General features: G+C 65.3%; 105 protein-coding genes, 1 tRNA gene and 1 pseudogene (1 of these 107 cut by a window edge). 57 read left to right on the top strand and 50 right to left on the bottom strand.

Features of this window, described 5'->3' with window-relative positions:
• The 3 genes and pseudogenes from G584_RS11830 to G584_RS0101745 all read right to left on the bottom strand — a co-directional run.
• Positions 1–259, bottom strand: a 259-nt coding sequence (locus G584_RS11830) for a helix-turn-helix domain-containing protein (protein WP_038050643.1), incomplete at its 3' end; no start/stop codon positions are given.
• Positions 260–335: 76 nt separating this feature from the next.
• A pseudogene (locus tag G584_RS11835) lies at positions 336–545 on the bottom strand (YqhA family protein); the annotation flags it as partial.
• Between the two features lie 48 nt (positions 546–593).
• Positions 594–1,628: a substrate-binding domain-containing protein gene (locus G584_RS0101745; RefSeq protein ID WP_028493060.1), complete on the bottom strand. Its 1,035-nt coding sequence runs from the start codon at positions 1,626–1,628 to the stop codon at positions 594–596.
• A 90-nt stretch (positions 1,629–1,718) separates the two neighbouring features.
• Here G584_RS0101745 and G584_RS0101750 point away from each other — a divergent pair, with 90 nt between their 5' ends.
• The 5 genes from G584_RS0101750 to purD are packed head-to-tail and all read left to right on the top strand — an operon-like array spanning position 1,719 to position 6,085.
• Positions 1,719–2,252, top strand: a complete 534-nt coding sequence (locus G584_RS0101750; protein WP_028493061.1) for a glycerol-3-phosphate acyltransferase — start codon at positions 1,719–1,721, stop codon at positions 2,250–2,252.
• Between the two features lie 9 nt (positions 2,253–2,261).
• Complete coding sequence (locus tag G584_RS0101755; protein WP_028493062.1) at positions 2,262–3,056, top strand: fumarylacetoacetate hydrolase family protein; 795 nt, start codon at positions 2,262–2,264, stop codon at positions 3,054–3,056.
• Positions 3,050–3,946: an MBL fold metallo-hydrolase gene (locus tag G584_RS0101760; RefSeq protein WP_028493063.1), complete on the top strand. Its 897-nt coding sequence runs from the start codon at positions 3,050–3,052 to the stop codon at positions 3,944–3,946. Before G584_RS0101755 ends, G584_RS0101760 begins: the two co-directional genes overlap by 7 nt.
• A gap of 4 nt (positions 3,947–3,950) precedes the next feature.
• On the top strand, positions 3,951–4,841 hold the full coding sequence (gene purN / locus G584_RS0101765; protein ID WP_211218392.1) for a phosphoribosylglycinamide formyltransferase: 891 nt from the start codon (positions 3,951–3,953) through the stop codon (positions 4,839–4,841).
• Positions 4,838–6,085: a phosphoribosylamine--glycine ligase gene (gene purD, locus G584_RS0101770; RefSeq protein ID WP_028493065.1), complete on the top strand. Its 1,248-nt coding sequence runs from the start codon at positions 4,838–4,840 to the stop codon at positions 6,083–6,085. The genes purN and purD overlap by 4 nt, the downstream gene beginning before the upstream one ends.
• Before the next feature lie 11 nt (positions 6,086–6,096).
• On the opposite strand, the gene G584_RS0101775 is transcribed toward purD, so the two are convergent.
• The 10 genes from G584_RS0101775 to G584_RS0101825 all read right to left on the bottom strand — a co-directional run bounded on the left by G584_RS0101775 (position 6,097) and on the right by G584_RS0101825 (position 19,733).
• Complete coding sequence (locus tag G584_RS0101775; RefSeq protein WP_028493066.1) at positions 6,097–8,010, bottom strand: 3'-5' exonuclease; 1,914 nt, start codon at positions 8,008–8,010, stop codon at positions 6,097–6,099.
• Positions 8,007–8,327 carry a response regulator transcription factor gene (locus G584_RS0101780; protein WP_245563292.1) on the bottom strand — a complete coding sequence of 107 codons (321 nt, stop codon included), beginning with the start codon at positions 8,325–8,327 and terminating at the stop codon, positions 8,007–8,009. Before G584_RS0101780 ends, G584_RS0101775 begins: the two co-directional genes overlap by 4 nt.
• Positions 8,230–10,902: an ATP-binding protein gene (locus G584_RS11840; RefSeq protein ID WP_245563283.1), complete on the bottom strand. Its 2,673-nt coding sequence runs from the start codon at positions 10,900–10,902 to the stop codon at positions 8,230–8,232. The genes G584_RS0101780 and G584_RS11840 overlap by 98 nt, the downstream gene beginning before the upstream one ends.
• Positions 10,899–11,075 (bottom strand): hypothetical protein, encoded by a 177-nt coding sequence (locus tag G584_RS12775; RefSeq protein ID WP_169378066.1) that lies wholly within the window; start codon positions 11,073–11,075, stop codon positions 10,899–10,901. The genes G584_RS11840 and G584_RS12775 overlap by 4 nt, the downstream gene beginning before the upstream one ends.
• On the bottom strand, positions 11,072–12,820 hold the full coding sequence (locus G584_RS0101795) for a DUF294 nucleotidyltransferase-like domain-containing protein (protein WP_028493068.1): 1,749 nt from the start codon (positions 12,818–12,820) through the stop codon (positions 11,072–11,074). The genes G584_RS12775 and G584_RS0101795 overlap by 4 nt, the downstream gene beginning before the upstream one ends.
• Complete coding sequence (locus G584_RS0101800) at positions 12,774–13,145, bottom strand: hypothetical protein (RefSeq protein WP_028493069.1); 372 nt, start codon at positions 13,143–13,145, stop codon at positions 12,774–12,776. The genes G584_RS0101795 and G584_RS0101800 overlap by 47 nt, the downstream gene beginning before the upstream one ends.
• A gap of 47 nt (positions 13,146–13,192) precedes the next feature.
• Complete coding sequence (locus G584_RS0101805) at positions 13,193–14,863, bottom strand: sodium:solute symporter family protein (protein ID WP_028493070.1); 1,671 nt, start codon at positions 14,861–14,863, stop codon at positions 13,193–13,195.
• Between the two features lie 11 nt (positions 14,864–14,874).
• Positions 14,875–15,126, bottom strand: a complete 252-nt coding sequence (locus G584_RS0101810; RefSeq protein WP_018111266.1) for a DUF4212 domain-containing protein — start codon at positions 15,124–15,126, stop codon at positions 14,875–14,877.
• Between the two features lie 214 nt (positions 15,127–15,340).
• Positions 15,341–17,224: an acetate--CoA ligase gene (locus G584_RS0101820; RefSeq protein ID WP_028493071.1), complete on the bottom strand. Its 1,884-nt coding sequence runs from the start codon at positions 17,222–17,224 to the stop codon at positions 15,341–15,343.
• Positions 17,202–19,733, bottom strand: coding sequence for an AMP-binding protein (locus G584_RS0101825; protein ID WP_028493072.1), 2,532 nt, complete (start codon positions 19,731–19,733; stop codon positions 17,202–17,204). The genes G584_RS0101820 and G584_RS0101825 overlap by 23 nt, the downstream gene beginning before the upstream one ends.
• Before the next feature lie 128 nt (positions 19,734–19,861).
• Between G584_RS0101825 and acs the strand changes: the two genes are divergently transcribed.
• Complete coding sequence (acs, locus tag G584_RS0101830; protein WP_028493073.1) at positions 19,862–21,808, top strand: acetate--CoA ligase; 1,947 nt, start codon at positions 19,862–19,864, stop codon at positions 21,806–21,808.
• A gap of 161 nt (positions 21,809–21,969) precedes the next feature.
• Here the strand turns inward: acs and G584_RS0101835 are convergent, their stop codons facing one another.
• The 3 genes from G584_RS0101835 to G584_RS12780 are packed head-to-tail and all read right to left on the bottom strand — an operon-like array spanning position 21,970 to position 24,051.
• A complete protein-coding gene (locus G584_RS0101835) occupies positions 21,970–22,356 on the bottom strand; it encodes a nuclear transport factor 2 family protein (protein ID WP_028493074.1) in 387 nt (128 codons plus the stop codon).
• 3 nt (positions 22,357–22,359) lie between these two features.
• Positions 22,360–23,904: an acyl-CoA mutase large subunit family protein gene (locus tag G584_RS0101840; RefSeq protein WP_028493075.1), complete on the bottom strand. Its 1,545-nt coding sequence runs from the start codon at positions 23,902–23,904 to the stop codon at positions 22,360–22,362.
• A 9-nt stretch (positions 23,905–23,913) separates the two neighbouring features.
• On the bottom strand, positions 23,914–24,051 hold the full coding sequence (locus G584_RS12780) for a hypothetical protein (RefSeq protein WP_169378067.1): 138 nt from the start codon (positions 24,049–24,051) through the stop codon (positions 23,914–23,916).
• A gap of 103 nt (positions 24,052–24,154) precedes the next feature.
• Here G584_RS12780 and G584_RS0101850 point away from each other — a divergent pair, with 103 nt between their 5' ends.
• From G584_RS0101850 to G584_RS0101890, 9 genes are read left to right on the top strand one after another with little or no spacing between them, the layout of a single operon-like run.
• On the top strand, positions 24,155–24,463 hold the full coding sequence (locus G584_RS0101850) for a winged helix-turn-helix transcriptional regulator (protein ID WP_028493076.1): 309 nt from the start codon (positions 24,155–24,157) through the stop codon (positions 24,461–24,463).
• Complete coding sequence (gene minD, locus G584_RS0101855) at positions 24,460–25,263, top strand: septum site-determining protein MinD (protein WP_028493077.1); 804 nt, start codon at positions 24,460–24,462, stop codon at positions 25,261–25,263. Before G584_RS0101850 ends, minD begins: the two co-directional genes overlap by 4 nt.
• Complete coding sequence (minE, locus tag G584_RS0101860; RefSeq protein ID WP_028493078.1) at positions 25,263–25,484, top strand: cell division topological specificity factor MinE; 222 nt, start codon at positions 25,263–25,265, stop codon at positions 25,482–25,484. Before minD ends, minE begins: the two co-directional genes overlap by 1 nt.
• A gap of 7 nt (positions 25,485–25,491) precedes the next feature.
• Positions 25,492–26,571, top strand: a complete 1,080-nt coding sequence (rodA, locus tag G584_RS0101865; RefSeq protein ID WP_028493079.1) for a rod shape-determining protein RodA — start codon at positions 25,492–25,494, stop codon at positions 26,569–26,571.
• A 40-nt stretch (positions 26,572–26,611) separates the two neighbouring features.
• Positions 26,612–27,682, top strand: a complete 1,071-nt coding sequence (locus G584_RS0101870; RefSeq protein ID WP_028493080.1) for an ABC transporter ATP-binding protein — start codon at positions 26,612–26,614, stop codon at positions 27,680–27,682.
• On the top strand, positions 27,675–28,559 hold the full coding sequence (locus G584_RS11845; RefSeq protein ID WP_051209127.1) for an ABC transporter permease: 885 nt from the start codon (positions 27,675–27,677) through the stop codon (positions 28,557–28,559). Before G584_RS0101870 ends, G584_RS11845 begins: the two co-directional genes overlap by 8 nt.
• Entirely contained in the window at positions 28,556–29,335 is a 780-nt protein-coding gene (locus G584_RS0101880) for an ABC transporter permease (RefSeq protein ID WP_028493081.1), read from the top strand. The genes G584_RS11845 and G584_RS0101880 overlap by 4 nt, the downstream gene beginning before the upstream one ends.
• Positions 29,332–30,390 carry a polyamine ABC transporter substrate-binding protein gene (locus G584_RS0101885; protein WP_028493082.1) on the top strand — a complete coding sequence of 353 codons (1,059 nt, stop codon included), beginning with the start codon at positions 29,332–29,334 and terminating at the stop codon, positions 30,388–30,390. The genes G584_RS0101880 and G584_RS0101885 overlap by 4 nt, the downstream gene beginning before the upstream one ends.
• Positions 30,391–30,425: 35 nt before the next feature.
• The gene (locus G584_RS0101890; protein ID WP_028493083.1) at positions 30,426–30,818 is read left to right on the top strand and encodes a c-type cytochrome; all 393 of its coding nucleotides are present in this window, start codon (positions 30,426–30,428) and stop codon (positions 30,816–30,818) included.
• Here the strand turns inward: G584_RS0101890 and ilvD are convergent.
• From ilvD to leuC, 7 genes are read right to left on the bottom strand one after another with little or no spacing between them, the layout of a single operon-like run.
• Positions 30,815–32,485 carry a dihydroxy-acid dehydratase gene (gene ilvD, locus G584_RS0101895; RefSeq protein WP_028493084.1) on the bottom strand — a complete coding sequence of 557 codons (1,671 nt, stop codon included), beginning with the start codon at positions 32,483–32,485 and terminating at the stop codon, positions 30,815–30,817. The two genes, G584_RS0101890 and ilvD, sit on opposite strands and share 4 nt — an antisense overlap.
• The gene (locus G584_RS0101900) at positions 32,482–33,216 is read right to left on the bottom strand and encodes an SDR family NAD(P)-dependent oxidoreductase (protein ID WP_028493085.1); all 735 of its coding nucleotides are present in this window, start codon (positions 33,214–33,216) and stop codon (positions 32,482–32,484) included. The genes ilvD and G584_RS0101900 overlap by 4 nt, the downstream gene beginning before the upstream one ends.
• Positions 33,213–33,746, bottom strand: coding sequence for a Uma2 family endonuclease (locus tag G584_RS0101905; protein ID WP_028493086.1), 534 nt, complete (start codon positions 33,744–33,746; stop codon positions 33,213–33,215). Before G584_RS0101905 ends, G584_RS0101900 begins: the two co-directional genes overlap by 4 nt.
• A complete protein-coding gene (locus G584_RS0101910) occupies positions 33,743–34,282 on the bottom strand; it encodes a Uma2 family endonuclease (RefSeq protein ID WP_028493087.1) in 540 nt (179 codons plus the stop codon). The genes G584_RS0101905 and G584_RS0101910 overlap by 4 nt, the downstream gene beginning before the upstream one ends.
• Positions 34,283–34,287: 5 nt before the next feature.
• The gene (gene leuB, locus G584_RS0101915) at positions 34,288–35,325 is read right to left on the bottom strand and encodes a 3-isopropylmalate dehydrogenase (RefSeq protein ID WP_028493088.1); all 1,038 of its coding nucleotides are present in this window, start codon (positions 35,323–35,325) and stop codon (positions 34,288–34,290) included.
• The gene (leuD, locus tag G584_RS0101920) at positions 35,322–35,927 is read right to left on the bottom strand and encodes a 3-isopropylmalate dehydratase small subunit (RefSeq protein WP_028493089.1); all 606 of its coding nucleotides are present in this window, start codon (positions 35,925–35,927) and stop codon (positions 35,322–35,324) included. Before leuD ends, leuB begins: the two co-directional genes overlap by 4 nt.
• Positions 35,928–35,930: 3 nt before the next feature.
• On the bottom strand, positions 35,931–37,343 hold the full coding sequence (gene leuC / locus G584_RS0101925) for a 3-isopropylmalate dehydratase large subunit (protein ID WP_028493090.1): 1,413 nt from the start codon (positions 37,341–37,343) through the stop codon (positions 35,931–35,933).
• A 169-nt stretch (positions 37,344–37,512) separates the two neighbouring features.
• Between leuC and G584_RS0101935 the strand changes: the two genes are divergently transcribed.
• The 4 genes from G584_RS0101935 to G584_RS11850 all read left to right on the top strand — a co-directional run bounded on the left by G584_RS0101935 (position 37,513) and on the right by G584_RS11850 (position 40,099).
• Positions 37,513–38,181, top strand: coding sequence for a hypothetical protein (locus G584_RS0101935; protein ID WP_028493091.1), 669 nt, complete (start codon positions 37,513–37,515; stop codon positions 38,179–38,181).
• Between the two features lie 45 nt (positions 38,182–38,226).
• Positions 38,227–38,313: transfer RNA gene (locus G584_RS0101940), tRNA-Leu, on the top strand.
• Between the two features lie 44 nt (positions 38,314–38,357).
• On the top strand, positions 38,358–39,371 hold the full coding sequence (trpS, locus tag G584_RS0101945) for a tryptophan--tRNA ligase (RefSeq protein WP_028493092.1): 1,014 nt from the start codon (positions 38,358–38,360) through the stop codon (positions 39,369–39,371).
• Positions 39,368–40,099: a chromosome segregation protein ScpA gene (locus G584_RS11850; RefSeq protein ID WP_083964854.1), complete on the top strand. Its 732-nt coding sequence runs from the start codon at positions 39,368–39,370 to the stop codon at positions 40,097–40,099. Before trpS ends, G584_RS11850 begins: the two co-directional genes overlap by 4 nt.
• Before the next feature lie 26 nt (positions 40,100–40,125).
• On the opposite strand, the gene G584_RS0101955 is transcribed toward G584_RS11850, so the two are convergent.
• On the bottom strand, positions 40,126–40,326 hold the full coding sequence (locus G584_RS0101955) for a DUF2281 domain-containing protein (protein ID WP_028493093.1): 201 nt from the start codon (positions 40,324–40,326) through the stop codon (positions 40,126–40,128).
• A 43-nt stretch (positions 40,327–40,369) separates the two neighbouring features.
• Here G584_RS0101955 and G584_RS0101960 point away from each other — a divergent pair, with 43 nt between their 5' ends.
• On the top strand, positions 40,370–40,948 hold the full coding sequence (locus G584_RS0101960; RefSeq protein ID WP_028493094.1) for a Uma2 family endonuclease: 579 nt from the start codon (positions 40,370–40,372) through the stop codon (positions 40,946–40,948).
• 205 nt (positions 40,949–41,153) lie between these two features.
• Here G584_RS0101960 and G584_RS11855 read toward each other — a convergent pair whose 3' ends face one another.
• From G584_RS11855 to G584_RS0101990, 6 genes are all read right to left on the bottom strand, one after another.
• Positions 41,154–41,519, bottom strand: coding sequence for a prepilin-type N-terminal cleavage/methylation domain-containing protein (locus G584_RS11855; RefSeq protein WP_038050644.1), 366 nt, complete (start codon positions 41,517–41,519; stop codon positions 41,154–41,156).
• A gap of 236 nt (positions 41,520–41,755) precedes the next feature.
• Positions 41,756–43,243: a pilus assembly PilX family protein gene (locus G584_RS0101970; RefSeq protein ID WP_028493095.1), complete on the bottom strand. Its 1,488-nt coding sequence runs from the start codon at positions 43,241–43,243 to the stop codon at positions 41,756–41,758.
• An 11-nt stretch (positions 43,244–43,254) separates the two neighbouring features.
• The gene (locus tag G584_RS0101975; RefSeq protein WP_028493096.1) at positions 43,255–43,968 is read right to left on the bottom strand and encodes a prepilin-type N-terminal cleavage/methylation domain-containing protein; all 714 of its coding nucleotides are present in this window, start codon (positions 43,966–43,968) and stop codon (positions 43,255–43,257) included.
• Positions 43,965–44,345, bottom strand: a complete 381-nt coding sequence (locus tag G584_RS0101980) for a type IV pilus modification PilV family protein (protein ID WP_028493097.1) — start codon at positions 44,343–44,345, stop codon at positions 43,965–43,967. The genes G584_RS0101975 and G584_RS0101980 overlap by 4 nt, the downstream gene beginning before the upstream one ends.
• A gap of 8 nt (positions 44,346–44,353) precedes the next feature.
• Positions 44,354–44,755 carry a GspH/FimT family pseudopilin gene (locus tag G584_RS12340; RefSeq protein ID WP_028493098.1) on the bottom strand — a complete coding sequence of 134 codons (402 nt, stop codon included), beginning with the start codon at positions 44,753–44,755 and terminating at the stop codon, positions 44,354–44,356.
• 52 nt (positions 44,756–44,807) lie between these two features.
• Entirely contained in the window at positions 44,808–45,269 is a 462-nt protein-coding gene (locus G584_RS0101990) for a GspH/FimT family protein (protein ID WP_051209131.1), read from the bottom strand.
• Between the two features lie 60 nt (positions 45,270–45,329).
• On the opposite strand from G584_RS0101990, the gene G584_RS0101995 reads away from it, so the two are divergent.
• Positions 45,330–46,520, top strand: a complete 1,191-nt coding sequence (locus G584_RS0101995; RefSeq protein ID WP_028493100.1) for a thiolase family protein — start codon at positions 45,330–45,332, stop codon at positions 46,518–46,520.
• Between the two features lie 101 nt (positions 46,521–46,621).
• On the opposite strand, the gene G584_RS0102000 is transcribed toward G584_RS0101995, so the two are convergent.
• Genes G584_RS0102000 through G584_RS0102015 form a run of 4 tightly spaced genes read right to left on the bottom strand, consistent with a single transcriptional unit; the run spans position 46,622 to position 50,107 of the window.
• On the bottom strand, positions 46,622–46,930 hold the full coding sequence (locus G584_RS0102000; protein ID WP_019551627.1) for a DUF503 domain-containing protein: 309 nt from the start codon (positions 46,928–46,930) through the stop codon (positions 46,622–46,624).
• 56 nt (positions 46,931–46,986) lie between these two features.
• Entirely contained in the window at positions 46,987–47,346 is a 360-nt protein-coding gene (locus tag G584_RS0102005; protein ID WP_028493101.1) for a HepT-like ribonuclease domain-containing protein, read from the bottom strand.
• Positions 47,324–47,635 (bottom strand): nucleotidyltransferase family protein, encoded by a 312-nt coding sequence (locus G584_RS0102010; protein ID WP_028493102.1) that lies wholly within the window; start codon positions 47,633–47,635, stop codon positions 47,324–47,326. The genes G584_RS0102005 and G584_RS0102010 overlap by 23 nt, the downstream gene beginning before the upstream one ends.
• 9 nt (positions 47,636–47,644) lie before the next feature.
• The gene (locus tag G584_RS0102015; protein ID WP_028493103.1) at positions 47,645–50,107 is read right to left on the bottom strand and encodes a BamA/OMP85 family outer membrane protein; all 2,463 of its coding nucleotides are present in this window, start codon (positions 50,105–50,107) and stop codon (positions 47,645–47,647) included.
• Between the two features lie 45 nt (positions 50,108–50,152).
• Here G584_RS0102015 and G584_RS0102020 point away from each other — a divergent pair, with 45 nt between their 5' ends.
• The 3 genes from G584_RS0102020 to G584_RS0102030 are packed head-to-tail and all read left to right on the top strand — an operon-like array spanning position 50,153 to position 52,079.
• Positions 50,153–50,980: a purine-nucleoside phosphorylase gene (locus tag G584_RS0102020; protein ID WP_028493104.1), complete on the top strand. Its 828-nt coding sequence runs from the start codon at positions 50,153–50,155 to the stop codon at positions 50,978–50,980.
• Positions 50,981–50,983: 3 nt separating this feature from the next.
• On the top strand, positions 50,984–51,619 hold the full coding sequence (locus G584_RS0102025) for a YggS family pyridoxal phosphate-dependent enzyme (RefSeq protein ID WP_028493105.1): 636 nt from the start codon (positions 50,984–50,986) through the stop codon (positions 51,617–51,619).
• Positions 51,620–51,626: 7 nt separating this feature from the next.
• Entirely contained in the window at positions 51,627–52,079 is a 453-nt protein-coding gene (locus tag G584_RS0102030; protein ID WP_028493106.1) for a DivIVA domain-containing protein, read from the top strand.
• Here the strand turns inward: G584_RS0102030 and G584_RS0102035 are convergent.
• On the bottom strand, positions 52,021–52,557 hold the full coding sequence (locus tag G584_RS0102035) for a YdcF family protein (protein WP_051209146.1): 537 nt from the start codon (positions 52,555–52,557) through the stop codon (positions 52,021–52,023). The two genes, G584_RS0102030 and G584_RS0102035, sit on opposite strands and share 59 nt — an antisense overlap.
• Positions 52,558–52,644: 87 nt before the next feature.
• Here G584_RS0102035 and hflX point away from each other — a divergent pair, with 87 nt between their 5' ends.
• Positions 52,645–54,303 (top strand): GTPase HflX, encoded by a 1,659-nt coding sequence (gene hflX, locus G584_RS0102040; protein WP_028493108.1) that lies wholly within the window; start codon positions 52,645–52,647, stop codon positions 54,301–54,303.
• On the opposite strand, the gene G584_RS0102045 is transcribed toward hflX, so the two are convergent.
• Positions 54,291–54,557, bottom strand: coding sequence for an acylphosphatase (locus G584_RS0102045; protein ID WP_028493109.1), 267 nt, complete (start codon positions 54,555–54,557; stop codon positions 54,291–54,293). The genes hflX and G584_RS0102045 overlap by 13 nt on opposite strands.
• Positions 54,558–54,616: 59 nt before the next feature.
• Between G584_RS0102045 and G584_RS0102050 the strand changes: the two genes are divergently transcribed.
• The 6 genes from G584_RS0102050 (at position 54,617) to G584_RS0102075 (ending at position 66,941) form a co-directional block, all read left to right on the top strand.
• Positions 54,617–62,701: a translocation/assembly module TamB domain-containing protein gene (locus G584_RS0102050; protein ID WP_028493110.1), complete on the top strand. Its 8,085-nt coding sequence runs from the start codon at positions 54,617–54,619 to the stop codon at positions 62,699–62,701.
• A 12-nt stretch (positions 62,702–62,713) separates the two neighbouring features.
• Positions 62,714–63,745, top strand: a complete 1,032-nt coding sequence (gene tdh, locus G584_RS0102055; protein WP_028493111.1) for an L-threonine 3-dehydrogenase — start codon at positions 62,714–62,716, stop codon at positions 63,743–63,745.
• 81 nt (positions 63,746–63,826) lie between these two features.
• Positions 63,827–64,888, top strand: coding sequence for a PQQ-dependent sugar dehydrogenase (locus tag G584_RS0102060; protein WP_028493112.1), 1,062 nt, complete (start codon positions 63,827–63,829; stop codon positions 64,886–64,888).
• Between the two features lie 9 nt (positions 64,889–64,897).
• On the top strand, positions 64,898–65,890 hold the full coding sequence (gene mtnA / locus G584_RS0102065) for an S-methyl-5-thioribose-1-phosphate isomerase (protein ID WP_028493113.1): 993 nt from the start codon (positions 64,898–64,900) through the stop codon (positions 65,888–65,890).
• Positions 65,871–66,485, top strand: a complete 615-nt coding sequence (locus G584_RS0102070) for a ComF family protein (protein ID WP_028493114.1) — start codon at positions 65,871–65,873, stop codon at positions 66,483–66,485. Before mtnA ends, G584_RS0102070 begins: the two co-directional genes overlap by 20 nt.
• 57 nt (positions 66,486–66,542) lie before the next feature.
• Positions 66,543–66,941 carry a DUF4258 domain-containing protein gene (locus tag G584_RS0102075; RefSeq protein ID WP_028493115.1) on the top strand — a complete coding sequence of 133 codons (399 nt, stop codon included), beginning with the start codon at positions 66,543–66,545 and terminating at the stop codon, positions 66,939–66,941.
• Here the strand turns inward: G584_RS0102075 and G584_RS0102080 are convergent.
• Positions 66,938–67,306, bottom strand: coding sequence for a zinc uptake transcriptional regulator (locus tag G584_RS0102080; RefSeq protein WP_028493116.1), 369 nt, complete (start codon positions 67,304–67,306; stop codon positions 66,938–66,940). The two genes, G584_RS0102075 and G584_RS0102080, sit on opposite strands and share 4 nt — an antisense overlap.
• 57 nt (positions 67,307–67,363) lie before the next feature.
• Here G584_RS0102080 and G584_RS0102085 point away from each other — a divergent pair, with 57 nt between their 5' ends.
• The 4 genes from G584_RS0102085 (at position 67,364) to G584_RS0102100 (ending at position 73,546) form a co-directional block, all read left to right on the top strand.
• A complete protein-coding gene (locus G584_RS0102085; protein WP_028493117.1) occupies positions 67,364–68,380 on the top strand; it encodes a YibE/F family protein in 1,017 nt (338 codons plus the stop codon).
• Between the two features lie 33 nt (positions 68,381–68,413).
• Entirely contained in the window at positions 68,414–69,538 is a 1,125-nt protein-coding gene (locus G584_RS0102090) for a metallophosphoesterase family protein (RefSeq protein ID WP_028493118.1), read from the top strand.
• On the top strand, positions 69,513–72,446 hold the full coding sequence (locus G584_RS0102095) for an AAA family ATPase (RefSeq protein ID WP_028493119.1): 2,934 nt from the start codon (positions 69,513–69,515) through the stop codon (positions 72,444–72,446). Before G584_RS0102090 ends, G584_RS0102095 begins: the two co-directional genes overlap by 26 nt.
• Positions 72,447–72,556: 110 nt before the next feature.
• Positions 72,557–73,546 (top strand): pectin acetylesterase-family hydrolase, encoded by a 990-nt coding sequence (locus G584_RS0102100; protein ID WP_028493120.1) that lies wholly within the window; start codon positions 72,557–72,559, stop codon positions 73,544–73,546.
• Here G584_RS0102100 and G584_RS0102105 read toward each other — a convergent pair.
• Both G584_RS0102105 and recG read right to left on the bottom strand, forming a co-directional pair.
• Positions 73,530–74,276 (bottom strand): hypothetical protein, encoded by a 747-nt coding sequence (locus G584_RS0102105; RefSeq protein ID WP_028493121.1) that lies wholly within the window; start codon positions 74,274–74,276, stop codon positions 73,530–73,532. The two genes, G584_RS0102100 and G584_RS0102105, sit on opposite strands and share 17 nt — an antisense overlap.
• A 63-nt stretch (positions 74,277–74,339) precedes the next feature.
• Entirely contained in the window at positions 74,340–76,667 is a 2,328-nt protein-coding gene (gene recG / locus G584_RS0102110) for an ATP-dependent DNA helicase RecG (RefSeq protein ID WP_028493122.1), read from the bottom strand.
• Positions 76,668–76,682: 15 nt separating this feature from the next.
• On the opposite strand from recG, the gene G584_RS0102115 reads away from it, so the two are divergent.
• The 5 genes from G584_RS0102115 (at position 76,683) to malQ (ending at position 82,440) form a co-directional block, all read left to right on the top strand.
• Positions 76,683–77,897, top strand: coding sequence for a M16 family metallopeptidase (locus G584_RS0102115; protein ID WP_028493123.1), 1,215 nt, complete (start codon positions 76,683–76,685; stop codon positions 77,895–77,897).
• On the top strand, positions 77,887–79,107 hold the full coding sequence (locus G584_RS0102120) for a M16 family metallopeptidase (protein WP_028493124.1): 1,221 nt from the start codon (positions 77,887–77,889) through the stop codon (positions 79,105–79,107). Before G584_RS0102115 ends, G584_RS0102120 begins: the two co-directional genes overlap by 11 nt.
• Positions 79,097–79,957, top strand: a complete 861-nt coding sequence (locus G584_RS0102125; protein ID WP_028493125.1) for a DMT family transporter — start codon at positions 79,097–79,099, stop codon at positions 79,955–79,957. Before G584_RS0102120 ends, G584_RS0102125 begins: the two co-directional genes overlap by 11 nt.
• A 16-nt stretch (positions 79,958–79,973) precedes the next feature.
• On the top strand, positions 79,974–80,846 hold the full coding sequence (locus G584_RS0102130; protein ID WP_028493126.1) for a 3-hydroxybutyryl-CoA dehydrogenase: 873 nt from the start codon (positions 79,974–79,976) through the stop codon (positions 80,844–80,846).
• Between the two features lie 91 nt (positions 80,847–80,937).
• The gene (gene malQ / locus G584_RS0102135) at positions 80,938–82,440 is read left to right on the top strand and encodes a 4-alpha-glucanotransferase (protein WP_028493127.1); all 1,503 of its coding nucleotides are present in this window, start codon (positions 80,938–80,940) and stop codon (positions 82,438–82,440) included.
• 49 nt (positions 82,441–82,489) lie between these two features.
• Here malQ and sucD read toward each other — a convergent pair whose 3' ends face one another.
• The 5 genes from sucD to G584_RS0102165 all read right to left on the bottom strand — a co-directional run bounded on the left by sucD (position 82,490) and on the right by G584_RS0102165 (position 89,129).
• Positions 82,490–83,356: a succinate--CoA ligase subunit alpha gene (gene sucD / locus G584_RS0102140; RefSeq protein ID WP_028493128.1), complete on the bottom strand. Its 867-nt coding sequence runs from the start codon at positions 83,354–83,356 to the stop codon at positions 82,490–82,492.
• Positions 83,353–84,489, bottom strand: coding sequence for an ADP-forming succinate--CoA ligase subunit beta (gene sucC / locus G584_RS0102145; protein ID WP_028493129.1), 1,137 nt, complete (start codon positions 84,487–84,489; stop codon positions 83,353–83,355). The genes sucD and sucC overlap by 4 nt, the downstream gene beginning before the upstream one ends.
• A gap of 62 nt (positions 84,490–84,551) precedes the next feature.
• Complete coding sequence (locus tag G584_RS0102150; RefSeq protein WP_028493130.1) at positions 84,552–85,565, bottom strand: PIN/TRAM domain-containing protein; 1,014 nt, start codon at positions 85,563–85,565, stop codon at positions 84,552–84,554.
• Entirely contained in the window at positions 85,562–86,839 is a 1,278-nt protein-coding gene (radA, locus tag G584_RS0102155) for a DNA repair protein RadA (RefSeq protein WP_028493131.1), read from the bottom strand. Before radA ends, G584_RS0102150 begins: the two co-directional genes overlap by 4 nt.
• A 79-nt stretch (positions 86,840–86,918) precedes the next feature.
• Positions 86,919–89,129 carry an ATP-dependent Clp protease ATP-binding subunit gene (locus tag G584_RS0102165; RefSeq protein WP_028493132.1) on the bottom strand — a complete coding sequence of 737 codons (2,211 nt, stop codon included), beginning with the start codon at positions 89,127–89,129 and terminating at the stop codon, positions 86,919–86,921.
• Between the two features lie 176 nt (positions 89,130–89,305).
• Between G584_RS0102165 and G584_RS0102170 the strand changes: the two genes are divergently transcribed.
• From G584_RS0102170 to G584_RS0102205, 8 genes are all read left to right on the top strand, one after another.
• Complete coding sequence (locus tag G584_RS0102170) at positions 89,306–90,826, top strand: glycine--tRNA ligase (RefSeq protein ID WP_028493133.1); 1,521 nt, start codon at positions 89,306–89,308, stop codon at positions 90,824–90,826.
• Positions 90,827–90,893: 67 nt separating this feature from the next.
• Complete coding sequence (locus G584_RS0102175) at positions 90,894–91,889, top strand: aspartate-semialdehyde dehydrogenase (RefSeq protein WP_028493134.1); 996 nt, start codon at positions 90,894–90,896, stop codon at positions 91,887–91,889.
• Positions 91,890–91,963: 74 nt separating this feature from the next.
• Positions 91,964–92,986, top strand: a complete 1,023-nt coding sequence (locus G584_RS0102180) for a LacI family DNA-binding transcriptional regulator (protein WP_038050646.1) — start codon at positions 91,964–91,966, stop codon at positions 92,984–92,986.
• Between the two features lie 44 nt (positions 92,987–93,030).
• Complete coding sequence (locus tag G584_RS0102185) at positions 93,031–94,293, top strand: ABC transporter substrate-binding protein (protein WP_028493136.1); 1,263 nt, start codon at positions 93,031–93,033, stop codon at positions 94,291–94,293.
• 3 nt (positions 94,294–94,296) lie between these two features.
• Positions 94,297–95,145: a carbohydrate ABC transporter permease gene (locus G584_RS0102190; protein ID WP_028493137.1), complete on the top strand. Its 849-nt coding sequence runs from the start codon at positions 94,297–94,299 to the stop codon at positions 95,143–95,145.
• Positions 95,142–95,945 carry a carbohydrate ABC transporter permease gene (locus G584_RS0102195; RefSeq protein ID WP_028493138.1) on the top strand — a complete coding sequence of 268 codons (804 nt, stop codon included), beginning with the start codon at positions 95,142–95,144 and terminating at the stop codon, positions 95,943–95,945. The genes G584_RS0102190 and G584_RS0102195 overlap by 4 nt, the downstream gene beginning before the upstream one ends.
• 10 nt (positions 95,946–95,955) lie before the next feature.
• Positions 95,956–97,005, top strand: a complete 1,050-nt coding sequence (locus G584_RS0102200) for an ABC transporter ATP-binding protein (protein WP_028493139.1) — start codon at positions 95,956–95,958, stop codon at positions 97,003–97,005.
• Positions 96,995–98,272, top strand: coding sequence for an MGH1-like glycoside hydrolase domain-containing protein (locus G584_RS0102205; RefSeq protein WP_028493140.1), 1,278 nt, complete (start codon positions 96,995–96,997; stop codon positions 98,270–98,272). Before G584_RS0102200 ends, G584_RS0102205 begins: the two co-directional genes overlap by 11 nt.
• Here the strand turns inward: G584_RS0102205 and G584_RS11865 are convergent.
• Positions 98,242–98,988 (bottom strand): TlyA family RNA methyltransferase, encoded by a 747-nt coding sequence (locus G584_RS11865; protein WP_051209136.1) that lies wholly within the window; start codon positions 98,986–98,988, stop codon positions 98,242–98,244. The genes G584_RS0102205 and G584_RS11865 overlap by 31 nt on opposite strands.
• A 20-nt stretch (positions 98,989–99,008) precedes the next feature.
• Between G584_RS11865 and G584_RS0102215 the strand changes: the two genes are divergently transcribed.
• Positions 99,009–99,314: a DUF3234 domain-containing protein gene (locus G584_RS0102215; RefSeq protein ID WP_028493141.1), complete on the top strand. Its 306-nt coding sequence runs from the start codon at positions 99,009–99,011 to the stop codon at positions 99,312–99,314.
• Positions 99,307–99,735, top strand: coding sequence for a hypothetical protein (locus G584_RS0102220; RefSeq protein ID WP_028493142.1), 429 nt, complete (start codon positions 99,307–99,309; stop codon positions 99,733–99,735). Before G584_RS0102215 ends, G584_RS0102220 begins: the two co-directional genes overlap by 8 nt.
• Positions 99,736–99,741: 6 nt before the next feature.
• Here G584_RS0102220 and G584_RS0102225 read toward each other — a convergent pair whose 3' ends face one another.
• Positions 99,742–101,391, bottom strand: coding sequence for a glutamine--tRNA ligase/YqeY domain fusion protein (locus tag G584_RS0102225; RefSeq protein WP_028493143.1), 1,650 nt, complete (start codon positions 101,389–101,391; stop codon positions 99,742–99,744).
• 61 nt (positions 101,392–101,452) lie between these two features.
• Positions 101,453–102,214: an enoyl-CoA hydratase/isomerase family protein gene (locus G584_RS0102230; protein WP_028493144.1), complete on the bottom strand. Its 762-nt coding sequence runs from the start codon at positions 102,212–102,214 to the stop codon at positions 101,453–101,455.
• 91 nt (positions 102,215–102,305) lie between these two features.
• Between G584_RS0102230 and infC the strand changes: the two genes are divergently transcribed.
• The 6 genes from infC to mqnB all read left to right on the top strand — a co-directional run bounded on the left by infC (position 102,306) and on the right by mqnB (position 106,406).
• Positions 102,306–102,824 (top strand): translation initiation factor IF-3, encoded by a 519-nt coding sequence (gene infC, locus G584_RS0102235; protein ID WP_028493145.1) that lies wholly within the window; start codon positions 102,306–102,308, stop codon positions 102,822–102,824.
• A 148-nt stretch (positions 102,825–102,972) separates the two neighbouring features.
• Entirely contained in the window at positions 102,973–103,170 is a 198-nt protein-coding gene (gene rpmI, locus G584_RS0102240) for a 50S ribosomal protein L35 (RefSeq protein ID WP_028493146.1), read from the top strand.
• Positions 103,171–103,181: 11 nt separating this feature from the next.
• Positions 103,182–103,538 carry a 50S ribosomal protein L20 gene (rplT, locus tag G584_RS0102245; protein ID WP_028493147.1) on the top strand — a complete coding sequence of 119 codons (357 nt, stop codon included), beginning with the start codon at positions 103,182–103,184 and terminating at the stop codon, positions 103,536–103,538.
• Between the two features lie 68 nt (positions 103,539–103,606).
• A complete protein-coding gene (locus tag G584_RS0102250; RefSeq protein WP_028493148.1) occupies positions 103,607–104,071 on the top strand; it encodes a COG2426 family protein in 465 nt (154 codons plus the stop codon).
• Positions 104,068–105,729, top strand: a complete 1,662-nt coding sequence (locus G584_RS0102255; RefSeq protein ID WP_028493149.1) for a glycerol-3-phosphate acyltransferase — start codon at positions 104,068–104,070, stop codon at positions 105,727–105,729. The genes G584_RS0102250 and G584_RS0102255 overlap by 4 nt, the downstream gene beginning before the upstream one ends.
• Positions 105,729–106,406, top strand: a complete 678-nt coding sequence (gene mqnB, locus G584_RS0102260) for a futalosine hydrolase (RefSeq protein ID WP_028493150.1) — start codon at positions 105,729–105,731, stop codon at positions 106,404–106,406. The genes G584_RS0102255 and mqnB overlap by 1 nt, the downstream gene beginning before the upstream one ends.
• 161 nt (positions 106,407–106,567) lie before the next feature.
• On the opposite strand, the gene G584_RS0102265 is transcribed toward mqnB, so the two are convergent.
• From G584_RS0102265 to G584_RS0102275, 3 genes are all read right to left on the bottom strand, one after another.
• Positions 106,568–107,185 carry a superoxide dismutase gene (locus G584_RS0102265; RefSeq protein ID WP_028493151.1) on the bottom strand — a complete coding sequence of 206 codons (618 nt, stop codon included), beginning with the start codon at positions 107,183–107,185 and terminating at the stop codon, positions 106,568–106,570.
• 69 nt (positions 107,186–107,254) lie between these two features.
• Entirely contained in the window at positions 107,255–108,652 is a 1,398-nt protein-coding gene (gene fumC / locus G584_RS0102270) for a class II fumarate hydratase (RefSeq protein ID WP_028493152.1), read from the bottom strand.
• A gap of 20 nt (positions 108,653–108,672) precedes the next feature.
• Positions 108,673–109,416: a TerC family protein gene (locus G584_RS0102275; protein ID WP_028493153.1), complete on the bottom strand. Its 744-nt coding sequence runs from the start codon at positions 109,414–109,416 to the stop codon at positions 108,673–108,675.
• 36 nt (positions 109,417–109,452) lie between these two features.
• Here G584_RS0102275 and G584_RS0102280 point away from each other — a divergent pair, with 36 nt between their 5' ends.
• On the top strand, positions 109,453–110,281 hold the 5' portion of the coding sequence (locus G584_RS0102280; protein WP_028493154.1) for a YpdA family putative bacillithiol disulfide reductase. Its footprint extends 137 nt past the window's final position; the window shows 829 of its 966 coding nt (coding positions 1–829); it begins with the start codon at positions 109,453–109,455; its stop codon lies beyond the right edge, outside the window.

A 110,281-nucleotide genomic window follows, 5' to 3' on the forward strand; every position in this document is an offset into this window, starting at 1 on the left:
TGGGGCGGCGGGACTTGGGCTTTAGTCCGGCTAGCCCCTTCTCCCTCAAGGCCCTTTCCCAGCGGTAGTAGGTGGCCCGGCTGATGCCCAAAAGCTCCTGAATCTCCTCCCACCTCCTCTTGCCCTCCCGCAGGGCTTTCACCAACTTCACCTTGCGCAGGCGTTCCTGGACATCCGGGTCGCCTGCCCCGGCCTCGGCCAGTCTTGCCCCTTGGCTAGCTCCTTTCCATATCGCTCGGCCAACCGTGGTAAGCTGCATATGGGGAACCTCCTCTCTCGGGTCGGTTCCCCATCTTTTTATCCCATTCAGCGTCTCACATGTGTCTGTCCGGGTTCAGGGGGAGGTCCAGCTTGCGGATGAAAAGCTCGAAGAGACCTAGGCTGAAAATCAGGAACACCGCGGCCAAAAGGGCCAGGTCCACGGCGGCCACCAGGGTGGGGAGGGCTTCTTCCAAGGGCCTCCCCAAGGCCCTGAGGGCTTCCCTCAGGGCGTGCCAGGCGAAGTAAAAGGCCCCCAGGAGCAGCCCCAGCACGGGCATGAGCATGAGCCAACGCACCAGGTGGGCCAGGTGTTCCAGGCGCACGGGCCCATTCTAAGGCAAGTAGGGAACCGCAGGAGAGGTGCGGGTGGAAGCCCGTTCGATCAGGAGAGGTTCAAACCGGACCGCCCGAGGAGGGCCTGCATAACCCTGCATCCTCTCCAGGAGAAGCTGCGCCGCCCGGGCGCCCATGGCCTCCACGGGCTGGGCGATGGTGGAAAGCCCCACCTCCTCGGTGAAGGGATGGCCGTCGAAGCCCAAGACCCGCACCTCCTTGCCCACGGTAAGCCCAAGCCTTTCCGCCTCCTCCAAAACGCCCAGGGCCACCTGGTCGGCCCCGGCGAAGACGTTGAGGGGCGGGGAGGCCTTCTCCAGGAAGTAGCGGAGGGCGAGCCTCCCCCCTTCCTGGGAAAGCCGGGTGGTGTATAGGTGCTCCTCGGGAAAGGGGCGGCCTGCCGCCTTGAGGGCTTCCCGGAAGCCGGCCAGGCGCTCGGCGAAGACCGTGTGGTGGAAGGCCCGGTCGGGTTCCTCCTCCACCTTCACGGCGAAGATGGGGCCGGGGAAGCGCGCCAGGTACTCCCCGGCCAGCTGACCCCCCAGGAAGTTGTCCAGGTAAACGGAGTCGTACCGGGGGTTCTTGGCGTCCACCAATACCACGGGGCGGTCGGTGGGAAGACGGCTTCCTTCGAAGTGCTCGCTGAGGTCATAGGAGGCGAGGATGAGGCCGTCGGTGAGGAAGGCCAGAGTGGAGCTCTCCAAGTACCGCCTGAGCCGGGCCTGGGAGAGGATGGGGAAGAGGGCCAGGTCGTAGCGCTTTTCCAGGAGGACGCCTTCGATCCCCTCCACCAGCCTTCGGTAAAACTCCGTGGCCACGAAGGGAAGGAGGACGGAGACCGTGTAGCTTCTTCCTCCCGCGATGCGCCGGGCGTGGGGGTTGGGGGTGTAGCCCAGCTCCTCCATGGCCTTCAACACCCGGGCTCGCGTTTCTGGCCGTACTGACTTGTGGTTGTTGAGTACCCGGCTCACCGTGCCCAGGCCGACCCCGGCCCGGGCGGCCACCTCGAGGATGGTGGGTTTCTTCTTGCTCATAGCCTGGTTCCCCGCTCTCAGTGGAAGCGCTTCATGGAAACTTCCATAACCAGGATAGGGCAAGGGGGAGGTTTTTGCAAGAATGGGGGCATGGCCCACGTGCTTTTGGCGTACCTCCTGGGTTCCTTGGTGGGGGGGCTTCTTTTCTTCCCCGAGGTGCGAGCCAGGGATCTTCCGGGAGGCTCGGGGGTTTTCCGCCGCAAGGGTCCTTGGGCTGCCTTCTGGGTGGTGCTGTGGGACCTGGGCAAGGGAGCCTTGGCCCTTCTCCTCGTCCCTTCAGAGTGGCGGGTGTGGGCCGCGGCGGCGGTGGTGGCAGGGCACAACTGGCCCCTTTTCTTCCGCTTCCGGGGCGGGGGTGGGATTGCCCCCTCTCTGGGCTGCTTCCTGGCCTGGTTTCCCGGGGAAACCCTGGGGGCGGCCCTTTTGGGCCTGGGGGTGGCGGGGATCTACCACCTCCTTTACTGGAAGAGGCAGCGTAAGGGCATCTATCCCATTCCCTTCGGGGCCATCTTCGGCTACCTGGCGCTTTTGCTCCTGGCCCCTGCAGAGGGACGGCTTGCAGCCCTTCTGGTGGCCTTGCTGGTGGCCCTTAGGGGTCTGCAAATCCTCTCGGGAAGATGGTAGCTTTAGGGCATGAAGCTTCTACGTTTTAACGAAGGCCGTTGGGGGATACTGGAAGGAGAGCTGGTTCTGGAGACGGATGGCCCCGGGGGAAACCCAACGGGGAGGCGGTACGACCTGGCCTCGGTGCGCCTTCTGGTCCCGGCCACGCCCAGCAAGATCGTGTGCGTGGGGAGAAACTACCGGGAACACATCCGGGAGATGGGGCACGATTTCGGCCAGGACCTTCCCAAGGAACCGGGCCTGTTCCTGAAGGCCCCCAACGCCCTGGCCCACCCCGGCAACCCGCGGGATCCCTGGAACACGGGGGATGCGGTGCCCTACCCCTTCTTTACCCGGGAGCTCCACTATGAGGGGGAACTGGCGGTGGTCATCGGCGACCGCATGCGGAACGTGCCCCCGGAAAAAGCCCTGGATCACGTGCTGGGGTACACCATCGCCGTGGACATCACCGCCCGGGACGTTCAGAAGCAGGACCTCCAGTGGGTCCGGGCCAAGAGCGCCGACAAGTTTTTGCCCTTAGGCCCCTGGATCGAAACCGATCTGGATCCGCAAAACACCTGGGTGCGCACCTATGTGAACGGCGAGCTTCGCCAAGAGGGGCACACCTCCGCCATGATCTTCAGCGTGGCCGAGATCCTCTCCTACATCTCCAGCTTCATGACCCTGGAGCCCTTGGATGTGGTCCTTACCGGAACCCCCGAGGGCGTGGGGGCCTTAGAGCCGGGGGACAGGCTGGAGGTGGCCATTGAGGGCATCGGCACCCTGCACACCCGGATCGGCCCTAAGGAGGAGCGCCCATGGTGAAGGTTCTGGACCTCCACTTCCAGGGAGCGGAGAAGGTCATCGCCAGCTTCCTCCTCCAGTCCAAGGAGGGGCCGGTCCTGATCGAAACGGGGCCGGAAAGCACCTATGCCCGCCTTGAGGCCGCCTTAAAGCAGGAGGGAGTGGACCCAAAGGAGGTCCGCCATGTCTTCGTGACCCACATCCACCTGGACCACGCCGGGGCCGCCTGGCGGTTTGCGGAGCTTGGGGCCACGGTGTACGTGCACCCCAAGGGGGCCCCGCACCTGGTGGATCCCTCGAGGCTTTTGGCCTCCGCTGGACGCATCTACGGGGCGATGCTGAAACCCCTCTGGGGGGAGCTTAAAGGGATTCCCCAGGAGCGGGTGCGGGCCCTGGAGGATGGGGAGGTGGTGGACCTCGGGGGGCTTAGGGTCCAGGCCCTGGAAGCCCTGGGCCACGCTTCCCACCACCATGCCTACCTGGTGGATGGCCTCCTCTTCACCGGGGACATCGCCGGGGTGCGCATCGCCCCTGGGCCGGTTCTACCCCCTACCCCACCCCCCGACATCCACCTGGAAAGCTGGTACGCTTCCCTGGACCGCATCCTGGCCCTCAGGCCCGAGGTCCTCTACCTCACCCACTTCGGTCCTTACCGGGACGTGGAAGCCCACCTCCTGGCTTTGCGGGAGGTTCTGGAGGAGTGGGCGGGCTGGGTTCTGCACCGGCTTAAGGAGGGGCTTCCCCTGGAAGAGATGACCGAGCGCTTTGAGGCCTACTGGCGGGAGGGTCTGAGGCGGGCCAGGGTGGAGGAGGAGGGAGTGCGCCTCTACGAGCTCGCCGATCCCCCCTACATGAACCTCCAGGGTTTGGTGCGTTACTGGCAGAAGCACCACCCGGAGGCCCTGGGATAGGCTTATGCTGAGCCCGTTTCCCTTGGGCCGTCCCGCGCGGATGGCGGTTATGGCCTCGGGCCGGGGCACCAACCTGGAGGCCCTCCTGGAGGCTTTTCCCCCCCAAAACCCCTGGGGGGAGGTGGTGCTGGTTCTCTCCGACAACCCGGAGGCCTACGCTTTAAAGCGGGCCTCGAGGCGGGGGGTGGAGGCGGTGGCCATCCCCTGGCGGGGGCGGAAGGCGTTTGAAAGGGAGGTCCTGGACCTTTTGCGGGCCAGGGATGTGGACCTGGTGCTCCTGGCTGGCTTCATGCGCCTCCTCTCCCCGGGTTTTGTGGAGCCCTGGTACGGGCGCCTTTTGAACATCCACCCTTCCCTCCTCCCCGCCTACCCAGGGCTTCACGTGCACCAGAGGGTCTTGGAGGCGGGGGAAAGGGAAACGGGCTCCACGGTGCACTTCGTGGACCAGGGGATGGACACCGGGCCCATCGTCCTCCAGGGGCGGGTGCCCGTCCTGCCCGGGGATACCCCGGAAACCCTGGAGAGGCGGGTGCTTTTCCTGGAGCACCGCCTTTACCCCAGGGCGGTGCGCCTGGTGCTTTCGGGACTGGCCTTCCCTCCCGGGGAGGGCCTGAAGGCCCTTCTTGGGGAGGCTTGGCCCCGCTTCCAGGGGCTCACTCCCAGGGAGAAGCCCCTTTATCTCCGGGCCGCGGCCCTGCTTTCCGCCTGGGGCCTGGGGGACCTGGTGCCGGCCGCCCTTATGGGCCAAGGGGGGGACTGGGGCCGGGGGGCCTTCCTCGCCGCCCACCTCCTGGCGGAGGACCATCCCGCCCTGCGCCGGGAGCTTGCCGAGCTTCCTGAAGAGGTCCGCCTGAGGGCCGAGGAGGCCTTGAGGCGGGTAGAATCTCCCCTATGAAGGTGCTGGTGGTGGGTTCCGGGGGGCGGGAGCACGCCCTCCTTTGGAAGGCGGCGCAAAGCCCCCTGGTGGATCGGCTCTACGCTGCTCCCGGCAATGCCGGGATGGCGGCTTTGGCGGAGTTGGTTCCCTGGAATGGAGACGTGGAGGCCCTGGCGGACTGGGCTTTGGCCGAGGGGATAGACCTCACCCTGGTGGGTCCTGAAGCCCCCTTGGTGGAGGGCATCGCCGATGCCTTCCAGAAGCGGGGCCTTTTGATTTTTGGCCCCACCCAGAAGGCCGCCATGATCGAGGGTTCCAAGGCCTTCGCCAAGAGGCTTATGGAGCGCTACGGCATTCCCACGGCCCGGTACCGCGTGTTCCAGGATGCCCTCCTGGCCCTGGAGTACGTGGAGAGCGTGGGTGTACCCATCGTCATCAAGGACTCCGGCCTGGCGGCGGGCAAGGGGGTGACCGTGGCCTTTGACCTGCACACCGCCAAGCAGGCTATCCTCAACCTTCTCTCCGGCCCTGAGGGGGGGGAGGTGGTGGTGGAGGAATACCTGGAGGGGGATGAGGCCACGGTGCTGGCCTTGACCGATGGCGAAACCATCCTGCCCCTCCTGCCCTCCCAGGACCATAAGCGCCTGCTGGACGGGGACCAGGGGCCCATGACCGGGGGCATGGGGGCGGTGGCCCCTTACCCCATGGAGGCCGCTACCCTCAAGCGGGTGGAGGAGGAGATCCTGAAACCCTTGATCCAGGGCCTGAGGGCGGAAGGAGTGGTCTATCGGGGGGTAGTCTATGCCGGCTTGATGCTCACCCAGGAAGGCCCCAAGGTGCTGGAGTTCAACGCCCGTTTTGGCGACCCCGAGGCCCAGGCCCTTTTGCCCCTTTTGCGGAATGACCTGGTGGACTTGGCCCTGAGGGTGGTGGAGGGTCGGCTTAAGGGAACGGAACTGGCCTGGCGGGAGGAGGCTTCCGCCTGCGTGGTTCTGGCGGCTCCTGGTTACCCGGAAAGCCCGAGGAAGGGGATTCCCCTCCATGTTCCTGAGCCGCCGGAAGGGGTTCTGGTCTTCCACGCCGGGACCCGGTGGGAGGGGAACAGCCTGGTGAGCGCCGGGGGGCGGGTTCTGAACGTGGTGGGGTTAGGGAAAACCCTGGAGGAGGCCCTTTCCCGGGCCTATGGCTTCATTCCCCAGGTGGGCTTCCCTGGGGCCCAGTACCGGAAGGACATAGGCCGCAGGGCCCTCCGCCTGCGTTAGGGGCTTCGCGGTCAGTACTTGAGCCTGGCCAGGGGCAATCTGGCGCAGGCCCTGAGCACCTCCCCCAGGGTGCGGTAGCCCTTGGCCCTGAGGAGGGGGACCATTCCTGCGAAGACCTCTGCGGTCATGAGGGCATCCCCCAAGGCGGTGTGCCGGCCGATCACGGGCACGCCGAAGCGTTCCGCCAGGGTTTCCAGGCGGTGGTCCTGGAGGTCGGGGAAGAGCAGGTAGGAAAGGAGCAGGGTATCCACCAAAGGGGGCTGGTCGATCCCCACCCGCCGTAGGAAGGCCATGTCAAAGGCCCCGTTGTGGGCTAGGAGCACCGTGTCCTCCAGGAACAGGCGAAACCCAGGGAGCACCTCCTCCAGCTTGGGCTTTTCCTTCAGCATTTCCCAGGTGAGGCCGTGGATCTCGGTGGAGGCCTTGGGAATGGGGCGTCCAGGGTTGACCAGGGCCTCGAAGACCTCGTGGCGGAGCACCTTTTTCCCGAGGATGTGGACCGCCCCTAGGGCGATGATGGCGTCCTTTTCCGGATCCAGGCCCGTGGTTTCCAGATCGAAGGCAGTGTACAGGAGGCCCTCCAGGGGAGCCTCTTCCAGTTCCTCGGGGGCGTGGAGCAGGGAGAGGTCGAAGACCTCGGCCCGGGGGGGAGGTCCTATCTTGGCGGGAAGCCGGGGGGCTTCCCGGGCGGGGAGGAGGAGGTGAAGGTGGGATCCTGCCCACCAAGCGCTCCCGCCGGACTTCTCCACCGCCTCCTTGAGAAGAGGGGGAAGGTCGGGGTGGGCGCCCCCTGGGCTTATAGGGGGCTTGGGCAGGGTGAGGGTGAGGTGGAGCAGGTTGCCCTCCCGCCTCCCCTCCAGGAAGGCTTCCTCCTCGTCCCTTAAGGCGGCGGCCAGGCCTCGAGCCAAGGCGTAGGTGTCCGCCTGGACCAGGAGGTTTCTGGCTTCCCCCTCCAGGGAGAACCCTGGGGAAACCCCTGTCTCCCGCTCCAGGGCCTGGGCCAGGAGGGCTAAAAGGTCTTCCGCCAATACCTCCGCCGCCTGGGCCGGGGCTTCCCAGGAGGCCACCAGCTGGCCGAGCTCCTCGGCGGTGGCCTTGGCGGTCTTGAGAAGGGGCTCGAGGGGGGTTCCCCTGGCTTCCTGGTCCAGGGCTTCCGCCAGGGCCTTGAGCCCCGCCAGCTTGTCCTTGAGGCGGTGGAGGAGGGCGGCATCCCATCCGCCCTTTTCCCGGGCCTCCTCCAGGAGGACCAAAAACCCTCCCTCCCCCTCCAGGGGCACCACCTGGAGCCAAAGCGGTCCCTCGGGACCCTGGGTTAAAAACCGCTTCTCCGGCAGGCCCAGGGCGTGGACCATGAGCTCCCGGTCCAAGAGGCCGAAGAGGCTTTTGCCCACCCCTAGGCCCTGCCCCAGAAGCTCCCGGGCCCCCTGGTTGTAGAGGAGGACCTGGCCCTTGGGGTTGGCCAGCACCACCCCGTGGGGGAGGTGGCCGACGAGGGCGGAAAGCTTCCTCCTCTCCTCCTCCAGGAGGGATTTGGCCTCGGCGATGCGCGCTGCCACCTCCTTTTCCAAGGCCTCCTTTTCCTGGGCCAGGCGGTTGATGAGGTCCGCCAGGGCCCTGAGCTCAAAGGGCCCCCGGAGGCGCAGGCGGTGGCCAGGGTTGGCCAGGAGGATCTCCGCCTCCTGGCCCAGGGCCCGGGTGGCGGCCAGGTAGCCCAGGAAGACCGGGTAGAGGAGGGCGGCCAGCACCAAGGTGAAAAGGAAGCCCACGAAAAGGAGCACGGGTAGCTTCGCCTGAGCCAAGCGGAGAAGTTCCTTTTTCAGGCTCTCCTCCCCTTGAAGGAGGAGGAAAAGGCCCAGGCCCACGGTCCCCCCCACCAGGAGGAGGCCCAGAAGAAGGGCTCCCAAAAAGCGCAAGGTTTCCCTCATCGTCCTCCCGCCAGCTCCTCCACCTGGGAAAGGAAGTCCTGGATGCCAAAGGGCTTGGCCATGAAGGCCTCGGCTCCCAGGGCCAAGGCCTTGGCCCGGTCCGCCTCCCGCCCTCGGGCGGTGAGGACCAGGACCTTGGGCCTTTGGGATAGGGTCTTGGCCCGCTCCAAAACGGCGAAGCCATCCATGCCCGGAAGCATGAGGTCCAAGACCATGAGGTCAAAGGCTCCTCGGGATAGGGCCTCGAGGGCTTCCTCCCCCGTGCGGGCCAGAACCACCTCGTGCCCGGCCTTCTTCAAGAGGAACTCCAAAGGCACCAGGATGCTTTCCTCGTCGTCCACCACCAGGATCCTCATGCTCCACCTCCAGGGGAAGGGTGAAGGCGAAGGTAGCGCCCTCCCCCTCCTCCAACCAGATCCGTCCCCCCAGGCTTTCCACCAGCCTCCGCGCCAGGAAAAGGCCAAGGCCCGTGCCTCCGGAGAAGCTCTGGAAGGGTTCGAATACCAAGGCCCTGGCCTGGGGAGGCACTCCTGGACCGTCGTCGGAGACCCGGAAGAGGGCCTCGCGGTTGGTGAGGGTAAGCTCCAGGTGTACCCGGCTTCGGGCGTGGCGCAGGGCGTTGTGGAGGAGGTTCAAAAGCACCTGGAGGACCCGGTCCCGGTCCGTGAGGGCTTGGACCCCCGCCAGATGGGACTCCATTGTAATCCCCCTTTCCCGGGCTAAGGGTTCCACCAGGGCCAGGGCTTCCTCGGCTAGGGCCCGAAGGTCCGTGGGGCTGCGGGAGAGGGGCACCCCTGCCTGGAGCCGGGTGTAGGCCAGGATCTCCTCCACCAGGCGGGAGAGCCTGGCGGTTTCCTTGACCAGAAGGGACACGAAGCGCCCACGCTCCTCCTCGGGAAGGTCGGGGTTGGCCTCGAGGATCTCCGCCAGGGCCCGTACGGCGGTGAGGGGGGTTTTGAGCTCGTGGGAAACCGCAGCCAGAAGCTCGTCCTTGGCCTGGTCCAGGGCCTTCAGGCGCTCGTAAGCCTCGGCGAGCTCCTTCCTGGCCTCCTCGAGGGCCTGGGCGTAGGCCCGAAGCTCCCGGGATTCCCGGGCTGCTTCCTCCACCTCCTCCCGCAGGGCTTCCGGGGGGGCCTCCCGGGTGACGGAGAGGAGGAGGAGCTTGGCGGTGGCGGGCCCCACGGACCCCGCCAGCAGGGTTTCCGCAAGTCCCGCTGCTTCCCGGCCCGGGAGGGCCCGGGGGCCTGACCCCGGTCCCCCAGATGGCCTACTCGCTGCTTCCCGGCCCGGGAGGGCCCGGGCCTGATGGCGGAAGCTTTCCTCCGCCTCCGGCCCCAAGACCCGCCTGAGGAGGGCGGCGAGCTCCTCCACCTCCCCGGTGCGCTCCTCCTGCAAGGCCTTCCGGCGGGTGAAGAGGGAAACCCCGAGGGTCAGGGCCAGGTTCAGGGTGAGGCTCGCCAAAAACCCGTGGGTCACGGGATCCAGGCCCCGGATTCCCAAAAGCCCTTCCGGCCTTAAGAGGGGATGGGGGCCTTCCAGAAAGAAGGAGGGGAGCCAGCCCGAGCGGGCCAGGGCGGGAAGGAAGAGGGTATAAGCCCAGACGAGGATCCCTCCCAAGAGGCCCGCCAGGGCCCCTTGGGGGGTGGCTCCCCTCCAGAGGAGCCCGAGAAGGCCCGCCGGGGCCAGCTGGGCCACGGCCACAAAGGAGATGAGGCCCATGGCCACCAGGGCGTAGGCCTCTCCCGCCAGGCGGAAGTAGAGGTAGGCCAGGAGCATCACCGCCAGGATGGAGATCCTTCGCCAAAGGAGGAGGCTTCCCAGGGCACGGAAGCGGAGGAGGAGGGGGGAGAGGAGGTGGTTGGAAATGAGGATGGAAAGGGCCAGGCTTTCCACCACCACCATGGCCGTGGCCGCTGAGACCCCGCCCAGGAAGGCCAGAAGGGCCAAAGGAGCGCTCCCAAGCTCCAGGGGCAGGGCCAGCACGTAGAGGTCCGGGTTCCCTTCAGGCAGGAGAAGCCGGCCCCAAAGGGCCAGGGGAAGGATGGGCAGGTTGATGAGGAAAAGGTACAGGGGGAAGGCCCAGGCTGCCAGGCGGAGGTGCCGAGGGTCGGTGTTTTCCACCACGCTCACGTGGAACTGCCGGGGCAGGAAGAGAAAGGCGAGGCCAGAAAGGACCACCAGGCTCGCCCACTCCAGGTAACCGGTAAGGCCCTCCTGGGGGAGGAGGAGGGGGAGGAGCTCGGGATGGCCTTGGATCCTGGGAAGGGGATTCCCCATCTGCCAAAGCACCAGCCCCCCCACGAGGAGGAGGGCTAGGAGCTTCACAAAGGACTCAAAGGCCACCGCCAATACCAGGCCCCGGTGTCGTTCCGAGGGATCCAGGCGGCGAGTTCCGAAGAGGATGGCGAAGAGGGCCAGGAGCAGGGCGGTGGGGAGGGCGATGTCCGTGGGGGGCTCCTCCTCGCCGCTGAGGAAGAGAAAGGCTTGGGCGATGGCCTTGAGCTGCAGGGCCAGGTAGGGAAGCAGGCCCACCACCAGAAAGGCGGCGGCCAGGGGGCCCAGGAAGCCATGGCCGAAGCGCAGGTAGAGGAAGTCAGCCCAGGAGGTGAGGCGGTGGGCGCGGGCCAGGGAGAGCAGTTTTTCGTGAAGAAACGGCCAGAGGAGGAGGACCAGGGTAGGCCCTAGGTAGATGGGGAGGAAGCTGGCTCCTTCCACGGACGCCCAGCCCACGCTTCCCATAAAGGTCCAGGCGGTGGCGTAGACCGCCAGGGAGAGGGTGTACGCCCAGGGGCTTTGGACCAAAAAGCGTCCCCGCCCTTCCCCCAGGAGGGCCACCAGGAAGAGGAGGCCCAAGTAGAGGAAAAGGCTCAGGAGGAGAAGGAAGGGGTTCATGGTCGGCGGAACAGGAGGTAGGCCAAAAGCACCACCAGGCCCCAGGAGCCGTAGAGGTAGAGGTAAAGGGGGGGAAGCCCCCAGGGCCCCAGGGGGCTGGGGAAGACCAGGCTTACGGGGAAGAGGAAAAGGAAAAGGGCCAGGAGGAAAAGGGCGAAGGACCTCTCCTTCATCGCAGCTGGAAGCGGCTTGCGGTGCTTTCCTGCATCTCGGCGATGGCCCGGAAACCCTCGAGGGCCTTCCGCCGTTCCCCTGGGGATAGGCTGGACCAAAGCACCCGGTTGCTCACCTCTCCACCCCGCTCCAGGGCCCGTAGCTGGTGTTTCAGGCGCAGGGCGAAGAAGAAACGGAAGGCCTCCTCGAGGCGTTCCGCTCCCTCTTGGCTTAGGGTGCCTCCCTCCGCCGCCGCCTTAAGCCTTTCCACCGTGCCCTTGGCCAGGCTTCCCGCCATGAGGGCGTAAAGCCGGGCCAGGGCCACGATGGGGGCGAGGGCGTGGCGCTTCAGGTCTATAAAGCCCTCCTCGGTACGCACCCTGCCGAAAAGGCCCAAGGGGGGGCGGAAGGCCAGGCTGGCCTGGGCCAGGTGGTAGCGGAACACACCTTTTTGGCTTCCTTCCAGAACCGCTTCCTCCAAGGGCTTCAGGGAAAGGCTTCCTGCGGCGGAGCGGAAATCGAAAAAGATCTGGGTATCCAGGAGGGCCTGGGGCTCGGGGGCCTCCATCCAGCGGCGGAAGGTGGCCACCCACTCCCCCAGGGGAAGCCGCCAGCGGGTGGCCATGTACCCCCCCTTGCACTCGGGAATCCCCGCCCGCAAAAGCCCCTCCACTACCCGCTCCGCCAGAGCCTGGAAGTAGGCTTCGTGCCCGGGTTCGGCCAGGACCAGGGCGTTGTCCTGGTCGGTCAAAAGGGCCTGCTCCCGGCGCCCTTCCGAACCGAAGACCATGAAGCTGTAGGCCACGGGAGGGGGTCCCAGCGCTTCCTCCGCTTCCTTGGCCAGGCGGCGGATCAGGGCGTCGTTGAGGGAGGCCACCACCCGGCCGATCTCCAGCCCCCCCAGGCCCCGGGCGAAGAGGCCTTCCACCAGGTGGGCCACCTCGAGGCTGTACCGCTCCAGCTCCAGGCGCTCAATCCGCCGCAGGAGCAGGAGGGGGCTTTGCGCCTGGTGCAGGAGGAGGTCGGTGTGGGTCACCACGCCCACCACCCTTTCCCCTTCCGTGAGGGGCAGGTGGTGGATGCCCCGCTCCACCATGGCCGCCACTGCCTCGTAGAGGGGGGTTTCCGCCGGCAGGGCGAAGAGGGGGGCGGTCTGCACCTCCGCCACCCTTGTGGTGGGGGGACGGCCCTCGGCCAGCACCCGGTTGCGCAGGTCCCGGTCGGTGAGGATGCCCAGGGGTTCCCCAGCCACCAGGAGGCTGGAGATGCCCTCCTGTCGCATGATGCGGGCCGCCTCCGCCACCGTGGCCGAAGGGGGGATGAAGACGGGCTCCTTGCGCACAAGCCGCCCCACCGGGGCGAAAAGGGAGAGGTCGGGGGCCGCCTTCAGCCGCACCCGCTCCGCCAGCCCCTGCCCGAAAAAGCGGGCCGCCTCCGGGTGGGCGAGAAGCCGGTGGAAGGTGGCCTGCGGGAAGACCAAAAGCCGCACCGGCCCCTCCGCCTCCACGCTGAAGGCAGGGGCCTCCCCCGAAAGGAGGGAGGGGAAGCCGAAGAACTCCCCGGCCTCCAAAACCCCCACCTTTTCCTCCCCGTCCAGAAGGGCCACCTTCCCTTCCAGCACCAGGTAGAGGGCCTCCGCCGGCCTCCCGCCCTGCTCCAGGAAGCGGGTGCCCGCGGGGTGGGCTTCCTCCTTGGCCTCCTGGAGGAGGGCTTCCCGCTCAGCCTCGGGAAGGGCGCTCAGGGGTGGGACCGTTCTTGGGTCCATAGTCCGGGGTAATCCAGGCCAGGAGGGGGATGAGGAAGTGCAGGGCCACCTGGCCTCCCAGGAGGAGGGTAAAGCCCATCCCCAGCACGAAGGCCGGAGGAAGGAGGACCAGGAGCCGCACCACCCGGCCTATCCCCACCGGGGGCAGGGGCCAGATCCGGTGGTAGATGCGGCCCAGCCCCACCCCCACCAGGGCCCCCAGGGCCAGCTGGGCCAGGATGCCCGGGGTGGGAAAGGGGAAGCCCAGAAGGTAGTGCCCCCCCAGGTAAAAGGCGAAGAGGGCGGTCAGGCTGCCCAGGAAAAAGCGAAGGTAGCGTAGGTCCATGCCTCACTTTACCCAAACCGAAGGGCCCCCTTGCGGGGGCCCCTCGCCTAGTGCTCGGCGGCCGCTCCTGCCCCCTTGGGCACCCGGATCTCGTCCACCAGCTTCTGGATCTCCGCGGGGGGCGGGGGCGTGGCCCGGGAGACCAGGTAGGCCACCAGGAAGTTGAGGAGCATGCCCACGGTGCCGATGCCCTCAGGGGAGATGCCGAAGAGGAAGCGGGGCCAGCCCAGGTAGTTGGTGCCCACGATGTAGGTGGCGGTGAAGACCAGGCCCACCAGCATCCCCGCCACCGCCCCTTGCGTGTTCATCCGGCGGTCAAAGATGCCGAGCAGAATGGCGGGGAAGAAGGTGCTGGCGGCCAGGCCGAAGGCGAAGGCCACCAGCTGGGCGATGAAGGCCGGGGGGTTGATGCCGAAGGGGGCGGCCAGCACCGTGACCAGGAGGATCACCACCCGGGCGATGGTGAGCTTGGTGGCCTCGGAGGCCTGGGGGTTGATGATGCGGGTGTAGAGGTCGTGGCTGATGGCGCTGGCCATGACGATGAGGAGGCCTGCCGCCGTGGAAAGGGCCGCCGCCAGACCCCCAGCCGCCACCAGGCCCACCACGATGGGGGAGAGCTTGGCCACCTCCGGCGTGGAGAGCACGATGATGTCCCGGTCAATGGTGATCTCGTTGGTGTCCTTGGCCGCGGTGATCTGGTACTTCCCGTCCCCGTTTTTGTCCTCCAGCTTGAGGAGGCCGGTCTTGCTCCACTTCTGCACCCAGTCAATCCCCTGGACCTCCTCCACGGTCTTGTTGGCCAGGGTGTTCAGGAGGTTGTACTTGGAGAAAACGGCCACGGCAGGAGCGGTGGTGTAGAGGAGGGCGATGAAGAGCAGGGCCCAGCCGGCGCTCCAGCGGGCGTCGGAGGCCTTGGGCACCGTGTAGAAGCGGATGATCACGTGGGGCAGGCCCGCGGTGCCCACCATGAGGGTCAGGGTGATGAGGAAGACGTTGAGCAGGTTCAGGTTCTGGAAGGGGGCCACGTACTCCTTGAGGCCCAGCTCCACCTGGAGCTGGCTGAGGCGCACGGCGAAGTCGGAGAAGGTGAAGGCCAGCTGGGGGATGGGGTTGCCGGTGAGGAAGTTGGACAGGGCGATGCCGGTGATCAGGTAGGCGATGATGAGCACGGTGTACTGGGCCACCTGGGTCCAGGTGATGCCCTTCATCCCCCCGATCACCGCGATGAAGGCGGTGACGATCACCGCAGCCCAGACCCCCGTGGCCACGTCCACCCCCAGGTAGCGGGAGAGCACGATGCCCACGCCCCGGAGCTGGGGCACCGCGTAGGTGAAGGAGACGAAGATGGCGGCGATCACCGCCACCACCCGGGCCAGGTTGGAGTAGTACCGGTCCCCCACGAACTCGGGCACCGTGTACTTGCCGTACTTCCGCAGGTAGGGGGCCAGGAGGAGGGCCAGGAGCACATACCCCCCGGTCCAGCCCATCAGGTAGACCGCCCCGTCGTAGCCCAGGAAGGAGATGAGGCCCGCCATGGAGATGAAGCTGGCGGCAGACATCCAGTCGGCGGCGGTGGCGGCCCCGTTGGCTATGGGGGGTACCCCGCGCCCGGCCACGTAGAAGCCGGCGGTTTCCCGCACGCGGGCCCAGTAGCCGATGCCGAGGTAGAGGGCGAAGGTGGCCAGCACGATGATCCAGGTCCAGACTTCAGCGCTCATGGGCGTTCCTCCTAGTCCTCAAAGCCGTACTTCCGGTCCAGGGCCGCCATGCGGCTGGCGTAGTAGAAGATGAGGATGACGAAGACGTAGATGCTCCCCTGCTGGGCGATCCAAAAGCCCAAGGGGGGCCCGCCGAAGACCCGGATAGCGTTCAGGGGCTCGGCCAGCAGGATGCCCAGCACATAAGAGGCCAAGGCCCAGATGATGAGGAGGTTTCGGATAAGACTTAGGTTTTCCTTCCAGTATGCCTCCAGCGCGCTCATAACTCCCTCCCCCGCTCGGGAAGCGCTACAGGCGCTTCCTGGCACAGGCTTCCCTCGCGGTTAGCGGCCATCTTAGGGAAGGATGAGGGGGGTGTCAAGAAACCTTGGCTTTTCAGCCATGCGCAAAAGGGGCGTTTTTGTATGCCCAATCTCCCCGGAAAGGGGGCAAAAAGGGGTGGGGCCCAAGGGCCCCACCCCTTAAGGTTGGGGAAACCTACTCCTCCAGGGTGGAGAGGTCTCCCGGGTCCTTGCCCAGTTCCCGGGCCTTCAGGAGGCGCCTGAGGATTTTCCCCGAGCGGGTCTTGGGCAGCTTGTCCAGGAAGACGATCTCGCTGGGGGTGGCGATGGGCCCCAGTTCCCGGCGCACGTGCTGGACCAGGCCCTCCTTCAGCTCTTCGGAAGGGGTTTGCCCTAGGCGCAGGACCACAAAGGCCTTGATGGCCTCCCCCTTCAGGGGGTCGGGCACCCCGATCACCGCGGCCTCGGCCACTGCCGGGTGGGAGACCAGGGCGCTTTCCACATCCGCGGTGCCGATGCGGTGCCCGGCCACGTTCAAGACGTCGTCCGCCCGGCCGAGGACGCTGAAGTAGCCCTCCTCGTCCTGGCTCGCCACGTCCCCAGCGGCGTAGACCCCGCCCGGGACCTCGCGCCAGTACTGGAGGTAGCGCTCGTGGTTGCCCCAGACGGTGCGCATCATGTGGGGGAAGGGGCGCCGGAGGACCAGAAGCCCTCCCTGCCCTGGGGGCACGGGCCTGCCCTCCTCGTCCACCACCCCCGCCTCCACCCCAGGCAGGGCCACCCCGGCGAAGCCGGGTTTGGCCGGGAACACCAGGGGGGTGCCCAGGGTGGGCCCGCCCAGCTCCGTCTGCCACCAGTTGTCGGCCACAAAGCCCCGCCGACCCCCATCCACCAGGTGCTGGTAAGCCCAGCGCAGGGCCTCGGGGTTTAAGGGTTCCCCGGCCACGGCGATGAGGCGCAGGGAGGAAAGGTCGTATCGGGCAGGCCACTCGGGGCCGAACTTCATGAAAAGGCGCACCGCGGTGGGGGCGGTGAACATCACGTTCACCCGGTGGCGCTCCACCACCTGCCAGAAGGCCCCGGGGTCGGGGTAGTCGGGGGCTCCTTCCCGGAGGAGGCTGGTGACCCCCTCCAGGAGGGGGGCGTAGACGATGTAGGAGTGGCCCACGATCCAGCCGATGTCGCTGGTGGCCCAGAAGAGGTCGTCGTCCTTTACGTCGAAGAAGGTGCGCAGGTGGTAGGTGGTGCCCACCATGTATCCCCCGTGGACGTGCACCACCCCTTTGGGTTTCCCCGTGGAGCCGGAGGTGTAAAGGATGAAGAGGGGGTGCTCCGCCTCCACCATCTCTGCCCGGGCCTCTGGGGGGCTTCCCCAGAGGATTTCCTGGAAGTCGTAATGCCCCTCGGGAAGCTCCGCCTGGAAGGCCCGCTGGAACCAGACCACCTGGAGGGGCAGGTCCTTGATGGCCTCCTCCACGATGGAGCGGAGGTCCACTCCCTTGCCCCTTCGGTAGCTCACATCCCCGGCGATGAGGAGCTTGGCCCCGGCGTCCAGGATGCGTTCCCGCAGGGCGCTCACCCCAAGCCCGGCGTAGACCACGCTGTGGATGGCCCCCAGGTAGGCGGTGGCCAGCATGGCCAGGATGCCCTCGAGGGTTAAGGGCATGTAGATGACCACCCGGTCCCCCTTCTCTACCCCAAGGCGCCTAAGCCCCGTGGCCAGGCGGCGCACCCGGTCCAAAAGCTCCCCGTAGGTGAGCTTCTCCTCCCGGCCGTCCTCGGAGAGGTAGAGGAGGGCCACCTTGTTCCTCAGGCCCCTTTCCACATTGCGTTCCAGGGCGTTGTAGACGGCGTTGGTGGTGCCTCCCAAGAACCAGCGGTGCTCGGGAAGGTTCCACTCGAGGACCTTTTCAAAGGGCTTCTCCCAGTAGAACCTCCGGGCCCATTCCCCCCAGAAGCCCTCGGGGTCCTCGAGGCTTCGCCGGTACTCTTCAGGGAAATTCTGGAGATTCGCCCTAAGGCGCACCTCCTCCGGGGCCCAAAGCCGTTCCTCCGCCTTAAGAAGCTTTTGCACCACCATATTCCTCCTCCAATACAGAAACATCTCCAGGGTCTAAGCCCAGGAGCTCCGCCTTTAGGAGCCGTCTTAGGATCTTGCCGCTTCGGGTACGGGGCAGGCGCTCCACGAAAACCACCCGGGGAGGGGGAACCGGTCCCAGGTGCCGCAAAAGGTGGGCTTTGATCTTCTCGGCCAGGAGGGCCTTGAGCTCCTCGGGCACCTCCTTCTTGGGAACCGCAAAGACCACGATTTCCTCGCCTTCCTCCCCGGGGATCCCGATGGCGGCTGCCTCCGCCACCTGGGGGTGGGTGAGGGCGGCCGCCTCCACCTCGGCGGTGCCGAGCCGGGCCTCCCCCACCTTGATGACCTCCTCGGAGCGGCCCAGGATGCGAAAGTAGCCTTCCTCGTCCCAGGTGGCGAGGTCCCCCGTCCAGTAGAGCCCACCCCGCCAGGGGCTTTCCCCCCCAAGGAGGTCCACCATGTGGGCCGGCCCTGCCCTCAGGAGCACCAGGTGGCCCTTGGCCCCTGGAGGGAGGACCTGCCCTTCCCCGTCCACCACCCGGGCCTCCACCCCGGGCAAGGGGATGCCCACGAAGCCCGGCTTGGCGGGGAGGGTGAGGGGGGTGGCCAGGGCAGGGGCCCCCAGCTCGGTCTGCCACCAGTTGTCCAGGGGCCAGGCCAGGTTCTCCCGGGTCCAGCGCCACACCTCAGGGGCCAGGGCCTCCCCCACGCTCCCCACCAGGCGCAAGGAGGTGGGCCGGGCTTCCCCGTGGCGGCGCAGGGTGCGGAGCACCGTAGGGGAGGTGAGGAGCACGTCCACCCCGAACCGCCTTAGCCTCTCGTAGAAGGCGGCGGGGTTGGGGTGGTCCGGCCGGTCCTCCACCAGGAGGCTGGTACCCCCCAGGAAGAGCGGGGCGTACAGGCCGAAGGAATGCCCCACCACCCAAAAGAGGTCGGCGGTGGTGTGGAAGACCTCTCCCGGTTTCAGGTCAAAGAGGTAGCGGAGGGCCCAGCTTACCCCCACCATGTACCCTCCGTGGCCGTGGACCACCCCCTTGGGCTTGCCCGTGGAGCCCGAGGTGTGGAGGATGAAGAGGGGATGCTGGGCGGGAACGGGGACGGCGTCCGCGGGCTTTCCCTCCGAGGCCCTTTCCAGAAACTCCGTGGTGCCCCGGGTGTGCCAGAGCACGGGAAGATCCAGGCCCGAAAGGGCTGCCTCCACCACCGGCCTTAAGGGGATGAGCTGGCCCCGGCGGAAGTAGCCGTCGGCGGCCACCAGGAGACGGGCTTGACCCTGCAGGAGCCGCTCCCTTAAGGCTTCCGGGCCCAGGCCCACGGGCAGGGCCACGTGCACCGCCCCAATCCGTGCCAAGGCCAGGAGGCTCAAGGCGGCCTCCAGCCCCGTGGGCAGGTAGAGGGCCACCCGGTCCCCCCGCTTTACCCCTAGGGCCTGGAAGACCCCGGCGAGGCGGCTGGAGAGGTCCAAAAGTTCCCGGTAGGTCCACTTTTCCAGGTGCCCATCCCCATCCAGGGTGATGAGGGCCACCTGCTGGGCCTTTTCGGGCAGGTGGCGGTCTAAGGCGTTTAAGGCGGCGTTGGTCCGCCCCCCACCGAACCAGGTGTGGGTGGCAGGGTCATAGACCCTTTCCCAAGAGGTTTCCCAGTGGAACTCCCGGGCGAAGCTGCCGAAAAAGCTTTCGGGATCCTCGAGGCTTGCCTGGTAGGCCCTGGGGTAGTCCCGCAGGTTGGCCCTTTCCTTAAGGGCGCAGGGGGGTTCCACCACCTCCACCTGGAGGCTCGGTTCCAAGGGAGGGGCCAGGCTGGGGGGCTCGGGGGGGCGCAGGTGGGCGGACACCTGGGCCACCTCAGAAAGGGCCCGGGCCAGGCGGCTGAAGGCGAAGGGGAAGCGCCGGGCGGGCACCACCACCCCCAAAGCCCCCAGAAGCTGCCCCTCGGGGCCGAAGAGGGGGGCCGCTAGGCCGGAAAGCCCCTGGGCGTACTCCTCCATCTCCGCCGCCAACCCCGACTCCCGCACCCGGGCCAGCTCCTCCTCCAGGGCCAGGGGGTCGGTGAGGGTATAGGGGGTGCGGGGGCGCAAGGGGGGAAGGGGCAGGGCCCCGTGGGCCAGGAGGACCTTCCCCAGGGCCAGGGCGTGGGCTTCCTCCGGCAGGCTCTCCCCCAGGGGGTGGGGCTGGCCCTGCCGGCCCCGGGTTTTGAGCCGGATCCCTTCCGGGGTCAGAAGGGCCAGGTAGCACCGCTCCCGGGTGCGGAGGTAGAGTTCCTCCAGGGCCTCCTCGAGGGGCGTGGTCTCCAGCCGGAGGGGCTTGGCCTGGCCCAGGCGGTATCCCCGCTCCGTCTTCACGGCGAAGCCCTCCTCCGCCAGGCTGTTGAGAAGGGCGTAGGCGGTGGAGAGGCTCTTCCCCAGGAGGCGGGCCACCTCCTTTACCCCCACCCCTTCCGGGTGCTCGGCCAGGTAGGCCAGGATGCGCAGGGCCGCCTGGACCGTGGAAAGGCTCCTCTTCCTGGCCATTCAGGTCCATGTTCCGCGGGTTAAGCTCTCCCTGTCAAGAAAAGGGGAGTTTGGCAAATGGTGAAAAACCCCCTTTTTCTTGACCCCACCCGGGGGCCAGCCTATCCTTAGAGGCCAAGGGAGGGTATATGGACCGGATCGAAGGCGTTCTCAAGGAGGAGCGGGTCTTCTATCCCAGCGAGGAGTTCCGGAGCAGGGCCCACATCAAGAGCGAGGAGGAGTACCAGCGCCTGTACGAGGAAAGCCTAAAAGACCCCGAGGGCTTCTGGGGACGGGTGGCCTCCGAGCTCCACTGGTTCGAACCTTGGCAGAAGGTTTTGGAGGGGGACCTGCCCCACGCCAAGTGGTTCGTGGGGGGTAAGACCAACCTGTCCTATAACGCCCTGGACCGGCATGTCCAAACCTGGCGGCGCAACAAGGCGGCCCTCATCTGGGAGGGGGAGCCAGGGGAGGAGAGGGTCTTGACCTACCACGACCTTTGGCGGGAGGTGCAGAAGTTCGCCAACGTCCTCAAGCGCCTGGGCGTCAAGAAGGGGGACCGGGTCACCATCTACCTTCCCATGGTTCCCGAGGCCGCCATCGCCATGCTGGCCTGCACCCGCATCGGGGCGGTGCACTCCGTGGTCTTCGGGGGCTTCTCCAGCGGGGCCCTGGCCGACCGCATCAAGGACGCCGAGGCCAAGGTGCTGATTACCGCCGACGGGGGCTACCGCCGCGGCCAGGTGGTGCCCCTGAAGCAGAACGCGGACGAGGCCCTGAAGGAGACCACCAGCGTGGAGCACGTGGTGGTGGTGCGCCGCACCGGGGAGGAGGTCCCCTGGACCCCGGGCCGGGACCACTGGTGGCACGAGCTCATGGAGGCGGCCTCCGACCGCTGTGAACCCGAACCCATGGAGGCGGAAGATCCCCTCTTCATCCTTTACACCTCCGGCTCCACGGGGAAGCCCAAGGGGGTCCTGCACACCACGGGCGGCTACATGACCTACGTCTACCTCACCACCAAGCTGGTCTTTGACCTCAAGGACGAGGACGTCTACTGGTGCACCGCCGACGTGGGCTGGATCACCGGCCACTCCTATGTGGTCTATGGGCCCCTTTTGAACGGGGCCACCACGGTGATGTACGAGGGAGCCCCCAACTGGCCCGAGCCCGACCGCTTCTGGCAGATCGTGGACAAGTACGGGGTGAACATCCTCTACACCGCTCCCACCGCCATCCGGGCCTTCATGAAGTGGGGCGAGGGTTGGCCCCTCAAGCACCGGCTGGATTCCTTGCGCCTTTTGGGCACCGTAGGGGAGCCCATCAACCCCGAGGCCTGGCTCTGGTACTACCAGGTGATCGGGAAGGGCCGTTGCCCCATCGTGGACACCTGGTGGCAGACGGAAACCGGGGGCATCATGATCACCACCCTGCCCGGGGCGCATCCCATGAAGCCTGGGCATGCGGGAAAGCCCTTCTTCGGGGTGAAGCCGGAGATCCTGGACTCCGAGCACAAGCCGGTGGAGAATCCCAACGAGGGCGGGCACCTTTGCATCACCCGTCCCTGGCCCAGCATGCTCCGCACCGTCTGGGGGGATCCCAACCGCTTCCTGCAGCAGTACTTCAGCCAGCACCCCGGCAACTACTTCACCGGGGATGGGGCCCGTCGGGATAAGGATGGCTACTACCTGATCCTGGGCCGGGTGGACGACGTCCTGAACGTGGCCGGGCACCGGCTTGGCACCATGGAGATCGAGTCCGCCTTGGTTTCCCATCCCGCGGTGGCTGAGGCGGCGGTGGTGGGCCGGCCCGACCCCTTGAAGGGGGAGGCCATCGTGGCCTTCGTGACCCTGAAGGAAGGGCATGCTCCCTCCGATGCCTTGCGGGACGAGCTCAAGGCCCACGTGGCCAAGGTGATCGGGCCCATTGCCCGCCCGGACGAGGTGCGCTTCACGGATGCCCTGCCCAAGACCCGCTCCGGCAAGATCATGCGCCGCCTCTTGAGGCAGATCGCCGCCGGGGAGCAGGAGATCAAGGGGGATATCTCCACCCTCGAGGACCGCTCGGTGGTGGAGCGCCTAAGGCAAGGGGCCTAGCCCTGGGAAAAGGGGAGGGGCCGGGGAAACCCGGCCCCTTGTTATGCCACCCCACCCTGGCTCTCGCCAGCGTGGGGGCCCCGGCAGATCCCTGGCCCGGGCCATTGCTTCGGATTTCCGCAGGGTGCGGCGTGGCAGGAAAGATGTGGGTTTGGGCTGGGCTACCCCGCCGGGCTTTTGTGCACGTGCACCACCTTCCAGCCCTCGGGAAAGCGCACCGCCACCCGGCTTTCGTTCACCGCCCGGTGCTTTAGCCCCCCTTCTTCCTCCACGGTGAGGAGCAGGGTGTAGGTGAAGATGGCCACGTCCCCGTAGCGCTGAAGGCGCTTTTCCAGGAGGTCCAGGCGGTGAGGCCTTCCCGAGGTGGCCCAGTTGTGCTCGATCATGAATCGGTGGAAGGCCAGGCCATCCAGGCGGTGGGGGGTCACAAACCACTCGTAAAGGGAAAGGTCGGGATGGGTGGTGGCCTCGTAGGTGGCCCAATCCCCTTGGTAGATGCTGGCCAGGTGCCTTTCCAAAAACTCCCAAAGCTCGGCTTCGGTTTCCATGCCTTACCTCCCGGGCTGGTACTCCCCCCACTCCTCCCTTAGCACCCCGCAGACCTCTCCCAGGGTGGCCCGGCGGCGGAAGGCCTCCAGCACGTAGGGGAAAAGGTTCTCGCTTCCCCGGGCCGCCTGGCGGAGGTTTTCCAGGCCAAGCCGAACGCTTTCCCCATCCCGCTGGGCCTTGAAGGCGGCCAGTTCCCGCTTGCGCTTCTCATGCAACTCGGGGTCGATGCGCTGCACAGGGGTGGGCTCGTTCAGGGGGCTATGGGGATCGGCGAAGCGGTTCACCCCCACGATGATCCGCTTGCCCTCCTCCACTTCCTTCTGGAACTGCCAAGCGGACTCCTCAATGGCTCGCTGGAAATACCCTGCCTCCACCGCGGCCACCGCTCCTCCTAGGGCGTCGATCTCCCGGATCAGCCTTTCCGCTTCCTTCTCCAGCTGGTCCGTGAGGTGCTCCACGTAGAAGCTTCCCCCCAAGGGGTCTATGGCCCGGGTGACCCCGCTTTCAAAGGCCAGGATCTGCTGGGTGCGCAAGGCGAGGAGGGCGCTTTTTTCCGTGGGGAGGCCCAGGGCTTCGTCGTAGGCGTTGGTGTGGAGGCTCTGGGTGCCGCCCAGCACCGCCGCTAGGGCCTGGTAGGCGGTGCGCACCACGTTGTTTAAGGGTTCCTGGGCGGTGAGGGTGGAGCCTCCCGTTTGCGTGTGGAAGCGGAGCATCCAGCTTCTCGGGTCCTTGGCCCCGAACTCCTCCCGCATGATGCGCGCCCAAAGCCTCCTGGCGGCCCGGAACTTGGCGGCTTCCTCAAAGATGTCCCCGTGGGCGGCGAAGAAGAAGGAGAGCCTAGGAGCGAACTCGTCCACCTTAAGGCCCCGTTCCAGGGCGGCCTTCACGTAGGCCTTGCCATCCGCCAGGGTGAAGGCGATCTCCTGGGCGGCGGTGGAGCCCGCCTCGCGGATGTGGTAGCCGGAGATGGAGATGGTGTTGAAGCGGGGCACATGCCGGGCGCAGAACTCAAAGATATCGGTCACCAGGCGCATGGAGGGGCCCGGAGGGTAGATGTAGGTGCCGCGGGCGAAGTACTCCTTGAGGATGTCGTTCTGCACGGTGCCCGACACCTTGTCCCAGGAAACCCCCTGCTCCTCCGCCACCAGAAGGTAGAGGGCCAGGAGCATCATGGCGGGAGCATTGATGGTCATGCTGGTGGAGACCCGGTCCAGGGGGATGCCGTCGAAGAGCTTTCGCATGTCCTCGAGGGTGGCGATGGACACCCCCACCCGGCCCACCTCCCCCACGCTCATGGGATGGTCGGGATCCAGGCCCAGCTGGGTGGGGAGGTCAAAGGCCACGCTCAGGCCCGTCTGGCCCTGGGACAGGAGGTATCGGTAGCGGGCGTTGGACTCCTCCGCGGTGGAGAAGCCCGCGTACTGCCGCATGGTCCAGAGCCTGTCCAGGTACATCCGGGGGTAGATGCCCCGGGTAAAGGGGTACTCCCCGGGGCGGCCAAGCCTTTCCCGGTAGCCTTCGGGTAGGGACTCAAAGAGACCTTCCATGCCTTAGTTTTACAGGAAAACGCGGACCAGGAGGAGGAAGAGGAATAGCGCCCCGAACACCAGGAAAAGGGGCGGCAACAGGAGGCTGTAGACCGCCAGCACGAGGGCCAGGAAGTCCTTCCAGTCGGGTGGGATGCCGTCCTTCATCCTTCCCTAGCATATTCTTCCTCGAGGCCCAAGGCTACCCTTGGTTTCGGCATCCATGGCTTCACCGGTACATAGCTACGCCATTTTTTGCTAGCATTGGGCCATGGCCCTGTCCAAGAACACCCGCAAGGTGCTCAAGGTGCTGGCCCGGCGCGGGGCACCGGAGGTGCTCTTCGCCTTAAGCCGGGGAACCTCCCGCTTCTCCGACCTGGAGTCCTTCCTGGGCCTTTCCCCCCGCACCTTGGCGGAGCGGCTTCGGGAGCTTAACCTCTTGGGTTTCGTGCAGCGGCAGGCCTATCCCGAAGTGCCCCCCCGGGTAGAATACCTCTTGACCCCGCGGGGAAAGCGGGTTTTGGAATTCCTGAGCGAATTGGACAAGATATTGGATATGGTGCAGGAGGGAAAGCGGTGAAAGCGAAAGCCATTGTGGTGACATCGGGTAAGGGTGGCGTGGGAAAGACCACCACCACCGCCAACCTGGGGGCGGCCTTGGCCAAACTGGGGGAAAAGGTGGCGGTGGTGGACGTGGATGTGGGCCTCAGGAACCTGGATGTGGTCATGGGCCTCGAGGGGCGGGTGGTCTTCGACTTGATCGACGTGCTGGAGGGGCGGGCCAAGGTGCGCCAGGCCTTGATCCGGGATAAGCGCATAGAAAATCTTTTTCTGCTTCCGGCTTCCCAGACCAAGGACAAGGAGGCCCTGGACCCCGCAAAGTTCCGGGAGCTGGTCCAGCAGCTTTTGACGGAGGAGGGGTTTGACCGGGTGCTCATAGACTCCCCCGCCGGCATCGAGAAGGGCTTCCAGACCGCCGCCACCCCGGCGGAAGGAGCCTTGGTGGTGGTGAACCCGGAGGTTTCCAGCGTGCGCGACGCCGACCGCATCATCGGCCTCCTCGAGGCCCGGGAGATCCGGGAGAACTTCCTCATCATCAACCGCTTGCGGCCCAAGATGGTGGCCCGGGGGGATATGCTCTCCGTGGAGGACGTGGTGGAGATCCTGGGGCTTAAGCCCATCGGCATCATCCCGGAGGACGAGCAGGTGCTCATCTCCACCAACCAGGGCGAGCCTCTGGTGCTAAAGGGTACAAGCCCCGCTGCCGTCGCCTACATGGACACCGCCCGCCGCCTTAAGGGCGAGGAGGTGCCCTTCCGCAACCTGGAGGAGGCCCAGGGGCTTTTGTCGGTGATCCGCAGGCTCTTCGGAGGTCGCTGATGTGGTGGCGCAAGCGGAGCAAGGAGAAGGCCAAGGAGAGGTTAAAGCTGGTCCTGGCCTACGACCGGGCCAAGCTTTCCCCGGGCCTGGTGGAGAGCTTGAAACGGGACCTCCTGGAGGTGTTGCGCCGCTACTTCCCCGCCCAGGAGGAGGGGCTCAGCGTGGCCCTGGAGGAGCGGGGGGAGAAGATGGTCCTGATCGCCGATATCCCCTTGCGGTAGCTCCCCCATGGTTCTAAGGCGTCCGAACCTTCTGGCCTACGACTGGGGTTTAATCCTCCTGACCCTGGCCATAACCGTTTTGGGTTTGTTTAACCTCCGAAGCGCTGCCCCCGACCCAGCCCTCCTGAACCGCCAGCTTGCGGCCTTCCTCCTGGGCCTCCTCCTGGCGGTGGGGGTGCAGTTCTTCTCTCGCCGCACCGTCTTCGCCCTGGCCTACCCCCTTTACGCCCTTTCCCTTCTCCTTTTGGTGGCCGTCTTGGCCTTTGGCCGGGAGATCAACGGGGCCAAGGCCTGGTTTGTGCTGGGCCCCTTGCAGTTCCAGCCCCTGGAGCTGGCCAAGCTGGGCTTGATCCTGGCCTTGGCCCGGCTCCTCGAGGGCCGGGAGGTGCGGCGGGTGGGGGATTATTTTCTGCCCGGGCTCCTGACGGCCCCCGTGGTCCTCCTCCTCCTCCTTCAGCCGGACCTGGGAGGGGGCCTGGTGGTGCTCTTTGGCGCCTTTGCCGTTTTGTTCGTGCGGGGCTTGCCTTGGAAGCATATCTTGGTGGGCCTTCTCGCCCTGGCCGTCTTGGTGCCCACTGTGGTCTGGCCCAACCTCAAGCCCTACCAGCGGGAGCGGGTCCTCATCGTCTTGGATCCCTACCGGGATCCCCTGGGCCAGGGCTTCCAGGTGATCCAGTCCACCATCGCCATCGGCTCGGGAGGGCTCTTCGGCAAGGGGTATGGCCAGGGTACCCAGACCCAGCTGGGCTTCGTTCCCTTCCGACACACGGACTTCGTCTTCGCCGTCTTTGCCGAGGAGTGGGGGTTTGTGGGCTCCGTGGCCCTCCTTGGGCTTTACGCCCTCCTTTTGGTGCGCCTTCTTAGCATGGCCCTGGAGTGTCCCCGCCTCTCCGACCGCCTGTTCCTGGCCGGGGTAGGGGGGATGCTGGGCTTCCAGGTGCTGGTGAACCTGGGGGTGGCGTTGGGGGTGATGCCGGTGACCGGGCTGACCCTTCCCCTTTTTTCCTATGGGGGTTCCAGCCTCATAGCCACCCTGCTCTCCTTGGGCCTGGTCCTCTTGGTGCACCGGGACCGGGCGGCTCCCTAAAGGCTTGAGCCTGGGGGCCACTCCCCCTAAACTGGGCCCCGTGGCCGGGGAAGTGCTGGTTCGCCTCTTGGGGGTGCGCAAGGGTTTCGGCGGGGTGGTGGCCCTGGATGGCGTGGACCTCGAGGTCAAGCAGGGGGAGTTCTTCAGCCTTTTGGGGCCTTCGGGATGCGGAAAGACCACCCTCCTCAGGCTTCTCGCCGGGTTTGACACCCCGGATGCGGGGCGGATCGAGATCGCTGGGAAGGACATGACCGGGGTTCCCCCCTATGCCCGCCCCGTGAACACCGTCTTTCAGAACTACGCCCTCTTCCCCCACATGACCGTGGAGGGGAACGTGGCCTTTGGCCTCCGCATGAAGGGGCTTCCCGCGGGAGAGATTCGCAAAAAAGTGGCCTGGGCCCTGGAGCTGGTGGATCTCCTGGGCCTGGAGAAACGCTACCCCCGGGAGCTCTCCGGCGGGCAGAAGCAGCGGGTGGCCTTGGCCCGGGCCTTGGTGCTGGAGCCAGAGGTGCTCCTTTTGGACGAGCCCCTTTCCGCCTTGGACCTGAAGCTTCGCCAGGAGCTAAGGGTGGAGCTCATGCAACTTCAGCGAAGGCTTGGCACCACCTTCATCTTCGTCACCCATGACCAGGAAGAGGCCCTGGTCATGTCCGACCGGATCGCGGTGATGCGCTCGGGGAGGATTGAGCAGGTGGGCCTTCCCGACGAGGTCTACGAGCGGCCCAAAAACCGCTTCGTGGCGGATTTCCTCGGCCGTTCCAACTTCCTCCCTGCAAGGCCCCACCCAGGAGGGGCGGAAACCCCCCTTGGGGTTTTGCGCCTGAAGGAGCCCCTTTCGCGGGAAGCCCACCTGGTGATCCGGCCGGAGAAGATCCGCCTTTACCCGGTGGGTAACGGGGCTCCCGCCCGGGAAAACCTGGTGCGGGCCAGGGTGGAGGAGATCGTCTACACGGGAGCGGAGAACCAGTACTACCTGCGGGCGGGGGAGGTGCGGCTTTTGGCCTATACCCTGAACCAGGACCTGCAGGAGCCTGGGGCCGAGGAGTTCGCCTACGGGGAGGAGGTGTTCTGCTACCTTCCCCCGGAGAACCTGGTGGTGGTCCATGAATGAGGCGGCTACTCCCTGGCAGCGCGCCTTCCGGGTCCTGGTTACCGTGGGCCCTGGGGGCCTTTGGCTTTTGGTCTTCGTCCTTCTTCCTACCCTTCTGGTGCTTCTGGCCTCCCTCCTCACCCGGGGGCCTTATGGGGAGCTCACCGGGCCCTGGGGCTTCCACAACTACGCCAAGCTCCTCCACCCCGTTTACCTCGAGGCCTTCGCCCAAAGCCTTCTCGTGGGGGTCCTGGCCACCCTGATCTCCGCTTTGCTGGGTTATCCCCTGGCCTTCTACATCGCCCGCCATCCCCGGCGGGACCTCCTCCTTTTCCTTCTCCTCCTTCCCTTTCTCACCAACTTCCTCATCCGGGTCTACGCCTGGCTGGTGCTGTTGCAACGGGAAGGCCTGGTGAACGCCTTTCTTGGGGCCTTCGGCCTGGGGCCCTTGGTCCTTTATCCCTCCTTCCTCGCCGTGCTCTTGGCCACGGTGTACACCTTCCTGCCCTTTTTCGTCCTGCCCGTGTACGCCAGCGTGGAGCGCCTGGACTGGCAGCTACTGGAGGCGGCCTACGACCTGGGGGCCAGGCCCGTTAAGGCTTTCTTGCATGCGGTCTTGCCCCAGACCTACCCCGGGCTTTTTGCGGGAAGCGTCTTGGTCTTCATCCCCGCCATGGGTACCTTCGTGGTGGCGGACCTCCTGGGGGCGGGGCGGGTGGTTCTGATCGGGAACCTCATCCAGCAGCAGTTCGGCATCACCCGGGACTGGGCCTTTGGGGCTGCTCTCAGCGTGTTCCTGATGGGGTTTGTGCTCCTTTCCCTTTACCTCTACGCCCGTTTGCAGGGGGAAAGGGGCCTCGGTCACGGGCGGAGCCCGTATCTGGAGGACCTGGTATGAGAAGGCTTCTTGCCCTTCATGCCCTTTTGGTCTACCTCTTCCTCTACCTGCCCATCCTGGTCATCGTGGCCCTCTCCTTCAACGAAAGCCGCCGGGGGGTGCGCTTCACCGGCTTCACCCTGGACTGGTACCGGGCCCTTTTCCAAGATCCCAGGGTGCTGGAGTATTTCCTGAACACCCTCCTGGTGGCCTTCGTCTCCACCCTGGTGGCCACGGTATTGGGGACGCTTTTGGCCGTGGGCCTTGTGCGTTACCGCTTTCCCGGCAAAGGCTTCCTCTCCTACCTCCTCTACATCCCCGTGGTGGTGCCCGATGTGGTCATGGGGGTGTCCCTTCTCCTCCTCTTCGCCCTGGCCCGGGAGGTTTTGGGGTTTCCCCGCCTTTCCCTCCTCACGGTGATCCTGGGGCACATCACCTTCCAGGTGGCCTTCGTGACCCTGGTGGTGCGCTCCCGCCTTCTTCTCCTGGACCCAGCCCTGGAGGAGGCCGCCCGCGACCTGGGGGCCCGGGGCTGGCAGACCTTCTGGCACGTGACCCTGCCCCTGGCCTGGCCTGGGGTGATGGCGGGGGCGCTTCTCGCCCTCACCCTTTCCCTGGACGACTTCGTGGTCACCTTCTTCACCGCTGGCCCCGGGGCCACCACCCTACCCCTTTACATCTATTCCAGTGTGAAGCTGGGGGTAAGCCCCAAGGTGCACGCCCTTTCCACCTTGATCATCGGCCTTAGCGCCTTCTTCCTGGCCTTGGGGTATGCTTTAACCCGGAGGAGGGTATGAAGCGTTGGGGAATTCTGCTTTTGGTTCTGGCCCTGGTGGTCGTGGGGTTCCTCCTTGTGCGGCCGAAGCCGGCTTCCCAGGCTGGAGGGACCCTGTACTTTCTGAACTGGGCGGATTACATCCCGGAGGACCTCCTTAAAAAGTTTGAGGCGGAAACCGGGGCTAAGGTGGTCTTGGATACCTTTGAGTCCCCCGAGGCCATGCTGGCCAAGCTGAAGGCGGGGGCGGACCGGGAGTTCTCCCTGGTGGTGGCCCCTGACTACTACGTGCTCCAGATGGCCCGGGAAGGGCTCATCGCTCCCCTGGAGAAGGGGAGGCTTGGGAACCTTGCCAACCTGGATCCCTTCTTCCTGGACCCTCCCTATGACCCTGGCCTCCAGTACTCCGTCCCCTACCTCTGGGGAACCACGGGCCTGGCCTACCGGGAGGATTTGGTGAAGGGTCCGGTGGATTCCTTCGCCGTTTTCTTTGACCCTGCCAGGCAGGTGGGGCCCTTCCTCCTTCTGGACGAGATGCGGGAGACCATCGGGGCGGCCTTGAAGTACCTGGGCTACTCGGTGAACACCACGGATCCCAAGGCCCTGGAGAAGGCCAAGGAGCTTCTCCTCGAGGCCAAGGGCCGCTCTGTGGGCTTTGCTGGAGGCCTGGAGGCCTTGAACCGCATCCTGGGCGGGGATGCCGCCCTGGCCTTGGCCTACTCCGGGGATGTGCTCCAGGCCAGGCAGGAGGATGAGAGGCTTCACTATGTCATTCCCAAGGAAGGCGGCACCCTGTGGACCGACGCCATGGTGGTCCTGAAGCGGGGGCCCAGCCAGGATCTGGCCTACCGCTTCATCAACTTTTTGCTGGAACCGGAAAACGCCGCTGCCTTGGCGGAGTACACCCGCTACGCCACCCCCGTGGCCAAGGCCCTTCCCCTTCTTCCTGAGGAGATGCGCCGGGACCCCACGGTCTTTCCCCCGGAGGAGGTGCGGGCCAAGCTTGAGTACCTCAAGGACTTGGGACCGGATATCGCCCTTTATGACCAGATCTGGACCCAGGTGAAGGCCCGCTAAAGGCCATATGGGTCAAGGCCCCCTATACTGGTTTCATGAAGCGGTTTTTGCCCCTCCTTTTTCTCGTGGGCTTGGGGGCGGCCCTGGCCCAGGGGACGGAGGGGCTTTGGGCCAAAACCTGCGCCGTCTGCCATGGGGAGAAGGCCCAGGGGGTGCGGCCCTACCCCGGCCTTCAGGGGGTGGGCCCCTTCTTCGCCACCCCGGAGGGGAGGCGGTACCTGGTCCTGGTGGTCCTCTACGGCAAGAAGGGGGAGGCCGGGCTCATGCCCGGTTTTGCCCAGCTCAAGGACGAGGAGCTTGCCGCTCTATTGAACCACCTGAAGGCCCTTCTCCAGGCCAAGGGGGATCCCTTCACCCCGGAGGAGATACGCAAGGGGCGAGGCTTGAACCTCACCCCCGATGGGGTCAAGCGGCCGGGGAAACCCTAGGCCTCAGGGTCCCTTAGCACCGCTCCCTGGTCCGCCTGCTCCACCAAGGCCGCGTAGCGGGCGAAGAGGCCGTGGCGGAAGGTGGGGGGCTTGGGTTGCCAGCGCTCCTGCCGCTTCCTTAGCTCCTCCTCGGGGAGGAGGACCTCCAAAAGGCGCTTTTCTACATCGATCCGCACCCGGTCCCCGTTCTCCAAAAGGGCGATGGGTCCCCCCACGAAGGCCTCGGGGGCGATGTGGCCGATCATGAGGCCGCGGGTGCCCCCGGAGAAGCGGCCGTCGGTGAGAAGGGCCACCTCGGGACCCAAGCCCTCCCCCACGATGGCGCTGGTGACGGAAAGCATCTCGGGCATCCCGGGAGCACCCTTGGGGCCCACGTAGCGGATCACCACCACGTCCCCGGGGCGGATCTCCTTGGCCAGGACCTTTTCCATGGCGGCTTCCTCGGAGTCGAAGACCCGGGCCGGGCCCTCGAAGTAGGTGCGCTCGGTGCCGGCCAGCTTCAGAACCGCTCCCCTCGGGGCCAGGTTGCCCTTAAGGACCACCAGGCCCCCTTGGGGCTTCAGGGCCTGCTCCACGGGGAAGACCACCTTCTGCCCCTCCGCTTCCCGGTAGGCCCGTTCCACCTCCTCGGCCAGGGTGTTGCCGGTGAGGGTTTTCTCGTCCCCGTAAAGAAGCCCTGCCTCCAGGAGTTTTTTAAATACCAGGGCGGTGCCCCCGGCCTCGTAAAGCTCCCAGGCGGTGTAGGTGCCCCAGGGGAGGAGGTCGGCGATCACCGGGGTTTTCCGGGAAACCTGATCGAAGTCGTCCAGGCTCAGCTCCACCCCCACCTCCCGGGCGATGGCCAGGAGGTGCAGCACGGCGTTGGTGCTCCCCCCGGTGGCGGCCACGGCGGCGATGGCGTTGAGGAAGCTTCTGCGGGTGAGGAAATCCTGGGGTTTCCAGTTTCGCTCTATGGCCCGGGCCAGGATACGGCCCGCCTCCCGGGTGGCCTTGGGCTTTTCCGGGTGCACGGCGGGGATGGCGTTGTAGCCGATGGGGGAGAGGCCCAGGGCCTCGAGGGCCATGGCCATGGTGTTGGCCGTGTACTGGCCACCGCAGGCCCCGGGGCCAGGGATGGCGTGCCGTTCGATGGCGGCAAGCTCCTCGTCGGTGATCCTCCCGGCGGCCCTCTGTCCCACGGCCTCGAACACGGAAACGATGGTGAGCTTCCTCCCCTGCCACTCCCCGGGGGCGATGGTACCCCCGTAAAGAACCATGCCTGGAACCCCACTCCGGATCACCCCCATGGCCCCGCCCGGGATGGTCTTGTCGCAGGCGGAGAGGACCACCATCCCGTCGTAGAGGTAGCCCTGGGCGATAAGCTCCACGCTGTCGGCGATCACCTCCCGGCTTATGAGGCTTGCCCGCATCCCAGGGGTGCCCATGCTGATGCCATCGGAGATGGCAGGGGCCCCGAATTCAAAGGGGAAGACTCCGGCCTCCTTAAGCCCGGCCTTGAGGTCCAGGGCTAACTGGCGGAGGTGGTAGTTGCAGGGCATGCCGTCGGTGAAGGTGTTCACCACCCCCACGAAGGGTCTATTGAAGTCCTCGTCGCCCACGCCCACCGCCCGGAGCATGGAGCGGGCGGGGGCCTGCTGCAAGCCTTTCTTGATGCGGTCGGATCTCATGCGTCCCTCCAGGATGCGATCTTTCCATGAAACTGGCGCGCCCTCGGCAGGAGGCGCACCAGGGCTTTGGCTGCCTCCTTTGGGCTTAGGAGGCGGCCTTCCTCCTTGTACCCGCGGAAAACCTGGTGCAGCACGGGGGCGGCGCTCCCCTGGGCCTCGCGGGCCTGGCGTTGCATCTCGGTTTCCACCACCCCGGGCCGGTAGATGAAGCAGGGGACCTCGGGTACCTCCGCGGCCAGCTGTCTGGCCAGGTGCTCTTCCGCGGCCTTGGCCACCGCATAGGCCCCGATGCCGGGAAGGTTGGATTCAGCCGCCCCGGACCCCACATAGACCACCACCCCTTCCCCCTTTTGCCGGAGGAGGGGATAGGCGAAGCGGGCGAGTTGGTAGCCGGCGATGAGGTTGGCCTCGAGGACCTCCAGGAAGAGACCCTCGGCGATCTCGTAGAGGAAGGGCCCCGGGTGGAGGACCCCGGCGTTGTGGATGTAGCCGTAAAACCCCCCTAGGCCCTCGGCCTTTTTCACCAGCTCCTCGGCCACTTGGGCTTGTCCAGCGCTTCCCGCCACCGCTTCCGCCCTGGCCCCTAGGGCGCGAACCTCCTCGACCACCTCCTTTAAGGGCCCTTCCGAGCGGGCGTTCAACACCAGGTCGTAGCCCGCCTGGGCCAGCTCCAGGGCCAGGGCCCGGCCGATCCCGCGGCTTGCCCCGGTGAGGATCAGGGTTCTTCTCATAGGAGTTCTCCCAGGGGGATTTCTACCCCCATAAAGGCCAGGGTGTCCCTGGGTTCCAGGATTCTGACCTCCTTATAGCCTCCCTCCCTGGGCTCCCTATGCACCAGAACCCGCCTGCCTTCCAGGTCCACCACCCAGACCTCGGGCACGCCCCCTTGGGCGTAAAGGGGGACCTTCACCTCCAGGTCGTAGCGGAAGGAGGTTTCCGCCACTTCCACCACCAATAATGCGTCTTCTGCCGTGGGTAACCCCTCCTCGTAGAAGTCGGACCGGGGTTGCAGGAGGGCGAGATCGGGGTAGAGCTCCGAGTCCCGCACCACCAGGGGGTTTTGCACGAAGAGGATGGCCTTGTGGGGCACGAGGGGGCTAAAGAGGGCGGTGAGCCTGGCCACTTTGGCGGCGTGGCGTTTTCCAATGGGGCTCATTTCCAGAAGTTCTCCTTCCACCAGTTCCAGCCTTAGGTCCTCGGGAAAAACCCCGGCCTCCACCATGCGGTGGAATTCTTCCAGGGAGATCCGGTGGCGGGTCATGGCAGGACCTCCTTCACCGGGATTTTGAGCCCCAAAGCCTCCAGCTCGCCTTCCTCGAGGGTTTGCCGCTCGCCGTAGCCTTCTCCGCTGGGCTTGCGGAAGACGTGCACCCGGTCCCGTACCAGGTCCACCACCCACACCTCGGGGATCCCTGCCTTGGCGTAGAGGGGGAGTTTCACGGTGAGGTCGTAGTCCAAGGAGGTGTCCGCCACCTCTATTACCAGCAGGGCATCCTCGGCTTCCGGTACCTTGTCCCGGTAGAAGTTTTCCCGGTAGGAGAGGAGTGCGAGATCGGGCTGGGGTTCGCTTTCCGGGGAAAGCCTTAGCGGGTCCTGGACCTGCAAAAGGGCTTTCCTTGCCTGTTGCAAGGGAAACAGAAGGTCCATAAGGCGCTTGACGGCTGCCATGTGGCGTTTGCCTACCGGGCTCATGGTGACGATCTCCCCCTCCACGAGCTCCACCCGGGCGTCCTCGGGGAGGATGCCTGCCTCGGCCATGCGGTGGAACTCCTCGGCGGTGAAGCGGTAGCGGAGCATTTTCCCTATTTTAGATGGCGGAGCACCTCCTGGGTGAAGGTTTCCGTCCCTGCCTGGCCTCCCAGGTCCGGCGGGGGCGCCTCGAGGAGGGCCTTGGCCACGGCATCCTCCACCTTTCTTGCCAATTCCACCAGGCCGAAGGCGTGCTCCAGCATCATGGCGGCGGAGAGGATGGCGGCGGTGGGGTTGGCGATGCCCTTGCCGGCGATGTCGGGGGCGGAGCCGTGCACGGGTTCGAAGACCGGGGTACCCCGGCCCAGGGAGGCGGAGGGAAGGAGCCCCAAGGAGCCGGGAAGCACCGAGGCCAGGTCGGAAAGGATGTCCCCAAAGATGTTTCCCGTAACCACCACGTCGAAGCGGGCGGGGTTTTTCACCAGGTGCATGGCCATGGCGTCCACGTACTGGTGCTCCAGGGAGACGTCGGGGAAGTTCTGGTGCACCTCCTCCACCGTCTTGCGCCAAAACTCCCCCACCTCCAGCACGTTGGCCTTGTCCACGCTGGTGACGTGCTTCCTGCGCTTCCTGGCCGCCTCGAAGGCCACCTGGGCCACCCGCTCCACCTCGGGCTTGCTGTACCGCTCCGTGTTCCAGGCCTCCGCCTCGGACATTCCCCGGGGTTCCCCGAAGTAGATTCCCCCGGTAAGTTCCCGCACGATGAGGACATCCACCCCCCGGGCGATCTCCTCCCTGAGGGGGGAAAGCCGCTCCAGGCCGGGGAAGACCTTAGCGGGGCGCAGGTTGGCGAAGAGGTCCTGGCTTTTCCTTAAGGCGAGAAGCCCGGTTTCCGGGCGGATCTTGCGGGGAAGGTTATCCCACTTGGGCCCCCCCACGCTTCCCAGGAGCACCGCCTGGGCCCTTTCCACCCCCTGGCGGGTTACCTCGGGGAAGGGTTCCCCGAACTGGTCTATGGCCGCCCCGCCAAAGGGGTAGGTTTCGTAGCTCAGCCCAAGCCCGTGGGCCTCGTCCAGGACCTTGAGAACCTTCAAGGCGGCCCCGGTCACCTCGGGGCCGATCCCATCCCCGGGAAGGACCGCGATCCTCATTCCGACCTCCTGGGGTAGGGAAGGCGGCGGTCGAACTCGTCCAGAAGCTCTCCCGCCTGCAATAGCTCCCCGATGGGGTCCCAAAGCCCTTCCACCAGGGCTTCCCGGGCCTCCTCGGGGATGGAAAGGGGGGCGGTGCGATTAGCGAAGCGCACCTCCTTGTTCACCAGGTCCACCTCCACCTCGAGGGCCGGGTTCTCCTCCACCGCCTTAAAGAGGGCCGCCAGGTCCTCCGGGGCCAAGGTCACGCAGGGAAGGCCGATGGCGGTGGCGTTCCCAAAGAAGATCTCGGCAAAGCTCTCCCCGATGATGGCCCTAAACCCTGCCCGCTTGATGGCTTGGGGGGCGTGTTCCCGGCTGCTACCGGAGCCAAAGCCCGCCTCCACCAGGAGGATGCTGGCTCCCTGGTACCTGGGATCGTTTAGGGGATGGGGCTTGGGCTGGCCCTTTTCGTCAAAGCGCTCGTCGTAAAAGAGGTACTTTCCCAGCCCCTCAAAGGTGAGCACCTTCATGAAGCGGGCGGGGATGATGCGGTCCGTGTCGATGTCCTCGCCCCTTAAGGGCACCGCCCTACCGCGGATGGTGGTGAACTTTTCCAGCATGGCTTACCTCCCGATCCCGAACACTTCCCGGGCGTCGGCGATCTCGCCCGTCACCGCCGCCGCCGCTACCATGAGGGGGCTCATGAGCACCGTGCGCCCCCTGGGGCTTCCCATCCTGCCCTTGTAGTTGCGGTTGGAGGAGCTGGCGGCCAGCTCATCCCCTTGCAGGCGGTCGGGGTTCATGGCCAGGCACATGGAGCACCCCGGGTACCGCCACTCAAACCCCGCCTCCCGGAAGATCTCGGCAATCCCTTCCTCCTCCGCCTTCTTGGCCACCCACTCCGAGCCCGGCACCACCAGGGCCCGCACGCCCTTCTTCACCTTGTGGCCCTTGAGGTAGCGGGCCACCTCGCGGAGGTCGGAAAGGCGGGCGTTGGTGCAGCTGCCGATGAAGGCTACCTGGATGGGCACCCCCTTGATGGGCTGGCCGGGCTTAAAGCCCATGTAGGCCAGGGCTTCCTCGGCCGCGGGGCGCTCCTCGGGGGAGAGTTCTTCTAAAAGGGGGATCCGCCCATCTATGGGCACCGCCTGCCCGGGGTTGATGCCCCAGGTGACCGTGGGGGGAATCTCCTCCGCCCGGAAGGTGACCACGTCGTCATAGTGGGCGTCGGGATCGGAGGCGAAGCTTTTCCAGCGCCGTTTGGCCTCCTCCCACTCCGCTCCCTTGGGGCTGTAGGGGCGGCCCTCGAGGTAGGCGAAGGTGGTCTCGTCGGGGTTCACGTAGCCGATGCGGGCCCCGCCTTCAATGGACATGTTGCAAAGGGTCATGCGGCTTTCCATGTCCATGGCCTCCACGGTGCTTCCCCCGTACTCGTAGGCGTAGCCCAACCCTCCCTTCACCCCCAGGTGGCGGATGATGTGGAGGATCACGTCCTTGGCGTAGACTCCGGGGGAGAGCTTCCCTTCGATGTTGATGCGCCGCACCTTCAGCTTCTGGGCCGCCAGGGTCTGGGTGGCGAGGACGTCCCGCACCTGACTGGTGCCGATGCCAAAGGCCACGGCCCCGAAGGCCCCGTGGGTGGAGGTGTGGGAATCCCCGCAGGCGATGGTCATGCCGGGCTGGGTCAGGCCCAGCTGGGGGCCGATCACGTGCACGATGCCCTGGTTCCCGCTTCCCAGGTCGAAGAAGGTGATGCCGTGCTCCCGGGTGTTCTGCCGGAGGGCCTCCAGCATGCTTTGGGCCAAAGGATCCTGGAAGGGCTCGGTGCGGTCGTGGGTGGGGACGATGTGGTCCACGGTGGCGAAGGTGCGGTGGGGGTAGCGTACCTTGAGGCCGAGGTCCCTCAGCATCCCGAAGGCCTGAGGGCTGGTGACCTCGTGCAGGAGGTGCAGGTCGATGAAAAGCTGGCTTTGCCCGCTTCGGAGCTTCCTGACCTCATGCGCCTCCCAGACTTTCTCGTAAAGCGTCTTTCCCATGCTCCCTCCCCTTGCAAAAATCCCCCGGGTTTTGGGCCCGGGGGAAGGCAACAGGGCTTCCCTAAGCCGGGCCCGCCCGGCCTAGGTCTAGCAGGAAGCCCCGCCGCATTGTCCTATAGCCTACGCTTCCTTTGCCTTAGGGTCAAGGGCTATGCTAGCCTGAAGGCAGATGACCACCGAGGAGCGGCTTTACAAGCTGGAGGGGATCGTGGAAGGGGTGATGGCCACCCTTCCGGAGCGGATCACTTCCCTGGAAAACCGCATGGACCTGCTGCGCCAGGAGCTGAAGGGCGACCTGGCGGCTCTCCGCCAGGAGCTCAAGGTCGACGTGACCTCTCTGGAGCGCAAGTTGCAGGAAGGGATGGCCTCTTTGCGCCAGGAGTTTAAGGCGGACATCGCCTCCCTGGAGAGCAGGTTGCAGGAGCAAGTGGCCTCCCTGCGTCAGGAGTTTAAGGCCGACTCGGCCTCTTTGCGTCAGGAGCTTAAGGCCGGCATGGCCTCCCTGGAGAGCAGGTTGCAGGAAGGGATGGCCTCTTTGCGCCAGGAGTTTAAGGCCGATTCGGCTTCTTTGCACCAGGAGCTTAAGGCCGACATGGCTTCCCTGGAAGGCAGGTTGCAGGAGCAAATGGTCTCCTTGCGTCAGGAGTTTAAGGCCGACTCGGCCTCTTTGCGCCAGGAGCTCAAGGCCGACATGGCTTCCTTGCGCCAGGAGCTCAGGGCCGATATGGCTTCCTTGCGCCAGGAGCTCAAAGGGGATATCAATACCGCCCTAAACCGCCTCATGCTCTACTTCAGCGCCCTGGCGGTAATCCTGGCCCTCCTCACCCTTTGGCGCTAGGGCTTGACGGGAAAAGGGCCCTTCCGTACAATGACCCTTGCGTCTGCCGGGGTGGCGGAATTGGTAGACGCGCATGATTCAGGGTCATGTGCCCGCAAGGGCGTGCGGGTTCAAGTCCCGCCCCCGGCACCAGAAGGCCCCCGCGAGGGGGCCTAAGCTTTTGCTACACTTAGGCCATGAAGCGGGTGCTTTCCGGCATCCAGCCCTCGGGGGAGATCCACATCGGCAACTACCTGGGGGCCATCAAGCAGTGGGTGGAGCTGGGGGAGAGGTTGGGCCGGGAGGCCTTCTTCTGCATCGTGGACTACCATGCCCTCACCAACCCCCTGGCCTACGATCCCTCCACCTTGGCCCAGCGTACTTTTGAGGCGGCTCTGGTGAACATAGCGGCGGGCCTCAACCCGGAGAAGGTCACCCTCTTTGTCCAATCGCATGTGCCCGAGCACACGGAGCTCTCCTGGGTCTTCACCACCATCACCCCCCTGGGGGACCTCACCCGCATGACCCAGTTCAAGGACAAGGCCGCCAAGCAGGAGGCGGTCTGGAGCGGGCTTCTCATGTACCCCGTTTTGCAGGCGGCGGACATCCTCATCTACAAGGCGGACACCGTCCCTGTGGGGGAGGACCAGGTGCAGCACATCGAGCTCACCCGGGAGATCGCCCGCCGCTTCAACGCCCTTTTCGGGGAGACCTTCCCCGAGCCCGAGGCCCTTCTTAACCCCGAGGCCCCAAGGGTGCCGGGCATAGACGGCAAGGCCAAGATGAGCAAGTCCTTAGGGAACACCATCGGTCTTTTGGAGGACGAAGGGAGCATCTGGGAGAAGATCCGCCACCTTCCCGACGATCCCCAGCGCATCCGCCTCTCCGACCCCGGGGAGCCGGGGCGCACCATCGTCTTCACTTACCTCTCCTACTTCGCCCCCAAGGAGCTGGTGGAGGCCTTGAAGGAGGAGTACCGGAAGGCTGGGATCGGTACCCTCACGGTGAAGAGGATCCTCTTTGAGGAGATGATGAAGGTCCTCCGCCCCATCCGGGAGCGGGCCGAGGAGCTGAAAAAGGACCCCGACTACGTGATGGATGCCCTTTTGGAAGGGGCCAGGCGGGCCCGGGCGGTGGCCCAGGCCACCATGGAGGAGGTGCGGGAGAAGGTGGGGCTTCTTCTCCCTACAAAGCGCCCGGTGCGCTCGTGATCCGCTTGGAGTTTCCGGGGTTTTCCGGCACGCCCCAGGAGCTGAGGGAGGCCCTTAGACGGGGGCGCATTTCCCCCAGGGCCTTGCCCGTGCTTTTCATCGTGGAGCAGGCTCTTTCCCAGGTTCCCGAGGACCTGAGGGCAAGAAGCGAGCTCCTTCCCATCCTGGCGGAGCTTCTTGTCCTGAAGCTTTCCCCGGAAAGGGCCTTTACCCCCAGGGAGGAAGGGGAGGAGGCACCCCTGGTGCGGGTTCTTTTGGACCTTTCGGATACCGTGGCCTTTTTGGAGGAGCGGCTTAGAAAGCGCTCCCGGCTGATTCCCGTTCCCCCTCCTCCCTTGCCCAGGCCTGCCCTGCGGCTTCCCCCCAGGGTCCTGGCTGAGGCGGCAAGGCCCTTCAGGAGGGCGATCCTGGCCTTAACCCGAGAGAGCTTTGGCCTCGTGGAGGCCTGGGCTCGGCTTCAGGGCTTCTTGAAAGGACGCCTTCCCTTCCACCTTCTTCCCTTAAGAACCTGGGAGGAGAAGACCATGGGCTTTGCCGCCCTTTTGGAGGCGTTTCGCCTTGGGCGGGTGCGGCTTGAGCAGGAGGAGAACTTTGGTCCCCTTTGGGTAGAGGCGGCCCAAGGTGGATTCGGAGGGCTATCCGGGCAAGGAAGCAGTGATCCAGCTGCAGAGGCGATGGACAATTTTCCTGAAGCGTTCAGGGGAAATCTCGCCAAGCTTGCCCAGTAAGAGCTTTTCTTCCACGCTACCGGGTTTTACCATCGCTCCTTTAGATCTGACTCGGAGTAATCCTCTTCAGGAAGATCCCGCAGCGCTTGTTGGATGGAGAAGTGTTGCCAGGCCTGTTCGTCAGAGCGCCGCTTAGCCAGGAGAAATCGAGCGAAATCCGCCACCTCCTCCTGAAGCTCCTCCGGCAGTTGCTTTATGAGAGATAGTAGCTCGTCTTTCACCTGCACGGCTTATAGTGTACCATGTTCCCTACGGATAGAATGGGAACCGATGGCCCAAGCGGCGAAGCCCCTTAAGTTTTTCACCGCCGCGGAATACCTGGCCTGGGAAGAGGCCCAGCCCGAACGGCACGAGCTGGTGGAGGGGGTGCCCTACGCTATGGCTGGGGACAGCCGGGTGCACAACCTCCTGGTGGGCAACCTCTACGCCCTGCTGAGGCCCCACGCCCGCGCGCGGGGATGCCGCCTTTACACCGAGACCGTCAAGCTTAGGATCGGGGAGAACACCTTTTACTATCCCGACCTCATGCTGGTTTGCGTCGGTGCTCCTCCTCACACCCATTATGAGGAGAGCCCTTGCCTTTTGGTGGAAGTGGTTTCCGATAGCACGGAAGGCATTGACCGCCGGGAGAAGCTTTGGCGATACCTAAAGCTGCCAAGCCTCCAGGCCTACCTCCTGGTGGATAACCGCCAGCCCCGGGTAGAGGCCTATTTCCGGGGGCCAGAGGGTTGGCTGTACCAGGCCTTGGGGCCTGAGATGGGGGAGGGAGGCTTGGGGGTTCCCTGCCTGGGCGTGGGGCTTTCCCTGGAGGAGATCTACGAGGGGGTGGAGCTTAAGGCCACCTCTTAGGCCGGGTGCTGGGGTTGAGTTTCTACCCACGCCGACGGGGACTCATCGCGGGTAAGCTGAGCCTGGATGTGAGCCCTCTGTTATCGGTGGAGGTGGAGACCGGGTAGGTCCAGTTACATAGAAAAGGTATGCAGGGGAAACCCAAATTCCCCTGCATGAACCTTAAACTAACTAAGCCACCATGGATGTTTGCAGAAAACGTAAACTATTGCACCGTGACACCCTCTGCTTTCCCCTCCACAGTGAACGTTTTCGAGCCATTTGGGTGTTTGACCGTAACAGTAAACGTGGCCTGGTTACTGACGGGAAGACCTGTGATGGTCATGCCATCACACGACTTGGGGTCCATGTCTTCCACGTCGGTCAGATCGAAAGAGTAGTTTAAGTCGGTGGCGCTCGTACGGAGCGATTCTGCAGTCAAGGCGATCGCACGGGCGCACTGTAAAGCAGCAGCGTCAAAGGCACGCTTACGTGCGCCAAGCAGATTCGGGATCAGAACGGCAGCCAGAATAGCGATGATGGCGATGACGATCAAGAGCTCAATCAGGGTAAAGCCTTTTGCGTTACGCATAGGTTTCTTACCTCCTTAAGGTTTCCCGCGCTCTTATGGTATTGCGCGGCCATGAGTGCCTGTTGCCGACCTGCCTGCTTAACCACCCAACCAATTGCTTCCTTCGTTAACGCTCCTCTCACCCCCCTTCACCCTGCATTCTCTGGGGCCTTGCTCCGGCTGTCAACCCCCCCTTTTGGGGGGGTACAGCCTCAGGATGGGGGAGGGGTGTGAAAGGGGTGTGAAAACCCCATGTTTCACCGCCGGAAGGTTACCCTGGGAGCAGGGCCTCCATCCGTTTCAATCTGGGGAAGGTCAGAGTTCTCCGCATTGGAGTTTCGGATAGAAAACTGCCCGCCCCCGTTTCTGATGGTGCCCCCGATGCTTACAGCACCGCCGATAAAGGTTCCCGTGCCGTTGAAGGTGATTTGTCCACCTGCCCACATGAAGGCGTGGGTATCTGCCCTGCCGTTAAAGGTGATATCCCCCTGGCTGATGATGGCTAGGGCACGGTTGTTGAGAAGGTTTGCCCGTCCATTGAAGGTAATGGCCTGAATGCTGGCAATAGTGGAGTCCCCTTGGAAGAGGGCTTTGTTGTTTAGGTTGATATTGCCGTTTGTGAAAAACTTGCTGTTGGTGGCCTGGACATCACCCAGATTCAGACCGCCTTGGGCGGCTACCTTCACGTCCTGAAGATTGGCCGATCCGTTAACCTGGAAAGTACCTCCCACATAGAAGGTCGCGCTGTTAAGAGTGGTACCGCCCGGCAGGGTGACGTTACCCTGTACGCAAACCCTTAAGCCGGAGAGCAAGGGAAGAACCTGCCTCAAGAGCGTATTGGTATCGTTTCCCACAGGCGTGACGTTTCTTGCAATGAGAAACCGAGTTAGTTCTGTGGGTTGGCCGGGGTCTAAGGAGGTGAACTCGACCTGGCAAAGATTTTTTTGGCGGGCATCGGGGATTACGCTGGACACCCGCACGCCAAGGGCCTGCTCGCTAAGGTTGTTCACGTTTGGGGTGGTAATCCGGTAGGCCTGGTCCCAGCGCTTGATCTCCCCGGTGATGGCGTCCTGGCACGTAAAGGTTGGATCAGAAGGTTGCTGGTAGACGGGGCATACCTGGTAGCGGGGCTGGTTGCCTTGGCAAACTACACGGTTAGTCCCTGAAGCGTTGCACTGGGTGTCACCTACCCCGGCTCCACCCGTGATGGGGGGAGGAGAAACCTGGTTCAAGTTTTTACAGTTCTGCCCGTTCTCGTCACAAACCTGAATTTGGCCAGAGAGATTCGCATATCCCTTGTCGGCATGCAAGCGGCTTGCGTGGAGATCTACGCCCCCGTTGACCGTGATGCGTCCGCCGCTTATCCACCCATTCCCGAACAGGGGGTTCTGGCGTTGGGTGGGAATAACTTCTATCCGCACCTCGGCTACGGCCGCGTGCCTTGCCTGCTGAAAGGTGCCGGTGCTTTCTATGCGGTACTTTTCTCCGGGTACGAGGGGTGTGATGGTACCCGTGTAGCCGTTACCGCTCACGGAACGAGTTTCAGCGAAGTTAGGGTTTACTCGCAGATAGGCCAAGGCGTGGTCGATCCCAGCCTCGGCCCGCTGGCGGGCTACGGCCTGCTGGGCCAGGTTGCGGCCCGTGGAAAGGTTGGCCTCAGCGAGGTAGCTCATCCCCAGAGCCATCATCAGCACGGCCACCATGGCCACGAGGACGCTAACCAGCGCAATCCCTTTTTTCGTCATTTCCTCACCTCCTACCTCATCAGATTTGGGGTCTGCACCAGCACAAGCCTCTCCGCTACCGGCCTGCCATCCCCGCCCGCGGAGGAAGGGAGATCCAGTTGAGCCTTTAGGCTGTTCCCATTAGGAACCGTAGTCCAGGCAATCGTATCCCCTGGAGTAAAGCCCCTTGCCCCCGTGCGCAAGGGGGACTGAACCAAAAGGTAAAGGGCTAGGGCCTCCACCTTGGGATTGGTGCCTTGAGGGCCGGCGTTCACTGTGAGATCGGTTGCGGACCAGTTTCCTCCAGATAGGTAGGCGATGCGGAAGTGTAAAACCCCATCCAGTACTGGGTGGGTGGCGGTTGGGGTGCAGGTTACTCCGGGACAGACACCCCAGTAAAGGGTACCTCCGTCCAGCTTGTACTGGACAGTCCGGACCTGGTTCATGGTGGCGGTGGAGCAGAAGATCTCCATCCCACCCTCACAGAAAAAGCGAAGGGTCAGGGTGTTCCCCCCTTGCACGACCAGGGGGTTTCCTGCTTGCATCTGGTATCCCGCCAGGTACACCTCCCGGGCCAGGACTGTGGCGGTGAGGCTTAAGTCCTCGGCTAAGAGGGCCAGGGCCCTCTGCCCTCTTTCCAGGCGGGAGGAGGATTGGGTAAAGGCCAGCACGGCTCCCAGGAGAAGCCCAAGGATGGCCAGGGCTACCAGCAGTTCCACAAGGGAGAAGCCATGGTTCCGTTTCATGGCACGTACACCACCGTTTCCAAGGTCATTCGGGGCCTATTTGCGGGTACCTCAAGGGTTATCCGGTAGGCCCTTGGGTTGCTGACACCCGTTGTGCAGTTCAGGGAGGTTCCGTTGAGGGAGCACGGGATGTACTGGCACGAGGCGCTGGTGCCTCCTAAGGAGAGGGTCTGGGTGCAACGGCCAGGAATGGAGGTGGGGTTTGCCCTCAGTGTCTCCAGGAAGTTTTGCGCTTCCCGCACCATGGCCTGGGTAATTCGTCCCTGGGCGGAGGCTCGCAGGCTGGTGATCTGCAAACCGGTGAAGGCCAGAAGCACGATGGCGAGCACCCCGATGGCCAGGATCACTTCTAGAAGGGTAAGTCCTTGGGCACGCATACTTCACCTCAGTGGATGCGCCCACTGGCCTCCAAGGTGAGGGAGCGGGTTCGGTTCCCCATGGCTAGGGTGAACTCCTTCTTGGTTTCATCACCGGGACGTCCCAGGGCGTTGAGGGTAAAGGAACCTGGGACTGGAGCCTGGAGGGTGGCCCCGTAGTTTTGAGGACGGAAGCGGGCCAGGGTCTGACTTCCCACCTTCACCAGGAGCTCCCCGTTCGCCATTTCCACGGTGACGGCATCCCCCCGGCGGATGGCCTCGGTGCGAGCGGTTTGGAGGGCTTTTTGCAGCTCCGTGGCCGCCGCCTGGAGGCGGTATGCAGGAGCAAAGTTGCTGTAGCCCAGGAGACCCACCACCGCAAGGATGCCGAGGACCACCAAGAGCTCAAGCAGGGAAAAGCCAGACCTCATCGCTTCCCACTATGAGGCCAGAGGAGGGGGAGCACATCCCCCGTTTGGGGGATTAGCACTGGCCTCCTGGAGATTCCCGCACCCGACCTGCCAAGCTGAGACAGAGGGCGGTGGCGTGGCCAGCGGTGCGCACCACCAGCCTGGCCCCGGTGTTCAGTTGCCCCAGAGCGTTAAAGCGCAGGCCGGGGTGGAAGCCGGAGCGAAGCTCTAGGGTGGAGCTTTGCAGGATTAAGGTGCGCAAGGGAGCCTCGTTTGGATCACAGTCGCTATTGTGGTTCGTATCCAGGCAGGCTAGGAGGCGGTTTTCCTGCCCATGGGGTTGCACCACGGCCACCATGGTTCCCCGCCGGATGGCCTCGGTGCGGGCACCTTGGAGGAAGGCACGGGTTTCAGAAACGGCCGCCCGGTGGCGGTAAACGCTGGCTTGAAGGGTGCCGGGGAGGAATAGAAAGACCACGCCAAGGAGGGCCAGGACCACCAGGAGTTCCAACAAGGTAAACCCCCGCATCCTCATCTGGGGGCAGTATACCTGGCGCTACGTCTTTGCCTGGGCACGAAGAGGTATGATGTCCCCATGCCTGAGGTCTATATCGTATCCGCGGTGCGCACCCCTATCGGGAAGTTTGGGGGGGCGCTTAAGGACGTGAGCCCGGTGGAGCTGGGGGCCCATGCCATGCGGGCAGCCTTGGCCCGGGCGGGGGTGGAGGGGAAGGAGTTGGACCTCTACGTCTTTGGCAACGTGCTGAGAGCCGGGCACGGGCAGCTCCTTCCCCGGCAGGCGGCCCTGAGGGCGGGCATCCCCAAGGAGGTGGACGGGTACCAGGTGGACATGGTCTGCGCCTCGGGGATGATGGCGGTCTTAAACGCCTTCCAGTTCCTGCGCACGGGGGAGGCCCACCTGGTCCTCGCCGGGGGGATGGAGTCCATGAGCCAGGCGGGCTTCTACCTCTCCCACCGGGCAAGGTGGGGGTACAAGTTCCTCATGGGGGCGCCGGAAGGGCTAGCGGACATCCTCCTTCGGGATGGGCTCTCTGACCCCTTCACGGGAGAGGCCATGGGGGAGCAGGCGGAGCGCCTGGCCCAGGACCACGGGGTGGGCCGGGAGGAGGTGGACGAGGCCGCTTACCTCTCCCATAAGCGGGCCTGGGAGGCCACGGAGGGGGGCCTCTTCGCCTGGGAGATCGCCCCCCTGGAGCTCCCCGGGAAGAAGGGCCCGGTGGTGGTGGAAAGGGACGAGGGGATCCGCCCCGAGACCACCCCGGAGTCCCTCGCCGCCCTCAGGCCCGCCTTCAAGAAGGACGGGATCCTCACCGCGGGGAACTCCAGCCAGATCTCCGACGGGGCGGCGGCGCTTCTCCTCGCCTCGGAGGAGGCGGTGCGGGCCCACGGGCTTAGACCCATCGCCAAGGTATTGGGCGGGGCCTGGGCCGCCGGGGAACCCTGGCGCTTCCCCGAGGCCCCCATCCCCGCGGCCAAGCGGCTTCTGGACCGGCTCGGCCTGCGGGTTACGGACTTTGGCCTCTTTGAGAACAACGAGGCCTTCGCCCTCAATAACGTCCTTTTCCACCGCCTCCTGGGGGTGCCCTACGAGAGGCTCAACGTCTTCGGGGGGGCGGTGGCCCTAGGCCACCCCATTGGGGCAAGCGGGGCGAGGATCCTGGTCACCCTCCTCAACGCCCTAAGGGTGAAGGAAGAGGAGCGGGGCCTCGCCGCCATCTGCCACGGGACCGGGGGGTCGGTGGCGGTGGCGGTGGAGCGGGTCTAGCACCAACCCACCCTGGCGAAGCCAGGGTGGGGGCCCCGGTGGGGTAAGCCCCAAGCTGGCGCAGTCAAGGGGCGCCGGATCGTAAGAAAGGCCCTGGGGATCTAGACCAGGCCGTCTAGGTCGATGGCCTCGAGGTGAAAGGCCTCGAGGGCCACGCTGAAGCCCCCCTGGCTGGCCAGGAAGCGGGCGGCTTCCCGTAGGGTTTCCTCCACCCAGCCGGGATCGTTTCCCAGGAGGCTCAGGCCCACCACCTCAAAGCCCCAGGCGTCCAGGCCGTAAAGCCTGGCGGCGGAAACGGGAAAGCGGGCCTTGACCCGTTCCAGGGCGGGCTTGATCAGGGCCCTTTTTTCCTTAAGGCTCCTTGCCGGGGTTTCCAGCCGGGCGCTGTAGAGGCCGAGGTAGGCTTTCATGGCAGGGACGCCGCCAGCGTCAAGAACAGTTTGCGGTAGGCTGTGCCTTGGTGCAACTATGATCCCTTTTCCTCTTCCGCCAGGATGGCTTCCAGCTGCTGGATGAGGACAGGTATGTCTTTTTGGGCGATGGCAGCGACGATTTCCATATCTACGTCAAAGTATTCATGGATAAGCCGGTTGCGCAGGCCAGCGATGCTACGCCAGGGGACATGAGGGTACCGGCCCTGTAACTCAGGGGAAAGGCCCTTGGCTGCTTCCCCTAGGATTTCCAGAAGGCGGACCACGGCCAAGGCAGTTATGTCCTCGGGGGCCAAGGCTGCGAGGTCTACATGGAGGGACAGCTCCCGGATTCTCTTGGCGGCGTCAAGCATGTGGAGAAGGCGGGCCTGGTCAGAGAGCCTGGCCTTCCTCATAGAGGGGTTTGGCCTCCTTTAGGACCTCCTCGCGGAAGTGGCGGCTCAGGCTCTTCGCCGTATGGAGGTCTACCCGTCTGCCAAAGAGGCGGGAAAGTTCCTCCTCTAAGCGGATAAAGTCTAGGCCGGGCACCTGCCCAGGGTAGAACTCCACCAGGAGATCCAGGTCGCTTTGTTCGTCCGCTTCGCCCCGGGCAAAGGAACCGAACACCCAAAGGCGCCGCACGCCGTAGCGGCGGCACACTTGGGCAAGGGCCTCGAGGCTAGGGCTTAAGACTTCCTGGGCCACAAGCCCATTCTAGAACATGGGCCCGATGCGGAAGTGAAGCCTTCCCGTGGGGCTTTCCGGGCTGAAGGCGTAGTCCAGGCGCAGGGAGGGAAGAAGGGCCCCGAAGAGGTCCAGGTCCAGCTGGAAGCCCAGGCCCGCCCCCCACTTCACCCCGCCGGTGTTGTCGGCAAGCCCCAGGTCGGCGAAGAGGATCCCGTAGAGGTTCGTGCCTCCCTGGGGGGAGAGGTTGAAGTTGTAGCGGTACTCCACGCTGGCCGTGGCGAAGGAAAGCCCTCCGTACTTGCGGTCCTCGTAGCCCCTGAGGAGGAAGGCCTCGGCCCCACCCCCGGAGAGGAAGAAGCGCTCGCTTTCCGGGGGAAAGCCCAAGAGGGTGCCGGCGGAGAGGCGGAAGGCCAGGGCCTGCCGCTTCTCCTGGTCCAGGCCGTAGTAGGTCTTGCCTGTGGCCACCAGGGGCACGAAGAAGCTCCGCCCCCCCGTGTCGGGGAAGGAAAGACCGAGGCCGGTGCTGAGGCCCGCCTCGTACCCCTGGGTGCGGAAGCGGGGGTTGTCCACGTCCGTGTAGGTGACGCCGGTGTCCAGCCTCAGGGTCCAGCCGGGGGTGGGGAGGAGGCTTTGCGCCAGGGCGGGGTTCTTGTACCCGGTATTGTCGCAGTACTTGGGGTCGCTGGAGCCAGCGGCGGGGTCGCAGGGGGCGTTGGGATCAAAGACCTCGAGGGCATACGCCGACCGCCTGGCGGAAAGCCCCAGGGATAGGCGCAGGTTTTCCAACTCCTGGGAGAAGGGACGGGAAAGGGAGAACCCAATGCCGGTGCGCCTTTCCGTGTACTCCCAGCCGGTGTCCGTGCTGCCGTCCAGGAGCTTGTTGTTGCCGATGGGGGTGGAGAAGAGGCTGAAGGAAAGGCTGGTGCGCACTTCCTTAAGGTCCCAGTAGTCCAGGTAGAGCCAGGGGATGGCGTAGCTGACCGAGAGGGAGAGGTTGTCCTTAGCGTCGTTCTGGATAAAGGCCAAGTCTGCTCCCACCTGGTGCGCCAGACCAAAGAGGTTGATCTCCTTAAAGGAGACGCTTCCCGACCACCCCTCCAAGGAGCTCCAGCCCAAGGCGGGTTGGAAGAGCCCGGTGCGGGCCTCCTTCAGGGAGAGGGCCACCACCACCTCATCCTCCTTTTCTCCAGGGGCCAGGCGCACCCCAGGAGGCTCGGAGAGAAGCCCCGTGGCCATGAGGCGAGCGATACCCTGGCGTAGGGCGGCCACCCTGAAGAGGCTCCCTGGCTTGGGAAGCTCCCTCAGGATCACCTCCTCCTGGGTGCGGTGGTCCCCCTGCCACTCCAGGCGGTAGCCCCCGATCTTGAGCTCCAGCACTTGCAGGCGGAAAACGCCTTCCTGGAAGCCAAAGCGCACGTCGGCCACCTCGTAGCCGTTTTCCTGGTAGTAGCTGGCGAGGCGCCGGGCGTCCTCCTGGGCGAGGGCGGGGGTGTAGACCTCCCCCGGCCTTAGGCGGAGGAGGGCCAGGAGGGTTTCCGTGGGGAAGGCGGTGTTGCCCCTGATCTCCACCCGCTCGATCACCCCGCCTTCCGGGCCGAGAGCTAGCTCCACCGCCACCCCTTCCCCCTCGGGGGTGAGGTTGAAGTTCACCACCCGGGAAAGCTTTTTGGAAAGCGCCTGTACCCCTTCCAGAAGGAGGTCGTAGCGGAGGTAGTCCCCTACCCGTAAGGGAAAGCCGGTGAGGTCCAGGCCTTCCCCTTTTATGCGCACCACCTTAAGCTCCCGCACCGCCACGGTGAGGAGGCCGTCCTCGAGGCGGCTTCCCTGGGGATCGGGGCCGCTAAAGCGGTAGCCCGCTTTTTCGTAGCGGGCGGCGAGAGCCCTTAAGGCCTCCTGGTATTTGGCGAAGTCAAAGGGGCCCTTGAGGGGCTCCAGGGTCTTTAGGAGTTCGGCCTCGGGTAGAAGGCTCACCCCTGTAAGGCGGACCTCCTTCACCTCCGGGCTTTCCTCCACCCGGAAGGTGAGGGCCATCTTGCCCGCCTCCTCCTTGGCCTCCACCTCCACCTTGGGGGAGAAGGGGAAGCCATTCTGCCGGTAGGCCTCGGCCAGGGCTTTGGCGGCCTCCCCGGCCCGGATGGGGTTATAGGTGGCCTCCGGGCCGATGGCGAAGTTCTGTTCCAGAAAGCGCAGGAGGGCCTCTTGGGGGAAGGCCTTGCCCTCCACCCTCACCTGGCCGATGGGGGGGTAGGGAGTGAGGCGGACCCAGAGGACATCCCCTTCCAGCCGGACCTCCACCTGCTGGAAGTAGCCGGTGGCCAGAATGGCCTTCCTGGCCTCCTCGAGGTCCCCTGGCTCATCCCCTGCGCCGAAGGGCAAAGCAGCCCGGGCCAGGGCCTGGAGGACGGGGTCGCCTCCCTCCACCGCCACCTCGCGGATGGGGGCTGCCAGGGCCAGAAGGCCCAGGAACGCCAGGGCAAAAAGCCGCTTCATGGCCGAAAGCTTACCAGAGGTGGGTGAAGAGGGCGTGAGAGTAGAATGTTCGTCATGGAAGTCTACGACAAGATCCAGGAGGCCGTGGCCTACATCCGCTCCAAGACCGGGTTTGTGCCGGAGGTGGGGATCGTCCTTGGCTCGGGGCTTGGCCCCTTGGCGGAGGAGGTGGCCAAGGAGGCGGAGATCCCTTATGGGGAGATCCCCCACTTTCCCCTTTCCACCGCCCCCGGGCATGCGGGGAGGCTGATTCTAGGGGAGCTTGAAGGCAAGCGGGTTCTGGTCTACCAAGGCCGGGTCCACTACTACGAGGGCTATAGCGCCGAGGAGGTGGTCTTCCCCGTGCGGGTGGGGTATTTCCTGGGGGCCAAGACCTTCATCCTCACCTCGGCGGCGGGAGGGCTTAACCCCAGGTTCCAGGCCGGGGGGATCATGCTCCACCTGGACTACATCAACTTCGCCGGGACCAATCCCCTTAGGGGGAAAAACGACGAGCGCCTGGGCCCCCGCTTCCCCGTGATGTTCGAGGCCTATGACCCGGGTCTCATCGAGCTGGCCCGTAAGGTGGCCAGGAAGCAGGACCTCCACCTCTTTGAGGGGGTCTACGCCTGGTTCATGGGACCCAGCTTCGCCAGCCGGGCCGAGCTGAAGGTGCTCAGGGATCTTGGGGCCGATGCCATCGGGATGTCCACGGTTCCCGAGGTTATCGCCTTAAGGCACCTGGGGGCCAGGGTCCTGGGCCTTTCCACCATCACGGACATGGCGGTGCCGGAAAGGGAGCACCACGCCACGGAGGAGGAGGTCCTGGCGGTGGCGGCCAAGACCGGGCCCATCTTCCGCCGCTTCGTGCGGGGTATCCTGGCCGAGCTTTAGGCCATGGGGCTTCCTGAGGTCCTCGAGGCCATGGAGGCCGCCTGCCGCCGCGCGGGGCGGGATCCCAGGGAGGTGCGCCTGGTGGCGGTAACCAAGGGAAGGAGCGTGGAGGAGATCAGGGAGAAGGTCCTCCGCTACGGTTCCTTCCCCCTGGGGGAAAGCCGGGTACAGGAGGCCTTGAAGAAGATGGAGCTTCTAGGGGCGGAGTGGCACCTCGTCGGTCCCTTACAGCGCAATAAGGCCAAGTTCGCCCCCCGGTTTGCCCTCATCCACTCCCTGGACTCCCTTCGCCTGGCGGAGGCCCTGGATCGGGTGGGGGAGAAGCAGGGGGTAAAGCTTAGGGTTCTGGTGGAGGTGAACCTGGGCCGGGAGCCCCAGAAGCACGGGTTTTTGGAGGAGGAACTGCCCGAGGCCCTGGCCCGGGTGCGGGAGATGGCGCACCTGGAGGTCCTGGGCCTCATGACCGTGCCCCCGATGGGCCCTGAGGCCGTGGTCCGCCCCATCTTCCGGAGGCTTTCGGAGCTCGCCGACCGCTATGGCCTTCCCGAGCGCTCCATGGGCATGTCGGACGATTTCCCCATCGCCATCGAGGAGGGGGCCACCATGGTGCGGGTGGGCCGTGCGCTTTTTGTAGACTGAGGTGCACATGGACCTAACTCCCTTGGATGTTCGCTACCAGGAGTTTCCCACCGGGCTTCGCGGCTACCGGAAGGAGGCGGTGAGGAGCTATTTGGCCCGGGTGGCCGAGGTCATGGAGGGCCTCATCCAGGAGAATGAGGGACTTAAGGAAAGGCTTAGGGCGCTGGAGGAGGAAGTGGCCCGCCTGAAGGAGGCGGAAGGGGAGTTAAAGCGGGCGGTGGTGGCGGCGGAGCGCATCGCCCGCGAGCTCAAGGCCCAGGCGGAACGGGAGGCGGAGCTGATCAGGAAGGAGGCCCTGGCGGCCAAGGACCAGGTGCTCAAGGAGGCGGCGGAGGAGCTTAAGCGCTTGAAGGGGGAGGTGGAGCGGGCTAAGCAGGAGAAGGCCCTTTTCGTGGCGCAACTCAAGGCCCTTTTGCAGGGGTACCTGGACTCCTTGAGGCATCTGGAGGGGGGTTCCTGAGGCCGTGCCCTCCGGGGAGGGGTTTCAGGCCCAGGTAGAGCCAAAGGCGGTAAAGGGCCTCCTTCAGCCAGTACCCCAGGGGGTAGGGTCCCTCCACCGGGTGGCCCTCCGCCTTTAGGCCCAGAAGCCGGGCCAGGAAAAGGGCCCGGGGCAGGTGGGGGGCATCGGTGACCAGGAGGATGCGCCCGGAAAGGTGGGGCTTGAGGAAGAGGAGGTTCTCGTAGGTGGTCTGGCTTTGGGTTTCGCAAAGGAGGGCTTCCCGGGGTATGCCCTTACTCCTAAGGTAGCGGCAGCCCACCTCTCCTTCGCTGTAACGGTCCCCGGGGAGCCTGCCCCCCGCCACCGCCACCCTGGGGGCAAGGCCCCTTTGGTAGAGGGCCAAGGCCGCCTCGAGGCGCCTTTCCAGGGCGGGGGAGGGCTTGCCCCCGTACTGGGCCGCCCCCAGGACCACGATCCAGCCGTAGGCCGGTTGGGCCATGGCCGGGACCAGGAGGAGGGCCAAAACGAGCCAGCGCACCTTTTTCAATCTAGGGCCAGGGGCGGGTTTTGGTATACTGGAGGAGCATTGGAGAAGATCTTCGGCAAGACCGAGGGACTCAAGAAGAGCGAGCTAAAGAGGCTTTCCAACCTGTACCGCAGGCGGATTCCCCCGGAGAGGGTCCTCACCCCCGAATTGGCCCAGGCCTTGGCCGGGCTCTCCCAAGAGATTGGGAGGCCTATAAGCCTTCTCTTGGACCGGGAGGGGCGGGTGGTGCGGGTGGGGGTGGGGGATGCCAAGGACCTGCCCATCCCCGAGGGGACCCGGGGGGAAAGGAGGCTATCGGGCTTTCGGCTCCTCCACACCCACCTGGCCAAAGGAGGGCTTTCCCGTCCCGACCTTTCGGTGCTTTTCCTGAACCGGCTGGACAGTTTAGCGGCCTTGGAGGTGGAGGGGGGAAGGCCCACCACCTTGCACCTGGCCTTCCTCTCCCCGCCCAAGGCCTTGGAGGAGGACTGGCGTATCCTTCCTCCCAAGCCCTACTTCCAGTACCTGGATTTTGACCACAAGGCGGAGGTGGAGGCCCTGGAGGAGGAGATGGCCCGCCAGGCCCGGGTGCGGGAGCTGGTGGATGGAAGCGGGGAGCGGGCCATCCTGGTGGGGGTGGACCGGGGGGAAGGTCCCGAGGCCGAGGTTTATTTGGCGGAACTCGCGGAACTCACCCGCACTGCCGGTGGGGTGCCGGTCAAGAAGGTGCTGGTCTTCCGTCCCCACCTGGACCCCCGGTACCTGGTGGGGCTAGGCAAGCTGGAGGAGCTGAAGAGCCTGGCCTACCACGAAAACGCCTCCACCCTCATCTTCGGCCTGGAGCTCACCCCCACCCAGGCCCGGGAGATCGAGAAGGTCACGGGCCTTAAGGTCCTGGACCGGACCCAGCTCATCCTGGACATCTTCGCCTTGCACGCCAAAACCCCCGAGGCCCAGACCCAGGTGGAGCTGGCCCAGCTAAGGTACCTTCTCCCCCGCCTGGTGGGGAAGGGGAAGGAGCTGAGCCGCCTGGGAGGTGGGATCGGCACCCGGGGGCCCGGGGAAACTAAGCTGGAGGTGGACAGGAGAAGGCTTCAGGAAAGGATCGCCCACCTAAGCCACAAGCTCCAGGAGTTCACCCGGCGCCGGGAGGAGGCCAGGCGGCAAAGGAAGCGCCGGGGTATGCCCCTCATCGCCGTGGTGGGCTACACCAACGCCGGCAAGACCACCCTCCTCCAGGTTTTGGCCCGGGGCGGGGAGCCGGGGGAGGACAAGCTCTTCGCCACCCTAAGGCCCCTCACCCGCCGGGGCTTCCTGCCGGGGGTGGGGGAGGTGCTCTTCACGGACACCGTGGGCTTCATTCGGCAGATGCCCAAGGAGCTCCTCACCGCCTTCCGGGCCACCCTCGAGGAGGTGCGGGAGGCCGATCTTCTCATCCACGTCCTGGATGCCTCGGAGGAAGGGGCCATGGGGCGGTACCGGGTGGTGGAGGAGCTTCTGGCGGAGCTGGGGGTGGAGGCCCCCCGGGTCCTGGCCCTCTCCAAGGTGGACCGGGCGGCCCCCTACGACCTCTTCTACCTTCAGGAGAGGCTGGGTGGGGTGCCGGTTTCCGCCTTGAAGGGTACGGGGGTGCCGGAGCTGAGGAAAGCCCTGGCGGAGGCCCTCCTAAGGGTGGGGGTGCGGCCCCAGCCGTGGGCCCAGGCTCCTCAGTACACGTAAAACCCCTTTAGGCCGGTTTCCTCGGCCCACTGGACCTCCACCTCCTCCACCCGGCTCAGGCGGGGTCCCTGCTTGAGGTAGTGGAGGAAGGTGAGGAGGTCTTCCTCAGGGCCTTCCGCCACCACCTCCACCCGGCCGTCGGGGAGGTTCTCCGCATAGCCGGAAAGCCCGAGCTCCAGGGCCTTCTTCTGGGCGAAGGCCCGGTACCCCACTCCCTGTACCCTTCCCTTGACCAAGGCCACCAGGCGCGGCATGGTGGCATTTTAGCCTCCTTGCCACGCGGTTTTCATCTCCGGTGCCTATGCTAAGAGGGATGCGGCGGGGGCTTCTCCTCCTCCTGGGGTTCGCCCTGGCCCTTCTCCTTTTGGCCTGGCCTCCCCTTTTGCGGCTTGCCGTGGAGCGGGGGCTTGCCCTTTCGGGCTTCCAGGGGCAGGTGGGGGAGGTGAGGGGCCACCTTCTCTTTGGCCTCCGCCTGAAGGGGGTGGCCCTGAGGGGGGAGGGCGTGGCCCTCGAGGCCCGGGAGGTGAGTCTGGGCTATGACCTTCTCGGGCTTTTGCGCAAGGAGCTTCCCCTTTCCGTGGCCCTACGGGGTGCGAGGCTCAAGCCCACCTGGGAGGCCTTGATCCCGGAAAAACCCGGACCGCCCCCCAGCGTTCGGGTGGTCTACCGGCAGTTCCTCCTGGAGGAGGTCCAGGTGGAGCTTCCCAAGGGGAAGAGGCTTTTCCTGCCTCCCCTGCGCCTCACCTTGGCCGGGGAAAACCCCTATGCCTTTATCGCCCGGCTTCCCGGGGGAAGCTTCCAGGGGGAGGCGCGGGCCTTGGCCCGGGATCTTTCCGCCTGGGAGGTGCGCTATAGGGGTGAGGTGGCAGGGCTTTCCTTCTTCTACCCGGGGCTTAAGGGGGGAAGGCTTTCCGGGGTTTTTCGCCTTCTGCCCACGGGTGTGGAAGGGGAAAGCCATGTGGAGGAAGGGGTGGTGGAGCTTTTGGGCTTCCTCCTCACCCGTGTGGAGGGGCCCATCCGCCTAGAGGAGGATCGGGTGGAGGCGGAGCTAAGGGGGGTGGGCCTCGAGGGGCCCCTTTCCGCCAGGATCCAGGTGGACTTGAAGGCGGAGCGCTACCGCTTTTTCCTCACGGGCCGGCCCCGGCTTCCCGCCCTGGCCCGGCACTACCGCCTTGCCCTGCCGGTGGAGGGGGATGGGGAGCTTCGGCTTGAGGGGGAGGGCTGGGACCGGATCCGGGTGAAGGGGAGGTTTTGGGGGGAGGGGCGGTTTCTCTCCGAGCCCTTCCGCCACCGGGGAACCCTTTCCTTCGACCGGGTCTTCTCCCTGAAGGCGGAGGCAGAGGGAAGGCTTTTTGACCGCACCTACCGGCTGGGCTTTGGCCTGGTGGGCCAGGACTACCGGGCGAGCCTGGAGGATTCCTTGGGAAGCAGGGTCGTCCTTGAGGGCCAGGGGAACCGCACGGAAGCCCGGGGCCAGGTGGCCTGGCCTAGGCCCCTGGAGGGATGGGCCCAGGTGGCCTTTGAAAGTGAGGGAAGCCAGTGGCAGGCCCGGGTGCAAAGCCCCGGGGTGCGCCTTCCCTTCTTCCGACCCCTGGATCTTTCGGGGGAGGTGGCAGGGAATGGGGAGCAAGTGGCGGGCCAGCTTGGACCCTTGGCCCTCCGGGGAACCTGGAGTCACCTTCTTCTGGCCCTTAGCCCCACGCCCCTGGCGGTGGGGAGCCTTGAGGGGGAGGGAAGGCTGATCTCGGGGAGGCTCGAGGCTTCCTTGCACTACACCTCCCCCTATGCGGCCTTCCCCTTGCAAGTGGGGCAGGCAAAGGGGGCCTTCCGCTTCCGAAGCCCCTATGGGGAGGGGGAGTACCGGGGTGGGGCCCTGGCCCTTCGCCTGCGGGACCTGCCCATCCGCGCCCTGGACGAGTTCCGCCTTTCCGGGCAAGCCCTGTACCGGGATGGCGAGCTTTCGGGGAGGCTTGCCCTGAAGGGCCGTTACCTGGAGGTGGAAGGGAACCTGCGCCGCTTGGGGATGGAGGTCCAGGGAAGGCTCATGACCCCTTGGGGAAGCCTCCCCTTTGCCGGGGCGTACGACCCGAAGCCGGGCCTCACCTTGAAGGCCCAGGACCTCCTCCTGCGTTATCAAGGGGGCTTAAGCCTGAGGGGAAGGGCGCGGCTGGGACCCCTGGTCCTTGGGGCGGACCTCTTCTATGATGGAGGCTTCCAGGGCTGGGCCCGGGTGGAAACCCCTTGGCTGGCGGGGGTTTTCCGGGGGGAGGGCGGGAGGCTGGTCCTGGCGGGGCTAAAGGGGTACGCCCAGGGGGAAGGGGAGGTCTACCCGGATTTGCGGATTGCGGGCAGGCTCCTCCCCCCCTTGCCGGAGGGCCTCGAGGTGCCTCCTTTGGCCTTCCGTCTGGACCGGAAAGGTTTGGAGGTGCTGGGGGTGGGGAGGCTGGAGTTCACCGGGCGGTATCCCTTTCACCTGGTCCTTCCTTGGAGGTACCGAGGGCTTTCCGGCCGTTTCCAGGCTGAGGGTAGCCTGGAAGGAGGCCATCTTAGCCTTTCCTCTCCCTATGGCCGCGTGGAGGCTCAGGGAGGCTGGCGGGATCTAAGGGTAAGGGGGCAGGGGGAGGTTCCCTATGCGGGTCCGGTGCGGATGGCAGGAAGGCTGGACCTCCTGGGGCTTGCCTACCAGGCCCAGGCCCACCTGGAGAAGCTGGACCTAAGGCTCGGCCTGGTGGGGCGGGGGGCGGTCTTCCGCTTCCAGGGCCAGGCTCCGGGCCTTCGCCTCCTGGGGGGGTACGAGGAGGGTCCAAGCTTTTTGCTCCAGGCGGAGGCCTTTGACCTCTCCCCTTGGGGGCTTCCCGTACGGGCCAGCGGCACCTGGGGCACCCGGGGAGGGAGGCTTAGGCTGGAAAGCCCCTACGGGGAGGCTCTTTTGACCGGGGAGGAGCTTCTTTCCGCCCGGGCAAGGCTTTCTGGGCCCTTCTTCCAGGGAGAGGGCCAGGTTTCCCCGGAAGGGCTTTCCTTAGCCGTGCGGGGAGAGTACGAGAAAAGCGGGCTAGGAGTGCGCCTAGAGGCGGAAGGGGAAGGGCCCTGGCGGGCCTTCCGCCTGGAGCTTTCCGGGGAGGCTCGGCTTCCCTACTTTGGCGCCCTGCCCCTTTCGGGCCAGGTGTGGACCGAGGGGGGAGGTCTTCGCTACCGGTTGCAAGGTCCCTTGTCCCTCGAGGGGGAGGGACTTAGCTATCAGGGTAGCCTGGCCTTGCCCTTTGCTGTCCTGGGAAAGGAGGGAAGGATTGCGGGGAGTTTCCAGGGCCAGGGGCTTCACGTGACGGGGAAGGGGGAAGGGAACTTTGCCGGCCTGCCCTTCACCCTCCAGGGGGGATACCAGGGTAAGCCCTTCCTGGCCCTAAGGTGGGAGGGCGGCGAGGCGGCGCTAACGGGGGAGGAGGTGAGGTTTTCCCTGGGGGAGGTGGCCCCCTTGGCCCGGGCCCTGGGCCTTTCCCTTGCGGGAAGGGCGGGGGGGAGGCTGACCCTTTCCGGCGAAGGGGAGGCCTGGGCGCGGGTGCGCTATGGGGCGGAATCCCTGGCCCTGGACTACCGGGAAGGGATTCTCCGCCTCCTCCTCAGCGATCGGGATGCGGGCCTGGCCTGGGCTCCCAAGGAAGGGAGGCTCTGGGGGCTAGGGGGGGTGTCCGGGGAGGGCAGGCTCCGCCTGGGGCCCGGGCTTCAGGGGGAGGTGGAGGGGAGTTTCCGCTACGGTCCCTTGAGGCTTGGGCTTAGGGGTCCCTTGGAGGGCCTGGCCCTGGAGGCCCGCTACCAGCGGGAGGGGCTTGGGTGGACGGAGCTTGCGGGCCGGGTAAACCTCTTGGCCTTGAGGGGGGAGGGTACCCTGCGCCATGCCTCCCCTTACGGGGAAGGGGAGGTGGCGTGGGCCTTTGAGGGAAGCCGCTACCGGGGGGAGGGAAGGTTTAGAAGCCTCCGCTACCTGGAGCAGGAAGGGCCCTTGCGCCTGAAGGGGGAGGGAACCCGGGCGGAGGTTTCCTGGGAGGCGCCCTTGGCCTTGGTGGCCCGGTACGACGGGGCCTGGCACCTTTCGGCGATGGGCGAGGGTAAGGTGGAGGGAATGGCCCTTCGCGTGGATCTTTCCTGGGGCCCGGAGGGGTATCGGGGAAGGCTTTGGGCGGAGGGGCATGGGCTTCTCCTAGAGGGGGAGGGGGAAGGGCCTTTGCACCTTACCCTAAAGGGCAAGGACCTTCCGGGGGAGGTGGCGGTGGAAGCGACCCTGGAGGACCTTTTCCTTTCCGGGAGGGCCCAATACCGCCTGGAGCTGGGCCAGGCCCGGCTGGAAGCCCAGGGTAGTTTTCAGGCGGGGTGGCCTGGGCTTCCCCTGGGGCAGCCCTTGGGCCACCTCGAGGGCCTGGGAAGCCTCTTGGGGAACGGGGAGGTTTTGCCCTTCCGCTTTGCCTACCGCTACCGGGGCGGGCCCTTAGGGGTGGAGGCCCTTTCCCTGGTGGGGGAGGCGGAGGGTTTCCGCTTGAGGCTTGCGGAGGGGCATCTGGTCCTGGACTTGGACCGGGACCTCGCCCCCTTTGGCCTTCCCGTGCGGGTTAAGGCGGAGGCGGACGGGCCCTGGCAGGAGGCCCTTAAGGTAAGCCTGGAGCGTCCGGAGGGACGGCTATCCGGGAAGGCGTGGCTCTGGCCTCTGCGGGCGGAGCTTTTGGGGGAGGTGCTTGGGGAGAAGGTGGGGGTGAGGTACCGGGATGGGGAGGTGGTGGGGAGCTTCCAGGGGCCGGGGCTTATGGGGGAAGCCCGCTACCGGAAGGGGCTTTCCGGCCTCCTCACCCTCCGCTACCCCCTGCCCCAGGGGGGGCTTGCCGGAAGGGTGGACCTCGGGGCGGGCTTGTTCCAGCTCCAGGGGGAGGGGGCCTGGCAGGGCCTATGGGAGGGAGGGTTCTGCCTGCCTTTGCCCTTGGGGAGGTGCCCGGGCCTCGAGGCCTGGGTTTCAGGGAGCTTGGCGTACCAGGGTGTGGCCTTCCAGGGCCAGTACCGCTACCTGGCGGAGAAGGGGTACCGGGGAAGGGTTACGGGGGAGGGCAGGCTTTCCACTCCCTATGGGGTGGTCCTGGCCCGGGGAGAGGGGCTGGGCCTGGATCTTTTAGGAGAGGGGCTCCCCCTTTCCGGGCGGCTGGATCTTTCCCCCTTCCGCCTGGCCTACCGCTACGCCGGGGCCCTGCCCCGGGGCCTGGGGGAGCTTTGGGCCGAAGGGGTTTATCCCGGGGAGTGGCTTAAGGGCCAGTACCGCTACGGGGAGGTGGCGCTTTCCCTTAAGGGGCTTGAGGGCTTCCGGGTGGGGGTTTCCGGGGCGGGGGTTTCCGGCGAGGTGGGGCCTAAGGGCGTGGCCTTCCAGTTTGAGGGGTTCCGCTATGGTCCCTTGACCCTTTCCGGCAGGGTGGAGGGTCCCTGGCGGGAAGTGGGGTTGAACCTGGTCCTCCTGGCCTGGGGCCGGAGGGCTGAGGTGGAAGGGCGGTACGGAAGGGAAGGGCTCACCCTGGGGTTCCACGGGGACCTCGAGGGGCAGGTGGCCTGGCAGGAGGCCTGGAAGGGAAAGGTGGCCTTTAAGGAGGGAAGCCTGGAGCTTTCCGGCAAACAGGTTCCCGAAATCCAGGGGGAGGTTTTGGGGGAAAGGGTGCGCCTGGCCTGGCCTCTTCTAGAGGTGGGGGGAGTGCGCCTGGACCTGGCGGCCCGCCAGGCGGAAGGGGAGGGCAGGATCCTTAAGGCCCTGTTGCCCGGGGGCCTTGGGGTTTTGGGGCAGGGGGAAAGGCTTCTTCTGGACTACCGGGTGCCCGGGGTGGGTCTGCCCCTGGAGGGAGGCTTGAACCTGAAGGATCTGTCCCTGATCCTGACCAGCCCCCAAGGGGAAGGAGCCTTGGCCTATGCCGGGGGCAAGGTGGAGGGGGCCTTGGCCTTGGACCTTTCCGGCTTCCGCTTGCGCCTGGAAGGGGAGAAGGACCGGGTGCGCCTCTTGGGGGAGCATCCTGCCTTTTCCTGGTGGGCGGCGGGGGCGGGGAGGCTTCAGGGAGAGGTGGATCTTGGAGGGGCCTACAGGGTTTCCTACCGGGCGGGGGAACAGGCCCTGGAGGTGGAGGGGAGGCTTTTGGAAGCCAGGCTCCGGGCGGAGGGTCCCTACCTTGCTGGCGAGCTTGCCTATCCTCCTGCCGGGGAGGTTCGGGTGGACCTTCCCCTTCCCCCCCTGGAAAGCCGCTTCCGGGGCCGGGTTTTCGGGGAAGGATACCAGGTGGAGGGGGCCCTGGAGGGAGCGGTGGGCCGGATCGCCGCCAAAGGAAGGCTTCTTCCCCTTAGCGGCAGGCTTCGCCTGGAGGGGGCGGCCTTGGAGGATTTCGCCGGCCGCTACGCTCCTTATCTGAAGGGGGTGGTTTCCGGGGAGCTGGCCCTGGAGGGTACCCGGGCCCAAGGCCGGCTGGAGGGGGAGGCGGAGGTGGCGGGAAGCCGCCTGCCCTTCCTCTTCGCGGGAGCTTTGGGGCCTGGGTTGGTGCAGGGGGAGGGGCAGCTTGGGCAAAGTCCCTTTCAAGTGGCCCTCGAGGGGGATCGGCTGGACCTTTCCGCTTCCCTCCGGGGTTTTCCCCTCCATCTCCTCCTCATGGCGGTGGCGGGGCCCTTGGAGGGGGAGGCCTACTGGACGGGGGCGGTGCGGCTCCGCCTTCCCCTTTCCCACCCCTTGCGGGGCGAGGGGGTCCTGGTGGGGGAGGCCTTGCGCTTCGTGGGGGCCGGGGATGAGCTTAAGGGCCAGGCGGTCCTTCGCCTGGAGGGGGGCAGGGTCCTGGTGGACCGGCTCCGCCTTTTGGGCCGGGGAAGCTGGGAGGGCGGGGGGTATTGGAGCCCGGAGGGGAGCGACCTCTACCTGAGCCTTAAGGACACGGTCTTCACCCCGGTGCTCCAGGTGGTGCCTCCCTTAAAGCCCTACCGGCCCGAGGGTTCGGGAAGCCTCCTCCTGAGGCTTAAGGGGGAGGGCTTCCAGGTGGAGTTCAAGGACTTTCGCTTCCGCTTAGGGCCGGTGGCGGGGTACCTTCCCCAGGGGCTACTCTCCTTGAACGGGGGGGCGCGGGCGGAGGGGGAGCTCACCCTTTTGGCTCCTTTCCCCGGGAAGGCCAGGCTGGGCCTCGAGGGCAGATTGGAGGAATTTCAGGTTAGCGCCAAGGGCGTGGTTACCCTGCCCGGGCTCAAGGAGGAAACCCCGGCGGAGGTGGCCTTCCGCTACCCGGCCTACGGGGTGGAGATCCGCCTGGGGGAGGCTCAGGCCCAGGGAACCCTCTTTCCCTTGCGCCTTGCCGGCTACGGCCGGCTTCCCCTTTACTATCCCCGGTACTACCTGCAAGAGGGCCTTCTGGACGTGAAGAGCTTCTTCCTCTACGAGGAGAAGGGCACCTACCACCTCACGGGCAACGCCGAGGTCCTGAGGGCAAGGCTGGCCTTGCCGGAGGCAAGGGCCAAGGAGCTGACCCAGGAGGGGGTAGAGCTGGGGGGAAGCGGGGCGGGGAAGCCCACCCCCGTGCCCCTGGTCTTCGAGGGGGTGCGGGTGTATGCGGAAAGGGGCGTCCTGGTGCAGGAAAGCCTGGCCCAGGGGGAGCTCAAAGGGGAGGTGTTTCTGGGAGGAAGCTACGCCGACCCCTACCTGTCCGGACAGGTGGAAGCCCTGTGGGGTAACTTCCGCCTCTGGGATTCCCTCTTTACCCTGGATCCCACGGGGAGCTTCCTGCGCTTTTTCCCGGACCGGGACATCCTCCCCGAGTTCCGCCTTAAGGCCCAGGCGGAGACCCGGGGCCACAAGGTCTTCCTGGAGGCTAAGGGGGAGTTTTTGCGGGAAAACGGCCGGGTGAAGGTGCGCCTCGAGCCCCACTTCACCTCGGATCCCGCCCTCACCGAGCCCGAGATCTACGCCCTCCTTGCCCTGGGTACCCCCGACGTCACCCGGCTGGCGGAGACCCTCCCCCAGGTGGCCCTGGGGGCTGCTTTGGAGAACCTGGTGCTGGGCCAGCTGGAGCGGGAGCTCGCCCGTTCCTTGGGCCTTGACCGCTTCCAGGTGCAGCTTCCCCTTCTCCAGGGGGGAGACCTGGAGGAAACCCGCTTTTCCGTGGGCAAGTACCTGAGCCCTGAGCTCTTCTTGGGCTACGAGCTGGACCTCAGAGGGGAGCAGACCCTGAGCGCCCAGTACCGCCGGGACGGCCTCACCTTTTCCCTGGGCTCCACCTTCCTGCCGGGGGATGGCAGGCTTGCCCGCTTCACCTTTACCCTGGGGTACGACCTCACCCCGGCTTTGGGCTTGAGCTTTAGCCTCGAGGCGGCGGACACCACCCGCTTTGGCGTGGGTGCCCTTTACCGGTGGTAGCATGGCCCAGGTATGCGCGCTTTAGCCAAGCTGGCCCCGGAAGAGGGCCTAACCCTGGTGGAACGCCCCGTGCCCGAGCCGGGCCCCGGGGAGATCCTGGTGCGGGTGGAGGCTGCCAGCATCTGCGGCACCGACCTCCACATCTGGCGGTGGGACCATTGGGCAAGGGGCCGGATCAGGCCTCCCCTCATCACCGGCCACGAGTTCAGCGGGGTGGTGGAACGGGTGGGCCCCGGGGTCAAAAGGCCCCAGGTGGGGGACCACGTGAGCCTGGAAAGCCATGTTGTTTGCCATGCCTGCCCCGCCTGCCGCACGGGCAACTACCATGTTTGCCTCAACACCCAGATCCTGGGGGTGGACCGGGACGGCGGGTTTGCCGAGTACGTGGTGGTGCCGGCGGAAAACGCCTGGGTGAACCCCAAGGACCTGCCCTTTGAGGTGGGGGCCATCCTGGAGCCCTTCGGCAATGCGGTGCACACGGTGTACGCGGGAAGCGGGGTTTCCGGGAAAAGCGTCCTCATCACTGGGGCGGGGCCCATCGGCTTAATGGCGGCCATGGTGGCCCGGGCCAGCGGGGCCGGGCCTATCCTGGTATCCGACCCCAACCCCTACCGCCTGAACTTCGCCAGGCCCTACGCCGACCGGCTCGTGAACCCCCTGGAGGAGGATCTCCTTTCCGTGGTGGAGGAGGTGACGGGAAGCGGGGTGGAGGTCCTCCTGGAGTTTTCCGGGAATGAGGTGGCCATCCACCAGGGGCTTAAGGCCTTGATCCCGGGGGGGGAGGCCAGGATCCTGGGCATTCCCTCGGACCCCATTCGCTTTGACCTGGCCGGGGAGTTGGTCATGCGGGGGATCACCGCCTACGGCATCGCGGGAAGAAGGCTCTGGCAGACCTGGATGCAGGGCACCGCCTTGGTCTACTCGGGCCGGGTGGACCTTACCCCCCTCATCACCCACCGCCTGCCCATGAGCCAGTACCGGGAGGCCTTTGGCCTCTTGGCCTCGGGGCAGGCGGTAAAGGTGATCCTGGACCCCAAGGCCTAGGTCCCGGCGCCCTTTAGGATGTGGGGGAGCCCACCTTGGGCGCTGGATCTGTGTGCTAGGCTCACCCCCAAGGGGGTGAGCGTGGTTTCCCGCAGGCGGGTGCTCCTGGGCCTTTTGGGGCTTTCCTTGGTTCGGGCGCAAGGAATTCGGGTGGAGGAGGTGGTGGGGGGCCTCGAGGTGCCCTGGGCCTTGGCCTTTTTACCCGACGGGAGCTTCCTGGTCTCCGAACGGCCGGGGCGGATCCTCTGGGTGCAGGGGGGAAGGGCCTCGCTTTACGCGGAGCTTCCCGTTTACCACCGGGGGGAGTCGGGGCTCCTTGGCCTCGCCCTCCATCCCCAGTTTCCCCGGGAGCCCTACCTCTACGCCTACCGCACGGTGGAGGAAGGAGGCCTCAGGAACCAGGTGGTGCGCCTGAGGCACCAAGGGAATAGGGGCGTGCTGGACCGGGTGGTTCTAGACGGCATTCCCGCCCGCTCCCACGGCCTGCACTCCGGGGGACGGCTCGCCTTCGGTCCCGATGGGATGCTCTACGTGACCACAGGGGAGGTGTACGAGCGGGAGCTGGCCCAGGACCTGTCCTCCCTGGGAGGTAAGGTTCTCAGGATCACCCCGGAAGGCAAGCCAGCGCCGGGGAACCCCTTCCTAAACCGTTCCGGAGCTAGGCCCGAGATCTATAGCTATGGCCACCGCAACCCCCAGGGCCTGGCCTGGCACCCGAGGACCGGGGAGCTTTTTGCCAGCGAGCACGGGCCCAGTGGGGAACAGGGCTTCGGCTATGACGAGGTAAACCTCATCGTTCCCGGGGGCAACTACGGCTGGCCCCGGGTGGTGGGACGGGGGGACGACCCCCGCTACCGCGACCCCCTTCACTTCTGGCCCGAGGGTTTTCCTCCCGGAAACCTGGCCTTCTGGAGGAGGGACCTGTACGTGGCGGGCCTCAGGGGGCAGGCCCTTTTGCGGCTGGTACTGGACGGGGACAAGGGCCACTGGCGGGTGGCGCGGGTGGAAACGGCCCTTTCGGGTTTTGGCCGCCTAAGGGAGGTGCAGGTGGGTCCCGATGGAGCCCTTTACGTCACCACCTCCAACCGCGACGGCCGGGGCCAGGTGCGCCCCAACGACGACAAGGTGTTAAGGCTGCGTTAGGCTTTAGGGGTGGAAAGGATCCTGCCCTTTCGCTTTGATGAGAAGGAAAGGGTCTTCTGGCTTCTGGACCAGAGGAAGCTTCCCCTCGAGGAGATCTGGGTTCCCGTGCGCACCGCCAAGGAGATGGCGGAAGCCATCCGGGCCATGGTGGTGCGGGGGGCCCCGGCCATCGGGGTCTCCGCCGCCTATGGCATGGTGCTGGCCCACCTGAGCGGGGAGGACCCTGAGGAGGCGGACCGCCTTCTAAGGCAGAGCCGGCCCACGGCGGTGAACCTCTTCTACGCCCTGGATCGCATGCGCCCGCACTGGGGGAACCTGGCGGGAAGCCTTGAGGAGGCCCAGGCCATCTGGCGGGAGGTGGAGGAAACGGAAAGGGCCATAAGCCTGCATGGGGCCAAGGTGCTAAGGGGCCAGGTCCTCACCCACTGCAACACCGGCCCCCTGGCCACGGGGGGGTACGGCACCGCCTTGGGGGCTATTGTGGAGGCTCACCGCCAGGGGCGGGTTTCCCATGTCTGGGTGGATGAAACCCGGCCCTACCTGCAAGGGGCCAGGCTCACCGCCTACGAGCTAAAGAAGGCTGGAGTTCCCGCCACCTTGATCGCGGACAACATGGCGGGCTTCCTCATGGCCCAGGGCCGGGTGGATGCGGTCATCGTGGGAGTGGACCGCATGGCCCTGAACGGGGACTTCGCCAACAAGATCGGCACCTATACCCTGGCGGTTCTCGCCCACCACCACGGGATTCCCTTCTATGCCGCCCTGCCCCTTTCCTCCGTGGACCCAAGCCTGGAAAGCGGGCAGGGGATCCCTATAGAGGAACGCTCCCCCGAGGAGGTCTTGGAGCTAAGGGGGGTGCGCCTTGCCCCCTTGGGGGTGGCTGCCTACCATCCTGCCTTTGACATTACCCCTCATCGCTACCTTACGGGCATCATCACGGAGAAGGGGATCCTCTACCCACCCTTTGACGAGGCCTTACGGGATGCTTTGGGGATTTCTTGAGGGCCTATTGGGCCATACCTGCCCGGGATGTGGTGGGAAGTTGGATGCACCCCTTCTTTGCTCCACTTGCCGTCAGGGCCTTAAGGCCTTTGCTGCGGGGGAGATGGTTTACCTGGGCCTTTACGGGCGGGTGGGAGGAATGGTGCGGGCCTTGAAGTACGGCAGGCGGTTCGGCCTTGCCCCCCTCCTGGCCGAGCCCTTGGCGGAGGCGGTGTTGGCCCAGGGCTGGGGGCTTTCCGGGGTCACCGCCATTCCCACCCTGCTTCCCCGGTTGGTTGTTAGGGGCTACAATCCCCCTGAGCTCCTGGGACGGATCCTGGCAGCCCGCCTTGGGCTTCCCTACCTCCGGGTTTTGCGGCGGGCGCGCTACACTCCAAGCCAGCCCACCCGGGGCCGGGCCCGGCGCCGCCTGCCCGAGGATCTATTTGTTCCCGTGCTGCGGGTGGAGGGAAGCTGGCTTCTCGTGGACGATGTTCTCACCAGCGGGGCCACCTTCTTCAGGGCCAAGGAAGCCCTCCTTAAGGCAGGGGCAAACCGGGTCTACGGGGTCTTTTTAGCGGTGCGGGACCCTGGGGCCCTGGGTCCTTACCGCTAAAGTCCACACCTTTTCCCCATGCCTGGCCCTAGACTGAGGCAAAGGGGGTGGGTTTGCGTGAGGAAGTTTCGCAGGTTAACGGACCTTCTCCCCCACCTCCGGGAAGGCCGCTACCGCCTGGGGCCCCATGCGGTCAAGCACATGCTTCAGGAGGGCTTCACCGAGCTGGACGTGCTTAGGGCCTTGGAATGGGGCAGGGAGCTGGCCATCTACCCCGAGGACCAAAGGATGCTGGTCTTGGGCTACATGGTCTTTCCTCCCCGGTTGAAGCTTCCCCTGCACGTGGTGCTGGAGTACGCCACCCCGCGGCACGTGGACATCGTGACCGCCTTCATCCCCAAGGAGCCTTACCGGGTGTACTCCCGGGCCAGGCTGGCGGCCATCCTGCGCTTCGATGGGGCTTTGGAGGAGGTGCGCTGGAACCGGCCGAAGGAGGCCTACCCTGCGTGGGACTAGGCGCACTCCGGGCAGCGGCCGTAGACCATGACCTCGTGCCCCTCGGCCAGGAAACCCGGGGGCAGGTGGTCCTCGAGGGCCAGATCGCAACCCAAAAGCTCATACACCCTTCCGCAGAGGCGGCAGAGAAAGTGATGGTGGTGCTCCCTTCCCGCGGGTTCGTAGCGGGAGGGTTCACCGGGGAGGGCCACTGGGGTGAGGAACCCCTCCTCCACCAGACCCTTCAGGGTGCGGTATACGGTGGCGAGGCCCAAGGAGGGCACCTTCCTCCGAGCGAGCTCCAGGACCTCCTGGGGGGAAAGGGGACGGCCCGCCTCCAAAAAGGCCTCCCGGATGGCCCGCCGTTGCCGGGTGGAGCGCTCCATGGCCTTAGGATAGCAAGTTGAGAAGAAGTTTTCATCGTGGCCGGGTAGAGTGGCGGTATGCGCCTTTGGCTGCTTTTGGGGTTCCTTCTCCTTCCCGCCTTAGCCCAGGGGGATGGAAGGTATCTGGTGGGGAGGATCCTGGCCCTCGAGGCCCAACGGGGTGTGGCCCTGGTGGAGGTGGAGGGCAGGAGGCTGGAGGCCCTTCTGCCCGTGGATGGGGGCGGGTACCGGGTGGGCCAGCGGGTGGTCCTCTACCAGGAGGGCGGTAAAACCTACGTGACCGAGCCGGATCGCATGCCCTGGCTCCTTGGCCTTTTGGGCCTATTTGCCTTTCTGGCAGCCCTTTTGGGCCGGGGGAGGGGGGTTAGAGGGCTTCTAGGCACCTTTCTGAGCCTTTTGGTGGTGGTCTACCTCGTGGTTCCCAGGGTGGCGGCGGGTGGGAATCCCCTTCTCTACGCCTTTCTGGGAAGCGTGGGGGTGCTTCTTCTCACCGTCTACCTGGTCCACGGGGTAAACCGCAAGACCACCGCCGCCCTTTTGGGCACCCTGGCCTCGGTGGCCTTCGTCCTGTTCCTAGCCCTTTTTTTCACCCGGGGAATGGGGTTTACGGGCCTGGCCTCGGAGGAAGCCCTGCTCCTCAGGCAATGGGGAGGTGTGGACCTCCTTTCCCTCTTCCTGGCAGGGGTGGTGGTGGGTACCCTGGGGGCCTTGACCGACGTGAGCGTGACCCAGGCGGCGGTGGTCCAGGCCCTGGCCCACGCCAACCCCCGCTTTGGCCTTGGAGAGCTCTACCGTAGGGGCATGGAGGTGGGCTACGACCACATCGGTAGCCTGGTGAACACCCTGGTCTTGGCCTACGCCGCAGGTTCCTTGCCCCTCTTTCTTCTCCTCACCCGGGATCCCACCCCCTTGCGCTTCCTCCTGAACACCGAGCCCTTCGCCGCGGAGATCGCCTCCATGGTGCTGGGTTCCTTGGGGCTTCTTCTGGCGGTGCCCCTCACCACCCTGATGGCGGCTTGGTTCTTCCGGGGGGGAAGGGGTGGGCCTCCCGAAGACCATGGCCATACCCATTAAGGCGGAAGACCGGTGGCTGGCATAATGGAAGCCGTGCGCCTATTGCACACCGCGGACTGGCATCTGGGCAAGGTATTAAAGGGCGTGGACCGCACCCCCGAGATCGGGGAGGCGTTGAAAACCCTTCTGGAGATGGTGGCCAAGGAGGGGGTGGACCTGGTGGTGGTTTCCGGGGATCTCTTTGACCGCCCCCAGGTTTCCGCCGAGGCCGAGGCCATGGCGGTGGAGTTTTTCCTGCGCCTTAGGGAGCTTGGGGTGCCCGCCTTGGTCATCGCCGGCAACCACGATCCCAAGGAGCGCCTCGAGGCCCTTGCCCCCCTCTTCGCCCTGGCGGGGGCGGCGGTGCGGGGAAGGCCTCTTTTCCGGGAGGAAGGGGGGGTGGTGGAGGTGGGAGGGCTCAGGGCGGCCCTTCTCCCCTTTGTATCCGAGCGCATCCTGGTGAAAAAGGTTCTGCAGGAGGCTGAGGAGCGCCACCGCACCTACGCGGAGGCCATGCGGCGGATCCTCGCCAACCTGGAAAGCCCCCTTATGCTGGGGCACTTCGCCCTGGAGGGGGTTCGCCCGGGGGCAGGGGAGTTCGTCTTCCACCTCACGGGAAGCTACGCTGTTCCTCCTTCCGCCTTGCCCCTGGGAGCCCGTTACGTGGCCTTGGGCCACATCCACCGCCAGCAACAGGTTTCCGAGGCCCCCGTGGCCTGGTACGCGGGAAGCCTCATCCAGCTGGACTTCGGCGAAGGGGAGGAGGCGGAGCGGGGGGCTTTGCTGGTGGAGGTGCCCGAGAGGGGGCCCGTCCGGGTCCACCCCATAAGGGAGCGCTGGGGGAAGCCCCTTAAAACCCTCCACCTGAAGCCCGAGGAGCTGGACGGTAGGCTTCCCGAGCTGGAGCGCTTTCCCGGGTACCTCAGGGTGGTGGTGGAGGGCCGGCTTTCCCCGGCGGTGAAGGAGAGGCTCTTCCAGGGGCTTCCCCATCTCCTGGCGGTGGAAACCGCAGGAGGGCCTGAAGATGGGGGGAATGGGACCTTGGCCCCGGAGCTGGGTTTGGTGGAGGCCTACGACCGCTACCTGAAGGAACGGGGGCGGGAGGAGGAAGGGCTTCTGGAGCGGTTTAACCAGGTGCTCAAGGAGGTGGAGCTTGAGGCCCTTGCGCCTGGAGCTTGAGGGATTTGGTCCCTATCGGGAGCTGCAGGGGGTGGACTTCTCCGATGTGGAGCTTTTCGCCATCACCGGGCCCACGGGGAGCGGGAAGAGCACCCTCCTGGACGCCATGGCCTTTGCCCTCTATGGGGTGGTGCCCCGGGTAGGGCGGAACGTGGGGAGCCTGGTCCACCCGGGTGCCAGCGAGGCCCGGGTCCGCCTCACCTTCCAGGTGGGGGGAAGGGTCTACAGGGTGGAGCGGGTGCGGGGGAAGCGGAGCGAAGGGCGGCTCTTTGAGCTAGGCCCGGTGGGGGAGCGGCTTTTACCCTTGGAGACCCTGGACGCCTTGAACCGGGCCTTGGAGGAGCTTTTGGGCCTCACCTACGAGGCCTTTACCCGGGCCCTCCTCCTTCCCCAGGGGGAGTTTGACCGCTTCCTTAAGGGAGAGGCCAAGGAGAGGCGCAGGATTCTCCTGGATCTCTTTGAGCTTACCCGGCTGGAAAGGGCCAGGGAAAAGGCGGCTTCCCGCAAGGCGGCCCTGATGGAGGAGAAGGGCCGGCTGGAGGGGGAACTTGCGGGGCTTCTTGGGGTGAGCCTCGAGGCCAAGGAGAACTTGGAAAGGGACCTGGCGGACCTAACCCGGGAGATCGCCCGCCTTCAGAACGAGAAAAGGCGCCTGGAGGAGGCGGTTTTGGAGCTCAAAGGCCTTCAGGCGCTTCTCCTTCGCAAAGGGGAACTGGAAGGCCGTCTGGGCCGCCTCAAGGCCGAGGCTTCCCGCATGGCGGAGGTGGAGGAAAGGCTCAAGAAGGCATCGGAGGCGGAGGCCGCCCTGCCTTTGTGGCAGGACTTGAGAAGGAAGGAGGAGGCCCTGGCGGCCACAGCGCAGGAGCTCCAAAGGGTGCGCGCCCGGCTTGCCCAGCTGGAGGGGGACCGCCGGGCCCTGGCCTTTGACCCCGAGGCCCTAAAGGAGGCGCAAAGGGCTCTTCTGCAGGCGGAGGGGCTAAGGGCCCTCGAGGCCCTTTGGCGGCGGGTGGGAGTGAAAGAGCACCTGGCTCCCAGGCTGGGCCTGGCTCCCGAGGCCTACGCGGAGGCCTTGGAATCCCTCCTCCAGGAGGAAGCCCTTTTGGCGGACAGGGAGCGGGAGCTATCCCGCCTGATGGAGGTGCAAGGGCGGCTAAGGGAGAAGGAAGAAGCCCTGAACCGAGTTAGGGAGGCCTTGGAGGCCTTGGTGGAGGAGGGGGGGCAGGCTCGAGCCCAGGTGGAGGCCCTGGAGAAGGCTCTTAAGGGTGCGGAAGCCCACCGGCTTCGGCAGGAGCTAGAGGAGCTAAGGAGGAGGCGGGAGTTTTTGGAGGAGGAAAAAAAGCGCCTCGAGGCGGAACTTGCCCAGCTGGCCAAGGAGGAAAGGCGCCTGGGGCTTCTCGCCTACCGCGATCTTTTGCAGCCGGGGGAGCCTTGTCCCTTGTGCGGGGGTGTGGTGCATGTCCTTCCCCATTCCCAAGAGAACCGAGGGCTTTCGGACCTGAGGAGGAGGCGGGAGGAAGGGGAGAAGGCCCTTAAGGGGGTCCTGACCCGGCTTGGGGCCGTGGCGGAGGAGGAAAGGGCCAAGCAGGAGGCCCTGGAGACCCTGGGCGTGGAGCCCATCCCCGGGGATCCCAAGGAGCTGGAAGGGAAGCTTCAGGAAGCGCAGGCGAGGCTTCAGGAGCTAAGGGAAAAGTACCGGGAAAAACAGGGGGAGGCCCGGGCCCTCGAGGAGGAGGTGAAGCGACTCTCCCAGGAGAAGGAGCGTTTGCGCCAGGGGTTTTCCCGCCTGGAGGGGGAGGCGGAAATGGCCTGGGAAAAGACCCGGGAAGCCCTGGCCTCCCTACGCCAGGAGAAGGAGGCCTTGGCGGCCGGGCTTTACCGCCTGCTTTGGGAGAGGACGGGGGGCGAGCCGGTAGGGGAGTATATCGGGAAGCTCGCCCGGAGGGTGGAGGAGCTGGAGGAAAAGGAAAGACAAGACCGGGATCTCGCCCGGGCCTGGGAGGAAGCCTACCGGACCCTGGCGGGGCTTTTGGCCCAGGAGGAAGAGCAGCGAAAGGCCCTCGAGGAGGCCAAGGGCCGGGTGGTGGGCCTGATGCCCGAGGAGGAGGCCAAGGCCCTTTACCTTCCCCCAAAGGAGCGGGAGGCCCTGGCGGAGAGGATCCGGGTGCACCGGGAGGAGCTTGCCCAGGTGGAAGCCCTCCTGGAGGAGGTGGAGCGGGAGGCCAGGGCTCGCTTCCCCGGTTCCCTTCCCCCTTTGGCGGAGGTGGAGGCCCGCTTGCGGCGGGAAGAGGAAAGGCTTTCTCAGGTACAGGGGAGCCTCGAGGCCAGGATGGGAGAAAGGGCTGTTTTGGAGGAGCGGCTTAAGGAGATGGGGGAAAGGTTAAAGCGCCGCCGGGAGCTGGAAGCCCGCCTGGCGGAGGTGGTGCGGGAGATGGACCTCTGGGAGAAGCTGGCCTTTGACCTCCAGCTGAATAACTTTCCCGCCTACCTCCTGGGCCTTAGGCAGAGGAACCTGGTGGAGCGGGCGGATGAGCTCATGGCTACCCTTTCCTCCGGGCGCTACCGCCTGCGTTCCAAGGAGGACGAGTACCAGGTCCTGGACCTCTGGACCGAGGCGGTGCGCCCGGTTAAGACCCTTTCCGGGGGAGAAAGCTTCCTGGCAAGCCTCTCCTTAGCCCTGGCCCTTTCCGAGGAGCTTTCCCGGGGGCGGCTTGGGGCTTTGTTTTTGGACGAGGGCTTCGGTACCCTGGACCCGGAAACCCTCGAGGTGGTGGCGGGGGTACTGGAGGCGCTTCCCACCCGGGGGCGGCTGGTGGGCATCGTTACCCATGTGGAGGCCCTGGCGGAAAGGCTTCCCGCCAGGCTCGTGGTGCGCAAGCATCCCTCCGGGAGCCGAGTGGAGTGGGCTTAGGGACCGGCTGGGGTTAGGGATGGAATCCGGGGAACCTAGGGATGGCCTTCCCGGTTGCCCTTTCTTGACTTGGTTCAAAACTCCTTATACACTTCGAGCGGAGGTGAACAATGAAGCGGTTTCTAGCCTTCCTTTTGTTCCTGGGTTTGGCCCTGGCCCAGGGCCTCGAGGCCGTTTGGAAGGCAGTGGAGGTTCCGGGTGGCGTATGCTCCGATGGTTCCCCCTACCGGTTCTACGTAAGCCCGGGGGATCCCAAAAAGGTGGTCATCGACTTCCAGGGGGGTGGGGCCTGCTGGAACGCCGCCACCTGCGGCCCGCAAAGCCAGACCTACCGCAAGCGGGTGGATGTGCAGGAGCTTCTTCTGGCCCAGGGCATCTACAACCGCCTGAGCGTGGCCAACCCCTTCTACGGCTGGACCCATGTCTTCGTGCCCTACTGCACGGGGGATCTCCACGTGGGCCGGGCCACGGTGGACTACGGGGGCTTCAAGGTCCACCACCAGGGGGCCAGGAACGCCCTGGCGGCCTTGGAGTACGTCTTCCGCAACCACCCGGACCCGGAAAAGGTCTTTGTGACCGGCTGCTCCGCCGGGGCCTATGGGGCGGTGTTCTGGGCGGATAAGGTGCTTTCCACCTACAAAAACGCCCGGGTGGCCGTCTGCGGGGACGCTGGGGTGGGGGTGCGCACCCCGGACTTCCCGGGGTTTGGCGTGTGGAACCCGCGCCTGCCGGAGCTTCCCGGCTTGCCCCCGAACCCCCAGGTGGCCGAGATCTACCTGGCCCTGGCCAAGGCCTTCCCCAAGGCCCAAATCGCCCAGTACACCACCCTTTTGGACGGCACCCAGATCTTCTTCTACGGGCTGATGAAGGGGGAGCGGGCTCCTTCGGAGGCCACGGCCCGGGAGTGGGCGGAAGGGGCCCTGAGGGCGGTCCTGGCCCCGGCCCAGGCGGAAAACTACACCTTCTACCTGGCCCCGGGTGGCCAGCACTGCATCCTGCCCCGGCCGGAGCTCTACACCTTGAAGGTGGGGGAGGTGTCCTTCCTGGAGTGGCTTAGGGCCCTGGCGGAGGGGAAGGCGGCGCCTAGGGTGCGCCCCTGAGGCCGAAGGCGGCGAACCATGCCTTAAGCTCCGGGTCCTGCTCCAGCAGGATCGCGTGCCCCTTTTTCCGGTCCAGGGGGGCGGCCTCGAGGAAGGCCAGGAGGAGGCCGTCCCCCTTCCTTTCCAGGATTTCCCGGGACTTCAGCGTGAACTGGGCCTGGAACCAGAGGGCGCTTTTCAGGTCCCCCCGCCTCCTCTCGTAGGCGGAAAGGCTTCGCCTGTCCGGTTCCAGGCGGCTTAGGTAGCGGCTAAAGGCCAGGAGGGATTCCGCTAGGTCCGGCCTGGCCTTAGCCAGGCCCAAGAGGAAGAGGTAGTTGGCGAAGAACTCGTCCAGCCACCTTACCCCCGCCCTCAGGCGCCAGGCCACCTGCAGGGCGTGGGCGTACTCGTGGCCCAGGTTCAGGTCCAAGAAGGAGGGGATTTCCATGGGAGGAGGCCCTAGGGGAAGCAGGACCTCCCGGAAACGGTGGAGGAGCCTTTCGGGGTAGGTGAGGGGGGCAAAGAGGGAAAGCCTTCCCCCCTCGCTTCGCTGGAAGGCCAGGCCGTAGGGGTAGGGCACCAGGGCCCGCCAGTCCCCCTCAGAGAGCACGTAAAGGGTCACGGGGGGTACCGGGGCGTAGGCGGTGTAGGCCTCCCGCAGCTCGAGAAGGTAGCTTCGCAGGCCTTCGGCCCTCAGGACCCCTCCCTCAGAGGCGAAGGCGGGGATATGGGGATGGGGCAGGGCCCTCATCCCGGCGCGTCCCACCTCCCCTGGGCTGTTTCCAAAAGTCCGTTGCCTTCCTCAGGCATCCTTCTAGATAACCTCCCGGAAACCAATGCGCTCCGCCTGGGCCCGGAGCTCCTCCTTAAGAGCCTGGTGCTGGGGCAGGGAAAGGTCGGGGTCCATCTCCAGGATGCGCTTGGCCAGGGCCCGGGCTTGCTCGATGACCTCGGTGTCCTGGGAGAGGTCCCCGAGCTTCAGCTCCGGGTAGCCGGACTGCCGGGTGCCCCTGAGTTCCCCAGGACCCCTTAGCTTCAGGTCCATCTCGGCGATGTAGAAGCCGTCTCCCGATTCCTCCAGGACCTTAAGGCGCTTTAGGGTCTTCTGGCTGGCTTCCCCGGCGATGAGGATGGCGTAGCCTTCGAGCCCCCCTCGCCCCACCCGGCCCCTAAGCTGGTGGAGCTGGGCCAGGCCGAAGCGCTCAGCGTTTTCCACGATGATGAGGCTGGCCCTGGGGATATCCACCCCCACCTCCACCACGGTGGTGGACACCAGGAGGTCGAACTCCCCCTTTCGGAAGGCCTCCATGACGCTATCCTTCTCCCGTGCGGGCATCCTGCCGTGGAGAAGGGCCATGCGCACCTCGGGGAGAAGGCCCTTTAGCTCCTCGTAGAGGGCGGTGGCCGCCTTTAGGTCCAGCTCCTCGGATTCCTCGATGGCCGGGGCTACCACGAAGACCTGGTGCCCCTTTCTCACCTCCTCCCGGGCGAAGGCGTAGGCCTGGAGGCGGAGGCGGTGGGGGAGGACCTTGGTCTTAACGGGCTTCCTCCCCGGGGGCATCTCGTCCAGGATGCTGACCTCGAGGTCCCCGTAAAGGGTCAGGGCCAGGGAGCGGGGGATGGGGGTGGCGGACATCACCAGCACATCGGGGGGGACCTTGGCCAGCTTCAGGAGGGCCCGCCGCTGCAACACGCCGAAGCGGTGCTCCTCGTCCACCACCGCCAGGCCCAGGTCCTTGAACCCTACTCCCTCCTGGATGAGGGCGTGGGTGCCCACCGCCACCTGGGCCTCCCCGGAAAGAAGCCTCTCGATAGCCCCCTCCCGCTCCTTGGGGGTCATGGAGCCCAGAAGGAGCTCCACCCGCACCCCCAGGGGGAAGAGGTAGCGGGTGAGGTTCTGGTAGTGCTGCTTGGCCAGGATCTCCGTGGGGGCCATAAGGGCTCCCTGGGCCCCGTTCAGGGCGGCGAGGTAGAGGGCGTAGGCGGCCACCACGGTTTTACCCGAGCCCACGTCCCCCTGGAGGAGGCGGGCCATCTGCCTGGGGCTTTGCATGTCCTGGGCGATTTCCGCCATAACCCTTTCCTGGGCCCGGGTCAGGGGGAAGGGAAGGGTTTTCTTGAAGGTTTCCGTCCAGGTTTCCTCCACCTTAAAGCTTCGGCCCAGGACCAGCCCCCCGGCGTCCAAGAGGGCTTTTAGCTCCAAGAGCACGTACTCGTCAAACTTAAGGCGGAGGAGGGCCTTCTTGAGGGCCTCCTCGTCCTCGGGGAAGTGGATCTGGCGAAGGGCCTCGGAGTAGGGAAGAAGGCGGTGCTCCTCCCGGTAAGGCTCCAGGGGGTCAGGGAGGGGGAGGGCCGTTTCCAGGGCCCGGTGGACGGTGCGGCGCAAAAAGGCCTGTCCGATGCCCTCCTTAGCAGGGTAGATGGGCACGATCCGGCCCGTGGAGAGGGACTCGGTGCCCTCGTTCTCGAAGTGCTCCACGTAAAGCTGCACCCCGTTGCGCTTCTGTACCCTTCCCGTGACGATGAGGGTCTCCCCCTCTTGGATCTGGGAAAGGACCCAGGTCTGGTTGAACCAGACCAGGGTGATGCGGAAGCCCCAGGCGTCCTGGGCCCGCACCTGCACCAGCTGCATCCCCTTCTTGGGGGTTTTCACCAGCTCCTTGCTCAGGACCTTCACGGAGAGGGTGGCCTTCTGGCCGTCCTCCAGGAAGCGTACCCCGGGGAGGGTCCTGCGGTCCTCGTAGCGGCGGGGATAGTAGTGGAGGAGGTCCCGCACCGTGTGGAGGGAAAGTTCCGCAAGCTTTTTCCGGCTTTGCGGGGGAACCAGGAGGTGGGCGGGGTCCTGGGGGGTAAGGCGGCGGGATGGGGAAGGAAGGGAGGCCGCCTGTGCCCTGGGGGGAGGGGCCGTCAGGCCGTCTTTAAGGAAGCGGATGGCCTCCAAGAGGATCTCCTTTCGTTCCTCCGGGGTTTTTCCCCCATACCCCTGGAAGAGGCTCTGGAGCCTGGGGAAGGGTTTGGCCAGGTTCTGGATGAGGTTTTCCAAGCCCCCCACCACCACCTGGTCCCTGGCTCCGTCCTTTAGCTCCCGCAATATGGGCCTGAGGAGCCTTTCCCGAAGTTCCCCTTCCCTCACGCCCTCCATGATACCCTTAGGCCTGTGAGCCGCGTGGAACGACTACCGAATGGGCTTGTTCTAGCCCTCGAGGAGCGGGACTACCCCGGGGTGGCCTTCCAGCTTCTGGTGCCCGCCGGAGCGGTAAACGAGCCCGAGGGGCTTTTGGGGGCCAGTACCCTCATAGAGGGTTGGCTGTGGAAGGGGGCTGGGGAGCTGGATGCCCGGGGCCTAGCCCAGGCCCTGGACGCCTTGGGGGTTAGGCGGCAAAGCGGGGCGGGGTTGGAGTACACCCTCTTTTCCGCCGCCTTTTTGCCGGAGGTGCTGGAGGAGGTTTTCCGGCTCTATGCCCTTCTTCTCCTGAGACCCCGGCTTCCGGAGGAGGGCTTTGAAGCGGTGAGAAGCGTGGCCCTGCAGGCCCTCCTCTCCCAGGAGGACCAGCCTTCCCGGAAGCTTTTCTCTGAGCTCCGGAAAAGGGTCTTCCTCTCCCCCCACGGCCGGGACCCCTTGGGGGAGGAGGAAAGCTTGAAGCGGGCTACCCCTGAGGCGGTGCGGGAGGATTATCGGCACCGCTACACCCCTAGGGGGGCTATCCTGGCGGTGGCGGGAGGGGTTTCCTGGGAGAGGCTCCTTCGGGCGGTGGAGCCCCTTTTGGCCTGGGAGGGGGAGGAGGCCTCCTACCCAACCCCTCTTCTTTCGGAGCCCCATTCCTTTACCCTCAAGCGACCCACGGCCCAGGTGCAGATCGGCCTGGCCTATACCGACGTGGGGCCGGAGGACCCCCGGTTCTACGCGGCCAGGCTGGCCTTGGAGGTGCTTTCGGGAGGCATGAGCAGCCGCCTTTTCACCGAGGTGCGGGAGAAACGGGGCCTGGTCTATGCGGTGAGCGCCTTCCCCGCCGGGGTTAAGGGCCAGGGCCTCCTCATGGCCTACGGGGGCACCACCAAGGAGCGGGCCCGGGAAACCCTAAGGGTCATGCTGGCCGAGATGGAGCGCCTGGCGGAGGGCGTCACGGAGGAGGAGCTTGCCCGGGCCAAGGTGGGGCTGAAGACCGCCTTGGTGATGGCGGATGAATCCATCCGTAGCCGGGCGGGTTCCATGGCCCGGGACCTCTACGTGCTCGGGCGGATCCGGTCCCTTTCCGAGATCGAGGGGGCCATCGAGGGGACGGGCCTCGAGGCGGTGAACGCCTTCTTGCGGGCGCATCCCTACCGCAACCCCTGGGTGGGGCTTTTGGGCGAGGTGGACGATGTTTCGTGAAGCGGAACTAAGGAATGGCCTGAGGGTCATCGCTGAGGTGGTTCCTGGGGCCCGCAGCGTGGCCTTGGGGTATTTCGTAAGGACCGGGGCCCGGGACGAGGCCCCCGGGGAGAGCGGGGTAAGCCATTTCCTGGAGCACATGGTCTTCAAGGGTCCCGAGGGAATGGATGCCCTTTCGGTGAACCTGGCCTTTGACCGCTTGGGGGCCCAGTACAACGCCTTCACTTCCGAGGAGGCCACGGTCTTCTACGGGGCCGTGTTGCCGGAGTTCGCCTTTCCCCTTCTGGAACTCTTTTCCAGGCTCATGCGCCCTGCTTTGCGCCAGGAGGACTTTGACACCGAGAAGAAGGTGATCCTGGAGGAGATCGCCCGCTACCAGGACCGCCCCGGTTTTATGGCCTACGACTGGGCCCGGGCCCGGTTTTTCGCCGGCCACCCCTTGGGGAATAGCGTGTTGGGGACGGTGGAAAGCATCACGGCCCTCACCCGGGACCAGATGGCCCGGTACCACGCAAGGCGCTACCTTCCGGGGAACATGGTCCTGGCCGCCACGGGAAAGGTGGACTTTGAGGCCCTGGTGGCTGAGGCGGAAAGGCTTACGGAGGATTGGCCTTTGGGGGAGGCGGGGAGGGCTTACCCGCCCTTAAGCCCCGCCCAGGGGGTGGAGGAGCACCCCTACGAGAAGGCCCGGGCCCTCTATTTGGTGGGCCTTTTCCCCGGGGTAGGCTATCAGGAGGAGGAACGCTTTGCCGCCCAGGTGCTGGCCCATCTTCTGGGAGAAGAGGGCTCGGGGCGGCTCCATTTCGCCTTGGTGGATACGGGCCTCGCCGAAGCGGCCTCCTTTGGCCACGAGGAGGCGGACCGGGCAGGCTTCTTCCACGCTTACGTGCAGGCGGACCCGACGAACAAGGAGGCGGTGCTGGCTGTCCTTCAAGAGGAGCTTGGCCGGATCGCCCGCGAGGGCGTGCGGGAGGAGGAGGTGGAGAGGGCCAAGACGCCCCTGGCCACGGCGCTGGTGTTTGCGGGGGAAACCCCCATGGGGAGGCTGTTCCACCTGGGGATGGAATACCTTTACACGGGGCGCTACCTTTCCCTTTCCGCGGTCAAGGAGCGGGTGAGCAAGGTGGGGGCTAAGGAGGTGAACGCCCTTTTGGAGAGGGGTTTTTTGCACCAGGGCCTCTACTATCTGGTGGGTCCTTATGGAACCTAAGGCCCTGGCAGCCGCCTTCCTCACCATCCTCTTCTGGGCCAGCGCCTTTGCGGGCATCCGCGCGGGGTTAGAGGGCCTGAGTCCAGGCCACCTGGTCCTCCTGCGCTTTTTGGTGGCCAGCGCCCTTCTCCTCCTCTACGCCCGTTTTCAGGGCCTCCGTCCACCCAGGAGGGAGGACCTTCCCCGGCTTTTCCTCCTGGGGTTTTTGGGCATCACCGTGTACCACACCGCCTTGGTTTACGGGGAGCTAACGGTGAGCGCCGGGGCGGCTAGCCTCCTCATCGCCACTGGGCCGGTGTTTACCGCACTTCTCTCCTATTTCCTCCTGGGGGAGCGGCTTAAGCCCATGGGGCTTCTGGGATTTGCCCTGGCCTTCATGGGTTCCTTGTTCATCGCCTTTGGGGAGGGGGGTGGGGTGTCTTTGAGCCCGGGGGCTTTTTTGATCCTGCTTTCCGCCCTTTCCACCTCCTTGTACTTCGTCTGGCAGAAGCCCCTTTTTGCCCGTTACGGTAGCCGGGAGATGACGGTCTACACCATGGTGTTAGGTACGCTTCCCCTTTTCGTCTTCTTTCCCGGCCTGGGGGAGGCCCTTTCCACCGCACCTCGCCCGGCCCTTCTCAGCACCCTCTATTTGGGGATTTTCCCTGGCGCCTTGGCCTACCTCACCTGGACCTATGCCCTTTCCCGCACCCCGGCCTCCCGTTTGTCCAGCTTTTTGTACCTTTCCCCAGTCCTGGCCATCCTCGTCGCCTACCTTTGGCTGGGCGAGGTGCCTTCCCCCTTATCCCTGGTGGGCGGGACCCTGGCCCTGGCGGGCGTCCTTTTGGTGAACCTTAAGGGCGTAAAATAGCCCCCGAGGTGCCGGTATGGAGGTAAGGAAAATCGGCGTGGTGGGCGCAGGGCAGATGGGAAGCGGGATCGCCCAGGTGGCGGCCCAGGCGGGTTTTGAGGTGGTGCTGGTGGACGTGGCCGAGAGCTTCCTGGAAAGGGGCCTGAAGGCCATCCAGCGTTCCCTAGGCAAGTTTGTGGAGAAGGGGCGGATTGCCCCGCAGGACCTCGAGGCCACCTTAGGGCGGATCCGCACCACCGTGGTCCTGGGGGACCTGGCGGAGGCGGACCTGATCGTGGAGGCCATCGTGGAGGACGAGGGGGAAAAACGCCGCCTCTTTGAGCGCCTGGGAAGCCTGGTGAAACCCGAGGCGATTCTCGCCAGCAACACTTCTTCCATTCCCATCACCGCCTTGGCCCGCTACTCGGGAAGGCCGGAGCGCTTCATCGGCATGCACTTCTTTAACCCCGTGCCCTTGATGCAACTGGTGGAGGTGATCCGGGGGGAGCTTACCTCCGAGGAAACCCGGGATGTGGTGGTGGAGGTGGCGAGGCGGATGGGGAAGACCCCCCTCGAGGTCCAGGACTACCCCGGCTTTGTCTCCAACCGCCTCCTCATGCCCATGATCAACGAGGCCATCGAGGCCCTGAGGGAAGGGGTGGCCACCAAGGAGGCCATCGACGGGGTCATGCGCCTGGGGATGAACCACCCTATGGGTCCCCTGGAGCTGGCTGACCTTATCGGCCTGGATACCTGCTTGGCCATCATGGAGGTGCTGCACCGGGGATTTGGCGACGACAAGTACCGGCCTTCTCCTCTTCTCCGCCGCATGGTGCAGGCGGGGCTTCTGGGCCGCAAGACGGGCCGAGGGTTTTACACCTACGACGAGAAGGGGAACAAGGTGGGCTAGGCTTTGGCTTGCCCGATTCCCTGGTGGACCCAAACCGCTTAGGCTCTGTCAGCCTCTGGAAGGGTTTCCAAACCTGGGGTAAACTGGGTCCATGGAGCTTCCGCGCGCCTACGGCCTGCTTCTCCACCCCACCAGCCTTCCCGGACCCTATGGGGTTGGCGTTCTTGGGGAGGAGGCTTTCGCCTTCCTCCGATTCCTGAGGGAGTTTGGGGCCCGCTACTGGCAGGTTTTGCCCTTAGGGCCCACAGGATACGGAGACTCCCCCTACCAGTCCTTCAGCGCCTTTGCCGGGAACCCCTACCTCATCGACCTCCGCCCTTTGGCGGAGGCGGGGTACCTCCGCCTCGAGGACCCCGGTTTTCCCGAGGGCCGGGTGGATTACGGCTGGCTCTACGCCTGGAAGTGGCCGGCGCTTAGGGAAGCCTTCCGGGGTTTCCAGGAGCGGGCTAGCCGGGAGGAAAAGGAGGCCTTCCAGGCCTTTTGGGACCGGGAAAGGAGCTGGTTGGATGACTACGCCCTCTTCATGGCCTTGAAGGCCCACCACGGAGGCCTTCCCTGGAACCGCTGGCCCATGCCCCTACGCCTGAGGGAGGAAAGGGCTTTAAGGGAAGCGTCTTTGGCCCTCTCCCAAGAGGTGGCCTTCCACGCCTGGACCCAGTGGCTTTTCTTCCGGCAGTGGCAGGCCTTGAGGGAGGCGGCGGAGGCTTTGGGCCTCTCCTTGATCGGCGACATGCCCATCTTCGTGGCCGAGGACTCCGCGGAGGTCTGGGCCCACCCCGAGTGGTTCCACCTGGATGAGGAGGGAAGGCCCACGGTGGTGGCGGGGGTGCCGCCGGATTACTTTTCGGAAACGGGCCAGCGCTGGGGGAATCCCCTGTACCGCTGGGAGGTGCTGGAAAGGGAGGGGTTCTCCTTCTGGATAGAGCGCCTGAGGAAGGCCTTGGAGCTTTTCCACCTGGTGCGCATCGACCACTTCCGGGGCTTTGAAGCCTACTGGGAGATTCCTGCCTCCTGCCCCACGGCAGTGGAGGGACGCTGGGTGAAGGCTCCGGGGGAGAAGCTCTTTCGGAAGATTCAGGAAACCTTTGGCCGGGTGCCCATCCTGGCGGAGGACCTAGGGGTGATCACCCCCGAGGTGGAGGCCCTAAGGGACCGGTTTGGCCTTCCGGGGATGAAGGTCCTGCAGTTCGCCTTTGACGGGGGGATGGAAAACCCCTTCTTGCCCCACAACTACCCCTCCCACGGCCGGGTGGTGGTCTACACCGGCACCCACGACAACGACACCACCTTGGGCTGGTACCGCACCGCTACCCCCCACGAGCGGGCTTTCCTTGGGCGCTACCTGGCGGAGTGGGGGATTGGGTTCCACAGGGAAGAGGAGATCCCCTGGGCCCTCATGCACCTGGGGATGAAGTCGGTGGCCAGGCTGGCCGTCTACCCTGTGCAGGATGTGTTGGCGTTGGGAAGCGAGGCCCGGATGAACTACCCTGGGCGCCCCTCGGGCAACTGGGCTTGGCGGCTTAGGCCCGGCCAGCTCCTGCCCGAGCACGGGGAACGGCTTCGCTGGATGGCCGAGGCCACGGGCAGGGTATGAAGAAAAACACCCCACCCTGGCCGAGCCAGGGTGGGAGGCTTAAGGGCTTTTAGCCCAAGGCCTTCTTCACCAGGTCCACGATTTCGTCGATGGTGTCGGCCACGGGGATACCTGCCTCGGCGAAGGCCTTCAGCTTGGACTCCGGGGTGCCCACGTTCCCCATGATGATGGCTCCGGCGTGGCCCATGCGCTTGCCCTTCGGGGCGCTACGGCCGCCGATGAAGCCCACCACGGGCTTTTTCATGTTCTCCTTGATCCAGGCTGCGGCCTCCTCCTCGTCGGATCCCCCGATCTCCCCGATGAGGACCACGGCCTCGGTCTCGGGGTCCTCGTTGAAGAGGGGGAGGAGGTCCTTAAAGGTGGTGCCGATCACCGGGTCGCCTCCAATCCCCACCGTGGTGGTGGTGCCCAGTCCCGCCTGGGAAAGGGCGGCGGCGGCCTCGTAGGTGAGGGTGCCGGAGCGGCTTATGAGCCCCACCTTCCCCCGCTTGAACACGTGGCCGGGCATGATGCCGATCTTGCTCTCCTCGGCGCTGATGATGCCCGGGCAGTTGCCTCCGATGAGGCGGCTTCCCAGGGCCTTGATCTCCTCCACCGCCTTCACCATGTCCAGGGTGGGGATGCCCTCGGTGATGAGGACGATGAGGGGGATGCCGGCGTGGGCCGCCTCGAGGGCCGCATCCGCTGCGGCAGGCGCCGGTACGAAGATGATGGAAGCGTCAATAGCATGGTGGGCCACGGCTTCCTTTACCGTGTCGTACACGGGAAGACCCAGGACCTCGCTACCCCCTTTGCCCGGGGTCACGCCGGCCACCACCTTGGTGCCGTATTCCAGCATCTGCCGGGTGTGGAACTGCCCTTCCCGACCGGTGATGCCCTGGACCAGGACGCGGGTTTCGCGGTTGATCAGGATCACGCCGCACCTCCCACCATGGCCACGATGGCCTTGGCCGCCTCGATGGACGTGGGGTACATGTAGATGGGCCTGCCCTCCAGGAGCCTTTTGGCCTCTTCCTCGGCGGTTCCCGCCACCCGCATGACCACGGGCTTGGTGAGGAGCCCCTCCTCCAGGGCTCGGATCACCCCCTTGGCCACCTCGTCCGCGCGGGTGATGCCGCCGAAGATGTTGATAAACACCCCCTTCACGTCGGGGTCCTTAAGGACCACCTTGAGGGCGTTATAGACCACCTCCGCCTTGGCCCCGCCCCCGATGTCCAGGAAGTTGGCGGGTCTGCCGCCCACCCGGTTCACCAGGTCCAGGGTGTACATGACCAGGCCGGCCCCGTTGCCGATGATGCCGATGTTCCCCTGAAGCTTCACGTAGGCGAAGCCGTAGTTGCTGGCCTCCACCTCTAGGGGATGCTCGGCCTCGATCTCCCTGAGCTCCATCAGCTCGGGGTGCCGGAAGAGGGCGTTATCGTCCAGGACGATCTTGGCGTCGGCGGCCACGATCTGGCCGTCGGTGGTGACCACCAGGGGGTTGATCTCGGCGATGGAGGCATCCACGCCCTCGTAGGCCTGGTAGAGGGCCACCAGCACCTGGGCCAGCTTGTTGAGGTTGCCCTCGAGGCCCGCTTTTTTTACCATCTCCCGGGCCTCAAAGGGACGAAAACCCTTGTGGGGGTCGATCCAGAACTTGTGGATAGCCTCCGGGCGCTCCGCCGCCACCTCCTCGATGTCCACCCCCCCTTCCTTGGAGAGCATGAGGACCACCCGCTTCCGGGCGCGGTCCAGGATGAGGCCGGCGTAGTACTCCTTGGCGATGTCCACCGCCTCGGCCACCAGGACCTTCTTCACCGTGAGGCCCTTGATGTTCATCCCCAGGATGGCCTGGGCCTTCTCGTAGGCTTCCTGGGGGGTGTCCGCCAGCTTCACGCCCCCGGCCTTGCCTCTCCCGCCCACGTGCACCTGGGCCTTGATCACCACCCGCTTGCCCAGCTCCTCCGCGATCCTCTTGGCCTCGTCGGGGGTGTAGGCCACCTTGCCGGGCGGCACCGGTACCCCATAACGGGCCAGGATCTCTTTGGCTTGATACTCGTGCAGGTTCAAGCTTTCCACCTCCTCGGCCGGACAAGGCCGTTAGGCATTATAAGGCTCTAGGCCTTCGGGCATTAGCTTTGCGCTTCGGCGGCAGGCTGGGCGAAAAAGAGGCGGCCCACCTGGGTCTGGATGGCTTGGGTGATGACCACCTCCACCTCCTGGCCCCGGTAGCGGATTCCCCCATCCACCACCACCATGGAGCCATCCTCCAGGTAGCCCACCCCCTGGTGGGGCTCCTTGCCTTCCTTGAGGATGAGAAGCTTCAGGGTGTCCCCCACCTTGAGTTGAGGCCGGAGGGCCTGGGCCAGGGCCTGGACGGAAAGGGCCTTTACCCCGTAGATCCTGGCCATCTGTAAAAGGGCCAGGTCGTTGCTGACCAGGGCGGCTCCTAGGTCCCGGGCCAGAAAGAGGAGCTTCTCGTCCACGCTCTCCCCCTTGGGGATGTCCTCCAGCACCTCGAGGCGGGCTACCTCCTTAAGCCTTTCCAGGGTTTCCAGCCCCCGCCTCCCCTTGGCCCGCTTCAGGGGATCGGGGCTATCGGCGAAGTGCTGGAGTTCTTTGAGCACGAAGTGGGGGACGAAAAGGGGGCCTTCCAGGAAGCCCGTAGCCGCCACCTCGGCCACGCGCCCGTCCACCAGGACGCTGGTGTCCAACACCTTGCCTCCAAGGGGACGGGGGGGTTTTTGGGGAAGGCGCAGGTAGTCCTTGTACCCCAGGGCCAGGTAGCTGAAGAGCCCCACCAGGAATAGGGCCAAAAGGAGGCTGTGGTAAGGGGAAAACCCCGGGATCTGGGAAAGGAGGCTGGTGAGGAGCACGGTAAAAAGAAGCCCCAGGGTGGCTCCCAGGGTCAGGGCCACCGGCACTTCCGGGGGAAGCTCCCTGAGGCGCCCGAGCCGTTTTTCCCAGAAGCCTTCCAGTCTGGGAGCCAGGAGAACCCCTGCCAGGAAGCCCGCCAGGGTCAGATAGAGGCGGTTGAGGGAAAGAAGGCCAGCCGAGTGGGGAAGAAGGCCCAGGCCCTCCAGGGCCGCCGCCAGCTGGTAGCCCAGGAAGGCGAAGATCAGATGGAGAAGGAGGCGAGGGCTCATCCCAGGTACTGCTCCACCGCTTTCCCCAAGGAGCGGGTGTTCCCCGGGTGCAGAAAGCGGGAAAACCCCGCCCGCTTCCCTTCCCTAAGCCGCCTTTCCAGTCCCACGACGCTTCTCACCTCACCCAGAAGCCCCACCTCCCCCACCGCCGCCAGGTCCGGGGGCAGGGCCTTGCCCACCACCGCAGAATACACCGCCAGCGCCACCGCCAGATCCAGGCCCGGGTCCTGCACCTTAAGCCCTCCTGCCAGGTTCACGTAGATGTCCAGGTTACCTAAGGGAAGGCCAAGCCGCCTTTCCAGGACCGCCAGGACCATGTCCACCCGCTTGGCGTCCAGGCCCTGGACCACCCGCCTGGGGGCGGGGAAGGGGGTTTTGGCGGCCAGGGCTTGGACCTCGAGGGCCAGGGCTCTTTCTCCCGCCAGGGCCAGGGCGATGGCGCTTCCCGGAACCCCGATGGGCCTTTCCAGGAGGAAGGCCTCCGAGGGATTTTCCACCTCCACCAGGCCCTCTTCCTCCATGCGGAAGACCCCGAGCTCCCCCACGGGGCCGAAGCGGTTTTTGGCGCTCCGCAAGACCCGGTAGACCCCGGCGCTTTCCAGGTAAAGGGTGGCGTCCACCGCATGCTCTATGCTCTTGGGCCCGGCCACCACCCCCTCCTTGGTCACGTGGCCCACCAAAAGGATGGTGATGCCCTCCTCTTTGGCCAGGCGCACGAAGGCATGGGTGGCCTCCCGCACCGCCACCAGGCTGCCCGGGCTTCCCACCGCCTCAATCGTCTGTATGGAATCCACAAAAAGCACCTCAGGAGGATCCCGCTCCAGGAGGGAAATGAGGGGTTCCAGGCGGGTTTCCTTTAGGAGAAGGAGGTCCTTTACCCCAAGCCTCCTCGCCCTTAGCTTGATCTGGGCCGGGGATTCCTCTCCGGCCAGGTAGTAGACCTTCCGGGTGAGGTGCTTGGCGAGCTCCAGAAGAAGGGTGCTCTTGCCCACCCCGGGTTCTCCCCCCAGGAGGACCACTTCTCCCGGCACGAACCCTCCGCCCAAGACCCGGTCCACCTCGGAAAGGCCCGAGGAGAAGCGCTTCTCCTCGAGCTCGTTCACCTGGGAAAGGGGAATCGGCGAGGGGGCTTCCAGGTGGGCTTGGCGGGATGGAGCACGGGGGGAGGGGGTTACCTCTTGGAAGCTCTCCCAGGAGCCGCAGGCCGGGCACCTCCCCAGGGGCTTAGGGGTGCGGTAACCGCATTCCACGCAGGTGTAGGAGGTCTTGGCCATGGGTTCAAGCCTCGAGGGACCCAAGAAAAAGCGGCCCCCTCAAGGGGAGGAGGCAGGGCCTTGGTATTCCTAAGGGCATCTAGACCAAAAGCTCCTCGCCCTCCACCTCGTGGAAGGCCAGGTGCCCATCCTCCACGTTCACGTAGAGGTGGCCGGTGGGCTTCTTCAGGAGGAGCAAGGAAAGGGGATCTTCTATGCGTTCCCGGATGACGCTCCGGACGGCCCTGGCGCTGCCTGTCTTGGGGGCCTGATCCACCACGAACCGGGCCACCTCGGGGGCGAAGCGCACGGTGATGTCCCGGGATTGCAGCTCCTTTTGGATGTCCTCCAGCATCATCCGGGCTACCTGCACCAGCTCCTCCTCGGTGAGGGGGCGGAAGCGAATCACCTCGTCCAGGCGGTCCAGGAACTCGGGGGTGAAGAGGGACTTGAGGGGGGTTTCCGTGTCCACCTCTTTGCTGGTGAAGCCGATGGCGGGGCCCACGTTGTAGCCGGTGTTGGAGGTCATGATGAGGATGACCCGGCGGAAGTCCACGGTGCGCCCCATACCGTCCGTGAGACGGCCCTCGTCCAGCACCTGCAGGAAGGTGTTGTACACATCGGGGTGGGCCTTCTCAATCTCATCCAGGAGCACCACGCTGAAGGGCTGGCGGCGCACCGCCTCCGTGAGCCGGCCCCCCTGCTCGTAGCCCACGTAGCCTGGGGGAGCCCCGATCAGCTTGGAGATGGAGTGGGGCTCCTGGAACTCGGACATGTCAAAGCGGATGAGAGCCCGCTCGGAGCCGAAGAGCACCTCGGCTAAAGCCTTGGCCAGCTGGGTCTTGCCCACCCCGCTTTGGCCCACGAAGAGGAAGCTCGCTGCCACCCGGGTCCGGCCTCCCAAACCCACCCGGGCCCGCCTTAGGGCGTTGGCCAGGGCCCGGATGGCCTCTTCCTGGCCCACCACCCGCTTTCTAAGCTCCTCCTCGAGGCGCATGAGCTTCTCGTCGTCCTTGTCGTCCACGTAGATCCCACCCCAGGAGTCCACCACCGCCTCGATGTCCTCCCGGGTTACCACGGGGGTCCCGTCCTCCTCCTCGGCCACGGGCAGGCCCAGGGAGGCGTTCAGGCGAACCCGGCTTGCCGCCTCGTCGATAAGGTCGATGGCCTTATCGGGGAAGTTGCGCCCCGGGAGGGAACGGATCCCGATCTTGACCGCAAGCTCCAGGATCTCGTCGGGGATGATGACCCCGTGGTGGGCCTCGTAGCGGGGTCGGAGGCCTTTTAGGATCTCCAGGGTTTCCTCTGGGGAGGGCTCCAGGACGATCACCGGCTGGAAGCGCCGCTCTAGGGCGGCATCCTTTTCGATGTAGCGGTGGTACTCCCCGGTGGTGGTGGCTCCGATCACCTGGATCTCCCCCCGAGCCAGGGCGGGCTTCAGGATGTTGGCGGCGTCCAGGGTACCCTCGGCCCCCCCGGCCCCGATTAGGGTGTGAAGCTCGTCGATGAAGGCGATGACCCTGGCATTTTTAAGCTCCTCAATGATCTGGCGGAGGCGCTCCTCGAACTCCCCCCGGTACTTGGTGCCGGCTACGATCCCCGCCAAATCCAGGGCCACCACCCGGGCACCCTTGAGGATGGGGGGCACCCGGCCTTCCACGATGGCCTGGGCCAGGCCTTCCACGATGGCGGTCTTGCCCACCCCGGGGTCCCCGATGAGGACGGGGTTGTTCTTGGTGCGCCGAGCCAGGATCTGGATTACCCGGTTGATCTCCTCCTGCCGGCCGATCACGGGATCCAGCTTGCCCTCCCGGGCTTCCTTGGTGAGGTCGCGCCCGTACTCATCCAGGAAGGGGGTGTTCACCGGCTTTTCCCGTTCCCGGCCTTCAGCCATGGAGAGGATGCGCCAGCGAATGGCGTCCACATCTTTGGCGAAGTGGGAGAGGATGCGATAGGCGATCCCGTCTCCCTCGCGGATGATCCCTAGGAGGATATGCTCGGTGCCGATCACAGAGGCCCCCATGTTGCGGGCCTCGGCGCTGGCCAGCTCCATGACCCGCCTGGCCCTGGGCGTAATGGCAGGGGGCTCTCCGGTGCGGCTACCTTCGCCGCGGCCCACCAACTCCTCCACCATGCGGCGCATGGCCTCGAGGCTTGCCCCATATTCTTGAAGGATGCGGGCCGCTGTACCCCCCTCGCGCATCAGGCCCAGGAGGAGGTGCTCTGGGCCGATCATGGAGTGGCCTAAGCGGCTCCCCTCCTCCCTTGCGTAGTGGAAAACCAGCCTGGCGCGATCGTCGTACCTGTTCATGCTCCCCTCTACCCACATTCTAGCCTAAAGGAGTCCGCACCGGGGGTTTGCGCCTGGGGTTACCTTGGCCCCAGGGGAGGTCCTTGTCGGGAACCTTGGCCTGGCGGGAGCAAAAGGGCCCAGCATCCGGTAAGATGCCCTTTAACCGGGGGCCAAGCCCCCTTTCGGGAGGGACGATGCCGGCGAGTAGCCTTGACGAACTGGTGGCGCTTTGCAAACGCAGGGGGTTTATCTTTCAGGGGTCCGAGATCTACGGGGGCCTCCAGGGGACCTACGACTACGGTCCTTTGGGGGTGGAGCTCAAGAACAACTTGAAGCAGGCCTGGTGGCGAAGGAACGTCTACGAGCGGGACGACATGGAGGGCCTGGATGCCAGCATCCTCACCCACCGCTTGGTCCTGCACTATTCCGGCCACGAGGCCACCTTCGCTGACCCCATGGTGGATAACCGCATCTCCAAGAAGCGCTACCGCCTGGACCATCTCCTTAAGGAGCAGCCGGAGGAGGTGCTCCGGAGGCTCTACCGGGCCATGGAGGTGGAGGAGGGTAACCTTCATGCCCTGGTCCAGGCCATGATGCAGGCCCCGGAAAGGGCTGGGGGGGCTATGACCGCAGCTGGGGTGCTGGATCCCGCCACCGCGGAGCCTGGGGACTGGACCCCACCCCGTTACTTCAACATGATGTTCAAGACCTACGTGGGCCCGGTGGAGGACGAAGCTTCCCTGGCCTACTTGCGTCCGGAGACCGCCCAGGGCATCTTCGTGAACTTCAAGAACGTCCTGGACAGCACGAGCCGGAAGCTTCCCTTCGGCATTGCCCAGATCGGCAAGGCTTTCCGCAACGAGATCACTCCCAGGAACTTCATCTTCCGGGTGCGGGAGTTCGAGCAGATGGAGATCGAGTACTTCGTCCGCCCGGGGGAGGACGAGTACTGGCACCGCTACTGGGTGGAGGAGAGGCTTCGGTGGTGGCAGGAGATGGGGCTAAGCCGGGATAACCTGGTGCCCTACGAGCAGCCCCCCGAGGAATTGGCCCACTACGCCAAGGCCACGGTGGACATCCTTTACCGCTTCCCCCATGGCCTCGAGGAGCTGGAGGGCATCGCCAACCGCACGGACTTTGACCTGGGGAGCCACACCAAGGACCAGGAAGAGCTTGGCATCACCGCCCGGGTGCTTAGAAACGAGCACTCCACCGCCCGCCTGGCTTACCGCGATCCCGATACCGGCAAGTGGTTTGTTCCCTACGTGATCGAGCCCTCGGCCGGGGTGGATCGGGGGGTCCTGGCCCTCTTGTCGGAGGCCTTCACCCGGGAGGAGCTTCCGAATGGGGAGGAGCGCATCGTCTTAAAGCTTAAGCCCCAGCTCGCCCCCATCAAGGTGGCGGTCATTCCCCTGGTCAAGAACCGCCCGGAGATCACCGAGTACGCCAAGCGCTTGAAGGCCAGGCTCCAGGCCCTGGGCTTGGGCCGGATCCTCTACGAGGACACCGGCAACATCGGCAAAGCCTACCGCCGCCACGACGAGGTGGGCACCCCCTTCGCCATCACCGTGGACTACGACACCATCGGGCAGAGCAAGGATGGGACCAGCCGGCTCAAGGACACGGTCACCGTGCGGGACCGGGACACCATGGAGCAGATCCGACTTCACGTGGACGAGCTGGAGGGGTTTTTGCGGGAGAAGCTCAGGTGGTAGTAGGTGAAGAAGGTCTGGGAGGCGAAAGCATGGTGGGCTTGTCGGTAACCAGGAAGGAGGGGAGAAGGTGAGGGTAGCCGTGGTAGGGGCCACGGGGGCCGTGGGACAGGAGATGGTGAAGGTCCTCGAGGCCCGGAACTTTCCCTTGAGTGAGCTTAGGCTGTACGCTTCCCCCCGCTCTGCGGGCAAGACCGTGGCTTTCCGGGGGGAGGCCATTCCGGTGGAGCCCCTTCCCGAGGGTCCTTTGCCCGTGGACCTGGTGCTGGCCAGCGCCGGGGGGTCCCTTTCCAAGGCCCTGGCCCCCGTTTGGGCCCAAGGGGGAGCCTTGGTGATCGACAACTCCAGCGCCTGGCGCTACGAGCCCCATGTGCCCCTGGTGGTGCCGGAGGTGAACCGGGAGAGGATCTTCCAGCACCAGGGCATCATTGCCAACCCCAACTGCACCACGGCCATCCTGGCCATGGCCCTTTGGCCCCTGCACCGGGCGTTTCGGGCGAAGCGGGTCATCGTGGCCACCTACCAGGCGGCCAGCGGGGCCGGGGCCAGGGGCATGGAGGAGCTTCTTAGGGAAACCCGCCGCCAGCTGCAGGGGGAAACGCCGGTGGCCGAGGTCTTCGCCCACCCCTTGCCCTTCAACGTCATTCCCCATATAGATACCTTCCAGGAAAACGGCTACACCCGCGAGGAGATGAAGGTGGTGTGGGAAACCCACAAGATTTTCGGGGATAGCTCCATCCGCATCAGCGCTACCGCGGTGCGGGTGCCTACCTTGAGGGCCCATGCCGAGGCGGTAAGCGTGGAGTTCGAAAGGCCCGTCTCCCCGGAGGCGGCCCGGGAGGTGCTGGCCCAGGCCCCAGGGGTGGAGGTGGTGGACGAGCCCCAGGCCAAGCGCTACCCCATGCCCCTCACGGCCAGCGGCAAGTGGAATGTGGAGGTGGGGAGGATCCGTCAGAGCTTGGCCTTTGACAACGGCCTGGACTTTTTCGTGGTGGGGGACCAGCTCTTAAAGGGAGCTGCCTTAAACGCTGTGCAGATCGCGGAGGAGTGGCTTAAAGGCGCTTAGCTTGTTCGTATCCTTCCCCGGGGTTGACAACCCCGGGGTTTGCCTTTACGATGATATCCAAATCGTTTTGGAGGATGCCGGTGCGCCTTAAGGATCTTGCCGCCCATCTTGGCCTTTCCGTGACCACAGTTTCCCGGGCCCTTGCAGGTTACAGCGACGTGGCTCCCGAGACCCGGAAGCGGGTTCTCGAAACGGCGGAGGCCCTAGGGTACCGCCCCCATCCCCTGGCCCGTCGCTTGCGCAAGGGCCGTACGGAGGCGGTGGGGATAGTGATTCCAGCTCCCAAGGGGCAGTTCGCTGATCCTTTTTTTCTGGAGCTCCTGACAGGGATTGGGGAAGCCCTCGGGGAAATAGGGTTAGACCTTCTGGTAACCGCTTGCCCCCCGGGTCCAGAGGAGCTGGACTGTTACCGGCACCTGGTGGAGGAACGACGGGTGGATGCTTTGGTGGTGGCCCGCACCCGGGTGCGGGATGAAAGGATCCTTTACCTTTTGGAGAAAGATTTTCCCTTTGTAGCCCACGGCAGGAGCCAGGGGGTGACGAAACCCTTTCCCTTTTTGGATATGGACGGTACCCTAGGATTCTACCGGGCCACGGTTCACCTCCTGGAGCTGGGCCACCGGCGAATTGCCTTTATCGGCGCTCCTCCCGAACTCAACTTCGCCCGGCACCGGCTTGAGGGTTACCTTTGGGCCATGCGGGAGGTGGGGCTAGAACCCCCAGAGGAGTACCTGCAGCAGGGGGATCTCACTGAGGAAGGGGGTCTGATGGCTGCTGAGGCCCTTTTAAGTCTCCCTGAGCCCCCCACTGCCATTTTGGCCGCCACCGACCGCATGGCCTGGGGAGTCCTGCATGCCCTCAAGAAGCGGGGTCTAAGGCCGGGTCAGCAGGTTTCCCTCATCGGCTACGATGACCTTCCCTTCAGCTCTTATACTGATCCGCCCCTTTCCACCCTGCGGCAACCCTTCAGGGAGGAAGGGCGCCGGTTGGTGGAGCTTCTCCTTGCCCGTCTCGAGGGAAGGCCGGTGGAGGAGCTCCGGGAGGTCTGGGTTCCGGAGTTGGTCCTGAGGGGCACGGATGGTCCGGCCCCTGTGTGACCCCTGAGCCGGGCGGGGAAAGGCCTGGCGAGAGGAGGTTTGGAATGCGCTGGCTGGTTTTGGGGTTGGTTCTGGCGGGGTTGGCCTGGGGCCAGGGAGGCGTGGTCTTCCTCTCCACCCAGCTTAGACCCCTGGAGGAGGCCCAGAAGATGCGCCAGGTGATCCTTAAGGACTTCCCGGGTCGGGTGGAGTTTATCCCGGAGGACACGGGTCCCTTCACCGACCGGGTTCTAGCTGAGGTCAGGGCAGGCCGGATTAGTGTGAGCCTTTTGGGTGGACTGCACGGGGATTTCCCCCCCTTCCTAGCTGCAGGAGCCTTGGATCCCTTGGACGATTTCTTGCCTCGCTTGGCTGATCGCCGCTTTCCCCAAAGCTTCCTGGGCTTGGCTAAGCTGGGCACTGGGAATACCTATTACGTCCCTTGGATGCAGGCCACTTACATCATGGTAGCTCACCGGGAGGCCCTCCGGTACTTGCCCCCCAGAGCGGACCTGAACGCCCTTACCTACTCCCAGCTTAAGGAATGGGCAGCCAATATGCAGCAGGCTACGGGAAGGAGGCTTTTGGGCTTTCCGGCGGGCCCCAGGGGATTGATTCACCGCTTCTTCCAGGGATACCTCTACCCCTCCTACACGGCGAGCGCGGTGGTGAGGTACCGGAGTCAGGAGGCAGAGGCGATGTGGCGGGAGTTCCGGGAGCTCTGGCGCTACGTTAATCCCCAGTCCACCACCTATGACTTTATGCAGGAGCCTCTTTTGGCCGGGGAGGTTCTGGTGGCCTGGGATCACACCGCCAGGCTTCTGGATGCGTTAAGGCAACGTCCCCAGGACTTCGTGGCCTTCCCTGCCCCCATCGGCCCCAGGGGAAGGGGCTTCATGCCGGTCCTGGCAGGGCTGGCGGTGCCCAAAGGAGCCCCTAACCGGGCGGGTGCTTTGGAGCTCATTGAGTACCTGACCCGGCCTTCGGTGCAGTTGACTACCCTCCGGGAAGTGGGTTTCTTCCCCGTGGTGGACGTGCGCCTACCCCCGGACCTTCCCCAGGGCATCCGTATGGCTGCGGAGGCCATTGCCCGCCAGGCGGGTGGAAGCGCTGCCTTGCCAAGTCTCCTTCCCGTGGGTCTAGGGGCCAAGGGCGGGGAGTTCAATAAGGTTTACGTGGACACCTTTGCCCGCATCGTTCTTAGAGGCGAGGACATCCGCCGGGTTCTGGATCAGGAAGCGGCTAACTTGCGGCGGATCATGCAGGAGACCGGGGCTCCCTGCTGGGCTCCCGATCCCCCGAGCCGAGGGGCTTGCCCGGTGGAGTAGGCCATGCGGCGGGAGGCCCTCACCCCTTACCTCTTGGTTCTTCCTGCTACCCTCTTCCTGCTTTTCCTGTTCCTGGCCCCCCTGGTGGAGGTGGTTCTCCTCTCCTTGCGGGAGGGAGAGGGGTGGGGCCTCCAAGCCTATCAACGGATGGGCAGGGACCTGTACTTTAAAGATGCTCTGAGGAATACCCTTCTCCTCACCGCAATCGTCGTTCCCCTCCAGGTGGCTTTGGCCCTGGTTATGGCCCTCCTGGTGCAGGGGCTTAAACGGGGACGGGACCTCTTCCTCTACTTCTGGACCCTTCCTTTGGGCATTTCCGACCTGGCGGCGGGAATTGTGTGGCTGGCGATTTTCACCGAGAGGGGTTACCTGAACACCTTCCTCCAGGCCTTTGGGCTTCTGGAGATGCCCAGACTATGGCTTAGCTACGAGACCCCTCTTTTTCTCTTTCTGGCGGTGGTGGTAGCCGAGTTGTGGCGGGCCACGGCCCTGGTCTTCGTGATCCTGGTCGCAGGGGTGCAACTTATACCCAAGGAGTACGGGGAAGCGGCGGAGGTCTTCGGCGCCACACCCTGGCGACGCTTCTTGCGGGTTACCCTGCCTCTTCTCAAACCCAGCCTCCAGGCTGCCCTTATCCTCAGGACCATCTTGGCCTTTGAAGTCTTTGCCGTGGTCCTGGCGTTGGGTGGGCGGAATCTTCCGGTGCTGGCGGGAGAGGCCTACTACTGGTACACCGCTTACCAGAACCCTCAGGTGGCGGCGGCTTACGCGGTTCTTATTCTCCTCATCTCTGTTCTGGCGACTTTGGCCTATCTGCGCCTTCTCCGGGTGCGGCCGGAGGTGGGAGCATGAGGCGGGTGGCCCTGGTTTACTACAGCTTGGCCCTCCTTCTGGTTCTTTGGGTGGCGTTCCCTATCTACCTCCTGGCCTCCCTGGCCCTATCCGAGCGCCAGGCGGTTTTCGCCTACCCCAAACCCCTTTACCCCTCCCCCCTTTCCCTGGAGGTCCTAAGGGCTTTCCTGGAGGTGCCTGGGGTGGGGAAGGCCCTGGGCAACAGCTTGCTGGTGGCGGCCCTCACCATGCTGTTCTCCCTCCTTTTGGGAGCCCCTGCGGGCTACGCTTTGGCCCGCTACCGTTTTCGGGGGGCTGATCTCTTCCGGATCCTGGTGCTCATGACCCGGGCCTTTCCCTTGGCCATCCTGGCCATTCCCCTGGCGGTGCGCTTCATCCGCTTGGGCCTTTACGACACCCCTTTGGGGGTGGCCTTGGTGCACACCGCCTTGGCCCTGCCCTTTGCGGTCCTGGTCACCTATAGCCTCTTCGTTTCCGTTCCCAGGGAGCTGGAGGAGGCTGCCTGGACCCTGGGTTGCACCAAGGTGCAGGCCTTTTTCAAGGTGGTTCTCCCCCTTGCCCTCCCCGGGCTTGCGGCCACGGGGATCTTCGCCTTCATCATCTCCTGGAACGAGGTTTTCGCTGCCACCCTACTTACGCTGAGGGAGAGGACTTTGACCGCCTTACTGCTGACCTTGCTTCACGATTCCCCTTTACCCTTCCGCTTTGCTGGGGGGTTTATCCTGGTGGTTCCGGCCCTGCTCTTCATCTTTGCCATGAGACGCTATCTGTTTGCCCTGTTTGGCATCGCTAGCCGTTAGGAGGTAGGGAGTGGCTCGAGTCCTGGTGGAAGGAGTGGAAAAAAGCTTCGGGCGCACCCGGGTGCTGAAGGGGGTGGACCTCGAGGTCCAAGACCGGGAGTTCCTGGTGCTCCTGGGGCCCTCTGGTTGCGGCAAGACCACCCTCCTGCGCATCGTGGCCGGGTTGGAGTGGCCGGATAGGGGCCGGGTTTTCCTGGGGGAAAGGGAGGTGACCCACCTCCCCCCGAGGGCCCGGGGTCTGGCCATGGTCTTCCAAAACTATGCGGTCTTCCCCCATCTCACAGTTTTTGAAAACATCGCCTTTGGCCTTAGGATGCGCCGCCTGCCGGAAAGGGTGGTACGGGAGAAGGTGGGGTGGGCGGCGGAGCTTCTGCGCATCGGTGAGCTTCTTTCCCGGTACCCGGCCCAGCTTTCCGGAGGCCAGAGGCAACGGGTGGCGGTGGCCAGGGCTTTGGCGGTGGAGCCTGAGGTGCTTCTGATGGACGAGCCCCTTTCCAACTTGGATGCCCTTTTGCGGTTGGAGCTCAGGGCTGAGCTCAAGCGCCTTTTAAAGGAGGCGGGAATCACCACCCTCTACGTGACCCATGACCAGGTGGAGGCCATGGGCATGGCGGACCGCATCGCGGTGATGCGGGAAGGGGAGATCGTCCAGTGCGACCTCCCCCTCGAGGTGTACCGGAACCCTCGGGATACCTTTGTGGGGGGCTTTCTGGGAAATCCTCCTATGAACTTCCTGCGCCTGGGGCCAGGGGCTGCTTCTACCCTTCTGGGGAGGTCCTTTTCCTGTGAGGTCCTGGTAGGGGTGAGGCCTGAGGACCTGGAGGTGTATGGGGCGGAGGTGCCGGGGGCTTTTCCCGGGCGGGTACTGGTGGTGGAACCCCTGGGTCCCCACCAGTTGGTTACCCTGGAGGCCTTTGGCCAAGCCCTGAAGGCCACGGTGCCTTCTTCCCTTCCCCTGAGGCCAGGCGAGGAGGTGTGGCTTAAGGCTTCCCCCGAAGGGGTGCGCCTCTTTGATCCCCAGACGGGCCGGGCCTGGTCGGAGGTGGAGCGTGCCCCTTGACCGGGTTAAGGAGGCCGAGGGCATATTACGGGCCAACGACCGGGGCGGGTACACGGTGCCCGCCCAGGGTCTCTATCCTTTCCAGTGGCTCTGGGATAGTGGCTTTGTGGCTCTGGGCTGGGCGGTTCTGGACGGGGATCGGGCCTTTGCTGAGCTGGAAACCCTATTCCTGGGACAGTGGGAAAACGGGTTCCTCCCCCACATCGTCTTCCACCGGGAGGACGCTGGCTACTTTCCAGGGCCTGAGATTTGGGGAAGCGGGCGGAAGCCCCAGACCTCAGGTATCACCCAGCCTCCTTTTCTAGCTCCGGTGCTCCTTCACCTGGCTCGCAAGTTTGGAGAGAAGGGTAAGGCCCAGGCCCGGAAACTTTACCCCCGGCTTCTGGCCCTCCACCGCTTTCTTCACCTTTATCGGGATCCTGAGGGCACGGGCCTGGTGGCGGTTCTTCACCCTTGGGAAACAGGGATGGACAATAGCCCCGCTTGGGACCTGCCCCTGAAGAGGGTCCCCCGCTACCCCGTCCCCCCTGAGGCCCGGCGGGACACAAAGCACGTGCCCCCAGAGGAGCGCCCCCGGCTGGAGGATTACGAACGTTACCTTTACCTGGTTTCCCTCTTTCGGAGCCTAAACTACGACCCAGCCTCTTGCTACCGCGAAAGCCCTTTTCGGGTGGTGGATGTAGGGTTCAACGCCCTCTTGTTGTTTGCCGACGAGGCTCTGGTGGAGCTGGCCGGGCTTTTGGGGGAGGATCCCTCGGAGCCTCGAGGCTGGTGGCAGAGGGGTCTTTCGGCCTTGGAGGCCCTTTGGGATGAGGAGGCCGGGCTTTACCGTTCCTTGGATCTTTTCTCCGGCAAGAGGATTCCCCGGGCCACCTCGGCGGGTTTTCTCCCCCTTTTGCTTCCTTTGCCCCGTTCCCGAGCGGAGCGTCTCCTCACTACCTTCCGGTCCTGGGCAGGGGAAGCCAGGTACCTTTTCCCCAGCGTCCTTCCCTCAGCCTTGTACTTTGAGGCCAGGCGCTACTGGCGGGGCCCGGTCTGGGCTCCGGTCAACTGGCTTTTGGCTTGGGGGCTGGTTCGCCAGGGTTTCCACGAGGAGGCGGCCCGTCTAAAGAAGGACCTTCTGGCCTTGGTGGAGGGATCGGGTTTCCGCGAGTACTACCACCCCTTCACGGGGGAGGGCTTGGGGGGGCGGGGGTTTTCCTGGACGGCAGCCCTTTACTTGGCCTGGGTCCAGGGTCAGGATTCGCTTCCCGTGGGGTCAGGGTAAGGGAACTCCTGAGGTTTGCGCAACCTAAGCCAGAACTCCCGGTTTCCCTCCTTCCCTGGCAAGGGGCTTTCCCTTTCCCCCAGCACCTGAAAGCCCAGCTCCCGGGCCTTCTCCCGCACCCGGGCCAGGGCCTTTTGCCGCATGGCCTCGTCCCGCACCACCCCCTTGTGCGCTCCCGGGCCCAGTTCGAACTGGGGCTTCACCAGGATGAGGGCCTCGCCTCCCGGCTTAAGGAGCTCCTTTACCTTGGGCAGAAGCAGGGTGGAGGAGATGAAGGAAACGTCCATCACCACCAGGTCCACGGTCTCGGGAAGAAGGAGGCTCCTGGCGTCCTGCTCCTCGAAGCTCACCACCCGGGAATCCTCCCTTAGGCGGGGGTGGAGCTGATTCCTGCCCACGTCCACCGCGTAGACCCGCTTGATACCCCTTTCCAGGAGCACCTGGGTGAACCCGCCGGTGCTGGCCCCGATGTCCGCGGCCACCTTGTCCTTCACCTCTATGGAGAAGGCCTCGAGGGCACCCAGGAGCTTGTAGGCTCCCCGGCTCACGTACCGTTCCGGGGAGAGGACCTCCACCTGGGCTCCTTCCGGCACCCTGTGGGCGGGCTTGGTCACCACCTGCCCGGCCACCTTGACCTGGCCGGATTGGATAAGCCTTTGGGCCTTCTCCCGGCTTTCCGCCAGGCCCCTTTCCACCAGGTAGCGATCCAGCCTCACGAGGGGTATTATGCCGGGGGATGGACCTCTCGGGGCCCTGGTACATCCTGGAGGGAGAGCCTGGGGAACACCTGGTTTTGGAGGTCTTGGGGCAAAGGCTTTCCGGTATCTGGACCTCCGAGGCCTTGGCCCAGGGCTTCCTGGCCCGTCATGCTGAGCTCGGGATGCGGGTAAGCGCCCTAGAGACCCGGGCCTTGAAGGAGGCCTTCCTCAGGGCCCTGAGGATGCTCAAGGTGGATGGGGTCCTGGTGGATTACGAACCTGGGGCCCACCGGGCTCGCATGGCCCGGGTGGAGGTGCTTTTGGAGGAGGTTCGGCATGCGTAGGTGGATTGCAGCGTTTTTGGTGGTTTTGGCCTTGGGTTTGGCCCAGCGCGGTGAGGTGAACCTGGGGAGTCCCTTTGGAGTGCAGGGGGGTTTGCGCTTTCCCCTGGTACCTTCCCTGGTGGATGGGCGGGTGTATGGAGGCGTGGGCCTCGAGGCTATGGGAGGTGGGGTGGACCTGCTTCTGAAGCTTCCCCTCACCGATCTCTACCTGGGCCTTGGGGGGTTTTATGGCACGGGGCCCGCCCTTACCCTGCCCCAGGATGCCCGGGGCCATGGGGGCCTACGGGCGGTCTTGGGCACCTGGCTCAACCTGCCCCTGCCTCTTCTCGGGGTGTACGTGGAGGTGCACCCCACCCTCTACCTCGCTCCGAGCACGGGCTTCGGCGTGGGAGGGGCGGTGGGGGTTAGCGTGGGGCTTTAGTCCCCTCTACTGAGGCCGGTAGCCCTCCTTGAGGGGCACGATACGGTTCATCACCAGCCGCCCTGGGCGGGAGTCTACCGGGTCCTGCCAGAAGTAACCCAGCCTCTCCAGCTGGTAGCGGGTCTCCGGTGGATCCTGGGCCACGCTGGGTTCGATGAAGCCCTGCTTGACCTCGAGGGCTTTTGGGTTCAGGTTCTTCAGGAAATCCCCACCCTCCTCGGGGTCCTCGGTTAGGAATAGCCTGTTGTAAAGCCTGAACTCCACGGGCAGGGCGTGCCGGGCGGAAACCCAGTGGATGACCCCTTGGGGCTTGATGCCATCCTCAGGGTTGGCCCCCAGGGTGCCGGGAACGATGCGGGCCTTCAGAAGCTTCACCTCCCCGTTTTCCTCCACCACGTCTTCCAGCTCCATCACGTAGGCGTGCCGCAGGCGTACCCTTTGCCCCGGGGCGAAGCGCTTCCAGCCCTTGGGGGGATTGAGGCTGAAATCGGACCGCTCTATGTAAATCTCCTGGGAGAAGGGTAGGGGTCTCTTCCCCTCCTTGCCGATGTCCCTGGGCCAGTAGGGGGCTTCGAGCCACTCCTCCCCCTGGTAGTTGGTGAGGACCACCTTTAGGGGTTCCAAAACCCCTAAGACCCTGGGGGCGATGGGATTCAGATCGTCCCGCACCACCTCCTCGAAGAGCTCGATCTCGATGCGGGCCTCGTTTCGGGAGATGCCGGTGCGCCGCACAAACTCCCTTATAGCCTCCGGGCGCACCCCCCGCCGCCTTAGGGCCCTTAGGGTGGGAAGCCTAGGGTCGTCCCAGCCCGTGACGAAGCCCCCCTCCACCAGCTTGATGAGCTTCCGCTTGGAGAGCACCGTGTGGGTGAGGTCCAGCCGGGCGAACTCGTACTGGTAGGGCCTAGGGGAAAGGGGAAGGCCGCACTTCCCCTTCAGGTTCTCGATCACCCAGTCGTAGATGGCTCGGTTGTTCTCGAACTCCAGGGTGCAAAGGGAGTGGCTGACGCCTTCGATGAGGTCCTCGAGGGGGTGGGCGTAGTCGTAAAGGGGATAGATAACCCAGCGGTTTCCCGCGTGGTAGTGAGGGGCGTGCACGATACGGTAAAGCACGGGGTCCCGGAGCTTGAAGTTGGGATGGGCAGGGTCGATCTTGGCCCTTAGGACCCGGCTTCCCGTGGGGAACTCCCCCCGGCGCATCCTTTCAAAGAGTTCCAGGTTTTCCTCCACGCTCCGGTTCCGGTAGGGGCTTGGCTTTCCCTGGGCCCTGAGCTCGCTCATCTCCTCTTCCGAGAGGTCGTCCACGTAGGCCTTGCCCTCCCGGATGAGCTCGAGGGCGCACTGGTACATGGTTTCAAAGTAGTCGGAGGCGTAGAGGACCCTATCGGGGGTGAAGCCCAGCCAGCGCACGTCCTCCTCTATGGCCCGGGCGTACTCCTCCTTTTCCGTTTCTGGATTGGTATCGTCGTAGCGCAGGTTGCACTCGCCTCCATAGTCCAGGGCCAGGCCGAAGTTCAGCACGATGCTTCGGGCATGGCCAATGTGCAAATAGCCGTTGGGTTCCGGAGGGAAGCGGGTGAGGAGCTTCGGGTACCTTCCTTCCCGCAGGTCCTTCTCCACGATCTCGGTGATGAAGCAAGGGGGAACGAGGCCCATAAGGGGAGTATAGCCCTTGCCAGCTGCTCAGAACCTTCCTAAGGCCCCAAGGCTATGCTTTTCAAAACCTAGGCGGCCGTTTCTCGAAGAAGGCCCGGATGCCCTCCTTTAGGTCCCCGGTTTCCCGGACCCAGGCGTTGGCCAAGGCCGCCAGGCGGAAGCCGTCCTCGAGGCCCATCCCCGGCAAGGCCAGGAGAAGCTCCTTGGTGAGGCGCAAGGAGGTGGGGGCGTTCTTGGCCAACTCCTCCGCAAGAGCCAGGGCTTCCTCCAGGGCTTTACCGGGCCTGGCGATGCGGTTGGCCAGGCCCAACGCCTTGGCCTCCTCCGCCCCCACCAGGCGGCCCGTGAGGAGGAGGTCCTTGGCCACCTTTTCTCCCACGGCCCGCACCAGGATCACGGAAACCAAAGCGGCCACAAAGCCGATCTTCACCTCGGTGTAGCCCAGCTTGGCCTCCTGGTCCATGACCAAAAGGTCGCAGGCGGTGGCCAAACCTGCCCCGCCCGCCACTGCCGGCCCGTTCACCGCGGCCACCGTGGGTTTGGGGAAGGTGTAGAGGCGGTGGAAGAGGCGCATGAGGGAAAGGGAATGGCGGTAGTTCTCCTCGGCTCCGAGCTCCGTCACCTTCTCCAAAAAGGCCAGGTCGGCTCCGGCACTGAAGGCGCTTCCCCTGCCCGAAAGGACCAGGACCCGGGCCTCGGGGTCCTTCTCCGCCTCCTCGAGGGCCTGCAAAAGCCCCTCCACCATCTCGGGGGAAAGGGGGTTTCTCCGCTCTGGGTCGTTGAGGAAAACCCGATAGATCCGACCTCTCTCCACCTGGACCATGCCCCCATTGTAGGCGCTGGGGTTTTCTTGCTACACTCCCCTTAGCCCGCAAGCCATGCAGGGAGAGCCCGCGGGCGAGGAGGTGGTGTAGATAAAGGAGTACCTGGTTAACGAGCGCATCCGCGTGCGGCAGGTTCGGGTGATTGGACCGGACGGTCAACAACTGGGCATCATGGACACCCGGGAAGCCTTGCGCCTGGCGGAGGAGCAGGACCTGGACCTGGTGCTGGTGGGTCCCACCGCCGATCCTCCCGTGGCCCGCATCATGGACTACTCCAAGTGGCGTTATGAGCAGCAGGTGGCGGAGAAGGAGGCCCGCAAAAAGGCCAAGCGCACCGAGGTGAAGTCCATCAAGTTCCGGGTCAAGATCGACGACCACGACTATCAGACCAAGCTGAACCATATCAAGCGCTTCCTGGCCGAAGGCCACAAGGTCAAGGTCACCATCATGTTCCGGGGACGGGAGATGTCCCATCCTGAGCTGGGGGAGAAGCTTCTTGAGCGGGTGGCCGAGGACCTGAAGGGCCTGGCCGTGGTGGAGATGAAGCCCGAGCTGCTGGGCCGGGATATGAACATGCTTCTGGCGCCAGCCAAGGTGTCGGCCCCCTAAGGGGTAAGATGGCGCAAGCCTAGGTCAGCCCCATGGGGGCTAAATGGCGTAAGCCTAGACCTTTTCGCCCCCCTTTGGTATAGTGTGAGGGCTTTGGGGAGCCCGCAAGACCCCGGTTGGGGCGCTTCCCAGGGCTTGGAGGAAGGGTATGCCGAAGATGAAGACCCACAAGGGCGCCAAGAAGCGGGTAAAGGTGACCGCTTCGGGCAAGGTGATGGCCATGAAGACGGGAAAGCGGCACCTCAACTGGCACAAGTCCGGGAAGACCATCCGTCAGAAGGGGCGGAAGTTCGCCCTGGCCCAGGCGGAGGCGGAGCGTGTAAAGCTCCTCCTGCCCTACGAGTGAGGAGGTAGGGAATGCCGCGCGCCAAAACGGGTGTCGTTCGCCGCAGGAGGCACAAGAAGATCCTCAAGCTGGCCAAGGGATATTGGGGCCTCCGCTCCAAGAGCTTCCGCAAGGCCCGGGAAACCCTCTTCGCTGCGGGCAACTATGCTTACGCCCACCGCAAGCGCAAGAAGCGGGATTTCCGCAGGCTCTGGATCGTGCGCATCAATGCCGCCTGCCGCCAGCACGGCCTAAACTACTCCAGCTTTATCCACGGCTTGAAGAAGGCGGGGGTGGAGCTGGACCGCAAGGTGCTGGCCGATTTAGCGGTGCGGGAACCCCAGGTCTTTGCTGAGCTGGTGGAGAAGGCCAAGGCGGCCCGCGCCTAAGGTGTTGTTTTCCGTGATCCGCCGTCCGGGTCCCGTGCAGATCTGGCGGCGGGTTTCCTATTGCGCCCATGCCTCCGGAACTTTACGTGATCCTGGTGGCCGCCCTACCGGTGGTGGAGCTGAGGGGAGCCATTCCCCTGGGGTTGGCCCTGGGGCTTTCCCCCGGGAAGGCTTTCCTGCTGGCCCTCTTGGGTAACCTGCTGGTGGCCCCGGTGGCCCTCTTCCTCCTGCCTTGGGCGGTGGCGCTTTTGACCCGGGTTCCCTTTCTGGCCAAGCTCTGGGCAGCCCTCGAGGCCCGGGTGCGCCTCAAGGGGGAGGAGCAGGTGCAGCGCCTGGGGGCCCTGGGCCTTTTCCTTTTCGTGGCCGTGCCCTTGCCGGGCACCGGGGCCTGGAGCGGGGCGGTGCTGGCGGTGGTCTTGGGCCTAAAAAGGCGCTACGCCCTCCTGGCCATCTCCCTGGGGGTGCTGGCTGCCGGGCTTATCGTTCTCCTCCTTACGGGTGGAGCGGTGGCCGGGCTAAACTACCTGCGATGATGCCCGTCCTCCTACCCCTTTCCTATGCCCTGGGCGCCTTACCCTTGGGGTACTGGCTGGCCAGGCGGCGGGGGGTGGACCTGCGCACGGCAAGCCCCTATACCCTGGGTTTGGAAACGGCCTTGAGGCGGCTGGGGCTGGGCCTTACCCTTTTGGCCTTCCTCCTGGACTTCGCCAAGGGGTACTTGCCCCTGGCCCTAGGGAGGGGCTTGGGGCTTGGCGTGGAGGAGCTTTTGGCCCTGGGGGTGGCGGTCTACCTGGGCCACCTTTATCCCCTCTTCTTCCGGGATCCCTGGCCCCTTCGGGCCAAGGGGGCGGGGGTTCTTTTGGGGGTGCTGGCGGGGTTACCCCTGGAGCCAGCCTGGGGCATGGTCCCCGTGGCCTTGGGCCTTGCCCTTTACGCCCTCACGGGCTATGCCTCCTTGGGGGCCCTGGGGCTTCCCTTGGGCCTCTTTGGCGTCCTTCTTTTCGGTGGGTTTCCCCTTGGAGCCAAGGTCCTTGGGGGCCTGCTTTTTCTCCTGGCCCTTTGGCGCTACAAGGAGAACCTGGGCCGTATCCTGGAAGGCACCGAGCCCAGGCTGGGTAGCCCCCTGCCCTTGCCCTCGCAAAGGCAGGTGGTTTGCGCCTTTCTCATCCATCCCCTCACGGTGGAGGATTTCTGGCAGAGCCCCCGTTTCCGCTGGGCCCGGCCCCTGGTGCGCCTGGGACTTCTGAAGCAGGCCTGGATAGAACGTTTGGCGGAGCTTTTCCGCCCCATGAAGGTGGGGGAGGTAAGGGGAGTGAGGACGGCGGATGGCCGGGAGGTCCTATGCCACCTCATCTCCGCTCCCCTTCTGCCCCACCAGATCAAGGCTAAGCCGGAGCTGGCGGTAAGGCGGGCCATCCAAGGGGCCAGGCTTGCCAAGGAGCTTGGGGCCACGGTGGTGGGCCTGGGGGCCTTTTGGAGCGTGGTGGGGGAGAAGGGTAAGAGGGTACAGGAGGCGGTGCCGGATATAGAGGTGACGAACGGGGGGGCCTACACCGCGGGCACCGTCAAAGCGGCCATTCCCGGCATCCTGGCCCACTTTGCCCAAAGCGGCAAGGACCTGAGAAACACCACGGCGGCGGTGGTAGGGGCGAACGGGGTGGTGGCCTTCGGCATCGCCCGGCAGATCGCTCCCTTGGTGGGGCGGCTTATCCTGGTGGGCCGGGACCGGGAGCGCCTGGAGAAGTCGGCGGAAAGCCTTCGGAAAAACCTGGAGCGAAAGGGGCAAGCGCCTGAGATCCAGGTGACCACCGAGGTGGCCGCCATCCGGGAGGCGGACCTGGTCTTCACCGCCACCAGCGATCCGAACCCGGTGATCTACCCTGAGCACGTGAAGCCGGGAGCCTGGATCTACGACGAGGGCGTGCCCCCCGACGTGCATCCCTCGGTTAGAGAGGTACCTGGGGTCAGGGTCATCCCCGGGGGTGTGGTGCGGCTTCCCGGGAGGGCAAAGGCCACCTTAGACCTTCACTTCGGTGCCCCCGACCAGGTGCCTGCCTGCCTGGCGGAGACCATGATCCTGGCGGCGGAGGAAGCCTTTGATCGCAAGAGCCTGGGGGGCGAGGTGAAGGCGGAGAACATCCAGTTCTTCGTGGAGCGGGCGGAGGCCTTGGGGTTTAAGGTGGTGGAGTGATGTGGCTTCTCCTCTCCCCCACGGTCCTCGAGGCCCCCTTCCTCCGGGGCGAACCCTTCTCCTTCCTGGGGAGGAAGGGGCTTAGGGGAGAGGGTTTCGTCTGGCTGGAAACCGGGATCGGCAAGGTGAACGCGGCCCTTACCCTGGCCGCCTGGGCCAGCCAGGATTCTGTGGAGAAGGCCTTGCTTTTCGGCATCGCCGGGGCCTACCCGGGCTCGGGCCTCCTTCCTGGGGATGTGGTCCTGGTGGGGGAGGAGGTGGAGGCGGACCTGGGTACCCAAGAGGGCCTTAAGCCCTTGGGCTTTCCCGCCTTGGAGGTGGGAGGAAAGGCCTACTACAACCGATTTCCCCTGGATCCGGGCCTTACCCGGGCTTTGGCCCGGATGTTGGGCCTCCGGGTGGTGGTGGGGCTCACCCGGGACCGGGTTTCGGAAAACCCGGGGGAGGCGGAGGCCCTGGCCTCGCGCTGGGGGGCCCAGGTGGAGAGCATGGAGGGAGCCGCCTTCGCCCGAGCGTGCCTGGCCCTGGGCATCCCGGGGGTGGAGGTTCGGGCTATTTCCAATCCGGCAGGGGTGCGGGACAAGGGAGCGTGGAGGATTCCCTTGGCGGTGAGGGCTTTGGAGGGAACCTTGGCCCCCATCCTTGGGGGAGCCTTCCCGGAGGGGCTCCAAGGATAATCCCTTGTTCGCCTGGGGTGTCCCCTGGCCGAAAGCGAGGTGGGCTTTGAAGGGGAGCTTTTCCAGGGCGCTCACCTGCTAGGAAACCCTGGGCGGACGGCGGAACCGGGGGAGAAGACAAACCCCCACCCGGGGGGTCCGGGTGGGGGACTATATTTCCCTTAGCCCTTCCGCCGGAAGAAGGCTTCCGCCTTGTCCCAGTTCAGCACGTTCCAGATGGCCTGGAGGTAGTCAGCCCGGCGGTTTTGGTACTTGAGGTAATAGGCGTGCTCCCACACGTCGATGCCCACGATGGGGGTGAACCCCTCCATGATGGGGTTGTCCTGGTTGGGGGTGGAGATGACGTGGAGCTTGCCGAAGGGATCCTTGACCAGCCAGGCCCAGCCGGAGCCGAAACGGGCCATGGCCGCTTGGGTGAGCTTTTCCTTCAGGGCAGCGAAGCCCCCAAACTGCTCGTCGATGGCCTTTTTGAGTTCCCCCACCGGCTCTTTAGCCCCCCCGGGGGTTAGAAGCTCCCAAAAGAGGCTATGGTTCAGGTGCCCACCCCCGTTGTTGCGCACCGCGGTCTGGATGTCCGCGGGCAGGGCGGCCAGGTGGCGCAGGAGCACTTCCACCTCCACCCCGTGCAGGTAGGGGTACTTCTCTAAGGCGGCATTCAGGTTGTTCACATAAGCCCCGTGGTGCTTCTGGTGGTGGATCTCCATGGTCTTGGCGTCGATGTGGGGCTCGAGGGCCTCGTACGGGTAACCCAGTTCCGGTAGCTTAAACGGATACGGCATACTTCACCTCCCAAACCTCACTATAGGGGTGCCCACCCGGCTTGGGGGTGGGCATTCTCACAAATGGCCTCAAGCCTCATGGGGTTTGGCCAGCTTCACGGGAACCACGATGCGGTCAAACTCCTCCTCCGTGAGGTAGCCCAGCTCCAAGGCAGCTTGCTTCAAGGTCTTCTTTTCCTTGATGGCTTTCTTCACGATCTCCGCCGCCTTGTCGTAGCCGATGGCCTTGTTCAAGGCGGTGGCCAGCATGGGGTTTTTCTGGAGGTGTTCCTCTATCCGTTCTAGGTTGGGCTCTATCCCCTTGGCCAGATGCTCGTTGAAGGATTCCATGGCGTCGGCCAGGAGCTTGATGGATTCGAGGGCGGCATCCACCATCACCGGCTTGAAGACGTTGAGCTGGAAGTTCCCCTGGCTTCCGGCAAAGGCCACGGCGTGGTCGTTGCCAAAGACCCGCACCACCACCATGGTGAGGGCCTCCACCTGGGTGGGGTTCACCTTGCCGGGCATGATGGAGGACCCAGGCTCGTTGGCGGGGATGAAGATCTCCCCGATGCCCCCATAGGGCCCGGAGGCCAGCCAGCGGATATCGTTGCCGATTTTCATCAGGGCCCCGGCCAGGGTGCGCAAGGACCCCATCACCTGCACCAGCTCATCGTGGGCGGCCAAAGCGGCGAAGCGGTTCTCCGCCACCTTAAAGGGCAGGCCGGTTTCCTCGGCCAGGTAATGGGCCACCCGTTCCCCGAACCGGGGGTGGGCGTTCAGGCCCGTGCCCACCGCCGTGCCGCCGATGGCCAAGTTATAAAGCCCTTTTCCCGCCTCCTTGACCATGGCCAGGGTGTTCTTAAGCTGGGCCGCCCAGCTTCCCACCTCCTGCCCCAGGGTGATGGGTACGGCGTCCATCAGGTGGGTGCGCCCCACCTTCACGATGCCGTCGAAGGCCTTGGCCTTTTCCTCGAAGGTGGCGATGAGGGCCTCCGCCGCCGGGTAAAGCCTTTGGTGGAGGGCCAAAGCCACGGCCACGTACATGGCGGTGGGGAAGGTATCGTTGCTGCTCTGACCCCGGTTCACGTGGTCGTTGGGGTGAACGTACTTGGAGCCCAGGGGCTTTCCCAGAAGCTCCGAGGCTCGGTTGGCGATGACCTCGTTCACGTTCATGTTGGTCTGGGTGCCGCTTCCCGTCTGGAAGACCACCAGGGGGAAGTGGTCGTCCAGCTTCCCGGCGATGACCTCCTCCGCCGCCTGGATGATGGCCCGGGCGATCTCCTCCGGAAGCTCACCCAACTCGAGGTTGGCTCTGGCTGCCGCTTTCTTCAGCAGGCCGTAGGCCCGGATCACCTCCAAGGGCATGCGGAAGCGCCAGGCGCCGATTTTGAAGTGCTCGAGGGAGCGCTGGGTCTGGGCACCCCAGTAGCGGTCCGCCGGTACCTTGACCTCGCCCATGGTGTCCCGTTCGATCCGGTATTCCATACCGCACCTCCAGCCCGATTTTACGCCTCCTCCTCGTAGGGCTCGTGGAGCTTGACGGGTTTCCCCCTAAGCCCTGCGCGGAGGTTAAGCCACTCCACCAGCACGGCGAAGCCCATGGCGAAGTACACGTACCCCTTGGGGATGTGTACCCCCATGCCCTCGGCCACCAGGGTGAAGCCCACCAAAAGCAGGAAGGAAAGGGCCAGCATCTTCACCGTGGGGTGCTGGTTCACGAAGGCGTAGATGCCCTTGGAGGCCAGGAGCATGATGGCCACGGAGAGGAGGATGGCCGCCACCATGACGGGTATGAAGCGGGTGAGGCCCACGGCGGTGATGACGGAGTCTATGGAGAAGACGATATCCAGAAGAAGCACCTGCCCGATCACCGAGGCAAAGGAGGGAGCCACCCTTTTCACCGCATGGCCGGGTTCCCCTTCCAGCTTTTCGTGGATTTCCTTAACCGATTTGTAGATGAGGAATAGTCCCCCGGCGATCAGAACCAGGTCCTTGCCCGTCACCTCGTGGCCCAAGAGGGCGAAGAGGGGTTTTTTCAAGGCCATGATCCAGGCGATGGAAAGGAGGAAAAGGATGCGGGTCAGGGCAGCCATGGAGAGGCCCAGCATCCGGGCCCGGTCCTGCTGCCCTTTGGGCAGTTTGGAGGCCAGGATGCTGATGAAGATGACGTTGTCTATACCCAAGACCACTTCTAGCACCGTGAGGGTTATGAGGGCCACCCAGACCTCGGGGTTGGTGAGCCAGTCCATGGGAAGGAGTTTACATGGCCGCGTAGACTGGGGGGCATGGTGGACGTGCTCATCGTGGGGGCTGGGCCCGTGGGCCTGGCGGCGGGTATCGAGGCCAAGCGCCGGGGCCTGAGCCACCTGATCCTGGAAAGGGGCACGGTGGCGGAAACCATCTACCGCTTCCCCCGGCGGATGGTCTTCTTCTCCGAGTCCAAGAACATCGAGATCGGGGGCCACCCTTTGGTGTCCCAAGGACCCAAGCCCACCCGCCTCGAGGCGCTTCTCTACTACCAGAAGGTGGCGGAACGCGAGGGGCTTCGGGTCCTCACCTACACGGAGGCGGTGGGCATTGAAGGGGAGGAAGGAGCCTTTAAGGTCTTGGCCCGGGATCGGTTTGGGGAGAAGGCCTTTCCTGCCCGGTACGTGGTGGTGGCCACGGGTTACTTCGGAAACCCTAACCGCCTGGGGGTGCCGGGAGAGGACTTGCCTCACGTGTTTTACCGCTACGAGGAGGCAGCTCCCTTCTTCGGCAGGAAGGTGGCGGTGGTGGGGGGGAGCAACTCGGCGGTGGAGGTGGCCTTGGACCTGTACCGGGGCGGGGCCCAGGTGGCCCTGGTCCACCGGGGCAAATGGGTGCGCCCTAGCGTGAAATACTGGCTTCTCCCCGACTTTGAGAACCGGGTGAAGGAGGGAAGCATTCTGGCGGTAATGGAGGCCAAGGTGAAGGCCATTACCCTCGAGGGCCTAATCCTGGAAAGACCCCAAGGGGAGGAGTTCTTGGAGGCCGACTTCATCCTGGTTCAAATTGGCTACCGGGCGGAGGATCGCCTCCTTAAGGAGGCCGGAGTACGCTACGAGGGGGAGAAGCCCTGGCTTTCCTCGGAAT

The sequence above is a fragment of the Thermus antranikianii DSM 12462 genome (assembly GCF_000423905.1).
Lineage (GTDB): Bacteria > Deinococcota > Deinococci > Deinococcales > Thermaceae > Thermus > Thermus antranikianii.

Excerpts from the sequence above, each read along its gene's own strand:
- G584_RS0102150 (WP_028493130.1), bottom strand. The coding sequence starts at position 85,565 with ATGAGCCCTCGCCTCCTTCTCCATCTGATCTTCGCCTTCCTGGGCTAC.
- radA (WP_028493131.1), bottom strand. The coding sequence starts at position 86,839 with ATGGCCAAGACCTCCTACACCTGCGTGGAATGCGGTTACCGCACCCCT.
- G584_RS0102170 (WP_028493133.1), top strand. The coding sequence starts at position 89,306 with ATGCCGGCGAGTAGCCTTGACGAACTGGTGGCGCTTTGCAAACGCAGG.
- G584_RS0102130 (WP_028493126.1), top strand. The coding sequence starts at position 79,974 with ATGGAGGTAAGGAAAATCGGCGTGGTGGGCGCAGGGCAGATGGGAAGC.
- G584_RS0101910 (WP_028493087.1), bottom strand. The coding sequence starts at position 34,282 with ATGCTCCGCTACCGCTTCACCGCCGAGGAGTTCCACCGCATGGCCGAG.
- rodA (WP_028493079.1), top strand. The coding sequence starts at position 25,492 with ATGGTTCTAAGGCGTCCGAACCTTCTGGCCTACGACTGGGGTTTAATC.
- rpmI (WP_028493146.1), top strand. The coding sequence starts at position 102,973 with ATGCCGAAGATGAAGACCCACAAGGGCGCCAAGAAGCGGGTAAAGGTG.
- G584_RS0101760 (WP_028493063.1), top strand. The coding sequence starts at position 3,050 with ATGGTGAAGGTTCTGGACCTCCACTTCCAGGGAGCGGAGAAGGTCATC.
- minE (WP_028493078.1), top strand. The coding sequence starts at position 25,263 with ATGTGGTGGCGCAAGCGGAGCAAGGAGAAGGCCAAGGAGAGGTTAAAG.
- G584_RS0101775 (WP_028493066.1), bottom strand. The coding sequence starts at position 8,010 with ATGAGGGAAACCTTGCGCTTTTTGGGAGCCCTTCTTCTGGGCCTCCTC.
- G584_RS0102020 (WP_028493104.1), top strand. The coding sequence starts at position 50,153 with ATGTTCGTCATGGAAGTCTACGACAAGATCCAGGAGGCCGTGGCCTAC.
- G584_RS0102030 (WP_028493106.1), top strand. The coding sequence starts at position 51,627 with ATGGACCTAACTCCCTTGGATGTTCGCTACCAGGAGTTTCCCACCGGG.
- G584_RS0102070 (WP_028493114.1), top strand. The coding sequence starts at position 65,871 with ATGCTTTGGGGATTTCTTGAGGGCCTATTGGGCCATACCTGCCCGGGA.
- G584_RS11845 (WP_051209127.1), top strand. The coding sequence starts at position 27,675 with ATGAATGAGGCGGCTACTCCCTGGCAGCGCGCCTTCCGGGTCCTGGTT.
- leuC (WP_028493090.1), bottom strand. The coding sequence starts at position 37,343 with ATGGGAAAGACGCTTTACGAGAAAGTCTGGGAGGCGCATGAGGTCAGG.
- G584_RS0101975 (WP_028493096.1), bottom strand. The coding sequence starts at position 43,968 with ATGAAACGGAACCATGGCTTCTCCCTTGTGGAACTGCTGGTAGCCCTG.
- G584_RS0102120 (WP_028493124.1), top strand. The coding sequence starts at position 77,887 with ATGTTTCGTGAAGCGGAACTAAGGAATGGCCTGAGGGTCATCGCTGAG.
- G584_RS0101935 (WP_028493091.1), top strand. The coding sequence starts at position 37,513 with ATGACCACCGAGGAGCGGCTTTACAAGCTGGAGGGGATCGTGGAAGGG.
- G584_RS0101880 (WP_028493081.1), top strand. The coding sequence starts at position 28,556 with ATGAGAAGGCTTCTTGCCCTTCATGCCCTTTTGGTCTACCTCTTCCTC.
- G584_RS0101905 (WP_028493086.1), bottom strand. The coding sequence starts at position 33,746 with ATGACCCGCCACCGGATCTCCCTGGAAGAATTCCACCGCATGGTGGAG.
- G584_RS0102165 (WP_028493132.1), bottom strand. The coding sequence starts at position 89,129 with ATGAACAGGTACGACGATCGCGCCAGGCTGGTTTTCCACTACGCAAGG.
- G584_RS0101960 (WP_028493094.1), top strand. The coding sequence starts at position 40,370 with ATGGCCCAAGCGGCGAAGCCCCTTAAGTTTTTCACCGCCGCGGAATAC.
- G584_RS0102100 (WP_028493120.1), top strand. The coding sequence starts at position 72,557 with ATGAAGCGGTTTCTAGCCTTCCTTTTGTTCCTGGGTTTGGCCCTGGCC.
- G584_RS0101835 (WP_028493074.1), bottom strand. The coding sequence starts at position 22,356 with ATGGAAACCGAAGCCGAGCTTTGGGAGTTTTTGGAAAGGCACCTGGCC.
- G584_RS0102085 (WP_028493117.1), top strand. The coding sequence starts at position 67,364 with ATGCGCCTTTGGCTGCTTTTGGGGTTCCTTCTCCTTCCCGCCTTAGCC.
- G584_RS0102105 (WP_028493121.1), bottom strand. The coding sequence starts at position 74,276 with ATGAGGGCCCTGCCCCATCCCCATATCCCCGCCTTCGCCTCTGAGGGA.
- G584_RS0101885 (WP_028493082.1), top strand. The coding sequence starts at position 29,332 with ATGAAGCGTTGGGGAATTCTGCTTTTGGTTCTGGCCCTGGTGGTCGTG.
- G584_RS0101750 (WP_028493061.1), top strand. The coding sequence starts at position 1,719 with ATGGCCCACGTGCTTTTGGCGTACCTCCTGGGTTCCTTGGTGGGGGGG.
- purD (WP_028493065.1), top strand. The coding sequence starts at position 4,838 with ATGAAGGTGCTGGTGGTGGGTTCCGGGGGGCGGGAGCACGCCCTCCTT.
- G584_RS0101795 (WP_028493068.1), bottom strand. The coding sequence starts at position 12,820 with ATGGACCCAAGAACGGTCCCACCCCTGAGCGCCCTTCCCGAGGCTGAG.
- recG (WP_028493122.1), bottom strand. The coding sequence starts at position 76,667 with ATGGAGGGCGTGAGGGAAGGGGAACTTCGGGAAAGGCTCCTCAGGCCC.
- G584_RS0101840 (WP_028493075.1), bottom strand. The coding sequence starts at position 23,904 with ATGGAAGGTCTCTTTGAGTCCCTACCCGAAGGCTACCGGGAAAGGCTT.
- G584_RS0102025 (WP_028493105.1), top strand. The coding sequence starts at position 50,984 with ATGGGGCTTCCTGAGGTCCTCGAGGCCATGGAGGCCGCCTGCCGCCGC.
- G584_RS0102005 (WP_028493101.1), bottom strand. The coding sequence starts at position 47,346 with ATGAGGAAGGCCAGGCTCTCTGACCAGGCCCGCCTTCTCCACATGCTT.
- rplT (WP_028493147.1), top strand. The coding sequence starts at position 103,182 with ATGCCGCGCGCCAAAACGGGTGTCGTTCGCCGCAGGAGGCACAAGAAG.
- G584_RS0101995 (WP_028493100.1), top strand. The coding sequence starts at position 45,330 with ATGCCTGAGGTCTATATCGTATCCGCGGTGCGCACCCCTATCGGGAAG.
- tdh (WP_028493111.1), top strand. The coding sequence starts at position 62,714 with ATGCGCGCTTTAGCCAAGCTGGCCCCGGAAGAGGGCCTAACCCTGGTG.
- G584_RS0102180 (WP_038050646.1), top strand. The coding sequence starts at position 91,964 with ATGCCGGTGCGCCTTAAGGATCTTGCCGCCCATCTTGGCCTTTCCGTG.
- G584_RS0101900 (WP_028493085.1), bottom strand. The coding sequence starts at position 33,216 with ATGAGAAGAACCCTGATCCTCACCGGGGCAAGCCGCGGGATCGGCCGG.
- purN (WP_211218392.1), top strand. The coding sequence starts at position 3,951 with ATGCTGAGCCCGTTTCCCTTGGGCCGTCCCGCGCGGATGGCGGTTATG.
- G584_RS12340 (WP_028493098.1), bottom strand. The coding sequence starts at position 44,755 with ATGAGGTCTGGCTTTTCCCTGCTTGAGCTCTTGGTGGTCCTCGGCATC.
- G584_RS0101805 (WP_028493070.1), bottom strand. The coding sequence starts at position 14,863 with ATGAGCGCTGAAGTCTGGACCTGGATCATCGTGCTGGCCACCTTCGCC.
- G584_RS0102215 (WP_028493141.1), top strand. The coding sequence starts at position 99,009 with ATGGACCTCTCGGGGCCCTGGTACATCCTGGAGGGAGAGCCTGGGGAA.
- G584_RS12775 (WP_169378066.1), bottom strand. The coding sequence starts at position 11,075 with ATGAAGGAGAGGTCCTTCGCCCTTTTCCTCCTGGCCCTTTTCCTTTTC.
- G584_RS0102015 (WP_028493103.1), bottom strand. The coding sequence starts at position 50,107 with ATGAAGCGGCTTTTTGCCCTGGCGTTCCTGGGCCTTCTGGCCCTGGCA.
- G584_RS0101755 (WP_028493062.1), top strand. The coding sequence starts at position 2,262 with ATGAAGCTTCTACGTTTTAACGAAGGCCGTTGGGGGATACTGGAAGGA.
- G584_RS0102035 (WP_051209146.1), bottom strand. The coding sequence starts at position 52,557 with ATGGCCCAACCGGCCTACGGCTGGATCGTGGTCCTGGGGGCGGCCCAG.
- G584_RS11855 (WP_038050644.1), bottom strand. The coding sequence starts at position 41,519 with ATGCGTAACGCAAAAGGCTTTACCCTGATTGAGCTCTTGATCGTCATC.
- G584_RS0102050 (WP_028493110.1), top strand. The coding sequence starts at position 54,617 with ATGCGGCGGGGGCTTCTCCTCCTCCTGGGGTTCGCCCTGGCCCTTCTC.
- trpS (WP_028493092.1), top strand. The coding sequence starts at position 38,358 with ATGAAGCGGGTGCTTTCCGGCATCCAGCCCTCGGGGGAGATCCACATC.
- G584_RS0102275 (WP_028493153.1), bottom strand. The coding sequence starts at position 109,416 with ATGGACTGGCTCACCAACCCCGAGGTCTGGGTGGCCCTCATAACCCTC.
- G584_RS0102220 (WP_028493142.1), top strand. The coding sequence starts at position 99,307 with ATGCGTAGGTGGATTGCAGCGTTTTTGGTGGTTTTGGCCTTGGGTTTG.
- ilvD (WP_028493084.1), bottom strand. The coding sequence starts at position 32,485 with ATGAGATCCGACCGCATCAAGAAAGGCTTGCAGCAGGCCCCCGCCCGC.
- G584_RS0101970 (WP_028493095.1), bottom strand. The coding sequence starts at position 43,243 with ATGACGAAAAAAGGGATTGCGCTGGTTAGCGTCCTCGTGGCCATGGTG.
- G584_RS0102265 (WP_028493151.1), bottom strand. The coding sequence starts at position 107,185 with ATGCCGTATCCGTTTAAGCTACCGGAACTGGGTTACCCGTACGAGGCC.
- G584_RS11840 (WP_245563283.1), bottom strand. The coding sequence starts at position 10,902 with ATGAACCCCTTCCTTCTCCTCCTGAGCCTTTTCCTCTACTTGGGCCTC.
- G584_RS0102230 (WP_028493144.1), bottom strand. The coding sequence starts at position 102,214 with ATGGTCCAGGTGGAGAGAGGTCGGATCTATCGGGTTTTCCTCAACGAC.
- G584_RS0101850 (WP_028493076.1), top strand. The coding sequence starts at position 24,155 with ATGGCCCTGTCCAAGAACACCCGCAAGGTGCTCAAGGTGCTGGCCCGG.
- G584_RS0102045 (WP_028493109.1), bottom strand. The coding sequence starts at position 54,557 with ATGCCGCGCCTGGTGGCCTTGGTCAAGGGAAGGGTACAGGGAGTGGGG.
- G584_RS0102000 (WP_019551627.1), bottom strand. The coding sequence starts at position 46,930 with ATGAAAGCCTACCTCGGCCTCTACAGCGCCCGGCTGGAAACCCCGGCA.
- G584_RS0102250 (WP_028493148.1), top strand. The coding sequence starts at position 103,607 with ATGCCTCCGGAACTTTACGTGATCCTGGTGGCCGCCCTACCGGTGGTG.
- G584_RS0102185 (WP_028493136.1), top strand. The coding sequence starts at position 93,031 with ATGCGCTGGCTGGTTTTGGGGTTGGTTCTGGCGGGGTTGGCCTGGGGC.
- acs (WP_028493073.1), top strand. The coding sequence starts at position 19,862 with ATGGACCGGATCGAAGGCGTTCTCAAGGAGGAGCGGGTCTTCTATCCC.
- G584_RS0102125 (WP_028493125.1), top strand. The coding sequence starts at position 79,097 with ATGGAACCTAAGGCCCTGGCAGCCGCCTTCCTCACCATCCTCTTCTGG.
- G584_RS0101825 (WP_028493072.1), bottom strand. The coding sequence starts at position 19,733 with ATGGCCAGGAAGAGGAGCCTTTCCACGGTCCAGGCGGCCCTGCGCATC.
- leuB (WP_028493088.1), bottom strand. The coding sequence starts at position 35,325 with ATGAGGATCGCGGTCCTTCCCGGGGATGGGATCGGCCCCGAGGTGACC.
- G584_RS0101990 (WP_051209131.1), bottom strand. The coding sequence starts at position 45,269 with ATGAGGATGCGGGGGTTTACCTTGTTGGAACTCCTGGTGGTCCTGGCC.
- G584_RS0102225 (WP_028493143.1), bottom strand. The coding sequence starts at position 101,391 with ATGGGCCTCGTTCCCCCTTGCTTCATCACCGAGATCGTGGAGAAGGAC.
- G584_RS0101800 (WP_028493069.1), bottom strand. The coding sequence starts at position 13,145 with ATGGACCTACGCTACCTTCGCTTTTTCCTGGGCAGCCTGACCGCCCTC.
- G584_RS12780 (WP_169378067.1), bottom strand. The coding sequence starts at position 24,051 with ATGAAGGACGGCATCCCACCCGACTGGAAGGACTTCCTGGCCCTCGTG.
- G584_RS0101820 (WP_028493071.1), bottom strand. The coding sequence starts at position 17,224 with ATGGTGGTGCAAAAGCTTCTTAAGGCGGAGGAACGGCTTTGGGCCCCG.
- G584_RS0102190 (WP_028493137.1), top strand. The coding sequence starts at position 94,297 with ATGCGGCGGGAGGCCCTCACCCCTTACCTCTTGGTTCTTCCTGCTACC.
- leuD (WP_028493089.1), bottom strand. The coding sequence starts at position 35,927 with ATGCTGGAAAAGTTCACCACCATCCGCGGTAGGGCGGTGCCCTTAAGG.
- G584_RS0101745 (WP_028493060.1), bottom strand. The coding sequence starts at position 1,628 with ATGAGCAAGAAGAAACCCACCATCCTCGAGGTGGCCGCCCGGGCCGGG.
- G584_RS0101810 (WP_018111266.1), bottom strand. The coding sequence starts at position 15,126 with ATGAGCGCGCTGGAGGCATACTGGAAGGAAAACCTAAGTCTTATCCGA.
- malQ (WP_028493127.1), top strand. The coding sequence starts at position 80,938 with ATGGAGCTTCCGCGCGCCTACGGCCTGCTTCTCCACCCCACCAGCCTT.
- G584_RS0102080 (WP_028493116.1), bottom strand. The coding sequence starts at position 67,306 with ATGGAGCGCTCCACCCGGCAACGGCGGGCCATCCGGGAGGCCTTTTTG.
- G584_RS0101980 (WP_028493097.1), bottom strand. The coding sequence starts at position 44,345 with ATGCGTGCCCAAGGACTTACCCTTCTAGAAGTGATCCTGGCCATCGGG.
- G584_RS0102195 (WP_028493138.1), top strand. The coding sequence starts at position 95,142 with ATGAGGCGGGTGGCCCTGGTTTACTACAGCTTGGCCCTCCTTCTGGTT.
- fumC (WP_028493152.1), bottom strand. The coding sequence starts at position 108,652 with ATGGAATACCGGATCGAACGGGACACCATGGGCGAGGTCAAGGTACCG.
- G584_RS0102255 (WP_028493149.1), top strand. The coding sequence starts at position 104,068 with ATGATGCCCGTCCTCCTACCCCTTTCCTATGCCCTGGGCGCCTTACCC.
- G584_RS0101890 (WP_028493083.1), top strand. The coding sequence starts at position 30,426 with ATGAAGCGGTTTTTGCCCCTCCTTTTTCTCGTGGGCTTGGGGGCGGCC.
- mqnB (WP_028493150.1), top strand. The coding sequence starts at position 105,729 with ATGTGGCTTCTCCTCTCCCCCACGGTCCTCGAGGCCCCCTTCCTCCGG.